This window comes from Pseudomonas sp. HN8-3 (assembly GCF_020790195.1).
GTDB classification, from domain to species: Bacteria; Pseudomonadota; Gammaproteobacteria; order Pseudomonadales; family Pseudomonadaceae; genus Aquipseudomonas; species Aquipseudomonas synxantha_A.
On sequence record NZ_CP086206.1, the window covers coordinates 112,140 to 227,482 of the forward strand.

General features: G+C 57.8%; 81 protein-coding genes, 3 tRNA genes, 4 rRNA genes and 1 pseudogene (2 of these 89 cut by a window edge). 58 read left to right on the top strand and 31 right to left on the bottom strand.

From position 1 onward, the window contains the following. From LJX92_RS00540 to LJX92_RS00555, 4 genes are all read right to left on the bottom strand, one after another. On the bottom strand, positions 1–957 hold the 5' portion of the coding sequence (locus tag LJX92_RS00540; protein WP_005783504.1) for an NAD(P)(+) transhydrogenase (Re/Si-specific) subunit beta. The gene continues 480 nt to the left of window position 1, outside the view; the window shows 957 of its 1,437 coding nt (coding positions 1–957); its start codon is at positions 955–957; its stop codon lies off the left edge, out of view. Then, entirely contained in the window at positions 957–1,280 is a 324-nt protein-coding gene (locus LJX92_RS00545) for an NAD(P) transhydrogenase subunit alpha (protein WP_005783507.1), read from the bottom strand. Before LJX92_RS00545 ends, LJX92_RS00540 begins: the two co-directional genes overlap by 1 nt. Before the next feature lie 15 nt (positions 1,281–1,295). Continuing rightward, positions 1,296–2,417, bottom strand: coding sequence for a Re/Si-specific NAD(P)(+) transhydrogenase subunit alpha (locus LJX92_RS00550; protein ID WP_005783509.1), 1,122 nt, complete (start codon positions 2,415–2,417; stop codon positions 1,296–1,298). A 452-nt stretch (positions 2,418–2,869) separates the two neighbouring features. After that, the gene (locus tag LJX92_RS00555; RefSeq protein WP_005783510.1) at positions 2,870–3,769 is read right to left on the bottom strand and encodes a LysR family transcriptional regulator; all 900 of its coding nucleotides are present in this window, start codon (positions 3,767–3,769) and stop codon (positions 2,870–2,872) included. A 156-nt stretch (positions 3,770–3,925) separates the two neighbouring features. Between LJX92_RS00555 and LJX92_RS00560 the strand changes: the two genes are divergently transcribed. The 9 genes from LJX92_RS00560 (at position 3,926) to LJX92_RS00600 (ending at position 14,525) form a co-directional block, all read left to right on the top strand. Then, positions 3,926–5,107 (top strand): acyl-CoA dehydrogenase, encoded by a 1,182-nt coding sequence (locus tag LJX92_RS00560; RefSeq protein WP_228309174.1) that lies wholly within the window; start codon positions 3,926–3,928, stop codon positions 5,105–5,107. 13 nt (positions 5,108–5,120) lie between these two features. Continuing rightward, complete coding sequence (locus LJX92_RS00565; protein WP_032878530.1) at positions 5,121–6,341, top strand: CaiB/BaiF CoA transferase family protein; 1,221 nt, start codon at positions 5,121–5,123, stop codon at positions 6,339–6,341. A 579-nt stretch (positions 6,342–6,920) separates the two neighbouring features. Further along, positions 6,921–8,457, top strand: a 16S ribosomal RNA gene (locus tag LJX92_RS00570). 82 nt (positions 8,458–8,539) lie between these two features. Continuing rightward, a tRNA-Ile gene (locus LJX92_RS00575) sits at positions 8,540–8,616 on the top strand. A 30-nt stretch (positions 8,617–8,646) separates the two neighbouring features. Beyond that, positions 8,647–8,722 (top strand) — tRNA-Ala (locus LJX92_RS00580). A 247-nt stretch (positions 8,723–8,969) separates the two neighbouring features. Further along, positions 8,970–11,861: ribosomal RNA gene (locus LJX92_RS00585) — 23S ribosomal RNA — on the top strand. Positions 11,862–12,030: 169 nt separating this feature from the next. Continuing rightward, positions 12,031–12,146, top strand: a 5S ribosomal RNA gene (rrf, locus tag LJX92_RS00590). Positions 12,147–12,255: 109 nt separating this feature from the next. Further along, positions 12,256–12,371 (top strand): 5S ribosomal RNA (gene rrf, locus LJX92_RS00595). Together the 16S, 23S and 5S rRNA genes with 2 tRNA genes alongside form the textbook arrangement of a ribosomal RNA operon. A 273-nt stretch (positions 12,372–12,644) precedes the next feature. Then, on the top strand, positions 12,645–14,525 hold the full coding sequence (locus LJX92_RS00600; protein WP_078819959.1) for a methyl-accepting chemotaxis protein: 1,881 nt from the start codon (positions 12,645–12,647) through the stop codon (positions 14,523–14,525). Positions 14,526–14,604: 79 nt separating this feature from the next. On the opposite strand, the gene LJX92_RS00605 is transcribed toward LJX92_RS00600, so the two are convergent. The 4 genes from LJX92_RS00605 to LJX92_RS00620 form a co-directional block, all read right to left on the bottom strand. Further along, entirely contained in the window at positions 14,605–17,982 is a 3,378-nt protein-coding gene (locus LJX92_RS00605; RefSeq protein WP_228309175.1) for an amino acid adenylation domain-containing protein, read from the bottom strand. Beyond that, on the bottom strand, positions 17,970–18,926 hold the full coding sequence (locus LJX92_RS00610) for a diiron oxygenase (protein ID WP_228309176.1): 957 nt from the start codon (positions 18,924–18,926) through the stop codon (positions 17,970–17,972). The genes LJX92_RS00605 and LJX92_RS00610 overlap by 13 nt, the downstream gene beginning before the upstream one ends. Next, complete coding sequence (locus LJX92_RS00615) at positions 18,923–19,681, bottom strand: DUF3050 domain-containing protein (RefSeq protein ID WP_228309177.1); 759 nt, start codon at positions 19,679–19,681, stop codon at positions 18,923–18,925. Before LJX92_RS00615 ends, LJX92_RS00610 begins: the two co-directional genes overlap by 4 nt. Positions 19,682–20,042: 361 nt before the next feature. After that, positions 20,043–20,753, bottom strand: a complete 711-nt coding sequence (locus LJX92_RS00620; protein ID WP_032878524.1) for a GntR family transcriptional regulator — start codon at positions 20,751–20,753, stop codon at positions 20,043–20,045. Positions 20,754–21,072: 319 nt separating this feature from the next. Here LJX92_RS00620 and lapG point away from each other — a divergent pair, with 319 nt between their 5' ends. Continuing rightward, entirely contained in the window at positions 21,073–21,696 is a 624-nt protein-coding gene (gene lapG, locus LJX92_RS00625; protein ID WP_371920302.1) for a cysteine protease LapG, read from the top strand. Positions 21,697–21,710: 14 nt separating this feature from the next. Next, positions 21,711–23,663 carry a cyclic di-GMP receptor LapD gene (lapD, locus tag LJX92_RS00630; protein WP_032878521.1) on the top strand — a complete coding sequence of 651 codons (1,953 nt, stop codon included), beginning with the start codon at positions 21,711–21,713 and terminating at the stop codon, positions 23,661–23,663. A gap of 69 nt (positions 23,664–23,732) precedes the next feature. Here lapD and LJX92_RS00635 read toward each other — a convergent pair whose 3' ends face one another. After that, positions 23,733–24,071, bottom strand: a complete 339-nt coding sequence (locus tag LJX92_RS00635; protein WP_005783528.1) for a hypothetical protein — start codon at positions 24,069–24,071, stop codon at positions 23,733–23,735. Between the two features lie 151 nt (positions 24,072–24,222). Next, complete coding sequence (locus tag LJX92_RS26975) at positions 24,223–34,359, bottom strand: retention module-containing protein (RefSeq protein WP_266105153.1); 10,137 nt, start codon at positions 34,357–34,359, stop codon at positions 24,223–24,225. A gap of 338 nt (positions 34,360–34,697) precedes the next feature. Here LJX92_RS26975 and LJX92_RS00650 point away from each other — a divergent pair, with 338 nt between their 5' ends. From LJX92_RS00650 to LJX92_RS00685, 8 genes are all read left to right on the top strand, one after another. Beyond that, positions 34,698–36,053 carry a TolC family outer membrane protein gene (locus tag LJX92_RS00650; RefSeq protein ID WP_228309178.1) on the top strand — a complete coding sequence of 452 codons (1,356 nt, stop codon included), beginning with the start codon at positions 34,698–34,700 and terminating at the stop codon, positions 36,051–36,053. A gap of 41 nt (positions 36,054–36,094) precedes the next feature. Continuing rightward, a complete protein-coding gene (locus LJX92_RS00655; RefSeq protein WP_005783538.1) occupies positions 36,095–38,251 on the top strand; it encodes a type I secretion system permease/ATPase in 2,157 nt (718 codons plus the stop codon). Beyond that, the gene (locus LJX92_RS00660) at positions 38,241–39,605 is read left to right on the top strand and encodes an HlyD family type I secretion periplasmic adaptor subunit (RefSeq protein WP_228309179.1); all 1,365 of its coding nucleotides are present in this window, start codon (positions 38,241–38,243) and stop codon (positions 39,603–39,605) included. The genes LJX92_RS00655 and LJX92_RS00660 overlap by 11 nt, the downstream gene beginning before the upstream one ends. Positions 39,606–39,820: 215 nt before the next feature. Further along, the gene (locus LJX92_RS00665; RefSeq protein WP_223018065.1) at positions 39,821–40,705 is read left to right on the top strand and encodes a TauD/TfdA dioxygenase family protein; all 885 of its coding nucleotides are present in this window, start codon (positions 39,821–39,823) and stop codon (positions 40,703–40,705) included. Positions 40,706–40,765: 60 nt separating this feature from the next. Then, a complete protein-coding gene (locus LJX92_RS00670; RefSeq protein WP_032878513.1) occupies positions 40,766–41,686 on the top strand; it encodes a LysR family transcriptional regulator in 921 nt (306 codons plus the stop codon). Positions 41,687–41,905: 219 nt separating this feature from the next. Beyond that, positions 41,906–43,441 carry an MFS transporter gene (locus LJX92_RS00675; protein WP_228309180.1) on the top strand — a complete coding sequence of 512 codons (1,536 nt, stop codon included), beginning with the start codon at positions 41,906–41,908 and terminating at the stop codon, positions 43,439–43,441. Positions 43,442–43,456: 15 nt separating this feature from the next. Continuing rightward, positions 43,457–44,515: an HlyD family secretion protein gene (locus LJX92_RS00680; RefSeq protein ID WP_032878511.1), complete on the top strand. Its 1,059-nt coding sequence runs from the start codon at positions 43,457–43,459 to the stop codon at positions 44,513–44,515. Beyond that, positions 44,512–45,954 carry an efflux transporter outer membrane subunit gene (locus tag LJX92_RS00685; RefSeq protein WP_228309181.1) on the top strand — a complete coding sequence of 481 codons (1,443 nt, stop codon included), beginning with the start codon at positions 44,512–44,514 and terminating at the stop codon, positions 45,952–45,954. Before LJX92_RS00680 ends, LJX92_RS00685 begins: the two co-directional genes overlap by 4 nt. Before the next feature lie 37 nt (positions 45,955–45,991). On the opposite strand, the gene LJX92_RS00690 is transcribed toward LJX92_RS00685, so the two are convergent. The 4 genes from LJX92_RS00690 to LJX92_RS00705 all read right to left on the bottom strand — a co-directional run bounded on the left by LJX92_RS00690 (position 45,992) and on the right by LJX92_RS00705 (position 50,521). Next, positions 45,992–47,248 carry a type II toxin-antitoxin system HipA family toxin gene (locus LJX92_RS00690; protein WP_228309182.1) on the bottom strand — a complete coding sequence of 419 codons (1,257 nt, stop codon included), beginning with the start codon at positions 47,246–47,248 and terminating at the stop codon, positions 45,992–45,994. Beyond that, the gene (locus LJX92_RS00695; protein WP_032878508.1) at positions 47,190–47,549 is read right to left on the bottom strand and encodes a helix-turn-helix domain-containing protein; all 360 of its coding nucleotides are present in this window, start codon (positions 47,547–47,549) and stop codon (positions 47,190–47,192) included. The genes LJX92_RS00690 and LJX92_RS00695 overlap by 59 nt, the downstream gene beginning before the upstream one ends. A gap of 108 nt (positions 47,550–47,657) precedes the next feature. Next, complete coding sequence (locus LJX92_RS00700) at positions 47,658–48,362, bottom strand: DUF3142 domain-containing protein (RefSeq protein ID WP_032878507.1); 705 nt, start codon at positions 48,360–48,362, stop codon at positions 47,658–47,660. Further along, positions 48,359–50,521 (bottom strand): outer membrane assembly lipoprotein YfiO, encoded by a 2,163-nt coding sequence (locus LJX92_RS00705; protein WP_228309183.1) that lies wholly within the window; start codon positions 50,519–50,521, stop codon positions 48,359–48,361. The genes LJX92_RS00700 and LJX92_RS00705 overlap by 4 nt, the downstream gene beginning before the upstream one ends. Before the next feature lie 179 nt (positions 50,522–50,700). On the opposite strand from LJX92_RS00705, the gene LJX92_RS00710 reads away from it, so the two are divergent. From LJX92_RS00710 to LJX92_RS00720, 3 genes are all read left to right on the top strand, one after another. Further along, positions 50,701–52,281: a glycosyltransferase family 39 protein gene (locus LJX92_RS00710; RefSeq protein ID WP_228309184.1), complete on the top strand. Its 1,581-nt coding sequence runs from the start codon at positions 50,701–50,703 to the stop codon at positions 52,279–52,281. Between the two features lie 33 nt (positions 52,282–52,314). Further along, a complete protein-coding gene (locus LJX92_RS00715) occupies positions 52,315–52,560 on the top strand; it encodes a DUF2789 domain-containing protein (protein WP_148854214.1) in 246 nt (81 codons plus the stop codon). Between the two features lie 96 nt (positions 52,561–52,656). Next, on the top strand, positions 52,657–54,153 hold the full coding sequence (locus LJX92_RS00720) for a Fic family protein (RefSeq protein WP_228309185.1): 1,497 nt from the start codon (positions 52,657–52,659) through the stop codon (positions 54,151–54,153). Positions 54,154–54,157: 4 nt separating this feature from the next. On the opposite strand, the gene LJX92_RS00725 is transcribed toward LJX92_RS00720, so the two are convergent. Together LJX92_RS00725 and LJX92_RS00730 are read right to left on the bottom strand one after the other, a co-directional pair. Then, complete coding sequence (locus tag LJX92_RS00725; RefSeq protein WP_081883316.1) at positions 54,158–54,451, bottom strand: type II toxin-antitoxin system RelE/ParE family toxin; 294 nt, start codon at positions 54,449–54,451, stop codon at positions 54,158–54,160. Next, positions 54,448–54,726 (bottom strand): antitoxin, encoded by a 279-nt coding sequence (locus LJX92_RS00730; RefSeq protein ID WP_032878500.1) that lies wholly within the window; start codon positions 54,724–54,726, stop codon positions 54,448–54,450. The genes LJX92_RS00725 and LJX92_RS00730 overlap by 4 nt, the downstream gene beginning before the upstream one ends. A 380-nt stretch (positions 54,727–55,106) precedes the next feature. Here LJX92_RS00730 and LJX92_RS00735 point away from each other — a divergent pair, with 380 nt between their 5' ends. The 15 genes from LJX92_RS00735 to LJX92_RS00805 all read left to right on the top strand — a co-directional run bounded on the left by LJX92_RS00735 (position 55,107) and on the right by LJX92_RS00805 (position 80,627). Then, complete coding sequence (locus LJX92_RS00735; RefSeq protein WP_103734050.1) at positions 55,107–55,367, top strand: short-chain dehydrogenase; 261 nt, start codon at positions 55,107–55,109, stop codon at positions 55,365–55,367. Between the two features lie 262 nt (positions 55,368–55,629). Then, a complete protein-coding gene (locus tag LJX92_RS00740) occupies positions 55,630–56,049 on the top strand; it encodes a MarR family winged helix-turn-helix transcriptional regulator (RefSeq protein WP_228309881.1) in 420 nt (139 codons plus the stop codon). Beyond that, positions 56,046–58,124 carry an FUSC family protein gene (locus LJX92_RS00745; protein ID WP_228309186.1) on the top strand — a complete coding sequence of 693 codons (2,079 nt, stop codon included), beginning with the start codon at positions 56,046–56,048 and terminating at the stop codon, positions 58,122–58,124. Before LJX92_RS00740 ends, LJX92_RS00745 begins: the two co-directional genes overlap by 4 nt. Beyond that, positions 58,121–58,330 (top strand): DUF1656 domain-containing protein, encoded by a 210-nt coding sequence (locus LJX92_RS00750; RefSeq protein ID WP_003187469.1) that lies wholly within the window; start codon positions 58,121–58,123, stop codon positions 58,328–58,330. The genes LJX92_RS00745 and LJX92_RS00750 overlap by 4 nt, the downstream gene beginning before the upstream one ends. Further along, a complete protein-coding gene (locus LJX92_RS00755; protein WP_032878498.1) occupies positions 58,327–59,217 on the top strand; it encodes an efflux RND transporter periplasmic adaptor subunit in 891 nt (296 codons plus the stop codon). The genes LJX92_RS00750 and LJX92_RS00755 overlap by 4 nt, the downstream gene beginning before the upstream one ends. Continuing rightward, on the top strand, positions 59,214–60,656 hold the full coding sequence (locus LJX92_RS00760; RefSeq protein ID WP_032878497.1) for an efflux transporter outer membrane subunit: 1,443 nt from the start codon (positions 59,214–59,216) through the stop codon (positions 60,654–60,656). The genes LJX92_RS00755 and LJX92_RS00760 overlap by 4 nt, the downstream gene beginning before the upstream one ends. 81 nt (positions 60,657–60,737) lie before the next feature. Continuing rightward, entirely contained in the window at positions 60,738–61,370 is a 633-nt protein-coding gene (locus tag LJX92_RS00765; protein WP_032878496.1) for a hypothetical protein, read from the top strand. 146 nt (positions 61,371–61,516) lie between these two features. Continuing rightward, positions 61,517–63,013, top strand: a complete 1,497-nt coding sequence (locus tag LJX92_RS00770; RefSeq protein WP_032878495.1) for a YdgA family protein — start codon at positions 61,517–61,519, stop codon at positions 63,011–63,013. A 338-nt stretch (positions 63,014–63,351) separates the two neighbouring features. Continuing rightward, positions 63,352–65,832, top strand: coding sequence for a poly-beta-1,6 N-acetyl-D-glucosamine export porin PgaA (pgaA, locus tag LJX92_RS00775; protein ID WP_228309187.1), 2,481 nt, complete (start codon positions 63,352–63,354; stop codon positions 65,830–65,832). A 12-nt stretch (positions 65,833–65,844) separates the two neighbouring features. Beyond that, positions 65,845–67,848 carry a poly-beta-1,6-N-acetyl-D-glucosamine N-deacetylase PgaB gene (pgaB, locus tag LJX92_RS00780; protein ID WP_032878493.1) on the top strand — a complete coding sequence of 668 codons (2,004 nt, stop codon included), beginning with the start codon at positions 65,845–65,847 and terminating at the stop codon, positions 67,846–67,848. A 2-nt stretch (positions 67,849–67,850) separates the two neighbouring features. After that, the gene (gene pgaC / locus LJX92_RS00785; RefSeq protein WP_005783595.1) at positions 67,851–69,191 is read left to right on the top strand and encodes a poly-beta-1,6-N-acetyl-D-glucosamine synthase; all 1,341 of its coding nucleotides are present in this window, start codon (positions 67,851–67,853) and stop codon (positions 69,189–69,191) included. Between the two features lie 2 nt (positions 69,192–69,193). Then, positions 69,194–69,676 (top strand): poly-beta-1,6-N-acetyl-D-glucosamine biosynthesis protein PgaD, encoded by a 483-nt coding sequence (gene pgaD, locus LJX92_RS00790; RefSeq protein WP_078819978.1) that lies wholly within the window; start codon positions 69,194–69,196, stop codon positions 69,674–69,676. A 478-nt stretch (positions 69,677–70,154) separates the two neighbouring features. Then, complete coding sequence (locus LJX92_RS00795; protein WP_228309188.1) at positions 70,155–71,876, top strand: ShlB/FhaC/HecB family hemolysin secretion/activation protein; 1,722 nt, start codon at positions 70,155–70,157, stop codon at positions 71,874–71,876. 30 nt (positions 71,877–71,906) lie between these two features. Further along, positions 71,907–80,225: a DUF637 domain-containing protein gene (locus tag LJX92_RS00800; RefSeq protein ID WP_228309189.1), complete on the top strand. Its 8,319-nt coding sequence runs from the start codon at positions 71,907–71,909 to the stop codon at positions 80,223–80,225. A 9-nt stretch (positions 80,226–80,234) separates the two neighbouring features. Beyond that, complete coding sequence (locus tag LJX92_RS00805) at positions 80,235–80,627, top strand: SMI1/KNR4 family protein (protein WP_177464438.1); 393 nt, start codon at positions 80,235–80,237, stop codon at positions 80,625–80,627. 90 nt (positions 80,628–80,717) lie between these two features. Here LJX92_RS00805 and LJX92_RS00810 read toward each other — a convergent pair. Continuing rightward, positions 80,718–82,089: pseudogene (locus LJX92_RS00810) on the bottom strand (IS4 family transposase). 871 nt (positions 82,090–82,960) lie between these two features. On the opposite strand from LJX92_RS00810, the gene LJX92_RS00815 reads away from it, so the two are divergent. Further along, positions 82,961–83,404 (top strand): hypothetical protein, encoded by a 444-nt coding sequence (locus tag LJX92_RS00815; protein WP_228309190.1) that lies wholly within the window; start codon positions 82,961–82,963, stop codon positions 83,402–83,404. Positions 83,405–83,510: 106 nt separating this feature from the next. Here LJX92_RS00815 and LJX92_RS00820 read toward each other — a convergent pair whose 3' ends face one another. Next, positions 83,511–83,768: a hypothetical protein gene (locus tag LJX92_RS00820; RefSeq protein ID WP_005783616.1), complete on the bottom strand. Its 258-nt coding sequence runs from the start codon at positions 83,766–83,768 to the stop codon at positions 83,511–83,513. A 254-nt stretch (positions 83,769–84,022) separates the two neighbouring features. Here LJX92_RS00820 and LJX92_RS00825 point away from each other — a divergent pair, with 254 nt between their 5' ends. The 4 genes from LJX92_RS00825 (at position 84,023) to LJX92_RS00840 (ending at position 86,938) form a co-directional block, all read left to right on the top strand. After that, entirely contained in the window at positions 84,023–84,715 is a 693-nt protein-coding gene (locus LJX92_RS00825; RefSeq protein WP_148854225.1) for a hypothetical protein, read from the top strand. Between the two features lie 503 nt (positions 84,716–85,218). After that, positions 85,219–85,899, top strand: a complete 681-nt coding sequence (locus LJX92_RS00830; protein WP_005783620.1) for a CsgG/HfaB family protein — start codon at positions 85,219–85,221, stop codon at positions 85,897–85,899. 29 nt (positions 85,900–85,928) lie between these two features. Continuing rightward, positions 85,929–86,291 carry a DUF4810 domain-containing protein gene (locus tag LJX92_RS00835; protein ID WP_103734040.1) on the top strand — a complete coding sequence of 121 codons (363 nt, stop codon included), beginning with the start codon at positions 85,929–85,931 and terminating at the stop codon, positions 86,289–86,291. Then, complete coding sequence (locus LJX92_RS00840; protein WP_043049149.1) at positions 86,288–86,938, top strand: DUF799 domain-containing protein; 651 nt, start codon at positions 86,288–86,290, stop codon at positions 86,936–86,938. The genes LJX92_RS00835 and LJX92_RS00840 overlap by 4 nt, the downstream gene beginning before the upstream one ends. 6 nt (positions 86,939–86,944) lie before the next feature. Here LJX92_RS00840 and LJX92_RS00845 read toward each other — a convergent pair whose 3' ends face one another. After that, a complete protein-coding gene (locus LJX92_RS00845) occupies positions 86,945–89,146 on the bottom strand; it encodes a M10 family metallopeptidase C-terminal domain-containing protein (RefSeq protein ID WP_228309191.1) in 2,202 nt (733 codons plus the stop codon). Positions 89,147–89,370: 224 nt separating this feature from the next. Between LJX92_RS00845 and LJX92_RS00850 the strand changes: the two genes are divergently transcribed. The 3 genes from LJX92_RS00850 (at position 89,371) to LJX92_RS00860 (ending at position 92,321) form a co-directional block, all read left to right on the top strand. Continuing rightward, entirely contained in the window at positions 89,371–90,996 is a 1,626-nt protein-coding gene (locus LJX92_RS00850) for a vWA domain-containing protein (protein WP_228309192.1), read from the top strand. Positions 90,997–91,149: 153 nt separating this feature from the next. After that, a complete protein-coding gene (locus LJX92_RS00855; RefSeq protein WP_032878478.1) occupies positions 91,150–91,722 on the top strand; it encodes an RNA polymerase sigma factor in 573 nt (190 codons plus the stop codon). Continuing rightward, positions 91,719–92,321 (top strand): hypothetical protein, encoded by a 603-nt coding sequence (locus tag LJX92_RS00860; protein WP_228309193.1) that lies wholly within the window; start codon positions 91,719–91,721, stop codon positions 92,319–92,321. Before LJX92_RS00855 ends, LJX92_RS00860 begins: the two co-directional genes overlap by 4 nt. Positions 92,322–92,565: 244 nt before the next feature. Here the strand turns inward: LJX92_RS00860 and LJX92_RS00865 are convergent, their stop codons facing one another. Both LJX92_RS00865 and LJX92_RS00870 read right to left on the bottom strand, forming a co-directional pair. Continuing rightward, entirely contained in the window at positions 92,566–92,787 is a 222-nt protein-coding gene (locus LJX92_RS00865) for a hypothetical protein (RefSeq protein ID WP_099491501.1), read from the bottom strand. Positions 92,788–93,259: 472 nt separating this feature from the next. Continuing rightward, the gene (locus LJX92_RS00870) at positions 93,260–93,637 is read right to left on the bottom strand and encodes a hypothetical protein (protein ID WP_003170936.1); all 378 of its coding nucleotides are present in this window, start codon (positions 93,635–93,637) and stop codon (positions 93,260–93,262) included. A gap of 105 nt (positions 93,638–93,742) precedes the next feature. Here LJX92_RS00870 and LJX92_RS00875 point away from each other — a divergent pair, with 105 nt between their 5' ends. From LJX92_RS00875 to LJX92_RS00890, 4 genes are all read left to right on the top strand, one after another. After that, entirely contained in the window at positions 93,743–94,087 is a 345-nt protein-coding gene (locus LJX92_RS00875; RefSeq protein ID WP_003170937.1) for a phage holin family protein, read from the top strand. Between the two features lie 983 nt (positions 94,088–95,070). After that, a complete protein-coding gene (locus LJX92_RS00880) occupies positions 95,071–96,222 on the top strand; it encodes a DNA cytosine methyltransferase (protein ID WP_228309194.1) in 1,152 nt (383 codons plus the stop codon). 17 nt (positions 96,223–96,239) lie between these two features. Beyond that, positions 96,240–99,209: an ATP-binding protein gene (locus tag LJX92_RS00885; protein WP_228309195.1), complete on the top strand. Its 2,970-nt coding sequence runs from the start codon at positions 96,240–96,242 to the stop codon at positions 99,207–99,209. Then, positions 99,202–101,130 carry a response regulator receiver domain gene (locus LJX92_RS00890; RefSeq protein ID WP_228309196.1) on the top strand — a complete coding sequence of 643 codons (1,929 nt, stop codon included), beginning with the start codon at positions 99,202–99,204 and terminating at the stop codon, positions 101,128–101,130. The genes LJX92_RS00885 and LJX92_RS00890 overlap by 8 nt, the downstream gene beginning before the upstream one ends. A 364-nt stretch (positions 101,131–101,494) precedes the next feature. Here the strand turns inward: LJX92_RS00890 and LJX92_RS00895 are convergent, their stop codons facing one another. The 10 genes from LJX92_RS00895 to LJX92_RS00940 form a co-directional block, all read right to left on the bottom strand. Further along, positions 101,495–102,337 carry a chromosome segregation protein SMC gene (locus LJX92_RS00895; RefSeq protein ID WP_228309882.1) on the bottom strand — a complete coding sequence of 281 codons (843 nt, stop codon included), beginning with the start codon at positions 102,335–102,337 and terminating at the stop codon, positions 101,495–101,497. 236 nt (positions 102,338–102,573) lie between these two features. Then, positions 102,574–105,462 carry a DUF927 domain-containing protein gene (locus tag LJX92_RS00900; RefSeq protein ID WP_228309197.1) on the bottom strand — a complete coding sequence of 963 codons (2,889 nt, stop codon included), beginning with the start codon at positions 105,460–105,462 and terminating at the stop codon, positions 102,574–102,576. Next, complete coding sequence (locus LJX92_RS00905) at positions 105,459–105,731, bottom strand: DUF3077 domain-containing protein (RefSeq protein WP_119738278.1); 273 nt, start codon at positions 105,729–105,731, stop codon at positions 105,459–105,461. The genes LJX92_RS00900 and LJX92_RS00905 overlap by 4 nt, the downstream gene beginning before the upstream one ends. Beyond that, positions 105,728–106,012: a hypothetical protein gene (locus LJX92_RS00910; protein WP_228309198.1), complete on the bottom strand. Its 285-nt coding sequence runs from the start codon at positions 106,010–106,012 to the stop codon at positions 105,728–105,730. Before LJX92_RS00910 ends, LJX92_RS00905 begins: the two co-directional genes overlap by 4 nt. Continuing rightward, positions 106,009–106,167: a hypothetical protein gene (locus LJX92_RS00915; protein WP_003175981.1), complete on the bottom strand. Its 159-nt coding sequence runs from the start codon at positions 106,165–106,167 to the stop codon at positions 106,009–106,011. The genes LJX92_RS00910 and LJX92_RS00915 overlap by 4 nt, the downstream gene beginning before the upstream one ends. 375 nt (positions 106,168–106,542) lie before the next feature. Continuing rightward, entirely contained in the window at positions 106,543–106,848 is a 306-nt protein-coding gene (locus LJX92_RS00920) for a hypothetical protein (RefSeq protein ID WP_228309199.1), read from the bottom strand. Next, the gene (locus tag LJX92_RS00925) at positions 106,845–107,126 is read right to left on the bottom strand and encodes a helix-turn-helix transcriptional regulator (protein ID WP_228309200.1); all 282 of its coding nucleotides are present in this window, start codon (positions 107,124–107,126) and stop codon (positions 106,845–106,847) included. The genes LJX92_RS00920 and LJX92_RS00925 overlap by 4 nt, the downstream gene beginning before the upstream one ends. A 100-nt stretch (positions 107,127–107,226) precedes the next feature. Then, on the bottom strand, positions 107,227–108,084 hold the full coding sequence (locus tag LJX92_RS00930) for a hypothetical protein (protein WP_228309201.1): 858 nt from the start codon (positions 108,082–108,084) through the stop codon (positions 107,227–107,229). Positions 108,085–108,366: 282 nt separating this feature from the next. Then, positions 108,367–109,602 (bottom strand): tyrosine-type recombinase/integrase, encoded by a 1,236-nt coding sequence (locus LJX92_RS00935; protein ID WP_228309202.1) that lies wholly within the window; start codon positions 109,600–109,602, stop codon positions 108,367–108,369. A gap of 167 nt (positions 109,603–109,769) precedes the next feature. Next, a tRNA-Arg gene (locus LJX92_RS00940) sits at positions 109,770–109,846 on the bottom strand. A gap of 195 nt (positions 109,847–110,041) precedes the next feature. Between LJX92_RS00940 and LJX92_RS00945 the strand changes: the two genes are divergently transcribed. The 9 genes from LJX92_RS00945 to gabD all read left to right on the top strand — a co-directional run. Continuing rightward, positions 110,042–110,758 carry a Crp/Fnr family transcriptional regulator gene (locus tag LJX92_RS00945; RefSeq protein WP_228309203.1) on the top strand — a complete coding sequence of 239 codons (717 nt, stop codon included), beginning with the start codon at positions 110,042–110,044 and terminating at the stop codon, positions 110,756–110,758. An 87-nt stretch (positions 110,759–110,845) separates the two neighbouring features. Beyond that, positions 110,846–111,388: an RNA polymerase sigma factor gene (locus LJX92_RS00950; protein ID WP_050989018.1), complete on the top strand. Its 543-nt coding sequence runs from the start codon at positions 110,846–110,848 to the stop codon at positions 111,386–111,388. Positions 111,389–111,491: 103 nt separating this feature from the next. After that, positions 111,492–111,719, top strand: a complete 228-nt coding sequence (locus LJX92_RS00955) for a RebB family R body protein (RefSeq protein WP_003187543.1) — start codon at positions 111,492–111,494, stop codon at positions 111,717–111,719. An 18-nt stretch (positions 111,720–111,737) separates the two neighbouring features. After that, complete coding sequence (locus tag LJX92_RS00960; protein ID WP_228309204.1) at positions 111,738–112,307, top strand: hypothetical protein; 570 nt, start codon at positions 111,738–111,740, stop codon at positions 112,305–112,307. Between the two features lie 82 nt (positions 112,308–112,389). Further along, positions 112,390–113,016: a hypothetical protein gene (locus LJX92_RS00965; RefSeq protein WP_003187547.1), complete on the top strand. Its 627-nt coding sequence runs from the start codon at positions 112,390–112,392 to the stop codon at positions 113,014–113,016. A gap of 40 nt (positions 113,017–113,056) precedes the next feature. Beyond that, entirely contained in the window at positions 113,057–113,377 is a 321-nt protein-coding gene (locus tag LJX92_RS00970) for a hypothetical protein (protein ID WP_228309205.1), read from the top strand. Positions 113,378–113,459: 82 nt separating this feature from the next. Beyond that, positions 113,460–113,774, top strand: coding sequence for a RebB family R body protein (locus LJX92_RS00975; RefSeq protein ID WP_005783676.1), 315 nt, complete (start codon positions 113,460–113,462; stop codon positions 113,772–113,774). Between the two features lie 50 nt (positions 113,775–113,824). Continuing rightward, complete coding sequence (locus LJX92_RS00980) at positions 113,825–114,139, top strand: RebB family R body protein (RefSeq protein ID WP_003187551.1); 315 nt, start codon at positions 113,825–113,827, stop codon at positions 114,137–114,139. A 296-nt stretch (positions 114,140–114,435) separates the two neighbouring features. Continuing rightward, positions 114,436–115,343: the 5' portion of an NADP-dependent succinate-semialdehyde dehydrogenase gene (gabD, locus tag LJX92_RS00985; RefSeq protein ID WP_032878469.1), read on the top strand. Its footprint extends 535 nt past the window's final position; 908 of the gene's 1,443 nt are visible here — the first part of the coding sequence; its start codon is at positions 114,436–114,438; its stop codon lies off the right edge, out of view.

Sequence of the window (115,343 nt, forward strand, 5' to 3'; positions counted from 1 at the left end):
GGTCAGCAGGAAGGTAGCGTCGTCGGCCGAGCCGGACTTCACCGGCCGAGCTTCTTTCGAGCCAGCTGCTGCACCGGCGTCTGGCGTATTGCCGAAACCGCCCAGCAGTACATTAAAGAAGGAGCGGTTCATCGCCTTGCACATGATGTAAGACAGGATCGCGCCGCTGGAGCCGACCAGGGAGCCGGCGATGATCAGCATCGAGTTGTTCAGCGAGAAACCAATGCCCGCCGCTGCCCAGCCGGAATAACTGTTGAGCATCGATACCACTACCGGCATGTCGGCGCCGCCGATCGGGATGATGATCAGCACGCCCAGCACGAAGGCCAGGGCCAGCATCAGCGCGAACGCAGTGAGGTTGCCGGTGAACATGAACGCCAGGCCCAGGCCCAGGGTTGCCAAGCCGAGCACAAGGTTCAGCTTGTGTTGCCCACCAAACTGTACCGGTGCGCCTTGGAACAGGCGGAACTTGTACTTACCCGACAGCTTACCGAATGCGATCACCGAGCCGGAGAAGGTAATAGCACCGATGGCGGCACCGAGGAACAGCTCCAGGCGGTTACCGGCCGGGATCGAATCGCCCAAGTGTTTGACGATACCCAAGGATTGCGGCTCGACGACCGCTGCAATCGCGATAAACACCGCTGCCAGGCCGATCATGCTATGCATGAACGCCACCAGCTCCGGCATCTTGGTCATCTCTACGCGTTTGGCCATGATCGAGCCGGCCGTGCCGCCGACCAGCAGGCCGACGATGACGTAGCCGATACCGGCGGTGGCCAGCTCCGCGCCGAGCTTATAGATCAGGCCTACGGTGGTCAGCACCGCCAGTGCCATGCCGAGCATGCCGAACAGGTTGCCGCGTCGGGAGGTGGTGGGGTGCGACAGGCCTTTGAGGGCCTGGATGAAGCAGATCGACGCGATCAGGTAGAGCGTCGTCACCAGATTCATGCTCATTACTTCTGCACCTCTTCTTTCACAGCTTTGGGCGCTTTCTTCTTGAACATCTCAAGCATCCTACGCGTAACCAGGAAACCGCCGAACACGTTAACCGCAGCCAAAGCTACCGCCAGGGTGCCCATCGTCTTGCCCAACGGCGTCACGGTGAGGGCGGCGGCCAGCATGGCGCCCACAATCACGATCGCGGAAATCGCGTTTGTCACTGCCATTAATGGCGTATGCAGCGCGGGGGTAACGTTCCAGACCACGTGGTAACCGACATAAATCGCCAGCACAAAGATGATCAGGTTGTAGATACCGGGGGAGATAAGCTCTTCCATCGTCTGAATCCCTGCTTAGGCGTTTTTGCGGATGACTTGGCCGTCGCGGCACATCAGGCACGCGGCGACGATGTCGTCTTCGAGGTTGATTTCAAACTGCCCTTCCTTGGTGAAGACCAGCTTCAGGAAGTCCAGCAGGTTGCGCGCGTACAAGGCCGAGGCATCTGCGGCGACAGCGCCTGCCAGGTTGGTCGGGCCGCAGATGATCACACCGTTTTCCACCACGACTTGGTCAGCGACGGTCAACGGGCAGTTGCCGCCCTGAGCTGCGGCGAGGTCGATGACCACCGAGCCGGGTTTCATCTGCGCGACGGTATCGGCGCTAAGCAGGGTAGGTGCCTTGCGGCCTGGAATCAGTGCGGTGGTGATGACGATGTCGGCCTGCTTCGCGCGTTCGTGCACGGCCAGGGCCTGGCGCTGCATCCAGCTGGTGGGCATCGGGCGCGCGTAGCCGCCGACACCGACGGCGCATTCACGCTCTTCATCGGTTTCGTAGGGCACGTCGACGAACTTGGCGCCCAGGGATTCGATTTGCTCTTTTACCGCCGGACGGACGTCGGACGCTTCGATGACCGCGCCCAGGCGTTTTGCCGTGGCGATAGCTTGCAGGCCCGCGACACCGGCGCCGAGGATCAACACGCGCGCAGCTTTCACAGTGCCGGCGGCGGTCATCAGCATCGGCATGAAGCGCGGGTAGTGATGAGCGGCCAGCAACACAGCCTTGTAACCGGCGATATTGGCTTGCGAAGACAGCACGTCGAGGCTTTGGGCCCGTGAAGTGCGTGGCGCGGCTTCGAGGGCGAAGGCGGTGATGCCGCATTCGGCAAGCTTGGCGATGGTTTCGTTGCTGAACGGATTGAGCATGCCCACCAATACGGTGCCGCTTTTGATCAGCGCCAGTTCGCTGTCGCTGGGGGCAACCACCTTGAGGATCAGCTCGGCGCCGAACGCATCGCTGGCACTGCCAATGGTTGCGCCTGCCGTTTCATAAGCACTGTCGACGATGCTGGCGTTGATGCCTGCACCGCTTTGTACAGTGACCTTATGGCCCTGGCCGATCAGCTTCTTGATGGTTTCCGGGGTGGCAGCCACCCGCGTTTCACCGGTCTGGGTTTCGAGAGGAACACCAATGTGCACGTCAAATCTCCTGCATGATCTTTTTGCTTTTGATCTTTTTGTAAAAAGGCCAGTGCACCGCGAGTGGCGCAACTGGGGCGACCGATCAGCACGATCCCGCTGAAATGACAGCGGGGCGCGGCATTTTGCAGGCGAACTTTACGGCCTTCAAGAGATTATGACGGGTGACGAAAAATTAACTACAAGTCACCCTGTGACTGATTGTCGCAACCGCCTTGAATAACCTCTTTAAATACAAGTCTTTAAAGGGTCAAGGGTATTTATTCGATGTTTTCCAATCGCCGATGTGAATGGTCGCTTATAGGCTGGTATTAGTCGCTACAAGCCATGTAGATCATGGCTTTGAGCCTTGTTTTTGCTCAACCGGTACAGACTGTCTAAATGCGACATATACGTATATCTGTAGGATTCAAATTAACCTGACTACAGGGTCAACAAGGCAGCTTTATCCTTTAAATGCCGGGGTTATAGCGCTTTGATTGTTCAATCAGCCAGTCCTTGAATGCGTGTAGGGAGGCCGATTCGACTTTTTTATCGGGAATCATGAGGTAGTACGCCTTTTCGCTGCTTAGCGTTTCGGTGCTCGCAATCACCAGTCGCTGCTCCTTCAGCTCGCGCTGGATGAGGAAGGGTGGTATCAGTGCGATGCCCATGTCATGCATAGCCGCTTGGGACAACATCGAGAATAGCTCGTATCGAGGGCCTGTCATGTCGCGAGGCAGACTCAGCTGTTGCGCGTTGAACCACTGACGCCAGGCATAGGGGCGTGTTGTCTGCTGTAGCAGCGGTAATTCGGCGATCTCTTGAGGAGTTAAGTGCGCGCGGCCTCCAAGTAAGTGTGGACTGCACACCGGGACAGGGTTTTCTCCCATCAGCCGGTGTGACTCTGTGCCGGACCAATCGGCATCGCCGAAGTAGATCGCGGCGTCGAACGCGGTGTCGGCGAACAGGAACGGGCGTGTCCGATTGGTCAGATTCACGGTCACCTCCGGGTGCCGGTCCTGAAAGTCCTTGAGGCGTGGAATCAGCCATTGCGTGCCGAAGGTCGGTACCACCGCCAACTCGATGGCGTTGGTGCCCTGCTGACCCATGACCGAGAGGGTGTCGCGCTCTACGGCGTCCAGCTGTGTAGCAACTCTGCGGCTGTAAGAGAGCCCTGCCTCTGTCAGCTTCACCCCGCGACGCGAGCGGCGAAACAGTTCGACACTTAAAAACTCCTCAAGGCTGGCGATCTGTCGACAGATGGCGCCTTGGGTGATGGAAAGCTCCTGTGCCGCCTTGGTGAAGCTTTCGTGACGGGCTGCCGCTTCGAAGCTGATAAGCGCGGTGGTGCTAGGTATTTTTCTGCGCATGTACGTTGCCCTCACAGATAAGGCGCATTTATGGGCTTTTCGAGTATTACGGAGTGAGAAATTAGCACAACCCTATGCAGAAACCTCGTTTGCCCTCTGCGCGTGGCCGGCCTAGTCTGAATCACGACTTCAGTTTTTATCCGCGAGGACTTATTCATGGCTGGCAAGGCAAGCTTCAACTGGATCGATCCACTGCTGCTGGATCAACAGCTCACCGAAGAGGAGCGCATGGTGCGTGACAGTGCCGAGCAGTTTGCTCAGGACAAGCTGGCCCCTCGCGTGCTCGAAGCCTTCCGTCATGAAAAGACTGATCCCGCTATTTTCCGTGAGATGGGAGAAACCGGTTTGCTGGGGGCGATGATTCCCGAGCAGTACGGTGGCAGCGGCTTGAACTACGTCAGCTACGGGCTGATTGCGCGTGAGGTGGAGCGTGTCGACTCCGGCTATCGTTCGATGATGAGTGTTCAGTCGTCACTGGTCATGGTGCCGATCAATGAGTTCGGCACCGAGGCGCAAAAACAAAAATACCTGCCGAAATTGGCGTCCGGCGAATGGATTGGCTGTTTCGGGCTCACCGAACCCAACCATGGTTCTGATCCGGGCGCGATGATTACCCGTGCGCGAAAGGTAGATGGCGGCTACAGCCTGACCGGCGCGAAGATGTGGATCACCAACAGCCCGATAGCCGACGTGTTTGTGGTGTGGGGCAAAGATGATGCAGGCGATATCCGTGGTTTCGTCCTGGAAAAAGGTTGGAAGGGCCTTAGCGCCCCGGCGATTCACGGCAAGGTCGGCTTGCGAGCGTCCATTACCGGCGAAATTGTCATGGATAACGTGTTTGTGCCGGACGAGAACATTTTTCCGGATGTGCGTGGCTTGAAGGGGCCTTTTACTTGCCTGAATTCGGCGCGCTACGGTATCTCCTGGGGGGCGTTGGGGGCTGCTGAGTTCTGCTGGCATACCGCGCGCCAGTACACCCTGGATCGTAAGCAGTTTGGTCGGCCATTGGCTGCAACGCAGTTGATCCAGAAGAAGCTGGCCGATATGCAGACCGAGATCACCTTGGCTCTGCAAGGTTGCCTGCGTCTGGGGCGGATGAAAGACGAGGGGACCGCAGCGGTCGAGATTACATCGATCATGAAGCGTAACTCGTGTGGCAAGTCCCTGGACATCGCCCGCATGGCCCGCGATATGTTGGGCGGCAACGGCATCTCCGACGAATTCGGGGTGGCGCGCCACCTGGTCAACCTCGAAGTGGTCAATACCTATGAGGGAACCCACGACGTGCATGCCTTGATTCTTGGGCGCGCACAGACCGGTCTTCAGGCGTTCTATTAATAGGAGCACGGACATGGGCGCGCTTTCCCACCTGCGGGTACTGGATTTATCGCGTGTACTGGCGGGCCCTTGGTCCGGGCAGATTCTTGCGGACCTTGGGGCCGAGGTGATCAAGGTCGAAAGGCCAGGCAGCGGTGATGACACGCGCGCCTGGGGGCCGCCCTTCCTCAAGGACGCATACGGCGAAAATACCAGTGAGGCGGCGTACTATCTGTCCGCCAACCGAAATAAAGAATCGGTGACCATCGACTTCACTAAGCCTGAAGGGCAGAAACTGGTGCGTGATCTGGCGGCCAAGTCAGACATCCTGATCGAGAACTTCAAAGTGGGTGGTCTGGCGGCTTATGGGCTGGATTACGAGTCGCTCAAGGAGATAAATCCTGAGTTGATCTACTGCTCGATCACGGGCTTTGGGCAGACGGGGCCTTATGCCGCGCGTGCCGGCTACGACTTCATGATTCAAGGGCTGGGTGGGTTGATGAGCCTGACCGGCCGGCCTGAAGGTGATGAGGGCGCAGGGCCGGTGAAAGTCGGTGTGGCATTGACCGATATTCTCACGGGACTCTATTCGACCGTCGCGATCCTGGCAGCGTTGGCTCACCGCGATCATGATGGCGGTGGGCAACATATCGATATGGCGCTGCTGGATGTGCAGGTGGCTTGCCTGGCTAATCAGGCGATGAATTACCTGACCACCGGAGTCTCGCCAAAACGCCTGGGCAATGCGCATCCGAACATCGTGCCGTATCAGGACTTTCCTACGGCTGATGGTGATTTCATCCTGACGGTGGGTAATGACGGCCAGTTCCGCAAGTTCGCTGAAGTTGCTGGGCAGCCGCAATGGGGGGATGACCCGCGTTTCGCCACTAACCAGGCGCGAGTGGCCAACCGTGCTGCGCTGATTCCGTTGATCCGCCAGGCGACTGTCTTCAAGACAACGGCTGAGTGGGTGTCGCAATTGGAGCGAGTGGGCGTGCCGTGTGGACCGATCAATGATCTGGCGCAAGTTTTCTCCGATCCTCAGGTCCAGGCGCGCGGCCTGGCGATGGAGCTTCCCCATGCGCTGGCGGGGATGGTGCCTCAGGTTGCCAGCCCGATACGCTTGTCCAAGACGCCAGTGGAATATCGAAATGCACCACCTCTCCTGGGGGAGCACACGCTTCAGGTGCTGCAGGGGATTTTGGGGTTAGGGGCAGCTAATGTGGCTGCGTTGAAGGAGGCGGGCATCGTCTGAATGATTCCTTCTATATAGAGGGCACTCATGGCGTTCCTATAAGTGGTGGTGGTTTTTTAATCAATTCTAACTAATTGATAGAAAAGCAGAATTAAGAGTTGACGGCAGATTCTGGAAGCCTATAATTCGCCCCACTTCCGGCGCAGTCGAAACGGAAAACTCCTTGGTAAACAATGAGTTACGTAGTTTTCGGCAGCAGGTTGCTTCAGTTCATCGAAGCCAAAAGGAAGTTGAAAAAGAGGTGTTGACAGCAGCGTGTAACGCTGTAGAATTCGCCTCCCGCTGACGAGAGATCGGAAGCGCAAGTGGTTGAAGTTGTTGAAGAAATCTTCGAAAGCTTCTGAAAATAATCACTTGACAGCAAATGAGGCTGCTGTAGAATGCGCGCCTCGGTTGAGACGAAAGATCTTAACCAACCGCTCTTTAACAACTGAATCAAGCAATTCGTGTGGGTGCTTGTGGAGTCAGACTGATAGTCAACAAGATTATCAGCATCACAAGTTACTCCGCGAGAAATCAAAGATGTAACCAACGATTGCTGAGCCAAGTTTAGGGTTTCTTAAAAACCCAAAGATGTTTGAACTGAAGAGTTTGATCATGGCTCAGATTGAACGCTGGCGGCAGGCCTAACACATGCAAGTCGAGCGGTAGAGAGAAGCTTGCTTCTCTTGAGAGCGGCGGACGGGTGAGTAATGCCTAGGAATCTGCCTGGTAGTGGGGGATAACGTTCGGAAACGGACGCTAATACCGCATACGTCCTACGGGAGAAAGCAGGGGACCTTCGGGCCTTGCGCTATCAGATGAGCCTAGGTCGGATTAGCTAGTTGGTGGGGTAATGGCTCACCAAGGCGACGATCCGTAACTGGTCTGAGAGGATGATCAGTCACACTGGAACTGAGACACGGTCCAGACTCCTACGGGAGGCAGCAGTGGGGAATATTGGACAATGGGCGAAAGCCTGATCCAGCCATGCCGCGTGTGTGAAGAAGGTCTTCGGATTGTAAAGCACTTTAAGTTGGGAGGAAGGGTTGTAGATTAATACTCTGCAATTTTGACGTTACCGACAGAATAAGCACCGGCTAACTCTGTGCCAGCAGCCGCGGTAATACAGAGGGTGCAAGCGTTAATCGGAATTACTGGGCGTAAAGCGCGCGTAGGTGGTTTGTTAAGTTGGATGTGAAATCCCCGGGCTCAACCTGGGAACTGCATTCAAAACTGACTGACTAGAGTATGGTAGAGGGTGGTGGAATTTCCTGTGTAGCGGTGAAATGCGTAGATATAGGAAGGAACACCAGTGGCGAAGGCGACCACCTGGACTAATACTGACACTGAGGTGCGAAAGCGTGGGGAGCAAACAGGATTAGATACCCTGGTAGTCCACGCCGTAAACGATGTCAACTAGCCGTTGGAAGCCTTGAGCTTTTAGTGGCGCAGCTAACGCATTAAGTTGACCGCCTGGGGAGTACGGCCGCAAGGTTAAAACTCAAATGAATTGACGGGGGCCCGCACAAGCGGTGGAGCATGTGGTTTAATTCGAAGCAACGCGAAGAACCTTACCAGGCCTTGACATCCAATGAACTTTCCAGAGATGGATTGGTGCCTTCGGGAGCATTGAGACAGGTGCTGCATGGCTGTCGTCAGCTCGTGTCGTGAGATGTTGGGTTAAGTCCCGTAACGAGCGCAACCCTTGTCCTTAGTTACCAGCACGTAATGGTGGGCACTCTAAGGAGACTGCCGGTGACAAACCGGAGGAAGGTGGGGATGACGTCAAGTCATCATGGCCCTTACGGCCTGGGCTACACACGTGCTACAATGGTCGGTACAGAGGGTTGCCAAGCCGCGAGGTGGAGCTAATCCCATAAAACCGATCGTAGTCCGGATCGCAGTCTGCAACTCGACTGCGTGAAGTCGGAATCGCTAGTAATCGCGAATCAGAATGTCGCGGTGAATACGTTCCCGGGCCTTGTACACACCGCCCGTCACACCATGGGAGTGGGTTGCACCAGAAGTAGCTAGTCTAACCTTCGGGAGGACGGTTACCACGGTGTGATTCATGACTGGGGTGAAGTCGTAACAAGGTAGCCGTAGGGGAACCTGCGGCTGGATCACCTCCTTAATCGACGACATCAGCTGCTCCATAAGTTCCCACACGAATTGCTTGATTCATTGAAGAAGACGAAAAGAAGCAGCCCGAAATTGGGTCTGTAGCTCAGTTGGTTAGAGCGCACCCCTGATAAGGGTGAGGTCGGCAGTTCGAATCTGCCCAGACCCACCAATTTTGTGTGGGAAACGCCTGTAGAAATACGGGGCCATAGCTCAGCTGGGAGAGCGCCTGCCTTGCACGCAGGAGGTCAACGGTTCGATCCCGTTTGGCTCCACCACTACTGCTTCTGTTTGTATAAAGCTTAGAAATGAGCATTCCATCGTTGTGATGGTGAATGTTGATTTCTAGTCTTTGACTAGTTCGTTCTTTAAAAATTTGGGTATGTGATAGAAAGATAGACTGAACGTTACTTTCACTGGTAACGGATCAGGCTAAGGTAAAATTTGTGAGTTCTCTTAATCGAGAAATTCGAATTTTCGGCGAATGTTGTCTTCATAGTATAACCAGATTGCTTGGGGTTATATGGTCAAGTGAAGAAGCGCATACGGTGGATGCCTTGGCAGTCAGAGGCGATGAAAGACGTGGTAGCCTGCGAAAAGCTTCGGGGAGTCGGCAAACAGACTTTGATCCGGAGATGTCTGAATGGGGGAACCCAGCCATCATAAGATGGTTATCTTGTACTGAATACATAGGTGCAAGAGGCGAACCAGGGGAACTGAAACATCTAAGTACCCTGAGGAAAAGAAATCAACCGAGATTCCCTTAGTAGTGGCGAGCGAACGGGGACTAGCCCTTAAGTGGCTTTGAGATTAGCGGAACGCTCTGGAAAGTGCGGCCATAGTGGGTGATAGCCCTGTACGCGAAAATCTCTTAGTCATGAAATCGAGTAGGACGGAGCACGAGAAACTTTGTCTGAATATGGGGGGACCATCCTCCAAGGCTAAATACTACTGACTGACCGATAGTGAACTAGTACCGTGAGGGAAAGGCGAAAAGAACCCCGGAGAGGGGAGTGAAATAGATCCTGAAACCGTATGCGTACAAGCAGTGGGAGCCCACTTTGTTGGGTGACTGCGTACCTTTTGTATAATGGGTCAGCGACTTATTTTCAGTGGCGAGCTTAACCGAATAGGGGAGGCGTAGCGAAAGCGAGTCTTAATAGGGCGTCTAGTCGCTGGGAATAGACCCGAAACCGGGCGATCTATCCATGGGCAGGTTGAAGGTTGGGTAACACTAACTGGAGGACCGAACCGACTACCGTTGAAAAGTTAGCGGATGACCTGTGGATCGGAGTGAAAGGCTAATCAAGCTCGGAGATAGCTGGTTCTCCTCGAAAGCTATTTAGGTAGCGCCTCATGTATCACTGTAGGGGGTAGAGCACTGTTTCGGCTAGGGGGTCATCCCGACTTACCAAACCGATGCAAACTCCGAATACCTACAAGTGCCGAGCATGGGAGACACACGGCGGGTGCTAACGTCCGTCGTGAAAAGGGAAACAACCCAGACCGTCAGCTAAGGTCCCAAAGTTATGGTTAAGTGGGAAACGATGTGGGAAGGCTTAGACAGCTAGGAGGTTGGCTTAGAAGCAGCCACCCTTTAAAGAAAGCGTAATAGCTCACTAGTCGAGTCGGCCTGCGCGGAAGATGTAACGGGGCTCAAACCATACACCGAAGCTACGGGTATCACGTAAGTGATGCGGTAGAGGAGCGTTCTGTAAGCCTGTGAAGGTGAGTTGAGAAGCTTGCTGGAGGTATCAGAAGTGCGAATGCTGACATGAGTAACGACAATGGGTGTGAAAAACACCCACGCCGAAAGACCAAGGTTTCCTGCGCAACGTTAATCGACGCAGGGTTAGTCGGTCCCTAAGGCGAGGCTGAAAAGCGTAGTCGATGGAAAACAGGTTAATATTCCTGTACTTCTGGTTATTGCGATGGAGGGACGGAGAAGGCTAGGCCAGCTTGGCGTTGGTTGTCCAAGTTTAAGGTGGTAGGCTGGAATCTTAGGTAAATCCGGGATTCTAAGGCCGAGAGCTGATGACGAGTTAACTTTTAGTTAACGAAGTGGTTGATGCCATGCTTCCAAGAAAAGCTTCTAAGCTTCAGGTAACCAGGAACCGTACCCCAAACCGACACAGGTGGTTGGGTAGAGAATACCAAGGCGCTTGAGAGAACTCGGGTGAAGGAACTAGGCAAAATGGCACCGTAACTTCGGGAGAAGGTGCGCCGGTGAGGGTGAAGGACTTGCTCCGTAAGCTCATGCCGGTCGAAGATACCAGGCCGCTGCGACTGTTTATTAAAAACACAGCACTCTGCAAACACGAAAGTGGACGTATAGGGTGTGACGCCTGCCCGGTGCCGGAAGGTTAATTGATGGGGTTAGCTAACGCGAAGCTCTTGATCGAAGCCCCGGTAAACGGCGGCCGTAACTATAACGGTCCTAAGGTAGCGAAATTCCTTGTCGGGTAAGTTCCGACCTGCACGAATGGCGTAACGATGGCGGCGCTGTCTCCACCCGAGACTCAGTGAAATTGAAATCGCTGTGAAGATGCAGTGTATCCGCGGCTAGACGGAAAGACCCCGTGAACCTTTACTATAGCTTTGCACTGGACTTTGAATTTGCTTGTGTAGGATAGGTGGGAGGCTTTGAAGCGTGGACGCCAGTCTGCGTGGAGCCAACCTTGAAATACCACCCTGGCAACTTTGAGGTTCTAACTCAGGTCCGTTATCCGGATCGAGGACAGTGTATGGTGGGTAGTTTGACTGGGGCGGTCTCCTCCTAAAGAGTAACGGAGGAGTACGAAGGTGCGCTCAGACCGGTCGGAAATCGGTCGTAGAGTATAAAGGCAAAAGCGCGCTTGACTGCGAGACAGACACGTCGAGCAGGTACGAAAGTAGGTCTTAGTGATCCGGTGGTTCTGTATGGAAGGGCCATCGCTCAACGGATAAAAGGTACTCCGGGGATAACAGGCTGATACCGCCCAAGAGTTCATATCGACGGCGGTGTTTGGCACCTCGATGTCGGCTCATCACATCCTGGGGCTGAAGCCGGTCCCAAGGGTATGGCTGTTCGCCATTTAAAGTGGTACGCGAGCTGGGTTTAGAACGTCGTGAGACAGTTCGGTCCCTATCTGCCGTGGACGTTTGAGATTTGAGAGGGGCTGCTCCTAGTACGAGAGGACCGGAGTGGACGAACCTCTGGTGTTCCGGTTGTCACGCCAGTGGCATTGCCGGGTAGCTATGTTCGGAATAGATAACCGCTGAAAGCATCTAAGCGGGAAACTAGCCTCAAGATGAGATCTCACTGGAACCTTGAGTTCCCTGAAGGGCCGTCGAAGACTACGACGTTGATAGGTTGGGTGTGTAAGCGCTGTGAGGCGTTGAGCTAACCAATACTAATTGCCCGTGAGGCTTGACCATATAACACCCAAGCAATTTGCATGCTCTGAGCTGAAAAGCGAAAGAGACCAGATTGCGGTGTGTGAAGACGCAATGAACCGAAAGTTCGACGCTCACAAAACACCGAAACCTATCACATACCCAATTTGCTGAAGCGAGACCAACTGGTCGCGACTCAGTACCCGAATTTCTTGACGACCATAGAGCATTGGAACCACCTGATCCCATCCCGAACTCAGCAGTGAAACGATGCATCGCCGATGGTAGTGTGGGGTTTCCCCATGTGAGAGTAGGTCATCGTCAAGATTAAATTCCGAAACCCCTGTTTGCTAACGCAAACAGGGGTTTTGTTTATGTAGAAGCTCATGAATTTCACCGGCACGTTGCCAACGCAACGGTCTGGTACACAGAATTTCTTGACGACCATAGAGCATTGGAACCACCTGATCCCATCCCGAACTCAGCAGTGAAACGATGCATCGCCGATGGTAGTGTGGGGTTTCCCCATGTGAGAGTAGGTCATCGTCAAGATTGAATTCCGAAACCCCTGTCTGCTAACGCAGACAGGGGTTTTGTCGTTTAAGGCTCTATGTCACACCCTCCCGCCTTCACCTACCGCCTGTCGGTTTCCTACGCAAAAAGAAGATGCTTCACACAAATTTCTAAGCTTTGCCGATGTTTGGCCGAAAGCCTGACGAGCCATGCGTGCACCGAAATAGAGCGACCGCAGAGTCCGCCTATCCCGTTACATGGAATGTTCCACTCGGCACGCTCACCCCCCTTTGGCAAAAAGAAGTCGATGAAATGAATCTCAAGTTCAGTCATAAAATTCTGTTGGCCGCGTCAGGCGTCGTGGTTTTAGCCTTCGCGTTATTCACCCTGTACAACGACTACCTGCAACGCAGCACGATCAGGCAAAACCTGGCCTCGTCTATCCAGCAATCCGGCGAGCTTACCGCCAGCAGTGTGCAGAACTGGCTCAGTGGTCGCATCCTGGTCCTCGAGAACCTGGCGCAGAACGTTGCCCATCAAGGCAGTGCCGTCGATCTTCCTGGGTTGGTGGATCAGCCAGCGTTTACCTCCAACTTCCAGTTCACCTACGTGGGCCAAACCAATGGGGTATTCACACAACGCCCTGACGCGAAGATGCCTGAGGACTACGACCCTCGTCAGCGCCCTTGGTACAAGCAGGCGGTGGTAGCGGACAAAACAATGCTTACCCCGCCTTATATGGCGGCTGTAGGCGGTCAGATCGTGACAATTGCCATGCCGGTGAAAAAGAACGGCGAACTGTTGGGTGTTGTTGGGGGTGACCTTAGCCTGCAAACTCTGGTGAAGATCATCAACTCGGTTGACTTCGGCGGCATTGGCCATGCGTTTCTGGTCAGTGGTGATGGTCAGGTCATCGTGAGTCCTGACCAGGACCAGGTGATGAAAAATCTCAAGGACATCTACCCTGGCACCAACGTACGTATCGAGAAGCTTAACCAGGACGTTGTTCTCAATGGCCAGGATCGTATTCTTTCGTTCACGCCTATCAGCGGTTTGCCCGGCGCCGACTGGTACATCGGTCTATCCATTGATAAAGAAAAAGCCTACGCCCCGCTGGGCAAGTTCCGTACCTCGGCTTTGATTGCAATGTTGATCGCCGTTGTGGCCATTGCGGTGCTCTTGAGCCTGTTGATTCAAGTGTTGCTGCGTCCGTTGACCACCATGGGCGTCGCCATGCAGGACATCGCCCAAGGCGAAGGCGATTTGACCCGACGACTCGCAGTGACCAGCAAAGACGAATTCGGCGAAGTCGGCAGTGCATTCAATCAATTCGTCGAACGCATCCACGCCTCGATTTCCGAGGTGTCTTCGGCAACGCGTCAGGTGCATGATTTGTCCCAGCGCGTAATGGCATCGTCCAATGCTTCGATCATCGGTTCCGACGAACAGAGTGCGCGTACCAACAGCGTAGCTGCGGCCATCAACGAACTGGGCGCTGCCACCCAGGAAATCGCCCGCAATGCAGCAGATGCTTCGCAGCACGCCAGCGGTGCCAGCGAACAGGCTGACGATGGCCGCAAAGTGGTTGAGCAAACCATCCTGGCGATGTCGGAGCTGTCGCAGAAGATCAGTCTGTCCTGCACTCAGATCGAAACCCTTAACGCCAGTACCGACAACATCGGGCATATTCTGGATGTGATCAAAGGCATTTCCCAGCAGACCAACTTGCTCGCCCTCAATGCGGCAATTGAAGCCGCCCGTGCTGGCGAAGCCGGGCGTGGGTTCGCCGTAGTGGCAGATGAAGTGCGCAACCTGGCACACCGTACCCAAGAGTCGGCAGAGGAGATCCACAAGATGATCACTTCGTTGCAGGTGGGCTCGCGTGAAGCAGTGACCACCATGAATGCCAGCCAGACTTCCAGCGAAGAAAGCGTTGAAGTGGCCAACCAGGCGGGTGAGCGCCTGATCAGCGTGACGCAGCGTATCGTTGAGATTGATGGAATGAACCAGTCGGTTGCAGCTGCCACCGAAGAGCAGACCGCTGTCGTTGAAACCCTCAACGTCGACATCAACCAGATCAACCTGTTGAACCAGCAGGGTGTGGCTAACCTCAACGAGACGCTCAAAGACTGCGATGCACTGTCCCAGCAGGCCAGTCGATTGAAGCAATTGGTTGATAGCTTCAAGATCTGATCCTGTTTGCATCGGAGCGAGGCCTCTCGCTCCGAATGCTGATTGGCGCAGTAGTGTCGTCGGCAATTTCTGAAGCTGTTCAGAGGAAGCTGATGGCCCTGAGGTAATCACAGCCTTTGCGTAACAGCGCCGGGCTCTTTGACGGATAGTCCATACCCATTCTTTCCAGACCCCATCGGGCATTGTCGTAACGGATCATCGACGTATCGCCGATGTCTTCGTCCAGTTCGTCCAGGTAGAAACCCAGCACACCGAACAACGCGTTATCACGGCCAACCGTTCGCAGCGCCTGCTGCCAGTCTTCAACGCTTACCCGGTCGAAGGCGTGCCCGACCTGGCTGAATGCGTCGAGGTACTTATCCCAGCTCAAGGGCTGTGGGTTGTGCAGGTTGAATACGTTTCGCCCAAAGGCAAATTGGGCGCTGTGGAAGGCTATGAAGCCGGCCAGGAAATCCACCGGCATCAGATCGAAGTTCACCTCCAACCGGGGGACCAGCCCCAATTGCATAGACCCCTTGAGCATCAGCATCAGGCGGTTCTTCTGCGGTTGGCAGACGCCGTTCTGGCTGTTGAAACTAATATTTCCCGGCCGATGAATATTGACCCAGGCCCCTTGTTCGACGGCCCTTCCCAACAATCGCTCAGCTACCCATTTCGAGAGGTTGTAGCCATTTTTCACATACAGTGGCTGCGCGCGCCCGGCGGGCGATTCAAGGACGTGCCCATCGGCGTCCACGCTGCTGCAGGCCGACAGCGTCGAGATGAAATTAAGTACCTTCTTACAGTGGGTTTCGCAGAGGCGCAGGCACTCAAACACCGGCTCGACGTTGTCCCTGGCGAGTGACGCATAGTCCAGTACATGATTGACCTGTGCGGCGTTATGCACCAGCACACCATAATGACGGGCAAGATAGTCATACACATTGCCGGCCAAGCCCAGGCGGGGTTCGCGCATGTCAGCGGCATACACCCGCACTCGGCTCAGGTCCAAATGTTCCAGGCGGTATTCCCGCAGTGCCTGGGTGAATCGCCCCGCCGCTGAATGCCCGGGCAGTTCCCGCACCAGACATGCTACTTCCAGCGCCCCGCCGGCCAGTAGCGCTTGGACGATATGTACCCCGACAAAACTGTTCGCCCCGGTGACGATCGCTTTGCGTGGGTCACCCATGTGGGTATCAGGCAGCACCTCGATCCCCAGCATTCTTGCTGCATCTTTTTCCATCCGGTGGGTAGGGGTATCAGGCAGCGCCCCGCCGTCCATCAGTGCGGCCAACGTGCGGATGGTCGGTGTCTCGAAAAAGGGGCTCAGGCAGAAGCTACGGCCAAACTGCTCACGCAGGCGCAACAATAGGCTCGACAACAGGATGGAGTGGCCGCCGAGGTTGAAGAAACTGTCATCGATCGAAAGTTCGCCTGCGGATAAGGCCAACAACTCTGCCCATAAGTCCACCAACTGTGCCTGCAGAGGTGTTTGTACAGGGCTGCAAGTCGCCCCGGCGAGCGTGGATATTGGCAGGGCCAATAATGCCTTCCGATCGACCTTGCCGTTACTCGTACCGGGCAGACAGGCCAACTCGCTCCAGGCGACCGGCTGCATATGTACAGGCAACCACTGCCGGGCATGTTCCTTCAGGCTCTGCAGCGTAGCGCCGGGTTCGGGCTGGGCGGCAAAACCTATGACTCTGTGCGTCGGATCGATCACCACTGCCACTTGGCGAAACAATCGACTGTTGCGCAGGCATTGCTCAATCTCCTGAGGCTCGACTCTAAAACCACGGATCTTGACTTGATCATCCCGACGCCCGCCGAGCTCGATGCCATCTTGCGTCCATTTCGCCAAATCGCCGCTGCGGTAAGCCTTGAGAACCTGTCCATTCGGCAGCCTCAGCGTAACGAATGGACTGTCGGGTTGCGGCGGTGCATTCCAATAGCCGAGGCTGACGCCTGGACCGGCAATGTACAAATCGCCCGTGACCTGTTCATCCACCGGTTGCAGGTTTTCATCGAGGATTAACACCTGACTGTTGGCGATGGGGTAGCCGATGTTGCGATGGCTATCACCTTGTTGGAATACCCGGTGTGTTGCCAACACCGTGGTCTCGGTGGGCCCATAAAGGTTATGCAACTGACATTGCCCCGCCAGTTGTTCGATCACATAGGGCTCGCAGAAATCGCCGCCGGTAAGCAAGTGAGTAAGGCCCAGTGGCTTATCCAGCGGCAGAATGCTGAGCAGCGCCGGTGGCAGAAATCCATGACTGATGCGTTGCTGGCGAATCAGCTCTACCAGTTGGTGAGGGTCGTGACGTTGATCTGCGCTGGGGACAATCAATTCAGCGCCGGCGATCAAGGCCGAGAAAATATCGATCAATGACGAGTCGAAGCCCAGTGGCGAAAACTGCAGGACGCGACTGTGTTGATCCAACCCCACACAGGTTGTGAGCCACGCGCTGAAATGCGCCAGATTGTAGTGGCTCAGGAGTACACACTTGGGCTGGCCGGTGGTCCCCGACGTGAACAAGGCCATGCAAGGCTCGTCGGCAAGGGGGTGATGGTGCATCAGCGGTTGTGTCGCGTCGACGTCGTGCACAGCGATTTTGCTGACATCAAGGGACGCGAAGCCATCTCGCAAAGGATGCTGACCGTTATCCAGCAGCACACAGGCCTGGAGGCTTTCCAACATGCTGTGCTGACGTTGCACCGGATGATCCGGAGCCAACGGCAAATACACACAGCCGCAACCCAATACCGCAAGAATACTTGCATACAGCTCGGTGGATTTTTCCAGGCACACACCGATCACCGGTGGTGCCTGCACACCTTCGAGCAAAGGAAGCAGGCGTTGCTGGATCGCTATGGCATGGCGATGAAGTTGCTGATAAGTCAGCATGTCCCCCGCGATATTCAACGCTGTTCGATTCGCGAAGGTCTCAAGACTGGCCTGCAGCGCTTCAATCATGGGCATCTGGGCTGCCCGCAGTAAAGCCGGGTCTGTCGTGCGGTTGAACCGGTGCATGAATGCCACTGCTTCCAGCCCTTGCAGGCCCTGTTCGGGCCAGTCGTTAGCGGTAGCGGCTATAGAGAAATAACCTGGATCCCTTGAAAAACCACAGACCAACCAAGCTGCCCACTCCACCAATGCGTTCGTTGCCTGCTGGTGTAATCGCTGGCCGTTGCCGCTGGGTTCCTCGGCGACGCCCTGCACAGCCAACAGGCGGCGCTCGCGGTCATAGCAGCGCAACTGCAGCGAGGGCAGCCCGTGCTCGGATAACGGGCCGATACCCACGCGCAGGCTTATCCATGGCACGTCGGTTGGCAATGGCGGCAGTGGCTGCCCCCCATCTTCAATTATCAGGTCGACGGACCCTGCTCCTGCGATATGCCCGTATTGCTCCAGCACTTGCTTGAGCTCGTCCAGGGCTTTGCTGGAGGCACTCCACGCGATCTTTAAACGCCGCATGCCAACCTCCCTGGTACCGGCAGGTAGGCGCTCAGTGCCTGGGCGACGCTGGGCGTTTGCAGTACACCGCTTTGGCGCAGCAACCCCATGATATTGGCCACCAGTGGATGTTGGTGGGTGATGGGAAAATCCAGCGCATGGATTTCATGACGTAGCGCAAGACGAGTATCGGCACTGATGTCCAGGTGTTCGATCAGTTGCAGGTCGAAGTCTTGTTGTAGATCGTTGGTCAGGTAGCGCGCCAGGAAAACAGGCAGCGCTTGAGCGATGCTGTCGCGATCTTGCGGGGTTGCCGACTGCCAGTAAATACTCACCAACTGAGCCCAGAACCGCGCATGACGGCCCTCATCGAACAGGTGATCGGCCATCAGGCCGCGCACAGACGATTTGACGCTGGCGTCTTTTGAGAAAGCTGCCACATCATGGGTAACGGTGTTTTCAGCAATAGCCACGGCGATTAGTTCAACGGCATCGTGCAAGTGCGCCGGCACCTTTGCCTGCGCTGTCGGTAGCGCGCAGCTCAATTCAATTTGCCCGGGTAGATTGAGCGGTTCGATCCCGGTCATTTCCACGGCTTGCTGAAGAAAATCCAGCGCGACCAACGCGTGGTAATCCTCGTCCACAACGACCGTCATCGCGTCGTAGCGGCAAGCGAGTGGGAAGGGCAGGGAGAAGCGGTTTTTCGCGATGCTGCGAGCGGTCTTGTCGACGATTTCGGTTTCGAAGATCACCACATCATTGACGAATTTATAGAAGCTCTGCGTCAGCACAAAGTCGCGCCACTGCGGGCAGTGTTCAAGGAAAGTTGCACTCAGTACCAGCGGTTGCCGGCACAGGGGAAAGATGAGTTTGCCGTCGTTTTCCAGTACGCGTCGGGGGCGTGTGCGGATGGTAGCGCGACGCTCCCAATCATCGGCAAAGGATTGGTAATTGACGGCGTTCATGGGCGAACCTCTTGCAGCGAGGCCAGTACACTGTCCCAGAACATAATACGGCGCTCCACGGCGCCAAGGGCGGTGCTATCGGCTTGTTTCTGGCGAAGCGGATCTGTGCCGATCAAGCGCTGGAGCAACTGTTCTGCCGCTGGCCCATGGTCGTGGCTGTCCACTTCGATATGGCGGTTGAGGTAGTGGAAGAAGGTAGGTGTTTCACGCTCAATGAACGCGTTGCTGTGCATCAAGCCTTCAAACATCGAGGGAATGACACTCTCGCGTCCATGCAGGAAGGCCGCCGCCACACAGTGGGTGGGCGCACTGAGCGCGATTTGCAATGTGCTGTCGACAAATGACACCACGCTACGGGGCGCATCGATCATCTGCAAAGCCGCGCTGACTTCCACGCCCTGATGCTGCAGATCAATGAGCCGTGTGATGGCGGCGGTGTTGGCGCCTACCTCTGTCATGGCGTCCAGGTAAAGCTCGAAATGACTGCAATGGCCGCCTGTTGGATGCTCATCCGATTCCTCGCCCAGCACAATTTCATTGATCAAGCGGGCAGCGTGGGGGTCTGCGGGAGGGAGCCAAGGGATCTGAGTGCACGTCAGGTCTTGTTGCAGGCGCTTGGTCAGAGTCATGAAGTCCCAAACGGCGAACACATGGTGCTCCATAAAGTGTCGTAACTTGGCGAGTGAGGTTATTTCTATAAATAACGGATGGCCGAAAAGTTTTTGTTTTCTTTGTTCGATAAAATGTTGATGCATGGTTGACGCCTATAAGTTGTTGCGAGTGCTCTAAAAGCAGTGTTGGAGTTTTTTTAGTTGTGTTGGAGATGTAACGTTTAGTCAAGGCCGCGCAGGTAGCGCAACCTTGATAGAGTTGTGCCCAGCGGATGAAGGGGTGCGGTTGGTCGGGCGAAGATAATAAGCTGATTAAACGTTAGGGGAGGATTATAAAAGTATTAGATGTTTTGTCCGCAAGCTGTTGCAGGAGTAACGGGTTGTTGAAGTGTGGGAGAGTTCTTCGGTGTTAGTAGTTTTGTAAATTTTACTGCCTGTCATTATGGTAACTTTCCTGATGGAAAGTTACCCCGCATAGTGTAATGGTCAGCGAATAACGAAGGCCCTATTGCGCGAATTTTTTGTCGGCGCTTTCGAGACCCTTGAGGTAGTTAGCGATCACTTCCATACCCCGCATCAAGTGATTACGCAGCGTCAGAATGCTCTCGTCGATCTTCTTCTGCGCCACCAGGCTCAACAGTTCACGGTGATCCTCCTGAGACGTTTCGCCCAATCCCATCGCTTCAAGATTGAAGCGCAGAAAGCGTTCCTCTTCATTCAGCCCGTGCTCCACCAGATCGAGCAGTCGCTGATTGGGTGCCTTGCCGTACAAGACCATGTGAAACAGGCGATTGAGGCGGCCAATCTCTCTGTAGTCTTTCTCACATTCCAGCGCATTGATACAGGCCTCAGCCTCGGCAAGATCGGCGTCACTGAGCAACGGGATCGACAAGCGCAGGGCTTCAGATTCGAGCAACATGCGCAGTGCATAGGTCTCAGCCGAATTGTCCTCGATCAACGGCGCCACCACGGCCCCCTTGTGGGTCACCACATGCAGCAGGGATTGCGCCTCCAGTTGGCGCAAGGCTTCGCGCACGGGCATACGGCTGACGCCGAACAGACTCGCCAGTTCCTGCTGGCGCATCGCGGTGCCACAGGGTAATCGCCCATCGAGGATGGCGTTGCGCAACGTTTCTTCAATGACGGCGCGAGCAAGATGGGCGGGAATAGGCCCGCTTATTTTGATGCTGCTTAAAGGGTTCGGCTTCTGCGTCACGGTTACGCTATCCTCCTTTCTTGAATAACAGTGTGGTCAATTGGATCCAATGCACACTAAAGACGGCCCAAGCGCTTGTCAAACAGCCAAAGTTTCCGTTTGTAAGGGCTTACACAGCATACTTTGTGTCTCCCACAAGGGGCGGTTATAAACTCGGTCCTCCTATGAATGATTGCACTGTGCCATTGTTTTTTGTAGGGCCAGGCTTCACCATTCCTCGAAATTCCGTCTCTTTCATGGACAGAGCGCCTTGGCGGTAAGTTTTATTCCCTATCGAGTTCTTTGCTGGCTGTTATCAGCAATTCTGTTGGCCGGCTTGATGCTTGGCGGGCTGCGTGCCGATTGGGATTTCTCTCAGATCAGCCGCAAGGCTACCGCCGTGTACGGGCCGCTCGGCGAAGGGCAGCAGCGTATCGACGCCTGGCAGCGGCTATTGGCGAGCCAAAAACAGGTCAGCGAGCCGGAGCAGCTCAAGGTCGTGAATTTGTTCTTCAACAAGCAAATGACCTACGTGGAAGACATCGACCTCTGGCACGCTGTCGATTATTGGGAGACGCCCGTCGAGGCCCTTTGGAAGGGGGCCGGTGACTGTGAAGACTACGCGATCGCAAAGTATTTCAGTTTGCGTCATCTGGGTGTGTCCAGCGACAAATTACGCATTACCTACGTCAAGGCTTTACGGCAGAATCGCGCGCACATGGTTCTGACCTATTATTCGACGCCTGACGCAATCCCGCTGGTGCTCGACAGCCTGATGGACGAAATCCTGCCGGCTACCCGCCGCACCGATTTGGTCCCGGTGTATTCATTCAACGCCGAGGGCTTGTACTTGCCCGGCGCCAAGGGCAACAAGAAAGTCGGTGATACCAAACGCTTGTCGCGCTGGCAGGATGTGTTGAGAAAAATGCGTGCGGAAGGCTTCCCAGCCGAGCCTGCCAACTAGGAGTAACTGATCGGATGTCTCTGTTCAAACAACTATTGATCGCAATCTGTCTGTTCCTGGTGGTCGCCTTCAGCGGCAGTTTCATGGTCAGCCTGGAAAGCTCGCGCACCCAATACGTCAACCAGCTGCGTTCCCATGCCCAGGATGCCGCGACGGCATTGGCGCTGTCGTTGACCCCCAATATCGACGACCCGGCCATGGTGGAGCTGCTGGTCAGCTCGATCTTCGACAGCGGCTACTACGCCAGCATCCGTGTGGTGGACTTGGCGACGGATAAAACCATCGTCGAGCGCAGCGGCATTCCTGATAACAACGGCGTGCCCAACTGGTTCGTAAAGTTGATCGGCCTGGAGCCGGCAGGTGGTGATGCGCTGGTTAGCCGTGGCTGGGAGCAGGCGGCGCGAGTCGAAGTGGTCAGCCATCCAATGTTCGCCCTGGCCAAGCTCTGGCAAAGCGCCTTGGGCAGCCTGGGCTGGCTACTGCTGTGCGGTGCGGTCAGTGTGGTGCTCGGTGGGCTGTTGCTGCGCCGGCAATTGAAGCCGTTGGACTACATGGTCAAACAGTCCCACGCGATTGCCCGCCGAGAATTCCTCAGTCTGCCCGACCTGCCTCGCACGCCGGAACTGCGGCGAGTGGTGCAAGCCATGAACCAGATGGTGGAAAAGCTCAAGGCGTTGTTCCAGGAACAGGCCGAACGCAGCGAAAAACTGCGCACCGAGTCCTATCAGGACAACCTCACCGGCCTCGCTAACCGGCGTTATTTCGAAATGCAGCTCAACGCCCGTGTCAGTAACCCGGAAGACACCAACTCCGGTTACTTGCTGCTGCTGCGGGTCAAGGACCTTGCCGGCCTCAACCAACGCCTGGGCGGCCAGCGCACCGACCAATTGCTGCAAGCGGTCGGCCAACAACTGCTGCGTCAGTGCGAGCCGTACCCGGAAACCCATAACCTCGTTACCCGTATCCGCGGCGGCGAGTTCGCTGTGCTGGCACCGGGATTGATGCGTGAAGAAGCGCTGCAATTGGCGCAGAACCTGGAGAGCACCTTGCTCAGCTTGCAGGCGACCGGCGCCAGCGATGTGATGCCGGTGGCCTATATCGGCCTGGCGCCGTTCAGCCATGGCGATGCACCCCAAGCACTGCTGACCCTCGCCGATCAGGCGCTGGCCCAGGCCGAAGCGCAGGGCGACACAAGTTGGGTGTGCCTGGACAGCAGCGCCGCCGCCAGCGTCGGTGACGATCACCATGCCTGGCACACGTTGTTGGACCGGGCCCTGACCCAGCAGCGCTTCCAGCTGTACTTCCAGCCGGTCGTCGCCAGCCAGGACCCACAATTGGTCTTGCATTACAAAGTACTGTCGCGCCTGCAGGACGAGGAAGGCCACACGATACCGGCCGGGCGCTTTCTGCCGTGGCTCGAGCGCTTCGGCTGGTCGGCCCGCCTGGACCGTTTGATGCTGGAACAAGTCCTCAAGCAGATGGCCAGCCACAACCATAACCTGGCGCTGAACCTCTCGGCCGCAACGTTCCAGGATACCCAGGCCCTGAATCGGATTTATGACCTGCTGCGCCAGCACAGCAACCTGGGCTCACGCCTCACCCTGGAGATTGGTGAAGAGCAACTCCCCGAGCAGCCGGTGCTGGAACAGATGACCCACCGCCTGCGCGAGCTGGGTTTTTCCCTCAGCCTGCAGCGTTTTGGTGGGCGGTTCAGCATGATCGGCAACCTGGCACGCCTGGGCCTGGCCTACCTGAAGATCGATGGCAGCTACATTCGCGACATCGACCAGGAAAGTGACAAGCGTCTGTTTATCGAAGCCATCCAGCGCGCAGCCCACAGCATCGATCTGCCGTTGATTGCCGAACGTGTGGAGACCGAGGGCGAGCTGAAGGTCATTCGCGAGATGGGGATTTTTGGTGTGCAGGGCCAGCTGTTTGGCGAGCCTGCGCCCTGGAAATCACACTGACATCAGGACATTCAAATGTGGGAGGAGCTTGCCCCCTCCCACATTTGAATAAAGGTTCGGCGTCAGGGCTCAGATCAGCCCTTTCTCGTCATCATCAATCAACTGGCTCAACCCACCCAAGGCTTCCCGCGCGTGGTTACGGTCCATCAACTTGGCCTGGGCTGCCGGCGGCAGGTCGGTCACGCTGATGACGCCTTTGCGGGTCAGCACCTGGATCAAGTCATCCAGCACCCGGATCATCTCCAGGTCGCTCTGCTTGAGTTGGGCCAGGCTGGTTTCCACCACTTCGTTGGCGTACCAGGCCTGGATCTCATGGTGATCGGCCGGCAGGGTTTCGGTGGACTCGGTAAAGGCGGCCGCCTCTACGCGAATCAGCGCGCCCAGTGCATCACGTTGCACGTAAAACATAAGAACCCCTCGAATATGAGCCACATGCGTTCAACAGCATAGGTCAACGCTGCGTGTATGGGCGTGAGTATGCGACGCACCGTCCGCCAGGGCCAGCGGCCCATAAGGCAAAAAAATCGGCCGCCTGGGAAGGCGGCCGATCCATTGCAGCTTAGCTATGGTCGATCTTGATGGTAGGGTCGGCGCCAGTGATCAGCGAGTTGATGCTGACATGGGACCAATCATTGCCTTCCAGCTTGATGGTCACATCGGCATTGGCCAGGCCACCGGCAGCGTTGAGCTTGCCTTCGCTGCTGACTTGCAGGGTCGATACGCCATCTACCGTGGTGATCTTCAGGTAGTTGTCGATGGTGCTGTCAGTCTCACCTTTCAACAAATCACGCAGATCAATGCGGTCGCCTTCCGAGGCCTTGAAGTCCTTGATCACATCGTTGCCGATGTCACCCGCCTTCCACACAAAGGTGTCGGCACCTGAACCACCAATCAAGATGTCGTTGCCCTGGCCGCCGATCAGCGTGTCGTTGCCGGTGCCGCCCAACAGGATGTCATTGCCTTTGCCGCCGTCCAGCAGGTCATTGCCGCCCTGGCCGAACAGGATGTCATCGCCAGCGCCGCCCAGCAGCGTGTCGTTGGCGTCCTTGGCGCCGGAGACGTCGAAGTCCACGTAATGCTCGGTAACGTACTGGTGAACGTTAGAGGCGGTTACCGAAGAGACGGTCACGCCGGTCTTCTGCGCCACAAATGCCTGCAGTGCGTTGTAGCCCTCACCGTTGATCCCGCTGAAGCTCACCAGGTCGCCGAAGAGGATGTCGTTGCCATCGCCCCCGATGACAGTGTCTGCGCCAGGCAACGTCGCCTCGGTGTGGCCGAGGATCGCGTTGGCCAGGTCCTTCGGATCGATGTTGGCTTGCGGCTTGCCATCGCTGTCGTACGGAGCCAGTTGGTTCAAGCTGACCCCGCTGTTGAGGCCGATGGCTTCTACGCCACCTGTGGACAGGCCTTTGAGCAGTGCGAACGCGCTGTTGGAGTTGAGGGTGGTGGAGTAGTCGGTATCGTACCCGAGGCCGCCTTGTACCGATATTTCATAGGTGCCATCCCCTTGGGCATGGATTGTTCCCGGGTTGGACTGCGTCCAGCCCCACCAGTTGTTGGTCCACAGGGTCACCTTACCGCCAGAGTCGATATCAATTAAGTGACTCGAGTCGATGTTGATCCGGGTGGCTGTACCTATGGTGTAGTTGTTCATGGTGACGACATCATCGAGCCTGACGTTACCGTACAAGTACGGGTTAGTCTGCTCGGCCGCCTGGTAAAACGTCGGCTGACCATCGGTGATGAAGTACGTTGTGTTGATTGCGTCTGTGTTGCCAGTCGCCTGGGCACTTTTGAAGAAGTTGGAAGCGGCCTTGAACACGTCTTCGTAGTTGGTCCCGCCGGTAGATACCATGGAATCCAGGACTTTCTGCAGCGAATCCAACGCACCTGGGTCTTTCAGGTTGACTGTCACCGTGCGATTGACCTGGTCACTGAAGTCCGCCAGGAAGATGTTCACGGTGCCAGAGGTACTGGAGCCGATACTGCTTTTCAGCGAGTTGAACGTGGTGGTCAGCGAGGCTTTCGCCGCTGCTATCGAGCTCGCGCCCATACTGCCCGACGTATCGATCATGAACGCGATGTTGTAGTTCTTGCCCTGCACCACGTTCAGGCCGGCGACGTCGGCCACGACGATGTCGTTGCCATCGCTGCCATTGATGGTGTCGCTGCCCGAAGTGCCGGTTACCGGGTTGTAGGTTGCCGGGTGCACCGTGACTGGCAATTGCGCGGTGGTAGTTGCCGAACCACCAATGCTTTCGGTGGAGGTCGAGGTGACCGTCAGGTTGAACTGGCCGCTGTAGTAGGTCGGCGGCTTGATGCTCAGCGTGTTCAGGTCCCAGCCGGTGACGTTGACTTCACCCACGGTCTTACTTGCGGTAAAGGTGTGGCCCGACGCGTCGGTGAGTACCGAACCTGCCGGAATGCCACTGACCTTCACGCTCAAGGTTTCCGAGCCGTCGGTATCGGTCAGTGCGGTGGTGACTTTGGACAGTTTGACCGTGCCGTTTTCCTGGCCTTCGTTGAGCTTGTAGCCCACGTAGTAGCCGTCACCGTTGCTGCCATGCAGGTCGGACACGGTGACGCCGGCGTTGGTCAGGTCGGTAAGGCCGGTGTACAACGGCACGGTGCTGGTGCTCAGGTTCTGCACCGCCCCGCCGTTGATCGACACGTTAACGTCAAAGCTGCCAGGCCCCGCTTGGTTGGCCTGGTAGATCTCAAGGCTGTAGTAACCGGTGGTGGTTGGCGTGAACGAGCCGCTGAACTTGCCGCTGTTGGTGCCCCACAAGCCGCTGGCCACGTCTTTACCGCCAACGTTGACCACCACGCTGTCATCGGCGATGCCGCTGAAGGTGTAGCTCTTGCCCGCTTCCATGTAGATCAGGCCGGAAATCTTGGAACCAGAGCCGGCGGTGACGTTGTCGACAGATTCGACGTTGGTCACCACCGAGGTGTTGTTCGGCGTGCCCGCGTTATCGATGGCTTTTTTCAGCACGTCCGGTGCAGCGCCGTTGCCGTTGTTGCCGAGGCCGGCAATGCTGTTCCAGCCCTGTTTGACCAGGCCGGTGGAGGCAACGTTGTTGTCTGCCACGCTCAGGGTCGGCGCGTCGGCTACCGGCGTGATATCGACTTTCACCGTGGCGCTGGTGCCCAGGTCCTTGCCATCGGTTGGCTGGAACTTGAATTGGGCGTAGTCCGCTTGCTTGTTGCCCACACCGGTGCCGCCGTAACCATCGGCGCCGGATTCGTTGGCGTTAGGCATAAAGCGCAACTGGCCACCGTCAATCTGGGCCTTGGTGAAGGTCTGGCCGTTGGCCACGTTGGTCCAGGTGCTGCCATCCGCTGCCAGGAACTGCAATTTGCCGGCGACTGGCAGCTCGGTGATTTTCACCCCCAGGCTGGCTTGCGGCGAGTCCACATCGGTCACGCCGAAGTTGGCCCAGGTCAGGGCCAGCGCGGTGTCTTCAGTGCCTGTTACGGCACCGCCAGTCGCCACCGGCGCATCATTGACCGCCACCACGTTGACGGTGGTGGTGGCAACGTTGGAGTAGTTGCCGCCATCGGTCACGCTCACGGTAATGGTGCGTGGCGTGGTGCTTGGGTCGTGGCTGTTGTTGGTGAACGTGATGTTCTTGATCTGCTGCATGTAGTCGGCCAGCGACGCCGTGCCGGTCAGGGTCAAGGTGATTTTACCGGTCACAGGGTCGGTGGTCGGGGTCACGTTGATGCCTGTCACGCCGCTGAAGTTCAGCGAGTCGCCTGGCTGGCTGTTGGTCAATACCACGGTGGCGCCGGTCAGTTGGGTGCTGTCCGGGTCGGTGATCTTGATGTCAGTGTCAGCAATTGACACACCGGTGCCGCCTTCGGTGAAGGTGGTCTTGAAGTCCGCACCGCTGGCGCCGCTGGAGTTGTTGGCATCCAGGTCGATGACCGGCGGCGCATCATTGTCGATGATGTTGGTGGTAACACTGCCATTGCCGACCACCAGGTTTTCGAAGTTGCCGCCAGTGGTCTTGTCGATGGTGATGACGATATTTTCCGTCGGCTCGGTGATCTTGTCGTCGAGCGTGCGGATATCAAACGGTACGCTGGTGGCACCGGCCGGGATCTTCACGGTGTACACGCCATTGAAGTCTGAACCGTCGGTAGCGGTGCCGCTGTACTTGAGCGTCACGGTCACGTCGGTTTGCGGCGGGTTGCTCAGGGACAGCGTGTAGTGCGCCGTACCGCCTTCAGTCACCGACGCATCGCCGGTAATGCTGATGGTGGTGTTGCTGACCACATCGGTCACTTTGGTGACCACGGTGCTGCCGTCGACGATCAAGTGTTCGTACTTGTCGCCACCGCTGACCACACCCGTGATTTTGGTGGTGACGTCATTGGCGCCAACATACGCATCGTTAGGTGCGGTGGCGGTGGTGAAGCTGGTGGACTTGCCATTACCGATGGTAATGGTCGAGCCGTTATTCAGCTTGACGACCAGGTCTGAGCCAACGTTGTTCACCGCCACGCCGTTCTTGTCGACCAGGGACGCGGTGTACACGATCTGCCCGCCTTCGCTGACAGAACCAGTGGCTTTGAGCACCACAGTCACGTCGTCGATGGTGTCGTTGATGGTAGTCGTGGCGCCGCCCGGTGTGATGCTCACACCCTCGAAATTGCCGCCGGTAGTGCCGGTGATGTTGACGGTCTGGGTGCTCTTGTCGATGAACACATCATCAGTCGGCGCAGGGACGGTCACCGTGCCCACGGTCGCGCCTTGCTTGATGGTGATGCTCGAACCGTTATCGAGCTGGACCACCATGTCGCTGCCGGCCTTGTTGTTCAAGGTAGCGGTGTAAGTGATCTGGCCGCCTTCGTTGACAGCCGTCGGGGCGGTCAGGGTGACGGTGGTCAGGTCGGTGGTGCCCGGCGTGTCGGTGACGGTGGTATTTACTGCGGTAGTGCCAGGGACCAGGTTTTCGAAATGCTCGCCGCCGGCCACGCCTTTGATCGCGGTTGTGACGGTCTGGTCGCCTTTGTAGACATCGTTAGGCGCGGTGGTGGTGATGGAGCCGCTCGACTGATTCACACCGATGGTGATGGTCTTGCCGTTATCGAGGGTAACGGTGAGCGGACTGGTGATGTTAGTCACCGGCGCGCCGTTCTTATCCACAAGGCTGGCGGTGTAGACGATGTTGCCGCCTTCGCCGACGGTGGTGGTGGCCGTCAGAACCACATCGACTTTGTCGATGGTGTCGTTGATCGTAGTGGTGGCGCCGTTGCCCGCAACTTCCAACTTCTCGAAGTTGCCACCCGTGGTCTCGGTGATTTGAACGGTCTGCGTGCTCTTGTCGATGAACACGTCATCGGTAGGAGCAGGCACAGTCACGGTGCCGACGGTTTCGCCGGCCTTGATGATGATCGACGAGCCGTTATCCAGCTTCAGTGTGACGTCGGTACCGGCCTTATTACTCAAGGTCGCGGTGTAGGTGATCTGGCCACCTTCGTTAACGGCACTTGGGGCAGTCAGCGTGACAGTCGTGGTGTTATCGGTACCTGGAGTATCGGTGACAGTGGTATTTACCGCCGTAGTGCCCGGGACCAGGTTCTCGAAATGCTCGCCACCTGTCACACCCTTGATAGCGGTGGTGACGGTCTGATCGCCTTTGTACACATCATCAGGAGCAATAACCGAAACGCTACCGCTCGATTGGTTTACACCGATGGTGATGGTCTTGCCGTTATCGAGGGTAACGGTGAGCGGACTGGTGATGTTAGTCACCGGCGCGCCGTTCTTATCCACAAGGCTGGCGGTGTAGACGATGTTGCCGCCTTCGCCGACGGTGGTGGTGGCCGTCAGAACCACATCGACTTTGTCGATGGTGTCGTTGATCGTAGTGGTGGCGCCGTTGCCCGCAACTTCCAACTTCTCGAAGTTGCCACCCGTGGTCTCGGTGATTTGAACGGTCTGCGTGCTCTTGTCGATGAACACGTCATCGGTAGGAGCAGGCACAGTCACGGTGCCGACGGTTTCGCCGGCCTTGATGATGATCGACGAGCCGTTATCCAGCTTCAGTGTGACGTCGGTACCGGCCTTATTACTCAAGGTCGCGGTGTAGGTGATCTGGCCACCTTCGTTAACGGCACTTGGGGCAGTCAGCGTGACAGTCGTGGTGTTATCGGTACCCGGAGTATCGGTGACAGTGGTATTTACCGCCGTAGTGCCCGGGACCAGGTTCTCGAAATGCTCGCCACCTGTCACACCCTTGATAGCGGTGGTGACGGTCTGATCGCCTTTGTACACATCATCAGGAGCAATAACCGAAACGCTACCGCTCGATTGGTTTACACCGATGGTGATGGTTTTGCCGTTATCCAGGGTGACAGTCAGCGGATTGGTGATGTTAGTCACCGGCGCGCCGTTCTTATCCACAAGGCTGGCGGTGTAGACGATGTTGCCGCCTTCGCCCACGGTGGTGGTGGCCGTCAGAACCACATCGACTTTGTCGATGGTGTCGTTGATCGTAGTGGTGGCGCCGTTGCCCGCAACTTCCAGTTTTTCGAAGTTGCCACCCGTGGTCTCGGTGATTTGAACGGTCTGCGTGCTCTTGTCGATGAACACGTCATCGGTAGGCGCAGGCACAGTCACGGTGCCGACGGTGTCGCCCGCTTTGATGGTGATCGACGAGCCGTTGTCGAGTTTCAACGTGACGTCGGTACCGGCCTTGTTGCTCAAGGTTGCGGTATAGGTGATTTGGCCACCTTCGTTAACGGCACTAGGCGCTGTCAGGGTGACAGTAGTCGTGTTGTCGGTACCCGGTGTGTCCGTCACGGTGGTGTTCACCGCCGTAGTACCCGGCACCAGATTTTCAAAGTGCTCGCCGCCAGTCACGCCTTTGATGGCGGTGGTGACGGTTTGATCGCCCTTGTACACGTCATCAGGAGCAATAACCGAAACACTACCGCCCGACTGATTCACACCGATGGTGATGGTTTCGCCATTGTCCAAAGTGACGGTCAGCGGGTTGGTGATGTTGGTCACCGGGGCGCCGTTTTTATCCACCAGGCTGGCGGTGTAGACGATATTGCCGCCTTCGCCCACGGTAGTCGTGGCGGTCAGTACAACATCGACCTTATCGATGGTGTCGTTGATGGTGGTGGTTGCGCCGTTGCCTGCGACTTCCAACTTCTCGAAGTTGCCGCCAGAAGCGTCGGTGATCTTGACCGTCTGGGTGCTCTTATCGATAAACACGTCATCGGTCGGCGCAGGGACGGTCACAGTGCCGACGGTATCGCCGGCCTTGATAGTGATCGACGAGCCGTTATCCAACTTCAGCGTGACGTCGGTACCGGCCTTATTGCTCAAGGTCGCGGTGTAGGTGATCTGGCCACCTTCATTAACGACACTTGGTGCAGTCAGCGTGACAGTGGTGGTGTTATCGGTGCCCGGAGTGTCAGTGACAGTCGTGGTGACTTTATCGGTACCTGGAATCAGATTTTCAAAGTGCTCGCCGCCGGTCACGCCGCTGATAGCAGTAGTGACGGTTTGATCGCCTTTGTACACATCATCCGGCGCTACGGTGGTAACGGTGCCGCTCGACTGATTCACACCAATGGTGATGGTCTGACCGTTATCCAGGGTGACAGTCAACGGATTGGTGATGTTAGTCACCGGCGCGCCGTTTTTATCCACAAGGCTGGCGGTGTAAACGATATTGCCGCCTTCACCGACGGTGGTGGTAGCGGTCAGGACCACATCAACTTTGTCGATGGTGTCGTTGATCGTGGTGGTCGCACCATTGCCTGCAACTTCCAACTTCTCGAAGTTGCCGCCCGTGGTTTCGGTGATCTGGACCGTCTGGGTACTCTTATCGATGAACACGTCATCGGTAGGCGCCGGCACAGTCACAGTGCCGACAGTGTCCCCAGCCTTGATGGTGATCGACGAACCGTTATCCAGCTTCAACGTGACGTCAGTACCGGCCTTGTTGCTCAAGGTAGCGGTGTAGGTGATCTGGCCACCTTCGTTAACGGCACTCGGCGCAGTCAATGTAACAGTCGTGGGGTTATCGGTACCTGGGGTATCGGTAACGGTGGTGTTCACCGCCGTAGTGCCCGGCACCAGGTTTTCAAAGTGCTCGCCGCCCGTAACGCCGCTGATGGCGGTGGTAACGGTCTGATCGCCTTTGTAGACATCATCCGGCGCTACGGTAGTAACAGTACCGCTGGATTGATTCACACCAATGGTGATGGTCTGACCGTTATCCAGAGTGACAGTCAACGGATTAGTGATGTTAGTCACCGGCGCGCCGTTTTTATCCACAAGGCTGGCGGTGTAAACGATGTTGCCGCCTTCGCCGACGGTGGTGGTGGCGGTCAGAACTACGTCCACCTTGTCGATGGTGTCGTTGATTGTGGTAGTGGCGCCGTTACCCGCAACTTCCAATTTCTCGAAGTTGCCACCCGTGGTCTCGGTGATTTGAACGGTCTGCGTGCTCTTGTCGATGAACACGTCATCAGTCGGCGCCGGGACGGTCACAGTGCCGACAGTGTCCCCAGCCTTGATGGTGATCGACGAGCCGTTATCCAACTTCAACGTAACGTCAGTGCCCGCCTTGTTGGAAAGCGTAGCGGTGTACGTAATCTGCCCGCCCTCATTCGCTTCGGTCGGCGCAGTCAGCGTAACGGTAGTTGTGTCGATCGAATCGGTGATCGTGGTGACTGCCGCAGTTGTGCTCGGTACCAGGCTTTCAAAGTTGCCGCCAGTCGCGCCGGTAATGGTGGTGCTGACCGTGCTGCCGTTGACGTAGACATCATTGGGCGCGGTGTCCACGACCACGCTGCCGACAGACTCGCCAGCCTTGATGGTGATTACCGAGCCATTGCTCAAGGTAACGTTTACCGGGGTTTGCGCCGGGTTGGTCAAGGTGGCGGTGTAGGTGATCTGGCCACCTTCGGTCACGGTCGAGCTTGCGGTCAGGGTGACGGTGGTGGCATCGATCGAATCAGTAATGGTGGTGACCGCAGGCGTAGTGCTCGGTACCAGGTTTTCGAAGTTGCCGCCGGTTGCACCGGTAATGGTGGTGCTGACGGTCGAACCGTTGTTATAGACGTCGTTGGCCGCAGTATCGACCACGACAGTGCCGGTCGACTCACCCGCCTTGATGGTGATCACCGAGCCATTGCTCAAGGTGACATTCACCGGGGTCTGTGCCGGGTTGGTCAGGGTGGCGGTGTAGGTGATCTGGCCGCCTTCGGTCACGTTGCTGTTGGCTGTGAGGGTAACGGTGGTGGTGTCGACCGAATCGGTAATGGTGGTGACCGCAGGCGTAGTGCTCGGTACCAGGTTTTCGAAGTTGCCGCCGGTTGCACCGGTAATGGTGGTGCTGACGGTCGAACCGTTGTTATAGACGTCGTTAGCCGGAGTATCGACCACAACGGTGCCGGTTGACTCGCCAGCCTTGATGGTGATCACCGAGCCATTGCTCAAGGTGACATTCACCGGGGTCTGCGCCGGGTTGGTCAAGGTGGCGGTGTAGGTGATCTGGCCGCCTTCGGTCACGTTGTTGTTGGCTGTGAGGGTAACGGTGGTGGTGTCGACCGAATCAGTAATGGTGGTGACCGCAGGCGTAGTGCTCGGTACCAGGTTTTCGAAGTTGCCGCCGGTTGCACCGGTAATGGTGGTGCTGACGGTCGAACCGTTGTTATAGACGTCGTTAGCCGGAGTATCGACCACAACGGTGCCTGTCGACTCGCCGGCCTTGATGGTGATCACCGAGCCATTGCTCAAGGTAACGTTCACCGGGGTCTGCGCCGGGTTGGTCAGGGTGGCGGTGTAGGTGATCTGGCCGCCTTCGGTCACGGTATTGCTCGCCGTCAGCGTGACGGTGGTGGTGTCGATTGTGTCGGTGATCTGCGTTACGGCCGGGTTAGGGTCGATGGTCAATACCAGGTTGCCGCCGCCGGTGGTACCGGTAACGCCGACGCTGATCTGGCTCGGGTCGATGTACGGGCTGTCGTTAGGGGCCAGAGGCACATTGACGGTGCCGGTCAACTGGCCCGACGGGATGGTAATCACCGCGCCATTGGTCAAAGTGACGGTCAGGTCGCTGGTGGAGGGCCGCGTCACGGTGGCGGTGTAGGTCAGCACGCCGCCCGCTTCGGTGATGGTCGGCGTCGCGCTCAGGGTCAGGGTCGAAGGCTGCAGCACCTGGTTGCCCGAGTCCGCCGAGCCTGGCGCTCCGCTCAGGGCGTTGAGTGCCGAAGTGCCTTGGCCGATAGGTGCAGTCGGGAAGCCGATGGTCGGGTCGACACGGCCGGCGGTCGCGTCCAGCACCACGAAGCTGTGGCCACCCCCGGCGGCACCATTACCGGCAGCGTTGGCGCCTGCGGCGGTGGCTTCCAGTTCGGTGGTCGGGTCGGCGCCGGCGGCGATGGCTTGTTGCAGCTCGGCAACCGATGGCGCGGCTTGTTCGCTGGCCGCGGCCAGATCGGCAGTGGAGTCCGGCATATCGGCGCTCCACTGGGTGTCCCGGCCCAGGTCCAGGATGCGGCCGTCGGCCAGTTCCAGGCTGACTGCGCCCGACATGCCTGTGTCGATCTGGTCGCCTGCAAACAGGCGGTCACCTTCTACAAGGACGCGACGTGTTCCTTCCGGAGAAATAACGAAAACTTGACCAACAATGCTTTTGACGATGGCAACAACACTGCTCATTAAAATTTTCTCCGGCGATCCGTTTCGACAAATTCCATTTCGCAGCGCGCTATTAGCGCTGCCAATTGGGAGGGCGTAGTCTATATATGTATTGACGTCAAATATTTGGCTAGATTTTTTAGCGATCTAGTTTGTGCCAAAGTATTGACCTTATGGTCGCCATCCTAAACAATCGCCTCTGTAATGTCACATTGATATTTATGCGGCGAACCGTCCTACATGTGTGAAGCAGTTCCGCTTTTTGAACTTTCCGACGTACGGTCATTACGGTAGCCATTATCCGACGCAGCGGTACTCATCGCTGTGATTTGAGACAAGAAGTCCTGGGGAATTTTTTAATGCGTCTGCACCTGTTCAAGGCAATACCGTTCGTTCTCGCCGCCAGTTTCGTACAAGCCCAGACACTGCCCCAAGCCATGCAGCAGGCATTGGATGTACACCCGGAAATCCAGGCGGGTGTAAACAGCCGTATCGCCGCCGATTACCAATTGCGCGCCGCCCAAGGTGGTTACCTGCCGCGTGTCGACCTGAACGCCGGTTACGGTCGTCAAGGGACTGACAACGCCACCACCCGCGCCAACAACCCCAGCGGCAACCACTGGGACACGCTCAACCGCGGTGAATCCAGCCTGCGTCTGCAGCAAATGATTTTTGACGGTTTCGCTACCTCCAGCGAAGTCGGGCGTCAACAAGCCAACGTTAATTCCCGTGCCTACTCCTTGCTGGGTACTTCCGAGCGCACAGCGCTGACCGTTGCTCAGGTTTACCTGGAAGTGCTGACCCGTCGTGAGTTTGTGCGCCTGGCCGAAGACAACCTGCGCAACCACGAGCGCATCTACGATCAGATCAAGTTGCGCACCCAGCGTGGCGTCGGCAACGGTGCCGACCAGGACCAGGCCGAAGCGCGTCTGGCCCAGGCCCGCAACAACTTGATCACCGAGCAAACCAACCTGGCCGACGCGCAGGTCAACTACCTCAGCGCCGTAGGCCAGATGCCGGACCAACTCGAGCGCCCGGCCCCGTTCATGGCCATGCTGCCGGCAGACCTGAATGAAGCCCGTCGCCAGATGCTCGACAACAGCCCGGTCCTGCGCTCGGCCGAGTCGGATATCTCCGCCGCCGAGAAGCAGTACGAAGCCGCCAAGTCCACCTTCTACCCGCGCTTTGACGCCGAGCTTGGCACCAACGCCGACAACAACGTCTCCGGTGATCCCAACCACAGCAACGGCTGGGAAGCCATGGTGCGCATGCGCTTCAACCTGTTTGCCGGTGGCAGCAACAAGGCTGACCTGCAATCGAAGTCCTACCAGGCCAACCAGGCTCTGGATATTCGCAACAACGCCTTGCGCCAACTCAACGAAGAGCTAGGCTTGGCCTGGAACGCCTTGAGTAACGCCAACGCGCAATTGCCGGTCGCCCAGCAGTATGTGGATCACAGCACCCGCGTACGCACGTCCTACCAGCAGCAGTTCAGCCTTGGCCAACGTACCCTGTTGGATTTGCTCGACAGCGAGAATGAATTGTTCACCGCTTCCCGCCGCCTGGAAGAAATCAAGAACATTCAGTTATTTACTCAGTACCGAATCAAGGCGACCATGGGCGAATTGCTCAAGAGCCAGGGAGTGGTCGCACCGATGGCCTCCGTCGTGCAGAACGACGTGAAACCTAAAGTCCAACTGCCTGGGATGAATTGAGCCACCCCAATAGCCCCATCTGTTAGTCGAGAGTGCACCGCGTGGAATCTGAAATCGGTCGAGTTCATCTCAGTCATGATCCACGCGCTTTGCACGACGACCCGTTGCTCGACGGGTTGCTGGCGCTCTGCGCACTGCACCAGAAGCCTGCCAGCGCGGCCATGCTCACCACTGGCCTGCCGCTGCCCTCGCAACGCTTGAGTGCTGAACTGCTGCCGCGTGCTGCTGCGCGGGCCGGGCTGCAGGGCCGACTGTTGCAACGCAAGCTGGAACAGATCCCGACGATTGCATTGCCGGCCCTGCTGTTGCTCAAGGACGGGCGCAGTACCGTGCTGGTGGGTTGGCAGGGCGATGATGAGGCGCGGGTGCTGCTCAGCGAAAGCGACGGCGGTGAAGTGCTGATCAAGCGCGAGGCATTGGCCGACGACTACATCGGCAAGGTCTTCTTCGCCCAGCCGCAACACAAATTCGACGTCAACCACGGCAGCCTGATTCCACGGGCGCGTTCGTGGTTCCGTGACACCCTCATGCGTTCGCGCTGGCTCTACACCGACGCCATCGCCGCCAGCTTCCTGATCAACATCATCGCCATGGCCGCGCCGCTGTTCGTGATGAACGTGTACGACCGCGTCGTACCGAACCAGGCCACCGCCACCCTGTGGGTGTTGGCCGTGGGCATCTGTGGTGCATACCTGTTCGACCTGATCCTCAAAAGCCTGCGCAGCCTGTGCCTGGACCTGGCCGGTAAAAAAACCGACCTGATCATCTCGGCCACGCTGTTCGAACGCATCGTCGGCATGTCCATGAAGTACCGCCCGGCGCGGGTCGGCAGCTTCGCCCAGAACATCCATGAGTTTCAAAGCCTGCGCGATTTTCTCGCGTCGCTGACCCTCACCAGCCTGATCGACCTGCCGTTCACGCTGCTGATCTTTATGGTGATCGCCATCCTCGGCGGGCACCTGGTGTGGATCCCGGTGCTGGCGTTTCCGCTTGCCCTGGGCATCGGCTACGCCCTGCAAAAGCCCTTGGTGGCCACCATGGAACGCACCATGGCCCTGGCCGCTGAACGCCAGTCGAGCCTGATCGAAACCCTCGCCGGGCTCGATGCGGTCAAGGTCAACAATGCCGAGAGCGAGCGCCAGTATGGCTGGGAACAGACCATCGGCACCCTGAGCCGGCTTGAGCTGCGGGTAAAGTTGCTGTCGGGCCTGTCGATGAACATGACCCTGCTGATCCAGCAATTGGCCGGTGTGATCATGATCGTGTTCGGCGTGTACCAGATCATCGACGGCAACCTGAGCATGGGCGGCCTGATTGCCTGCTACATGCTCAGTGGCCGCGCCTTGAGCCCGCTGGCTTCGCTGTCGGGCCTGCTCACGCGCTACCAGCAGGCCAAGGTCACCATGACCTCGGTGGACCAGATGATGGAGCTGCCTCAAGAGCGCAATTTCGAAGAGCGCCCCATGAGCCGCCGCACCCTGCAAGGCGCCATCGAATGCCGGGGCCTGAACTTCACCTACCCCAACCAGCAGAACCTGGCGCTGAAGAACATCAACCTGGTGATAAAACCAGGGGAAAAAATCGGCATCATCGGTCGTAGCGGCTCGGGCAAAAGCTCCCTGGCCAAACTGATTGTCGGCCTGTATCAACCTGACTCCGGCGCACTGCTGGTGGACGGCGTGGACGTGCGCCAGATCGACGTCAGCGAGTTGCGCCATAACATCGGCTACGTCGCCCAGGACATTCAGTTGCTTGCTGGTACCCTGCGCGACAACCTGGTCAGCGGTGCGCGCTACGTCGAAGACGAAATGGTGCTGCAAGCCGCCGAGCTGGCCGGTGTACACGAATTCGCCCGTCTGCACCCTCAGGGCTACGAGCTGCAAGTGGGCGAGCGTGGTCAGAACCTCTCCGGCGGCCAGCGTCAGAACGTCGCCCTGGCCCGCGCGTTGTTGCTCAACCCGCCCATCCTGCTGCTGGACGAACCCACCAGCGCCATGGACAACACCGGTGAAGAACGCTTGAAACAACGCCTGCAAGCCGTGGTGCAAAACAAGACCGTGGTGCTGGTCACGCACCGAGCCTCACTGCTCTCGCTGGTGGACCGCCTGCTGGTGGTCGACCGTGGGCAGATTCTCGCGGACGGCCCGAAAGCCGTGGTCATGGAAGCGTTGAAGAAGGGGCAGATCAGTGTTGCTTAAGTCCATCAAGAGTGCGGTCGGCCGCTATTTCAAAGGCGCCGACTCGCTGCAGGGCCAGCCCCTGCCCGAGGTCAACAAAGCGCTGATCGAAGATGCCCCGCGCGTTATTCGCCTGACCATCTGGGCGATCATCGGTTTTTTCGTGTTCCTGGTGGTTTGGGCGGGTTTCTCCCAGATCGACGAAGTGACCCGTGGCGACGGCAAGGCGATTCCGTCGTCCAAATTGCAGAAAATCCAGAACTTGGAAGGCGGTATCGTTGCCGAGCTGTACGTCAAGGAAGGCCAGATCGTAGAGGCCGGTGCCCCGTTGATTCGCCTCGACGACACCCGGTTCGTTTCCAACGCCGGAGAAACCGAAGCCTTGCGCCTGGCCATGCAACTGCGCGTCGAGCGCCTGAGTGCGCAGGTGGATGATCGCCCACTGAACATCCCCGACGACGTACTCAAGGCCGCGCCGAGCCAGGCTGCCAACGAGCGCTCATTGTATGAGAGCCGACGCCAGCAACTGAAAGACGAAGTCGGCGGCCTGCAAGAGCAACTGGTACAGCGCCAGCAGGAACTGCGCGAGTTCACCTCCAAACAGGGCCAGTACCGCAGCCAGTTGTCCCTGCAGCGCCAGGAAATCAACATGTCCGAGCCACTGGTGGCGCAAGGCGCGGTATCGCCGGTGGAAGTGCTGCGCCTCAAGCGCGCCGAAATGGAAACCCGCGGCCAACTGGATGCCACCACCCTGGCAATCCCCCGCGCCGAATCGGCGATCAAGGAAGTGCAGCGCAAGATCGACGAAACCCGTGGCAAGTTCCGCAGTGAAGCCCTGACCCAGCTCAACGAGGCTCGCACTGAACTGAACAAGGCCGAGTCCACGGGCCGCGCGTTGGACGACCGGGTCAGCCGTACCCTGGTCACCTCGCCGGTGCGCGGGATCGTCAAGCAATTGTTGGTCAACACGGTCGGCGGCGTGATCCAGCCGGGCAGCGACATGGTCGAAATCGTGCCGCTGGACGACACCCTGCTGGTGGAAGCCAAGATCCGCCCGCAAGACATCGCTTTCCTGCACCCAGGGCAAGAAGCCGTGGTCAAATTCACCGCCTACGACTACACCGTCTACGGTGGGCTGAAGGCCAAGCTCGAACGCATCGGTGCCGACACCATCACCGATGAAGACAAGAAAACCACTTACTACATGATCACCCTGCGTACCGACCGCAGCCACTTGGGCACCGATGAGAAGCCGTTGCTGATCATCCCGGGCATGGTTGCCTCGGTGGACATCATCACCGGCAAGAAAAGCATCCTCAGCTACCTGCTCAAACCGATCATCAAGGCGCGGGCCGAGGCGTTGCACGAGCGTTGATCTTCAGCGCCTGTACCGACCTCATCGCAGGCAAGCCAGCTCCCACATTTGAATGTGTTCACAAATCAAAATGTGGGAGGGGGCTTGCCCCCGATGAGGCCCTCAGCATCCCCCAGCACCTCAAACCAAACGCCATATCGATATGCCCTAACAGTATTTAAACTTCCATTCTTATACCTATAAATTCACTCCCCTGTCCGCCGGGAGTGAAACCAATGTCCGCCACCGCTGCTGCCCCCACCACTGCCCAAACCTTCGATGTCCGGCCCTTCCCCGGCAGTGTAGGCGCCGAGATCATCGGCCTGGACTTATCCCGCCCGGTCAATGACCAGGACTTTGCCCGTATCCACCGCGCACATCTGGACCACCACGTCGTGGTGTTCCGCGACCAACGCATCACCCCCGAACAACAGATCGCTTTCAGCCGCCGTTTCGGTGTGCTGCAGATCCACGTGCTCAAACAATTCCTGCTGGCCAATCACCCGGAAATCCTGATCGTCTCCAACATCATCGAGAACGGCCAATCCATCGGCCTGGGGGACGCGGGCAAGTTCTGGCACTCGGACCTGTCGTACAAGGAACTGCCCAGCCTCGGCTCGATGCTGCACGCTCAGGAACTGCCTGCCGAAGGCGGTGACACCCTGTTCGCCGATATGCACAAAGCCTGGGAGCAACTGCCCGAGCACCTGCGCAAAGCCGTTGCAGGCCGCAGTGCTGCGCACTCCTACACGGCGCGCTACAGCGAGACCAAATTCGAAGGCAACTGGCGCCCGACCCTCACCCCTGAACAACTCGCCCAGGTCGCCGAAGTGGTGCACCCCGTCGTGCGCACCCACCCTGAAAACGGCCGCCAGGCGTTGTTCGTCAGCGAAGGCTTCACCACCCGTATCGTCGGCCTGCCCGATGACGAAAGCCGTGACTTGCTGGCCCAGCTCTATGCCCACAGCGTGCTGCCGGAAAACATCTACCGCCACCAGTGGCAGCCCCACGACCTGGTGTTCTGGGACAACCGCTCGCTGATCCACCTGGCCGCCGGTTGCCCAAGCCACCTGCGCCGCAAGTTGTACCGCACCACCATCCAGGGCGATGCGCCTTTCTGAACCGGTAAAGCCTGCTACGATTGCGCCCAGTTCACTCCCCACAGATCACGAGTGCTTGGCATGCAATTACCAGACATGAACCTGCTGGTCGCCCTCGACGCGTTGCTCGATGAGGGCAGTGTGGTCGGCGCCGCACGGCGGATGAGCCTCAGCCCGGCGGCCATGAGCCGTACCCTCACGCGTATCCGTGAAGCTGTCGGTGACCCGATCCTGGTACGTGCCGGTCGCGGCCTGGTGCCGACGCCCAAGGCGCTTGAGCTGCAAGGCCAGGTACGCAACGTGGTGGAGCAGGCGGCGTTGCTGTTTCGCTCGGCGGATCAAGTCGATTTGAGTACCTTGCGCCGCCGTTTCAGCGTACGCGCCAATGACTTTTTTATTGGCGTATATGGCGGTCGCTTGTTCGACACCATGGAGCGTGTGGCCCCGCTGTGCGAGCTGCGCTTTGTGCCTGAAGGCGACACCGACGACGAAGCTCTGCGCGAAGGGCGCCTGGATCTGCGTGTGAGCAACACCATGCCGGTCAGCCCCGAAGTGAAGGTGCAGAACCTGTTCTCCACCACCTTCGTCGGCCTGGCGCGACAAGATCACCCACTGTTCGACGAAGAGATCACCGCCGCACGCTTTGCCAGCTATTCCCATATCAGCATCTCGCGCCGCGGCATCGCCCGCGGGCCGATCGACACCGCGCTGAACGAGCAGGGCCTGGAGCGCCGCGTGGCGATGATCGCGCCGGGCTTCCACGGTGCCATGTTCATGTTGCCGGAATCCGACCTGATCATGCCGGTGCCCAAGGAAGCGCTCCTGAGCGCCAAACGCCTGAACTTGCCATTGCGTGCATTCCCGCTGCCGATCTCCTTGCCGACCCTGGTATTGGCCCAATCCTGGCACCCGCGCTTCGACAAAGACCCCGCGCACAAATGGCTGCGTGAAACCATGCGCGAGAGTTGCCACGCCACCTGGCTGGAAGCCCAACCCAACTAAAAACCTCAAGCCATGCACAATCAAATGTGGGAGGGGGCTTGCTCCCGATAGAGGTGTATCAGCTTCACATCAGGTGGCTGTCATACCGCCATCGGGAGCAAGCCCCCTCCCACCTATGGATTGCGCCTGGCGCACTTATAAACTTCCGATAAGTAACTTTTTGTCATGCTATAGCCTGATTAAACTGCTCAGGTATTTCTCATTCCGAGTTACCTGTTCATGACATCCCTCGCTGCCCCCGCTTTTCAGGCCGCAGCCAAACCTGTTGCCCCGGCCCCGCCCGTGTTCGGCCCGCGCATCATCATCGGCCTGGTCGGCGTGTTGTTGGCGGTGCTGGTGTCCGGTCTCAACGAGATGGTCACCAAGGTGGCGCTTGCCGATATCCGCGGTGCGCTGTACATCGGCTTTGATGAAGGCACCTGGCTGGTCGCCGCCTACACGGCCACTTCCGTGGCGGCCATGGCCTTTGCGCCGTGGTGTTCGGTGACGTTTTCCCTGCGCCGTTTCACGCTGTGCGCCATCGGCTTGTTCACCGTGTTGGGCATTCTCTGCCCGTTCGCACCCAACTACGAAAGCCTGCTGCTGCTGCGTACCGTGCAAGGCCTGGCCGGTGGCGCGCTGCCCCCGATGCTGATGACCGTGGCACTGCGTTTTCTGCCGGCCAACGTCAAGCTGTATGGCCTGGCCGGCTACGCCCTGACCGCCACCTTCGGCCCGAGCCTGGGTACTCCGCTGGCGGCGTTGTGGACCGAATACGTCGGCTGGCAGTGGGCGTTCTGGCAAATCGTCGGGCCGTGCCTGCTGGCGATGGTCGCCGTGGCCTATGGCATACCGCAGGACCCGCTGCGCCTGGAGCGTTTCAAACAGTTCAACTGGCGCGGCCTGCTGCTGGGCTTTCCGGCGATCTGCATGTTGGTGATCGGGCTGTTGCAGGGCAATCGCCTGGATTGGTTCGAGTCGGGCCTGATCACCTTTCTGCTGAGTGGTGGCACCGTGTTGCTGGTGTTGTTCATGCTCAACGAATGGTCGCAGCCAATACCCTTCTTCAAATTGCAGATGCTCGGCCTGCGCAACCTGGCCTTCGCCCTGATCGTGCTGGCAGGCGTGCTGATGGTGCTGACCTCGGTGATCATCATCCCCTCCAGTTTCCTTGCCCAGGTCCAGGGGTACCGGCCGTTGCAAACTGCGCCGGTGATGCTGCTGATGGCGTTGCCGCAATTGATCGCGTTGCCGTTGGTGGCGGCGCTGTGCAACCTGCGCTGGGTCGATTGCCGCTGGGTGCTGGGGATTGGCCTTGGCATGTTGGTGCTGTGCTGCATCGGCAGTTCGCACCTGACTTCGGCGTGGATCCGCGACGATTTTTATGGCTGGTACCTGTTGCAGATTTTCGGCCAGCCGATGGCCGTGTTGCCACTGCTGATGTTGTCCACCGGCAGTATTCAACCCATCGAAGGGCCGTTCGCTTCGGCCTGGTTCAATACCGTCAAGGGCCTGGCCGCTGTGATCGCCACTGCGGTGCTGGATACATTGACCACCCAGCGCGGGCATTTCCATTCAACCATGTTGGTGGACCGCCTGGGCAATTCGCCCCTGGCCGACACTGAGGCTCCGGGCCTCGCCCACCGCTTGCACGAGCAGACCGTGGTGCTGACCTCTTCGGATCTTTACGTCGTCATGGCCGGTGTCGCGGTGGCGTTGATCCTGCTGATTTTCTGGATGCCCACGCGGATCTATCCGCCTCGCGCTCCGGCCTGACCACAAGGACTTTCCATGAAACGCAAAGACAAAATTGCCGTCTCCGTTATTGCTGTATTTGCCGTTGGCGTACTGGTTTATCTGGTTGCGCCGGGCGTACTGGGCAGCAAGCACCAGACCACCAACGACGCCTTCGTCGCCGCCGACTTCACCCTGGTGGCGCCGCGGGTGGCGGGCTTCATCAAGGAAGTGCTGGTAGAAGACAACCAGCGCGTCAAGGCCGGCCAACTGTTGGCTTTGATCGACGACCGCGACTTTCGCGCCGCCGCCCAGGCCGCCGATGCCGACACCTTGGTCGCCCAGGCCCAGTTGAAAAACGCCAGCGCGACCCTGGAGCGCCAGAGCTCGGTGATCGCCCAGGCCCAGGCCACTGTCGCGGCGGATCGCGCCGAAGTCGCCTTCGCCGAACACGAACTGAACCGCTACAACCACCTCGCTGGCGTCGGCGCAGGTACCGTGCAGAACGCCCAACAAGCCAAGACCCGTATCGACCAGGCCACCGCACGCCTGGCCAAATCCACCGCAGTGCTGGCCGCCGAACGCAAGCAGGTGGAAATCCTCACCGCCCAGCGTGACGCCGCCGAAGGTGGGCTCAAGCGCGCCCAGGCGGCGTTGGAAATGGCCAGTTATCAGTTGTCCTACACGCGCATTGTCGCGCCGGTCGATGGCATGGTCGGCGAGCGAGCGGTGCGGGTCGGCGCCTATGTGACCCCGGGCAGCAAGATCCTCGCGGTCGTGCCGCTGGCCGAGGCCTATGTGGTAGCCAACTTCCAGGAGACGCAACTGTCGCATATGCACGCGGGGCAAGCGGTGCAGGTCAGCGTCGACAGCCTTGACGGCGAACTGCTCAAAGGCCATCTGGAAAGCCTGGCGCCGGCCACGGGGGTGACCTTTGCCTCGGTCAAACCGGACAACGCCACCGGCAACTTCACCAAGGTGGTGCAGCGTATTCCGGTGAAGATCGTGCTTGAGCCGAACCAGCCATTGACCGAGCGCCTGCGCGTCGGCATGTCGGTGGAAGCCAGCGTCGATACGCGGCCGGTCGCGCAACAGCGTGAGGTGGCCCAGCAATGAAACACGTCGCCTGGCTCACCTTAAGCCTGATCAGCCTGAGTGCCTGCACGGTCGGTCCCGACTTCCAGCGGCCCGAGAGCCCGCAGATCAATCAGTGGAGCGAACCCCAGGGCCGACAAGCTGCCAGCCGTGCCGTTAGCGATCCCTTGCAGGAGCGCTGGTGGGACGTGTTCCACGACGCGCAGCTTTCCGCCCTGACACGCCGGGCCCTCAGCGATAACCTCGACTTGAAACTGGCCAGCAGCCGCCTGCAACAGAGCCGCGCCGTACGCCAGGTGACCACCGCCGAGCGTTACCCCAATGTCGATGCGGGTGGCGGCTACCAGCGCAAACGTAACAGTGGCAAAGGCTTGAACGACCCTTCCGGCGAGAACGGCCGTTCGGCCTTCAACCAATGGGACATGGGCTTCTCGGCCTCTTGGGAGCTGGATTTCTGGGGCCGGGTCAAGCGTGAAACCGAAGCAGCCGACGCCACGCTGGAAGTCGCCGAAAACGACCGTCGTGCCGTGCTGTTGTCGGTGTTGGCCGAGACCGCCCAGGACTATATCCAACTGCGCGGCGTACAAAATACCCGCGCCGTCACCGAGCAAAACCTCGACGTCGCCCGCCAAAGCCTCAAGTTCTCGCAACTGCGTCTGGCTGATGGCGTAGCGACCGACCTCGACGTGGCCGAAGCCGCCGCCCAGGTCGCGGCCATCGAAGCGCGTCTGCCGGATTTGCAGCAACGCCAGGACCAACTGATCAACGCCCTGAGCCTGCTGATGGGCGAACCGCCCCAGGCCTTGCACGCGCAGCTGTCCAAGGACGCCGCCGTGCCGCAAACCCAGCGTCAGGTCGCCATTGGCCTGCCCTCGGAGCTGGCCGAACGCCGTCCCGACATCCGCCAGGCAGAAGCGCGCTTGCACGCCGCCACTGCCAGCATCGGCGTGGCCAAGGGCGACTTTTACCCGCGCATCACCCTGTCCGGCAGCCTCGGCTCCCAAGCCATGCAACTGTCGGACTTCGGCTCCTGGGGCTCCCGCGCATTTGCCCTCGGCCCGCGATTAAGCCTGCCACTGTTCAACGGTGGGCGCCTGCAAGGCATGGTGGATTTGCGCGAAGCCCAGCAACAGGAAGCGGCCCTTGCCTACCAGCAAACCGTGCTGCGCGCCTGGCATGAAATCGACGACCAACTGACCCGCTACAACGCCAGCCAATTGCGTCGCGACAGCCTGGCCGAAGCGGTGCGCCAGAACCAGATCGCGCTGACCACCGCGCAACACCAGTACGTCGAAGGTGTGGCGGATTTCGTCAATGTACTCACCGTGCAAAGCGCATTGCTCGCAACTCAAGAGCAGTGGGTGGAAAGCTCCACCGGCGTGTCATTGGCCATGGTCGGGTTGTACAAGGCGCTGGGAGGAGGGTGGGAGTCGGTGTATCCGTTGCCAGTCGCTCAGTAATGAGGGTGCGCTTTGTTGCAGCCCGAGATCCTTGATCCTAAGCGAGGTCTGCTGCAAACCGGGTACACACATTGGAAAGCATGCGCACATCGGCACCGCTACAGCCTGCCGCTTCGAAAAAGCCGGAGGCTTCTCGCACGACGGCATACATATCCGTGACGATGGACCTTGCTTCATCCGCCCCCAACCCAAAGCGTTCAGGCGTACTCAGCAAATTGCTGACAGACGATACCCTGCCCTCATTCCCGATGATCAACGCCTGCAAGCCTAGTTGCGTGGGGTGGGGCAACACGTCAAATACTGGCGCAAGGGAATAGCCCGAGGCGCTGGTCAGCAGAAGCCCGGTTTGTTTCAGGTGGTCGTCGCTATTGCCGATCAGCACATTGAAGGCCATACGCTTGTAAAGCTCACGCATGTCAAAGGTGGCATCGTCGCAGACCTTCTTCAACACGTCGGCGATCCTGGAATAGGAAACGGCACTCTCAACCGCGTCAACGCGCATTCGCGGCTTCTCAGTGCTGATCAACGAATTGCAGCTGACATAGTGCTCGCGCCCAGCCCCCTCATGCCGGTCAAAACGTTCGACCATCAAAACCGGTTTGCCGGCGACCTCTACCAACTTGTGCCCGGCTGCGGGTAGACCTGCCGCATCCGCCATTTGAAGGCTGGCGAATTCAGCACGTGATTGATCGAAAACATCGTCGCTACGGCCGAATTTAGCAATCCATTCCTTACCTTCGTGAGTCACGGTGACCTTCGGCCTGGCGCCGCCCATGGAACTGCCGAATTCGAATAGTCGTGCGATTTCCGCAGGCAGGTCGACATTACCTTTTTCGACCTGATCAAGGCCCACCATGATTTTCTCAAGGTCTTCAAATCGCGGAGGTTGGTGCAGAGTCGGCAGCAGATTTCTTGACGCACTGAACAGCAGGCAGCCCACTCCCGCACCCCGCGAAGCAAGGAGCCATTCAACTTCGTTTTGTGGATGCTGTTTGTGGGTCGCCAGTAGAACACGCCGACCCCAATTGTCGGGCGTTGCGTCGTCGAGCACACCAAACATGCGTGTCGAGGAATACTGGTTAGGGGTCAGTGGCAGGCTAAGCGGGTCAATCGCAAATGCGTTGGGGCGCGCAAGCCAGCTGTTGGCGTAGCGAAAAACGAATCCGCTTGCGTGCATGGCCACCTCACCAACAGGGACCGGATCACCGACTGAGTGAGCTGAAAAAACGAATGCGTTACCAATCGGCTTCCAAGACATCAGGTTCCCCTTCTGTGCGAATTCGGTCGGGCTCACGGGCGAGGCTCATGGTAATCCCAACCTGGTCAAGTTCTGGTGACGCAATGCTCGCCATACCTTCTTCCAGGTCCATCGCGCTAAGCACATTCATCAGCACGCCGAGGGATACGCCTGCTTCTCCCTGTCTCAGCCGCTGATACGTCTGTCGTGTAATGCCCGCCCGGCTGCATATGGTCGAGATTTTCAAACGGCGACGAATACGGGCTATTTCGATACCGTTCCCGATACCTCTCATCAGTTCAGCGCTTCTCTCTGAGATATACCCTTTGTGGGGGTATGGCTTGCCTGTTTCATGCATGATATATCACCCCTTAAGGCAGTAAGGGCAACTTATATCATTCAAGTTGCTAAGGCCACACGCAAAAAAACCGGTTTGATAGACGGTTTTTTTCCATGTTTGGAAGATTCAAGGGTTCTGCAAAAACACCACATACCCCCGAAACCACTCATTCCCTTGCAAATACCCTGGCGCCTCCCACTCGCCGCCTTGAATCAAACCGATCTTGAACGGAACTCCCATTCGGTTCATCCGTGGCAGGTACGCCGCGTAATCCGGGATGCTGTGCCGCCCTTGATACGTCTGCACCACCACTTCGTCCACCACGCCTTTGAGCTGGGCGATGGCGGCCGGGTTGGCGTTGCTGCTCCAGTCCATCAGGCCGGTGATGCTTAACCGCAGGTCGGCAGGCAGACGCCGGCGCAGGTCGCGCAGAAAATCAGCGTATTCGTGCAGGTACTGGGTGCGGGCGTCGAAGTCGATCTGGATGCCGATCACAGGGTTACCCGCGTCGCGCCAGCGTTGCACCTGGCCGAGCAGTTGGGTGTAGACCTGTTCCGGCCAGTGCAAGGTGTGGGCGCGATAGACCACCCAGATTTCGCCTTGGCTAATGCGTGGCACGCTGATGCCTTGGGCGATCAATTGCACGCCGCGCTGGGGGGCGCGGCGGGTGGAGTTGATCTGGCCTTGCAGGATGTACAGGGTTTTTGCCTGCTTGATCACAGGCTGCGGCGTGACACCACTCCACAGCCAGAAAGCGTCATAGTCGCGGGCGTCGACGGCGCCAAAAGCCGGGCTTGCCAGCAACAACAAGCCCAGCCACAGCGACTTCACCAGTAGTACTGCAGCGACTTGCCCCACTGGGTATCGGCAAAACCGGTCTTGAGTTGGCGGAACCAGGCTTTGCGCACCGCTGGCGCAACGTCTTCACCCCCGCAGCTGTTGTAACCGGCCGGCGCGTAGCAGTTGATGGCGCGGAACAACGCGTACGCCTTGTCGGTTTTCGGTGCTTTGGCGTTGGCGATCACCTGTTTGTAGCCGTCCAGCCGCGAGAAGGTTTCACCTTTGAACTGCGAGGCGGTGCTGCCCAGGCTGCCGGCGGCGCGGGGTTGTTCCAGTGGCATGCCGTCCAGGCCGTTGCGCAGGATGAACTCACCGAAGCAGTTCAAGGCGTGGGGGTTTTTGGCCTCATCCTGCAAGGTCGCGGCGGTTTGCGCGATGCTTGGGCAAGCGTAGCCCGATTCGGCTTTGTCACCGTTCCACTGGAACAGCTTCAAGGTCTGGCCGCTGGTGTAGGTGTAGCCCAGGCTGGTGCCGAGCTTGTCATCAGAGAGCGAGGCCTGCTTGAGGTCATCGGCAAAGGTCGCGAACTGGCGGTGCAGCAGGTCTTTGTAGAGCAGCACGAATTGCGCGCTCTGGCGTTCGGTCGGGTCGCTGGCGTTGGCGATCTGCTGGCGCAGCAGGTCGGGCCCGGCGACGTTGCGCAGCAGGATGTAGCGCACTTGCTTGGCGCTGATCGGCGAATCGGTTGCGAACACCTTGGCCAGTTGGCCGCTGCGTTCATAGTTCATCGCCAGGGCCAGCTCCAGTTGATCGCGTTGCAGCGGTTGCTTGGCCAGCGGTAGCATTTGCAGCCACAGGCTCTCGGCGCCCTTCCAATCTTGCTTGGCCTCCAGTGCCAAGGCGCGCAAGGTCTGCTGGCTGAAGGCAAAGTAGTCGAGGTTCGACGGCATATCCGCAGGCAGATGCTTGAGGGCAGCATCAGGTTGATGCTCAACGTACAGGGCATACGCCGCTTGCAGGTAGTCGAACAACGCCGGTTCGTTGGCGAATGTGCTCTTTTGCTTGTCGAGGTTTTCGCGGCTCAACAGCGGCGGCGTATGGGCGCGCATCGCCATCAGGTCGATGACCACTTGCAGCATCGGGCTGTTTGCCGAGTTGTTGCCGACCATGAGCAACTTGAGGTCGGCTTCTTCGACCAACTCGTCGACGCTCACGTTACGCTGGGCGTCAGTGGCCTCGGTGAATTGCCAGGTGAAGTCTTCGGCGAGCTTGGCGTCGTCGTTCGCCAGCCAATGCACGCGGCGCAACAGGCCACGGGCGGACGCAACGTAATCGCCTTGTGGATAATGTTTCAGGTAACCGAGAAAGCCTTCTTCAGCGTCGCTCAAGGCAGACTTATCCACATGCTCGCGTTGCGGCATACCGTACTCATCGAAGGCCTCGGCCTGGGCCCGGTTCAACGAGGTACGTGCGGTCATGTACAGCGCGGTCTCTTTCAGCCAAGGCAGATCGCTGGTCGCGGCGGCGGCGAAACCGCGCTCGGCGTAAACGAAGCGACCGCCGTAGAAATCGGCGGCGGCCTGCAGGTAGGTGCGAAACAGCTGGGCATTGGCCGAGGGCGTCAACTGCGCGTCCACCACCTGGCCTGTGAAGTCACAGGTGGTCAGCAACTGCAACCGCGCTTTCACCAGCATGTCGCGCTCGGCTGGCGGCATATCGGCTTTGATCACCTGACTGATAAACGCCGTGGCGCTGTCATCGCTGTTGCTGCGGCAGCGGCTGCCTTCGCCATTCAGGAACGCTTCACCGGCAGTCTTGTATTCCTCGCGCTTGATGCCCAGCGGTTGGAGCAGGGTGTCGAGTTCGGCCGTGCGTGAATCGTCCGCTTTGTTATCGGGCTCATCATTCGCGGCCGGCACCGGCACCAGGCGATACACCGGAAACGGCACCGGGCCGAAACCCTGGGCCAAATCGTCTTCGCCCAAGGCATTGGGCGTCAGCGGCGCGGCTTTTTTGTCGGCCAGCAACAGGCGCAGGTTGACCCGGCTGTCGTTGCCCGGGCTGAGAAAGGGCTGGTTGCTGCAAGGTTCGAGGCTGTCACGCGAGACACGCCAGTCGGGGTAGCATGAATCGTCGGAGCTGGCCTGAGCCTGTAGGGAAATACCGGCCAGCAGAGCCAGTGCCAGAGGTGACAAAAAACCGATGCGCATGACGTGTCCTTGATCCTGAGTCCTTGGAGGGCTCCAATAATAGCCTGTTCTGAGCTGTGCTTCGGTGAGGTCCTACGCAAAATACCGATTTGTCCGATTCCAGCGGCGAAGCCTGGGCTTTTGTCCTAGAGTGGCGGTGTTTGCGCTCAGGCAAGCGAGCTAATGCCAGGGGTATTGAAGTGCGTCGGTCTGTGGTTGAGCAAAACGAAAAAGCCGGAGCGCTGCCAGCCTTGCAGCGCCTGACCTGGCAAGGTGCTGGTCGACTCAGCCGTCTCTGGTGGGTACCGATCCTGGCGCTGGCCATGGCCCTGCGGTTTTACCACCTCACCTCGGCGGCAATCTGGGGCGATGAAGGGTCGAGCCTGTTGCTCAGTGAATACGCCGTGGCCGACCTGTGGTTTCACGCGGCTCATGATGTGCATCCGCCGCTGTATTTCTTCCTGCTGCGCGGCTGGATCGAAGTGTTCGGCGACAGCATCGGGTCCATTCGCAGCATGAGCGCGCTGCCGGGCGTAGCCGTGGTTGGCTTGGGCATCTGGCTGACGCGGCAACTGTCTACTCGGCGCGCGGCGGTGCTGGCGGGCATCCTGCTGGCGCTGTTGCCGACGGCGGTGCGCTACAGCCAGGAAGTGCGCATGTATTCGCTGCTGGGCGTGTGGCTGCTGGGCGCCACGCTGGCGCTGGTGTACTGGATGCGTCAGCCCGAACGCACGCGCTATTTGGCCGCGTATGTGCTGTTGATGAGTGCCGGTTTCTACACGCATTACTTCACCGCGCTGTGCGTGCTGGTGCATTGGGCTTATCTGGGGATGCAGGCGCCAGACCAACGTTTGATAACGCGGCCTGCATGGTGGGCGGCCAACGTGGTGATCGTGTTGTTGTACCTGCCTTGGCTGCCGAACCTGTTGGACCTGGTGCAGCATGTCGACCAGCTCAAGGTGGGCGGCGACATCGGCTGGGAAGAGCCGGTCAACCTGCTGTCTGTGCCCTCGATGATCTGGCAGTTCGTGTTGCAGGATGCCGGCGATGATTTGTGGACGCCGCTGTTCTGGATATTTCCGCTGCTGCTGATTGCGGTGGTGTGGATGACGGCCTGGCGCCACCCGGGAGCTCGTTTGCCGGCGTTGTTTTTCTTGTTGCCGTTGCTGTTGGTGTATGGCGTGTCGTTTATCTCGCCGGTCTTTATCGAGCGCTACCTTACGGTGTATGCCCTGGGTTTGCCGATCGTCCTGGCGCTTGCCATCGACCGCTTGCCGTCACGCTTGTCATGGCTGGGCGCAGCGCTGTGGGTGCTGTTTGTGGGCATGGAACTGCTGGGCCTGAAGAACAACTTCGAGGTGGATGAGCACGACCAATTCAACGTGCCGGTGGAGTTCGTCAATCGCAATTACCAGGAAGACGACCGCATCGTCCTCAGCGACATGCTGTGGTATCTGAGCTACGGGTACTACGACGAAACTGACGCCCAGTTGCAGCTCTACACCCCGCCCAAACCCGACGGCACGTCGACCCGGCCAAATGCCTACGGCTTCGGCACCCTGGTAGATCAGGATGGCGGGCGCATCTATCTGGATTCTTTATCGGCATTACCGGCCAATACCCGGCGCGTATGGCTGATCAGCAGCAATGAAGCACCGGACGACTTCGCCCCGCTCCCCGAAGGTTGGCGCGAGCTCAGTCGCCAGGACGGCGGTGGCGCACGGGCGCGTCTGTTCGTGCTGTGCAAGGTGCCGGCGCCGCAACCTGAGGGTTGCCGCTAGACTCGATTAACCCTTCTCTATCAGGAGCTCATCATGGAATCGCCAGTGCATAGCTTGCCGTCGTTGTTCAAACAGCTTGGGCTGGACGATGACCCGGTCAGTATTGAAAAATTTGTAGCCACTCATTCGCCGCTCAAGCCCGAATTGGAACTGGCGGATGCGTTTTTCTGGACGGCCAGCCAAAAAGCGTTTTTGCGTGAGGAGATTCTCGAAGATGCGGATTGGGCGGAGGTGGTGGATGAACTGAACTTGATGTTGCGCGGTGGGCGAGGGGTGTAAAAAACTTAGCCGTTACGCTGAAACTTGAAAAAATCTGGTGAGGCTTGAAAAAATCTGGGCTTTAATCGCTTCAGTGAGCTTTTTCTGAGGTTACGCATGTCTTTGGTCGGTTATGCCCATCTCCATCAGACCCTCGGGCTGAAAGCCATTGCGCCTGCCCGTACCGCAATGATCAAGCCTGTCACGCGGATCTCGATGATTGGCGATTGCCTGGCCGTTCCCCATGGAGTGGCGCCTGCTGCTGATTCAGTGCTCGACCATATTCTCTTTGCCCTCAAACACGAAGGCATCAACCTCGGCATCCTTGCCCAGGCACTTGAAGCGGTCAGCGCGGACCAACTGCTGCAAGAGCTGGATAAAGCACCCAACGGCGTATTCATCCGCAAAGCCTGTTATTTATGGGAGGGCCTGACCCTCCAACGGTTGGACTACAGCAAGCCAATCAACAGCCGCGTTTCCCCTCTGTTTGATCCGCAACGCTACGTAACCGGGCCTTCTACGCGAAATTCCCGCTGGCGGATCGACTTCAACGGTTTGGGTTCTTTGGCCTACTGTGCGACTGTTGAGCGTACGCAGGAAATTGATGCCTTGATGAGCCTCGATGTCCTGGGCCGTGCCAAATCCTTCATGGCCAGCCTCCCACCCGAAATGATGGACCGCGCCATCCAGTGGGCGTACCTGCACGAAACCCGCGATTCATTTGCCATCGAAAAAGAACAACCCAGCGAAGAAAAATCCCGCCGTTTCGTCCAACTACTGCGCCAGTCCCATGAAGGCCGTTTGCTCACCGAAGACTACTTGGTCGAACTGCAAAACAGCACCGTCTCCAATCCCTTCGACAAAGCCGTTGCGTTTCGCCACGAACAAAATCATCTGCACAACGGCCTGCGCGGCGGCGCCGGTGTGAGCTACGTGCCGCCAGCACCAGAGCTTTGCCAGGAACTGATGGAAGAGCTGATGGCCTTCGCCAACCAGCCCGTGCGCGACGTCGATCCCTTGGTCGCGGCGGCCGTCACCGCCTTCGGCTTCGTGTTCCTGCACCCGTTCATGGACGGTAATGGCCGCCTGTCTCGCTTCCTGATCCACCAGACGCTTTGTCATTACGGCGCACTGGGAAATGGCTTGTTGCTACCAGTCTCCGTCGCCATGAAGCACGAGGAACAAGCCTATCTGGAGGCGCTCAAGACCTTCTCCCAGCCGACGCGGGAATTCTGGAACGTTACTTGGCTGGACGGCGACCACATGGCGTTCGACTTCATCGGCCACCCCTCGATCTACCGCTACTGGGACGCCACCCGCTGCGTCGAATTCACCCTGCAAATGGCCCGCCGCGCACTGGAAGTCGAACTGCGCGAAGAAACCGAATTCCTCGACCGCTACGACCGCGTGATCAAGGCCGTGAATCAACGCTACGACGTGCGTGGCAGTGATTTGTCGAAGCTGGTGATGATGTGCCTGGATAACGAGGGCAAGCTTTCCAAGCATCGGCGCAAACAGTTTCAGTACAGCGTGGCGGAGGAGGTGTTTGGGTTTATTGAGGAGGAGGTGGGGCGGGTGATTGAGGAATGTGGCAATCAGCCCTCGCCGATCTGAGGCATCAATGTGGGATGTAACTTTCTGGTGGCCAGTGGCGAGCTGTATGCACCAGAGCCACAATCCTCACTACTTCGGGCTCAACTTGATAAACAAGGCGGTAGCTCGGGTGCGGAATGATTTCGCGTGTTCCCGCAATCCGGCCTATTGGGCCAATTTCGGGGTTATGTGCTAATCCAAGTGCTGCCATGCTGAAGCGCCGGTCCATGTCGGCTGCGGCTTGTGGATTTTTCTCAAACAGAAAATCCCAGATATCTCTACGATCCTGCCCTGTCTCGGGCGTCCACGCGACCCTCATCCCTGACTATCTACTTGAGCGCGCCTGGCTGCGAATTCAGCTTCCAAATCTTCATTGGAAACCTCTCGGCCTGCGCGAATGGATGCACGAGAAGCATCAACTTTGCGTTGCAAAAACTCATCGTACTCTCGCGAGTGCTGCTGGGCCTGAACGAATTCACGCATCATTTCGCGTACGATTTGCGATGCAGGACGATGGGAGGCTTCGCATTCAGCCATGAACTGGTCGCGAAGCTCTGGTTCAAGCTTCATTGTAAAAACGGCTAATTTGGACATCAGCGATTCCTCCGCAATGGTATGCACAAAGTATATACATCGTCATTACCGAATGGCGTTTGGAAAAAGCTGAGATGACTGACGGTAGAGATCAATATGTTGGTTGCACAGCCTCAACCATCCCCCCTATAGCTCGCCCCGTCGCCGCACATCGGCGATCGGATTTGGCGATCCGAAATTCTGTGACGCGTTACAGCGTTCCTACCCCGTGCGTTTTTCCTTGGATGAAGGCATTGGGTTCTATGGCGGCTGTGCGCGGGAGATCTTCGGATCTGCCGGGTTTCACAGATAACCGGTTCGCCAACCTGCGTACAGCTGCCACCCTTATTCGTTTGGCGACGGGAGAAGGTGGTTCAAATCCTTATCTGTGAGGTTTATCGATGGACCAATACAAGCCGCTTCAAACCAACCCCACCGGCGTTCCCGTCCTGGCTTTCAACACCTTTGCCCCATCGCACCTGCTCCACGAAACGGCGCGAAGCCGCATACGTATCGGCACTGAGCTTTTGGAGACCCTCGTCTCAACAAGCGACAACCCAAACCTCCATCACTTGGTCACTGCCGCATTGGTTTCACTGCGCGATGGCCTGGACATGCTGGGCGAGATCCAGCGTCGCCTCGATGGTCAGGCTGAAAAATAGCCCGGGCATTCGACGCTGATCCAAATGTGGGAGGGGGCTTGCTCCCGATGAGGGCGTGTCAGTAAATGCATCAGTGGCTGACCCCTCGCCATCGGGAGCAAGCCCCCTCCCACATTCGCCCGGCGGTGTGGCCGCTGAATCGCTCCATCCATCGAGAAATTGTTTCAAAACTTGACGGCTCTTCCTCCCTCCACCATATTAATAGTTAGCAAACTAACTGTATGCGAACTATCCAGTGTCCCAATCCCTCGAACAACTTCAGATGAACCTGAGCAGCAGCATGGTGGTGGGCGCCCGTAACTGGCGCAAAATCTGCCAGACCACGCTGGTCAGCTATGGCATCTCCGAAGCCTGCGCCGTGCCGTTGTTGATGATCGGTCGCTTGGGTGACGGTGTGCACCAGGTCAAAGTAGCCCAGGCCTCCGGTATGGAAAGCCCGTCATTGGTGCGCCTGCTCGATCGGCTGTGCGGCGACGGCTACGTATGCCGCACCGAAGACATCCACGACCGCCGCGCCAAGGCCCTGAGCCTCACCGAGCGCGGCCGTGAACTGGTGCACGCGGTAGAAGCCCAACTGGTTCGCCTGCGCAAGGAAGTCCTTGTGGATATCGCGCCCACCGACCTGGAAGCCGCACTGCGCGTGCTGCGCGCCTTCGAAGCGGCCGAGGCTGTGGCGCCTTGAACGGATTTTTTACCGGCTTCCCGCCCGCCCGCGACTGGTTCTACGGGGTCCGCACGTTCGCCGCGTCGATGATTGCGCTGTACATCGCCATGCTGATGCAAATGCCGCGTCCGTACTGGGCGATGGCTACCGTGTATATCGTCTCCAGCCCGTTTGTCGGGCCCACCAGTTCCAAGGCTTTGTACCGCGCCATTGGCACCTTTATGGGGGCAGCGGCGGCGGTGCTGTTTGTGCCGATGTTCGTGCAGTCGCCTTACCTGTTGGTGGTGGTGATCGCGTTATGGACGGGCACCTTGCTGTTCCTCTCCATGCACCTGCGCACGGCCAATAATTACGCCCTGATGCTGGCCGGCTATACCTTGCCGCTGATCGCCCTGCCAGTGGTGGATAACCCCCTGGCGGTGTGGGACGTGGCTGAAGCGCGTACCGAAGAAATCTTCCTTGGCATCGCGGTCGCAGCGGTGGTGGGCGCAATGTTCTGGCCACGGCGCCTGATGCCGGTGTTCGATGGCTCGGTGGCCAAGTGGTTCAGCGATGCTCAGGTCTATAGCCAACGCTTCCTCACCCGCCAGATTGACCCTGAAGCGGTCAGCAACCTGCGCGGCGGCATGGTTGCCACCTTCAACACCCTTGAGTTGATGATCGGCCAGTTGCCCCACGAAGGCGCGCGGCCGCAAACGGTGCGCAACACCAAAGAACTGCGCGGGCGCATGATTCATCTGCTGCCGGTAATCGACGCGCTGGATGACGCGGTGTACGCCATCGAGCATCGCGCACCGGAGTTTCTCGACCGGCTCAAACCGTTGCTGGAGGAAGCCAACGCCTGGCTGCAAAGCACCACTGAACAAGCGCCCCTGGAACGCTGGCGTGTGCTGCGTGACCAGATCGACGCCGCCCAACCCCAGGGCGAAGCGCTGGATGACCGCCACACGTTGCTGTTCTCCAACGCCCTGTACCGCCTCGGCGAATGGGTCGACCTGTGGCAAGACTGTCGCAGCCTGCAAGCCGCCATTCAGTGCGAAAGCCAGGACACCTGGCGCGCCGTCTACCGCCACTGGCGCCTGGGCCGGCTCACGCCATTTCTCGACCGTGGGCTGATGTTCTACTCGGCGTTTTCCACCGTGACCGCGATCATCGTCGCCTCGGTGCTGTGGATCCTGCTGGGCTGGACCGATGGCGGCAGCGCCGTGATCCTGGCCGCCGTCGCCTGCAGCTTCTTCGCTTCGATGGACGACCCGGCGCCGCAGATCTACCGGTTCTTTTTCTGGACCGCCATGTCGGTGCTGTTCGCCAGCCTGTATCTGTTTCTGGTGCTGCCCAATCTGCACGATTTCCCCATGCTGGTGCTGGCTTTTGCCGTGCCGTTTATCTGTATCGGCACCCTCACGGTACAGCCACGATTCTACCTGGGCATGTTGCTGACGCTGGTCAACACCTCGTCGTTCATCAGCATCCAGGGCGCCTATGACGCGGATTTTCTCAACTTCGCCAACGTCAACCTGGCTGGGCCCGTGGGCCTGCTGTTCGCATTTGTGTGGACCTTGATCGCCCGGCCCTTCGGCGCCGAACTGGCGGCCAAGCGCCTGACCCGTTTCAGCTGGCGTGACATCGTTGGCCTGACCGAGCCCGCAACCCTGAACGAACACCGGCACATGGCCGCACAAATGCTCGACCGCCTGATGCAACACCTGCCGCGCCTGGCCCTTACCGGCCAAGACACCGGCAGCGCCCTGCGCGACCTGCGCGTAGCGCTGAACCTGCTCGACCTGCTGGCCTACTCGCCGCGCATCCTCGGTGTGCCACGGGTGTTGCTCAACCAGGTGGTGGAAGGGGTGGGCGGTTACTTCAAAGCGTGCCTCAAGGCCGGTGAACGCTTGCCCGCACCCAGCGGTCTGCTGATGACCCTGGACCGTACGCGCCGCGCCCTCAACGGCCAGGGCCTGCAAGACGAAGGCGACACCCGCCTGCACCTGCTGCACGCCTTGGCCGGCCTGCGCCTGGCGTTGTTGCCCGGTGTGGAATTCATTGGCGGCACGGAAATGGAAGCGCCGCTACCCGATGGAGCGCCTTTATGATCGGTGATCTGGATATCAGCGGGGTGTTCCTGCCCACGCTGCTGGTGCTGATGGGCATTACCTATGTGTTGTTTCTGGTGGTGCACGGGTTGTTGACGCGCATGCACTTCTATCGCCTGGTCTGGCACCGGGCATTGTTCAATGTGGGGCTGTACGCGCTGTTGCTGGGCGCGGTGGACTCACTCAGTCGATATTTGATGACATGAAAAAACCTTTTTTGACTATCGGCCGTGTCGTCCTGACGTTGTTGATCGTGAGTTTCGCGGTCGTCGTTGTGTGGCGCATGGTCATGTACTACATGTTTGCCCCCTGGACTCGTGACGGCCACATCCGCGCCGACATCGTGCAGATCGCCCCGGACGTGTCCGGGCTGATCCAACGCGTCGACGTGCGTGACAACCAATTGGTGACCAAGGGCCAGGTGCTCTTTGCCGTCGACCAGGACCGCTTCAAGCTGGCCCTGCGCCAAGCCCAGGCCGCCGTGGCCGACCGCCAGGAAACCCTGGCCCAGGCCCAGCGCGAGTACAAGCGTAACCGTGGCCTCGGCAACCTGGTGCCCAGCGAGCAGTTGGAAGAAAGCCAGTCCCGCGTGGCCCGCGCCCAATCGGCCCTGGCCGAAGCCCAGGTGACGGTGGACTCTGCCCAACTCAACCTCGACCGCTCGGTGATCCGCAGCCCCGTGGACGGCTACGTCAACGACCGCGCACCGCGCACCCAGGAGTTCGTCACTGCCGGGCGCCCGGTGCTGTCGGTGGTGGACAGCAATTCCTTCCATATCGACGGCTACTTCGAAGAAACCAAGCTCGACGGCATCCACGTCGGTATGGGCGTGGACATCCGCGTGATCGGCGACAACGCTCGACTGCACGGGCATGTGCAGAGCATCGTCGCCGGTATCGAAGACCGCGACCGCAGCAGCGGCTCCAACCTGCTGCCCAACGTCAACCCGGCGTTCAGCTGGGTGCGCCTGGCCCAGCGGATCCCCGTGCGCATTGCCTTTGACGATGTGCCGGCGGACTTTCGCATGATCGCCGGGCGCACGGCGACGGTGTCGATCATCGACGACAAGGTTAAAGACGGGGACAAACCATGAAGCGGCTTCTGGCAACCGCTTCCCTGGGGTTGTTGCTGTCGGCCTGCCAAGTAGTGGGCCCGGATTACAAACTGCCGGAGCAGGCCGCAGTCAACCGTGGCGACCTGCAAGGACCGATCATGGGCGAGGGCAGCAACGTGGTCTCGGCGCCGGTTCCGGCCGATTGGTGGAAGCTGTATAACGACCCGCGCCTGGACCAGCTGGTGCAGCAGGCCATGGCCTCCAACACCGACCTGCGCGTGGCCGCCGCCAACTTGCAGCGTTCGCGTTACCAGGTGCAGCAGGCTGAATCCGCCGGCGGCTGGAGTGCCGGCGCCAAGGCCGAGGCCCAGCGCTTGCAGGAATCTGGCGAAGCATTTTTGCTGCCGGACAAAGTCCCGGTCGGCAACATCGGCAGCGTCGGCATCACCACGTCCTATCAGTTCGACCTGTTCGGCACCTTGCAGCGCGGCATCGAAAGCGCCAAGGCCAGCGCCGATGCAACCCAGGCGGCGGCGGATATCGCTCGCATCACCCTGGTGGCCGATGTGGTGCGTTCCTACACCCAGGTGTGCGCGGCCAACGAGGAGCTGGCGATTGCCAACGAATCCCTCGACCTGCAAGCGCAGAGCACCAAGCTGACTCAGCGCCTGCGGGATGCCGGGCGCGGCGACGAAACCCAGGTGACCCGCTCGCAAACCCAATACAAATCCCTGCGCGCCGACATTCCGCGCTATGAAGCCTCGCGCCAGGCCGCACTGTTCCGCCTGTCGATGCTGCTGGCCAAGCCCGTAGACCAACTGCCGGCCGGCACTGGCACCTGCGCCGAGCTGCCACACATCGCCCAGTTGCTGCCGGTGGGCGACGGTGCCACGCTGCTCAAACGTCGCCCTGATGTGCGCCAGGCTGAGCGCCAGTTGGCTGCCGCGACCGCACGTATCGGCGTGGCCACCGGCGCGCTGTATCCGGATATCAGCATCGGAGCCACGGTAGGCACCGTGGGCCTGCTGGAAAACCTCGGCACACCGGCCACCAACCGCTGGGGCTTTGGCCCGATGATCAGTTGGACCGTGCCGACCAACGGCGCCCGTGCGCGTATCCATGAAGCCGAAGCCGCGACCCAGGGCGCTTTGGCGCACTTCGACGGCGTGGTGCTCAATGCCATCCGCGAAACCCAGACCGGCCTGGCGCAATACACTGCGGTGTTGCAGCGCCGCGACGCCCTGGCCGAAGCCGAACAGTCGGCGCGAGAAGCCGCAGGCCAGACCCATCGCTTCTTCCAGGCCGGCCGCGAATCGTTCCTGGCCGACCTGCAAGCCACGCGCACCTACACCGATATGCGCGCGCAATTGGCGACGGCCAACACCCAGGTTGCCATGAGCCAGATCGATCTGTTCCTGGCCCTGGGCGGCGGCTGGGAAAGCGGACGAACGCAAGGGGTAAAACCCGGCAAACCGTGAGGTGATTGCTATGCTTTGTCAGGTGAGGCGCCGTGACGTCTCACCCGACAAAGCTCGCGTTTGCTCATGGGGATTCCAATAATGAAAAACCCTTATGCTCCCGCTTTCTGGTGCGTGCTCTTCGCACTGGTATTGTTATCGGCCGCGTATTTCTACGGTGTCATGCTCGCCCATCAACTCGACAAGGCCATGGTGTTCCTGGACAGCGCCTGCCTGGTGATCGGCACCTTGTCCATCGGCGTGGTGGCCTGGGCGTCTTATCAAAACCAGCGAGTGAAGAAAAAGCTCCTCGAGCAAGGCAAGACCCGCGTCGCGATCTGGGACACCAAGGTTGCCCTGCGCCGCGTCGAAACCGTATTCGACCGCTATTTCTGGGGCAGCTACTGGCAGCCCGGGCGCACCTTCCAGGAGGTCATGGGCGACCTCACCGGCACGCCGCTGGAAAAAAGCCTCGAAGTCCTGAAAAAGCAGTGCGTGTTGCTGGATCGGCAGGTTGCTGACGGTAGGCACTGGCTGGATAACGCGCGGGAATTGTCCGACGTGGCCACGCAAATGGCCCGCGAGCGCTACCAGTTGGATTTTTGCGACCCCAAGGCCGACACCCCCGGCAATGCCGTGATCCACCGCGAGTTTGAGGTGTTGGTGTACACCTGGACCGCCCGCTTGAAGAGTTTTGATCACCAGTTGGACGAAATCGAGCTGGAGTACTCCTGAACTCCTACGGAACTGATCCCTCTGAAAGGCTGGGCCGTTTGCGCTCGCCAGTGCTAATCTTCCCCCGTTTTCGGCGGGCTTGAGCCAACCCCTTCGGGGTTCAAGGAAGACAGCCCACTTCTCACAGGATTTGATCAGGTCACTTCATGAATAAGCCAGCAGTTGTTTTCTTGGGTTTTGTTGTCGCCATCGGCGCCGTCAGTGCGGGCGGCGCCTGGTACACCGGTAAACAACTGGAGCCGGTCCTGCAAACCGCCATCCAGAACGCCAACAAAGAGTTGCAGACCTCCATGGCCGGCGTCGACGGCAGCGTGGCTCTGGAGCTGGTGTCTCTGGACCGTGGCGTGTTCAGCAGCACGGCGCACTATCGCCTCAAGGGCCAGGGCAGCGTGTTCGGTGAAGACAACCCGAACCCTGAGTTGCTGTTCGTCGACCATATCGAGCACGGCCCGCTGCCGTTCTCGCGCCTGGTGACCCTCAAGTGGTTGCCGGTCATGGCCACCAGTCACTACGAACTGGAAAAGAACCCCACCACTGAAAAATGGTTCGCCGCCAGCAAAGACGTGTCGCCGCTCAAAGGCGTGGCGAACATCGGCTACAGCCGTTCGGTCAGCGGCAACATCGAATTGCTGCCGCTTGAGTTCAAGGACGACACCTCCTCGGTGAGCTTCTCCGGCGCCAACCTGGAATTCGACAGCAGCGCTGAAGGCCAGAAGGTCAAGGCTGATGGCTTCATGAACAGCCTCAAGGTCGCGGCGATCGATGCCAATGGCGCACCGTTCGAAGCGGAACTGGCTGGCCTGACTGTTGCCAGCAACCTGGAGAAATCCACCTTTGGCTTCTACACCGGCCAGAACACCGTGGAACTGACCGATACCAAGGTCACCTTCGGCCCGCAGAAAGCCGTGCTGACCCTCAAGGGCTTCGAGCAGAAAGACTCCACCCAAGCCAAGGACAACAACCTGGCCGGCCGCGTCGATTACAAGATCGACGAGATCGGTTATCAGGGCAAACCGGTCGGCTCGGCCGCCATGGCCGTGAGCATGAAGAATGTCGATATCCCGGCGATGCTGGTGCTGACCAAGCTCTACCAGGACAAGATGCAGCCGGTGCAAGCCGCGGCCGCCGCTGGCCAACCCGTGCCGGAACTGCAATTGACCGAAGCCGAGCAGGCCCTGGCCGAAGCCAACGTCAACCAGGTACTGGCTGCCAAGCCGCAACTGGCGGTGGAAAACCTGTCGCTTAAAACCACCCACGGCGAAAGCAAGTTCAACCTGGTTGTGGACCTGGCCAAGCCAACGTCCATGGAGCTGCCGCCGGTTGAACTGGGCAAGCAGATGATTGCGCTGCTGGATGCCAACCTGACCCTGTCCAAGCCAATGATCAGCGACGTAGCCGCCCTGCAAGCCCAGGTCGGTGGAGTGACTGACCCCAAAGCCATCGAGCAGCAATCGCAGATGGCGGCCGAGATGGTCAGCGGCATGGCAGTCGGCACGCAACTGGCAACCCTGGTGGGTACCGATGTGGTCTCCAAGCTGCACTACGCCAACAACGAAGTGACTTTCAACGGCCAGAAGATGACCGTTGAGCAGTTCATTGGCTTTGTGATGTCGAAAGTCGGTGCGGTGAGCGGCGCCCAGTAAGCGCTGAAAATGCAGTAAAAAAATGTGGGGGCAGGCTTGTGTGGGAGCTGGTTTGCCTGCGATAGCATCGCCCCGGTCTGGCTGAAAGACCGCGGTGCCTGCATCGCGGGCAAGCCCGGCTCCCACACAAACCCGGCTCCCACATTCGTTTTGTGTGAGGGCAAAAATTCGCGATTGCACAATTCTGAACAATTGTTCTGAATTGTACTTCCCCCTACTTCGCTAAGAGATAGTTCTTACAGGAAAGCTAGGTCGGGTCCCGAGACGCCGACACCCTGATGCGTTTTGCTCAGGACCATCTATCGTTAGGGCTTTCCGTGTGTAAGGAAGCTCACGATATGCTGCGAAACCTCCCCTACAGTGCTTCAGGCCGGTTGCGTCTGCTTATCGGGGCCGCCCTGTGCAGCCAATTGCTGGTTCCTGGCCTCGCGTTTGCCGATCCCGCCTACGATGCCCTGATCATCCAGGCCCGCAACGGTCACTTCACGCCGGCGTTGACGCAACTGCGCCAACTGTCTGCCGAACGCCAAACCCCAGGCCAGGTCAGTGACCACCTGGTGATTGCCGGTTGGGCCGGGCAAGACGACGAAGTGCTCAAGGTGTACGAAGCACAAGGCAAGCACCGCAACCTCACCACCCAGGCACTTGCCACGGTGGCGCGCACCTATCGCAATCAAAAACAATGGGCTCAGGCCGAAGCGGTCTATCGCCAGGCTCTGCTGCGTGAACCGAATAACGTCGACTTGCAACTGGGCCAGGCCCTGACCCAGGCCGATGGCGGCAAGGCCAACGAAGCGGTGCAACGCCTGCGCACGATGGTGGCGGCGCAACCCAATGACCCGAACCGCCGCATGGCCCTGGGTTATGCGCTGACACGCGCCAGCTTGAATTACGACGCCTTGTTCGAGTTCGACCAAGCCTTTATCCGTGCCGGCGACAAACCGGAAGTGGCCCGTGAATACATCGTCGCCCTGCAAAAGGCTCGCTTGCCCGAAGCCGCCCTGCGCCTGTCGGCCAAGCGCCCGGGCCTGGTGGACGCGGTCACCCAGCGCCGCCTGGAAGGCGACCTTGCCGCCGAGCGTGTGCGCATGGCCGAGTTCGCTACGCGTACCGAAAAAGAACGCTACGTCATCGCCGATCGCGCCCTGCAGGATTACGACAAGCTGATCAGCCGCTGGGCTCCGGACGCCACTGCCCACGACGACGTCGTGCGCTGGCGTATCGACCGGCTTGGGGCACTCAAGGCCCGTGCACGCACCGCTGAGGTGATTCGCGAATACGAAGTGCTCACCGCCCAAGGCGTGCAGTTGCCGACCTACGCCGTGCGCTGGGTCGCCGCATCCTACCTCGACCAGCGCCTGCCGGAAAAAGCCGCGCCGCTGTATCGCCAGGCGCTGACTGCAGCGGATGCCGACGTCGGTGATCATGTCAAAGACAGCACCGCCCTGTTCTACGCCTTGTTGGAAAACGATCAGGTGGATGAGGCGCGTGCGGTCGCCACGCAGCTGGCCAGCACCGAGAAACCTCGGGTTGAACTCAAGGGTTTGCCTATCGGCAACCCTAACGACGAATGGATGGACGCCCAGCAATTGGCGGCCCAGGCCGGTACCTATGGCGCCGACCTGAATGCCAGCGAACAAGCGCTGGAAGACCTGGGGAGCAAAGCTCCCGGCAGCATCGGTGTACGTTTGGCACAGGCAGAAATGTACCGTGCCCGTGAATGGCCCAGACGCGCTGAAGACTCCCTCAAGGAGACCGAAAACCAGAGCCCTCGTGACATCGGGGTGGAAATGTCCCAAGGCTTCACCGCGTTGGACCTGCAGGAATGGCGGCAACTGGACCTGCTTACCGATGACGTCGTTGCCCGCGCCCCGGACAACCGCCAGGTACAGCGCCTCAAACGCTTGCGCGACGTGCACGACATGGCCGAAGTGCGGGTGGAAGCCTACACCGGCAAAAGCTTCGGTGGCGGCAACAACCAAGAGGCCGGCGCGGTGTCGGGTAGCCGTGACTGGGGCATAGAAAGCGTGATCTACACCCCGCCCATCGACGAGGACTGGCGCCTGTTCGCCGGTGTCGGTTATGGCACTGCCGATTTCGCCGAAGGTACCGGCCATCACCGTTGGCAGCGTGTGGGCGTGGAGCGGCGCACCCGCGATATGACCATCGAAGCCGAAGTGTCCAACCATTCCTATGGCGATGGCGCCAAACAAGGCGCGAGCGTGTCGATCGCCCGCGACATCAACGACCACTGGCAGTACGGCGGCAGCCTTGGCTACCTACTTAACACCACACCGTTACGGGCGTTGAATGAAGGTGTCACGGCCAACGGCGGCAGCGGTTTTATCCGCTGGCGCGCCAACGAAAGCCGCGAGTGGAAACTGGCCGTCAGCCCGTCGCATTTCAGCGATGGCAACGACCGCGTCGAAGCCTTACTCACCGGTCGCGAAGGCATCTACAGCTCGCCCAAAGTGCAAGTAGAGCTGGGCCTGGAAGTCGGTGCCAGCCGCAACAGCAAGGAAGACACGATCTACTTCAACCCCAAGTCTGACTTCAGCGTGTTGCCCACCGTCAACGTCAACCATGTGCTCTATCACCGCTACGAAACCCAGTGGAGTCAGCAGTTCCAGCTCGGTGCGGGTACCTATAGCCAAAAGGATTACTCCACCGGCGGCGTCGGCTTGATCGGGTACGGCCAACGCTTTCGCTGGAATGACGTGCTGGAAGCCGGCGCCAACCTGAGCCTGGTCAGCCGACCTTACGACGGCGAGCGCGAACGCGATTTGCGCCTGCTCCTGGACCTCACTTACCGTTTCTAGAAGAGCCTGACCATGACCCTCCTCAGTCGTTTTTTTCTGGTCCTGGGTGTAATGCTGGCCGCCGCATGCGCCCAGCAACCCGCGCCATTCGTTCCACCTGCCGAGCGCCCGACACTGGCCAGCGAAGCGCCGTGGCCGAAGAACCATTTCCTGGGCATTGCCTACCACGACGTCTCGGACAACGACCCTGACCAGGCCGTGGTGGCGGTGCGTACCGAGCGCTTGATCGAGCAATTGGCCTGGCTGCGCGAGAACGGTTACCAGGCGGTCAGCGTGGATCAAGTCCTTGCTGCGCGCCGGGGCGGGCCGACACTGCCGCCCAAGGCCGTGATGCTCAGCTTCGATGACGGCTATTCCAGCTTCTACACCCGCGTGATGCCGATCTTGCGGGCCTACAATTGGCCGGCCGTGCTGGCGCCGGTGGGCAGTTGGATCGACACGCCGCTGAACCAGCCGGTGGACTTCGCCGGTACACCGCGCCCACGGGGCGACTTCCTGACCTGGCAGCAGATTCGCGAAGTGTCCCGATCGGGCCTGGTGGAAATCGCCGCCCATACCGACGCCAATCACAAAGGCATACTCGCCAATCCCCAGGGCAACCTTGAACCCGCGGCCACCACGCGCCGCTATGACCCGGCGACCGGTCGCTATGAAACCGAAGCGCAGTTCCAGGCGCGGATGCGTACTGACGTAGCAGCCATTTCCAATAAAATTCGTACCGTCACTGGCAAGGCTCCACGGGTATGGGTATGGCCGTATGGCGCGGCCGATGGCACCACCCTGGCGGTGGTCGGTGAACACGGCTATGAGATGGCGCTTACGCTGGACGACGGGTTGGATGATTCCAACAAGCTGATGAACAGCCCGCGCTTTTTGGTGGCCTCCGACCCGGATGGGGAACACTTCGCCAGCAGCATGGTTTCGGTTCAGGCCAAGGCTCCGTTGCGCGTCGTGCATGTGGACCTGGATCACGTCTATGACCCCGACCCGGTTCAACAGGCGCACAACCTCGATGTGCTGGTGCAGCGCGTGGTGGACATGGGCGCCGTCACGGTGTTTCTGCAAGCCTACGCCGACCCCAAGGGTGATGGCCTGGTGCATTCGGTGTACTTCCCCAACCGCCACCTGCCGATGCGCGCCGACCTGTTCAACCGCGTTTCCTGGCAGTTGCATACCCGTGCCCACGCCAGCGTGTTTGCGTGGATGCCGGTGCTCAGTTTTGCCCTCGACGCCAAGCTGCCACGCGTGACCCGCTGGGACCCGCAGACCGGCAAGGTTGCTACCGATCCGGATCAATACAAGCGCCTGTCGCCCTTTGATCCGAAAGTGCGGCAGCTCATCGGTGAGATCTACGAAGACCTGGCGCGTACCAGCAACAGTGCCATCGACGGCGTGCTGTATCACGACGATGCGCTGCTAAGCGACTTTGAAGACGCCAGCCCCGCCGCACTCAAGGCCTATGCTGCCCAGGGCTTGCCGGACAATATCGCTGCGCTGCGTGCCGACCCTGCGGTGATGCAGCGTTGGACTCGCTTCAAGAGCCGCTACCTGACTGATTTCACCAACGAGCTGACCGTGAAGGTGCGCGCCATTCGCGGCCCGCAGATCCTCACCGCTCGCAATATCTTCGCCGAGCCGATGCTCAACCCCGGCAGCGAAGCCTGGTTTGCGCAGAACCTCGATGACTTCCTCAAGACCTACGACTGGACGGCGCCCATGGCCATGCCGCTGATGGAAGGCCAGTCGCTGAAAGACTCCAATGCCTGGCTGGAAAAGCTGGTGGCCACGGTCAAGGCACGCCCCGGCGCACTGGAAAAGACCGTCTTCGAACTGCAAGCCAAAGACTGGCGCACCCAAGCCGCGCCGGATATCAGCGCTGAGCAATTGGCAGAGTGGATGGGTGTACTCAAACGCCAGGGCGTCACCAGTTTCGGCTACTACCCGGACAACTTCCTGGAAAACTCCCCGGACTTGAAGACGATACGTCCGGCCCTCTCCAACCAATGGAATCCTTGATCATGTTCGACAGAATCCTGGCTCTATTCGTGTTGGCGCTGGTATTGGGCTTGCCTCTGGGCCTGATCTTCCTGATCACCGGGCAGTTCCTGATGGACTTCGTGTTCTTCTACCCGCTGTTCATGTCGGCGCTGTGGATCGCCGGCGGCCTGTACTTCTGGCTGCACTGGGAGCGCCATTGGCCGTGGGAGGAAGACACCCCGGCGCCGACCCTGGCCGGTAACCCGCTGATTTCGATCATCATCCCTTGCTACAACGAAGGCGATAACGTCGCTGACACCATGGCGGCCGCGTTGGCCCAGGTGTACCCAAACATCGAAGTGATCGCGGTCAACGACGGCTCCAGCGACAACACCGCTGCGGTACTCGATGCCCTGGCACTGCAACACCCACGCCTGCGCGTGCTGCACCTGGCGCAGAACCAGGGCAAGGCCGTGGCCCTGCGCATGGGCGCCGTGGCCGCCCGCAGCGAATACCTGGTGTGCATCGACGGCGATGCGTTGCTCGACAAGAACGCGGCGGCCTACATGGTGGCACCGATGCTCGACAACCCGCGCCTGGGCGCCGTCACCGGCAACCCGCGCATTCGTACGCGTTCGACCCTGATCGGCCGCGTGCAGGTCGGCGAGTTCTCCTCGATCATCGGCTTGATCAAGCGCACCCAGCGGGTGTTCGGACGGATCTTCACGGTCTCGGGTGTGGTGGTGGCGTTTCGCAAGAAGGCGCTGGACCGCATCGACTACTGGAGCACCGACATGATCACCGAAGACATCGATGTCAGTTGGAAGCTGCAACTGGATCATTGGTCGATCTTCTACGAGCCGCGTGCCCTGTGCTGGATTCTCATGCCCGAGACCGTCGGCGGCCTGTGGAAACAGCGCCTGCGCTGGGCCCAGGGCGGCGCCGAAGTGCTGTTCAAGAATATTCGCGGCATTTGGCAATGGCGCCATCGCTACCTGTGGCCGCTGCTGTTCGAATACTGCCTGTCCACCGGTTGGGCTTTCACCTTCCTGCTGTCGGTGATCTTCTGGGCCGTGGGTAAATTCGTCACGCTGCCGGCGGCGATTACCGTGGACTCGTTGGTGCCACCCGCGTTTACCGGCCTGGTGCTGGCGATGGTGTGCCTGCTGCAGTTTGCGGTCAGCATCCTGATCGACCGGCGCTACGAAAAAGACCTGTGGAAAACCCTGTTCTGGACCGTGTGGTACCCGATGGTGTTCTGGCTGGTGAGCCTGTTTACCACCCTGGTCAGCTTTCCCAAGGTGTTGTTCAACCAGCATCAAAAACGCGCACGCTGGGTCAGCCCGGACCGTGGTATCAAACCTGCCCAAGAGGAGGCGTGACTATGAAACTGGTCAGAACTCGCCAAAGCCCTGTGATGTGGATCATCGATGTGTTGCTGACCCTGCTGGCCTGGGGCGGGCTAGTCTGGCTGCTGGCGCGTGGCATCGGCGCCATGCTCGAAACCCATGGCGGCCCACGCATCGAGGCGCCGATCTTTGCCGCGCTCAACACCTTGCAGATCTACCTGTGGATCGCCTTGTTCAACGCGTTGATCCTGATCGGCTGGGCGCGCTATCAACAGCGCCGCGGCCGCCAGTTTGCCCAGCGCCGCGCAGAGGCCAATGCCCTGAGCGACAAGCACCTGAGTGAAAGCTTCAACCTGGGCGATGGCCACCTGGAGCAGTTTCGCAAACCCGGCGTGCTGGTGATCCACAACGACGAGGAGGGCGGAGTGGAAGACGTGAAGTCCCATGTCTCCCGCGACGTCGAGCGCCCCGGTCTGACCCTGGTGCCCGGGGCCGACAAAGACAAGGGCATTGGCTGACATCCTCAATGCTGCGAGTACACAATGTGGGAGGGGGCTTGCTCCCGATAGCAGAGTGTCAGTCACCAGATATATGACTGACACACCGCTATCGGGAGCAAGCCCCCTCCCACATTGGTTATTTCCCACCCTTTAGATTGCAGTGGTTCAACCCTCTCCTTGGAATTCCGATAAATGGGATCCAATTCACAAAACCCCCGCGAACTTTTCTCCTTTCCTCGGTACTAACCTAACTCGACGAAACTTGATGGCTAAATAATGGCAATCAAAAAAACCTTCGTCGAATTGCCATCAAAATCGCTGCCACTTGTCGGAATAATCACTTCCGGTGAAAAGGCTTGGCCCTTTTGATGAAAATTTATCTTTATTAATCAATAGCTTGAAGACTATTTCAGCGAACGGCCCAACTTCGCCCGTTTCTAGGCTAGCTGGAAGTTCGATGTTAGTTTCGCGGCCCTTGATTTTCGATGGATCGAACATGTCTTCGTTATTGCCACGGACTCGGTTTCTTCTCTGCACGTTCCTGCTCACCTGCCTGAGCCTGAACAGTGCATTCGCCGCCCCCACGCCTGGCGATCAGGACTTGATCCGCGACCGGCAGAATCGCCTGCTCGAAGAGCAACAGCGGCGTCTGCAGGAACTCCAGGACCTGCCCGGCAAAGCGGAAAAGCCCCAAGCCCCGGCAAGCCCTGCCGACACTCGGTGCTTCCCGATCAAAACCATCGAACTCAAAGGTGCTGACAGCCTGCCGGCGCCCGAGCGCGAGCGCCTGCTCAAGCCCTACATCGGCCAATGCCTGGGCGTGTCGCAGCTTAACGATTTGCTCAAAACCATCACCGACTACTACCTCGGCAAAGGCCGCGTTACCAGCCGTGCCTACCTGCCGCAACAGGACCTTTCCACCGGCCACCTGCAAGTGCTGGTGGTGGAAGGCAAACTCGAAGCCTTGCGCAGCGCCGAAGGCAGCACAGTGACCGACCGCGAACTGGCCATGGCCTTTCCCGGCAAGGTCGGTGAAGCGCTGAACCTGCGTGAAATCGAGCAATTGGTGGACCAGCTCAATCGCCTGCCGTCCAAACAAGCACAGATGGAGCTCACCCCCGGCAAGCAGATCGGCGGTAGCGACGTGGTGGTCAAGAACACCGCGCAAAAGCCCTGGCGCGCCAGCCTGTCGCGCAACAACGACGGGCAGAAAAGCACCGGCGAACAGCAATGGGGCGCCGGCCTGGAGTGGGACAGCCCACTCGGCCTGGGCGACCAACTGATGCTGCGCGGCGGCCACGACGCCATCAGCGACCACCAGAAAACCTCGAAAAACACCATGCTCTACTACAACGTGCCCTGGGGCTGGTGGAACTTCAGCTACACCTACAGCGAGAGCGACTACCGCACCTACGGCATCGCCGACGGCTTCAAATACAAGCAGGACGGCGACAACCAGAACCACCAACTGCGCGCCGAGCGTGTGATCCACCGCGATGACGTCAGCAAGACCTCGGTCAACGTCGGCCTGGCGCACCTGCGCACCAACAACTACATCCTCGACGTGCGCACCGCGCCCAGCAGCAACCGCCTCAGCGAACTGCAACTGGGCGTCAACCACGGGCGGCGCATTGGCAGTGCCTTCGTCAACCTGGACCTGGGCATGCAAAGCGGCATCGGCCTGCTCGACGCCCAGGCCCAAGACGAGCGTGACCCTGCGGGCCGTCGCCAACCGAACTCGCGCTACCGCAAATACACCGCCACGGTCAGCTACCTGCAACCGTTCAGCCTGTGGGGCGAGTCGTTCAGCTTCAGCAGCCTGGCCACCGGGCAGCGCAGTGAAGACCCGCTGTTTTCGCCGCAGCGTATGAGCCTCGGCGGCTCGGCCTCGGTGCGCGGTTTCAAGGACCAATTGCTGACCGGCGACAGCGGCGGCTACTGGCGCAACGAAGTGCGCTGGGCACGCCCGGTGACCCTCGACTGGATGCGCCCGGCCTTCTTCGAATACGGCGCCAGCATCGGTTACGACCAGGGCGTGATCCGCAACGACCGCTATAACGACAACGTTCATGGCCGGGTGTCCAGCAACTCCCTGGAGCTGTTCGCCCGTGGCAAACACGTGAGCACCAGCGTGACCTTTGCTCATTCGTTAGAAAGACCCGGTGTAGTCACCGAGCGCGAAGCGCCGATCTACTTCCGCATGGATTTTTTCCTGTAATTCAACGCCCCGCTGCATGAGAGCCTGACAATGGATGTTCGCCAATTCGCCTTCCTGGCCCGCCAACCTTCTGCCGCCCTGAAGCGCCGGGACGCGTTCTTCGGCCTGCCCAAGCGCGGGCTGGCGTTGATCCTTGCCAACGCATTGTTCTGGCAGCCGCTGCTGGCCCAGGCCGAGGGCATTGTGGTCAGTGCGCCGGGCACCACCGTAGGCGCGGCGGGCAATGGCGTGCCGGTGGTGAACATCGCCACCCCCAATGGCGCGGGCTTGTCCCATAACCAGTTCAAGGACTACAACGTCGGCCCCAACGGCGTGATTCTCAACAATGGCAACGGCGCGATGGTCAACACCCAACTGGGCGGGATCATTGTCGGCAACCCCAACCTCAAGGGCGGCGCGGCGAACGTCATCCTCAACGAAGTCAACGGCGGCAGCCCCAGCCAGTTGCGCGGCTACACCGAAGTGGCGGGGCAGTCGGCCAAGGTCATCGTGGCCAACCCGTACGGCGTGACGTGCAGCGGTTGCGGCTTTATCAACACCCCCAACGTCACCCTCACCACCGGCAAACCGGTGCTCGACGCAAGCGGCCAGTTGCAGCGCTATGAAGTGGACGGCGGCGCCGTGACCATCGACGGCCAGGGCTTGAACGCCAGCAACGTCGAACGCTTCGACATCATTACCCGCTCGGCCAAGATCAACGCACAAATCAACGCCCGCGAACTCAACGTGATTGCCGGGCGCAACGACGTCGATGCGCAAAGCCTGAAAACCACCGCCCGTGCCGACGACGGCAGCGCCAAGCCCGAGCTGGCGATCGACTCCTCGGCCCTGGGCGGCATGTATGCCGGCGCGATCAAACTGGTGGGCACCGAGGCCGGTGTGGGCGTGAAGCTCGACGGAACCCTGGCCGCCAGTGGTGGCGATATTCAGCTCGACGCCAACGGGCGCCTGAGCATGGCGCAGGCGGCGGCCACCGGTAACGTCAAAGTCACCGCGCAAAACGTCGACCTCACCGACAAGGTCTACGCCAACGGCAATGTGCAGGTCACCAGCGCCCAAGCCTTGGTCAACCGCAAGAGCATCGCCGCCGGCCAGCGCATCGATATCAACGCGGCCAGCGTGAACAACCCCGGCATCATCGAAGCCGGCGTTGCCGCCGATAACAGCCGCAACACCACGGGCGACCTGGTGGTGAACGCGCAAACCGTCACCACCAGCGGTAACCTGCTGGCCAGCCGCGCCCTGGCGATTACCGCCGCGCAAGCGCTGACCAACCAGGGCGCGATCATCCAGGCCAAGACCGTCGAGGTCAGCAGCGCCAAACTCACCAACCAGGGCGCCAGCGCTCGCCTGTTCGGCGAGCAGAGCCTGGCGATCAACTCGCCGGCCATCGTCAACCTCGGCGGGCTGATCCGCTTCGGCGAAGGCCAGGCCGCCACGCTCAACAGCACCTCCCTAGACAACCGCCAGGGCCGTATCGAAATGGCTGGCGGCAGCCTGGTGCTCACCAGTGCCGAATTGAACAACAGCGGCGGGCAAGTTATCGCCAACGACCTGACCGTCAACACCGGTAACCTGAACAACCAGAACGGTGTGCTGGTGGGCAAAACCGCGACCGTCAATGCCAGCGATCTCGACAACAGCCTCAAGGGCTTGATCCAGGCCGACGGCGGCGCGCTCAACCTCGCCGTTTCCAACACTTTCAACAACAACCAGGGTTTCGCCCAGGCCAGCACCGATCTTAACGTTACTGCCGGCACCCTCAGCAGCAACGCAGGCGGCGTACTGAGCGCCGACACCGGCAAGCTCACCCTCACCGCCGCGCAACAGCTCAACAACGCCCAGGGCCGCTTGCAGGCCGGGCAGGGCGATATCGAGTTGCACGCCGCGAACCTGGATAACCAGAGCGGCACGATCGTCGGCAAGCAACTGCTGCTCGACGTGGCTGGCGGCGATATCGACAACCGCGCCGGGCGCGTGTTGGGCGACCACCTCGACGTGCGCGCTTCCGGCCTCGACAACCGCAACGCCGGCCTGCTGGCCGGTGGCGCCCAGGGCGTAAGCCTGCTGCTCAAGGGCCCGGGTCAGTTGCTCAACGCCCAGGGCCGCATCCAGAGCGAGGGCCTGCTGCAATTGCAAGGCGAGCGCTTCGACAACAGCGCCGGCATCCTGCTGGGGCAGACCGTCGACGTCACCGCGCAGACCTTCACCAACAGCAACAAAGGCGCGCTGGTCAGCGATGGCGGCGACGTGGTGCTCAAGGTCAGCGACCTGCTGACCAACGTCGGTGGCCAGATCGACGCGGGCGAACGCAGCGTGCTGGTCAAGCAACTCACCACCCTTAACAACGACGGCGGCACCCTGCGCGGCAAGCGCCTGGACATCGCCGCCCAGCACCTGAACAATGACAACGGCCAACTGCTGGCCGGCGCCGAAGGCCTGAGCTACAGCGGCCAGGATGTGAGCAACCGCAAGGGCCTGATCCTCAGCGGCGGCGCCCTCACCGAACTGAACACCACCCGCCTGGATAACCAGGGCGGCACCGTGCAGGGCGACAGCCTGACCGTCACCGCGAACAACGTCGACAACGCCAGCGGCGGCCTGATGGCAAGCCTGGTCGGCAACCTGCAACTCACCGTCGAAGCCCTGGCCAACCGTGGCGGCAAACTGTTCGGCAAAGAACAAGTGACCGTCAGCGGCGCCACCCTCGACAACAGCGCGGGCCAGATCAGCGGCAATCAGATCAACCTGACCTCACGCGACACCCTCACCAACCAGGGCGGTTTGGTCGAAGCCAACCAGGGCCTGGCCCTCACTGGCGGCAACCTCGATAACAGCGCCAACGGCCAACTGCGTGCCCTGGGCGGCGCCAGCAGCCGCGTCAACCTCAGCGGTGCGTTGAACAACCAGAACGGCACCCTCGAATTCGGCAGCCAGGCGTTCAGCCTTGACGCCGCCAGCGTCAACAACCAGAACGGCATGCTGCAACACGCCGGCACCGGCCTGTTCCACCTCAACACCGCCAGCCTCTCCGGCAGCCAGGGCAATATCCAGGGCATGGGCAGCGCCGACTGGGCCTTCGGCAACGTCGACGGCCTGGGCCGCGTGCAACTCAACGACGTGCTCACCTACAAGAGCGACCAGGGGCTGGCCCTCAAGGCCGGCGACCGCATGGCCAGCGCCAAGGGCTTGATCCTCAACGTGGCCAGCCTGGACAACGGCGGTGAACTGCTCAGCGACGGTGACATCAGCATCACCACCGGCGATATCACCAACAGCGGCCGCGTCTCGGCCCTGCAAACACTCACCGTCGCCGCCAACAACCTCAGCCAGAACGGCGGCCGCCTGGCCGCAACCAATGCCCGCCTGACCCTGGGCGGCACCCTGGACAACCTCGGCTTCCTCACCGCCCGCCAGCAACTGGACATCGCCGCCGCGCAAATCAACAACCGTGGCACCCTCGGTGCCCAGGGCGCGGTGAACCTCACGGCGGTCAACGGCATTACCAATGCTGCCGATACGCTGCTGTTCAGCGGCGGCGACATGACCTTGCGCAGCAATGGCTTCAGCAACAGCTATGGCGATGTCTACAGCAAAGGCAACCTGAGCTTCGCCGCCCGCGATGGCGGGCGTGCCGTGCTGTTCAGCAACCGTTCCGGCACCGTGGAAAGCGAAGGCTCGATCGGCATCAATGCAGGCTTTATCGAAAACGCCAAAGACGCATTCGAACTCGGGCAAACGCTGACCACCGGCAGCTTGAGTTGGATCTGTGGCCAGCACTGCGGCGAGAGCGACAACTGGGAACGCGGCGAGATCACCATCTACGAAACGTACCTTGAGGCGGCGACCAAGGACTCGGTAGCGGCACGCCTGGTGGCGGGCAAAAACATGCTGCTGCAAGGCGATAATGTGCAGAACCGCTACAGCCTGATGGCCGCCAATGGCGACCTGAGCATCACTGCCGGTGACCTGCTCAACCAGGGCGCCGCCACGCGCACGGGCCAGCGCAAGCTTGTCATCGGCACGCCAGGTCACGTCTCCGACGATTTGTTTGAACGCATGCAATATGTCGACGTGCCCGCGTTCAATGCGGCCACGGCGGCCGGGAATTTCGATAAGGCGCGCTTCGAAGAACTCAAAAGCCGCTCACCCAATAGCCTGCCGTTCGCCTACGCAAGTGACGTCACCACCTGGACCAACAACAGCGGCCCCGGCTACGACGCCACCCTGCAAGCCGGCGGCACGGTCAACCTCAACGTCGCCCGCACCCTGCAAAACGGCACGCTGCACAACAACACCCTGGCGCAGTTGACCGGCACCCTCGGCGACGACCAGACCGGCATCCCCGTCGGCGGTATCAACATCAACCTGAGCAAACACGCCAACGACCCGAGCGCCCAGGCGCCCGGCAGCGTATTGCCCGTAGTCGGTGTGGCCCCTGGCGGCGGCTTCGTGCCCGTGGACTACACCGGCACCGCCTTCGCGCCGGTCGACCCCACCAGCTCGCCGACCTTCCAACTGCCCAAGGGCGAGTACGGCCTGTTCGTCAAAAACGCCGACCCCACCAGCCACTACCTGATCGAAACCAACCCCGAGTTCACCTCGGTGTCGGGCTTCTTCAGCTCCGACTACATGCTCGGCAAACTCGGTTTCACTGCCGACAATGCCTGGCGCCGCCTCGGTGACGGCCAGTACGAAACCCGCCTGATCCGCGACGCCGTCCTCGCGCAAACCGGCCAACGCTTCCTCGCCGGCGGCCTGTACAGCGACGCCGACCAGTTCCGCTACCTGATGGACAACGGCCTTGCCAGCAAAGACGCGCTGCGCCTGAGCCTGGGCGTGGCCCTCACCGACCAGCAAGTCGGCGCCCTGACCCACGACATCGTGTGGATGGAAAACCGCGTCATCGACGGCCAGACCGTGCTCGTACCGGTGCTGTACCTGGCCCAGGCCGACTCGCGCAACGTGCGCGGCAACAGCCTTATCCAGGGCCGCGACCTCAACCTGGTCACCGGCGGCGACCTGATCAACGTCGGCACCCTGCGCGCCAGCAACAACCTCTCCGCCATCAGTAGCGGCAGCATTTATACCGGCGGCCTGGTCGAAGCCGGCAACAATCTCAGCCTGCTGGCCCAGGACAGCATCCGCAACGCCATGGCCGGCGAAATCCGCGGCAAACAAGTCAGCCTCACGGCGCTCAAAGGCGATATCACCAACGAAACCACCGCCATCCAGGTGCGTGACGGCGCCGGTATGCGCACCCTCACCGACACCAGCGCTGGCACCATCGTCGCCCGCGAAAACCTCGCCATCGACGCCGGACGCGACCTCACCAACCGCGGCGCACTCACCGCTGGCAACGACGCTAATTTAACCGCCGGCCGCGACCTCAACTTCATCGCCGCCAGCGACACCAGCGTCAAACACGAGAGCCGCGACGGCGGCGAGAAATCCAGCATCACCACCGACGTCAAAAACCTCGCCGCCAGCGTCACGGCGGGCGGCAACCTCAACATGCAGGCCGGGCAAGACGTCAACATCATCGGCAGCAATGCCACCGCCGGCAAAGACCTCAACATCGCCGCCGGCCGCGACCTCAACGTCGCCTCGGTCAGCGACATGCACAACGTCGAGGGCAAGGAAAAGGACGGCAAAAAACGCATCAAGACCTCGGACGACCAGACTACTCAAGTGGCGAGCGTACTGACGGCGGGTGGGGATTTTGTCAGCCAGGCGGGGCGTGATACCACGATTGTGGCGAGCAGGATCAGCGCGGGGAATGAGGCTTATCTGTATAGCGGGGATAAGTTGAGTTTGTTGGCGGCGCAGAACAGCACCTACAGCCTTTACGACATGAAGGAGAAGGGGGGCTGGGGCGCGAAGAAGACCAAACGTGATGAGGTGACCCACGTCACGAATGTGGGGACTGAGATCAAGACTGGTGGTGATCTGTCGCTGGTTAGTGGCGGTGATCAGTTGTATCAGCGGGCCAAGCTTGAGAGTGGTAACGACCTGGCCATCACCAGTGGCGGCGCAGTCACCTTCGAGGCGGTCAAAGACCTGCACCAGGAGAGCCACGAGAAGAGCAAGGGTGACCTGGCGTGGACCAGCGCCAAGGGTAAGGGGAATACCGACGAGACATTGCGTCAGAGTGAGTTGGTGGCGCAGGGCGAGCTGGCGATCAAGGCCGTGGACGGCTTGAAGATTGATGTAAGGCAGGTTAACCAGAACACGGTAAGCCAGACCATCGACGCGATGGTCCAGGCGGACCCAAGCCTCGCCTGGATCAAGCAAATGGAGCAGCGTGGCGATGTTGACTGGCGCGAGGTCAAAGAGCTGCACGACAGCTTCAAATACAGTAATTCCGGCCTGGGCGCCGGCGCGCAAATTGTCATAGCGATCATTGTTACCTACTTCACGATGGGGGCAGCAAGCGGCGCAATTGCCGCCGCTGGGACGGGTACCTCGATGGCTGGGGCGACGGCTGCTGCCACAGCCACATCTGCCGCAGGCTGGGCCAATGCTGCGGGCAGCGTTGTGCTTGCCGGCATGGCCAGCAATGGTGCTATCAGCACAATCAATAACCGTGGCAATTTAGGCGCAGTGGTCAAGGACGTAACCTCCAGCGATGCGATGCGAGGCTATGTTGTCTCGGGTGTTACCGCGGGGCTGACCGCAGGGTTCTATGACGACTGGACCAGCACGCAGACAGGCACTACTACTGCGCTGCCTAACTCGGGAGCAGTGACATCTGCGAGCCCATTGAGTACCTGGCAAGGTGTTGGTCAATTTACTGCGAATCAGGTTCTGCAAAACGGCACATCGGCCATCCTGACTAAAGCGCTGGGAGGAGAAGCCAGCTTCGGGGATGCATTGCAAAGCAGCCTTGCCAATGCATTTGCTGCCTATGGCTTCAACATGATTGGTGATGTCTCCAAGAATCGGTTCGCCGACGGCGGTATCACCAAGATTGGGCTGCATGCGTTGATGGGCGGGCTGGCAGCTGAAGCTGCTGGCGGCGATTTCCGTACTGGTGCGTTGGCAGCAGGTGTGAACGAAGCCCTGGTAGACAGCCTCGCCAAACAGTACGCCAGCATGCCGGAGGATAAGAGAAAGAGCTTGCTGGTGATGAGCTCGCAGTTGATTGGTGTGCTTGCGGCGTCGGTGGACAGTGATGCTGACGGTGAGAGTTTGCAAACTGGAGCATGGGTGGCGGGCAACGCTACTCAGTACAACTGGCTATTGCATGGGGAGATAGAAGCGGCGGACAAAGCGCGTGAAGGATGTAATGCACGTGGAGGAGACGTCGCCGGTTGTAAGCGAAGTATCACGCAAGCGATGGACAGTCTTGATAAAGCTCGAGATATGGAGCGAGCTGATCAAATTCGTCAGGTGGAATTAGCCAACTATCAAGAAGGAATGACGCCTGGAGAGTACAAGGATGCCTTGGATTCTTATTGGAATGGAATCGATAGAAGCGAGCTAGTCTGGACTGGCTATGAACCCGCTCACGAGTTGGGATATATCGCTGGCGAGATGGGGTCTGGGTTTGTTGATAGGGCTGTAGATTGGCCAAGTAAGGTCTATGACACGATCACTCATCTGACAGACATCCCGGCAAATCTACTTCAGGCTGGTAAGGATGGCGTCAATTGGATCAATAGCCCCATACCAGCACAGAGCCTCGAGCGGGCCGGCGACGAGCTGATTTTTGCAACCCCGGATAAGCTTGGCGGAATTGTGTTTGATGCAGCCACGGGGGCAATTACCGCGGGCGTGGGCGGCAAGGCAGTTGAGTGGATTGGTGGGCGTTGGGTAAGTAGGACCGCGGGCAATATTGAACCGCCAAATCTAAAGCCAACCCAGCTTAACGGTGATAATCCTTTACGTCCTGATAATACAGCGGCACAAGGATTTACGGATCTTTCGAGTCAGGCTCGGCGTTATTTGAAAGATCTCGAGGCGCAAACGGGTTTCAAAGTTACAGATGAGCAGAGAGCAAATTTAGCAAACACGCTGCGTCAGCAGGAATTCTCCAAGCTTTCTCCAGAGTTATCTGACATCAATAGGAAGGAATTTAACAAGGTAAAAAATGATCTGATAAATCAATGGGAGGTAAATACTGGGCAAGTGTGGCCGCGCTACACGGAGGATGTTGTCGCAAAAAACGGGGTGACAATTTCGCGAAAAGCCGGACAGCCGTTTGACGCACATCATATTATTGAAAATAGCTTTGGCGGACCTAACGAATGGTGGAATATGCATCCTGCCAGATTTCCGGATCAGCATCAGGGTGGAATACACCGTGCCGGAGGTGTGGCCAGAGAGATTTTTTCCGACAAAAAGTAGGGGGTGAAGATGGATATTAAAGCTTTTTTAAAGAGTAAGAAAGAAGAGCATTTGCTCGATGGCTTGGCTGCTGTAGATGATGCGAGTCTTAATGCAATAAGGGCAGGGCAGAAAAATGCTCCTGATGATTACTTAGAGTTTTTGCAGGAGTTCGGAAGTGGGGAAATTGAAACAGTCGGATTCATGCTCTACAACGGCCTTATAGAGGCAAGTGATATTTTTGATGAGGAGACTGCGGCGCAATTTGAAGGTGTCATGATTTTTGGCGATGATATGCAGGGACGATGTGTCGGTTTTGATAAAAATGATAAATGGGCTGTAGTGGAAATAGACTCTGCAGATATGAGTGTTAAAAAGTTATGTGATACATTTTATTTGTTTGTTTATAATTTGTTGGAATGAATTTGGAACAGAAAAGGGGGCTGAAAATGGTACGAATTTATTTTAGGTGGCAGTAAAAAACCTATTAAATAAATCTGTCCCGAATGGCACTTACTTAACCTTCTTCGGGTGTCCATTTCTCCTGACCTCGGCCCTAGCCGTCGAGCGCGTCTGCATCAGCATCGGGTAAGGCTTGGGCCTTCGTTTTATGGCGCGAGGCTCAATCCGTCCCGGCCGGTTTCCGACACGTTTCCTGGCGATCAACCTGAGCAAATTCGGTACCCCATCGTCTTGTTCGTCGGCACCGTACTGCTGCATCGCAAGGCATAATTGGAGGCTATGTTTAAAGCTAAGCTCGCGTGGCAAACAATCCGCTAACAGCGCTGATTGGGCCATGATCATCCGAATCAAATTATGCGCTAGCAGATACACCCATAATTCTTTTACAGCCATGCCAGGCGTCTTGCAGCTCAGCGTTTCAAGACCCAGCGTTGTCTTGATATTGCGCAGATCCAATTCAACATGCCAACGGTCTTTGTACAATGATTTTAGCCCGGCTTTAGGCACTTGTTGCGGGCAGTTCAAAGTGGTTACCAGGATTTTTCCATCGGTTTTCAGTTCACGTACTGTCAGTGTTTCAGGCGCTTCTTCGTAAGAAGCCTGGCTCATCCAAGAAGGTCGCTTCTTGGGCTTTTTCAGCTCAACCAAATGATCCTCCGACCCAAGCGATTGCCCGAGCCGAAAGTCCGTACTGCGCCGTCTGGCGCCGTATTGTTCAAACACGCCGTCAATCCCGCGACGTCGCAGTTCGCACAGCAAAAAGTATGTCGCGTAGTAGGCATCGCCCAGCACAATATCGCCTCGATTCAGTGTATCGAGCATCGTTCTGAGTAACGTCTGCTCATCGCCACCTTTGCCTCGAAAGCGCCCCAGTGAGGCGTCTAAAACGGCACCACTGGACAGGCAAATGATTCCTACCAAACGACAAATGGGAAAGCCCAACCCTGCTTTCTGGCCACGAGATTTGATTGGCCGCAGTGTCTGGCATGGTCACTGTGGTGCCATCCACGAGACGTACCGGGCGGCCCATCCAGCGCCATGACGGTGGCACGTTGTTACTCATCGAGGATCCCGTGGAGCGCAACAATGTTGAAACCATCTCTACCGGTAACCGCGCCCGTGCTTTGCAATAAGCGCCGGTGTAGACACTGCTGGGGCTTAGCCCATCGCAGCAACGTTTGATCGAAAAATCATTCACGGCCTTCTGACAAGAACGGTCGGCATTCATGGCCTGAGCCAGAAACATCGACAGTGTTTCAGTCGGCGGGAATAAGCGTTGACGATGCTTGGGAATCACTGACTCGGCACGCTGTAGCAGCGCCGGATCGGCTAGCAGCTTAAAGAATGCATGGGCGTTGCTGTTTTTGGCGTGCTGCTGAATGCGCTGCTGTTGATACCTGACGATTTGACGTCTACGATTCACGCGGGCTGTCCTTGTTCGAGTGGTGTGTGTTCGCAACTATCACCGTAGACCAAGGACGGCCTTTTTTCATTTTTCTGTAGTCATATCAGCTGGTTAGCTGTTAAGGAAGTGCCATTCGGAGCAGATTTATTTGAATTAGGGTTGAAAAATCTATTAAACAAATCTGTCCCCTTTTGTTCGTGCCGCCTGCTCTGCTTGCAAATTATGGAGCACTGTACGATAAGTACCGCCCAGCAATTGAGTTGGAGAAAAAGCGTGAAAATTAATAAATGGCTTTTGGTAGTATTATTGTCGGCCTTGGCTGGCTGCGCACCTTCCCATTCCAATTGGGAAAATGGAATGAATCTATGGGTAGGTACTCATTTCGATTCCCACCTTTACAAAGACTGCACTCGAGGATGTGGCGACTCATATTGGTCGCCTGTAAATAAAAATAAGACCTTTGATAAGGTTGTTGATGAAAACGGAGGCAGGCGGTATTACATAACTTGGATTAGAGATTGCCGATATTCGGTTTTTGTCGCTGCGGATCGGCTAATAAAGTCATGGAGATACGAAACTTCTAACGTAAAAGGATGTTATGTCTTTTAACTGCTGTTTTAAGGGAAAAAAGAGAGAAAAGGGGACGAGAGAGAAAAAGGAAGAGAAAAGGGGGCGGATTTGAATGGCACTTACTTAACCTTCTTCGGGTGTCCATTTCTCCTGATCTCGGCCCTTGCCGCGAGAAAAGGGGACTGCTCGTCCCGTGGCGAAATCATATCAAAGGAAAAAGTTGAGCTGGTGCAAAGAGAAGAAAAGGGCATAGATTTATTTTGATTCGAGATCGCAGAAAAACCAATTAATGGTTGAAGGGAGCCATACATAATGACTGATGAAACAAAAAAAAGGATTTTGGCGCTGGGGTTTTGTGCTGTTGCTTGTTGGTATAGCAGCGGTCTTGATAAAACAAGCAACAGAAGAAACGCCTGAGCCTAGCAAACCAACCTTCCTTAGTGACTTGATAATCGTCACCGCGCGAACGCACGCGCGTAATCGGAAGGTTGACGAAAATACAGAGCTTGTTCGTATGGATGCGACTAATAGTCATACTATAACGGTTTATTATTCTTTATTGAATTATGATTCTGATGTTTCTAGTTTTAACTTGGAAGCTACCAAGTCAGCAGTTGTAAATATTTTTTGTGATCCCCAAAATTTTGAAAAACAATCCATTTTTTCGCTGGGCGGGACTTACGTTTATGTTTTTGGTAGCAAAAATGTAAAAGAAATTGGCCGATTTGAATTTAACAAAAAGAATTGTGAAGGTTCTTTGTAAACGCTTGGTCATCGAGGCGGAGCAGTGCGAAAGGGCAGGTTTATTTAGCCTTTACCCTCCCCGCACGAGGCCAAAGCGGGCGACACGAAGGCCGCCCGATTTTCACTCAAGACGGATCGGCATTAAGCCTGCGACTGATGACATCCAGCAAATCACACCCATCGCGCAGCGGAATGGCCAGCAAATGGGCGAAGTCTGAAAGTACTACGGCATCGCTGCTGAGTTGTTCGCGAAAGGCCAGGTTTTCCAGCAGTTGGGTGACGGCCCGAATGCGGTGCACGGCGGCGTCGTGAAGGACGTCGAGAGGTGCCTGGGTGTCGATGATCAGGGCTGGGACGGTGCAGTCGTGGCCGGTTAGGGGAATGTATCGATTCATCATTAAGCTCTCTGGATTATTGAGGGCTCGTTCTTCGGGTCGCCAAACCCGGTCACCTTTTGAGTGACGGCCGGACTATAAGCCGCACCACCAAGCCCGCGCAAGGCATCAAAATGCCGCCGCTTCGGAGCGTGTACGCAGCTACTAACGTCTTGCCACCCATTGCCGACATACTGCTCACGAACAAACGCACTACGACTATGCAAATCTGAAAGCTTCACCCCAAACATTAAAGGACCAATGTGAAAAACCTCCTCCTCATTCTCTTCGCCACCCTCATCCTCGGCGGTTGCGTCAGCCACCCCCTCACCCCCGAAAACCGCGCTCAGATCAAGACCGTCAAAGTCCTGCCCGTGAAGTGGGAAAAAAACATGGTGTACTTCGGCCGCGAACAGGCCTGGGGCGCGGCCCTGGGTGCCGGGGTTGGCGCCGGTGTTGGCATGGCCAGCGGGGCGTCCAAGCTGGGTACGGCGGCGTTGAGTGGCGCCGGGTTTGCCGCGGGCATGAAGCTTGGGCAGTTGGCCGAGATGCCGACGCCGGTGGCCATCCTGACGGTGATGGAGGCGGAAAAACTCGATGTAGGCGTGTTGCTCAAGCAGGGCTTTGTCGATGAGTTGGGTAAGACTTCGACGCTCAAGGTGGTCGGCGACGATGAGCCCGCCGATGCGCAGATTCAGCTGACCGTGTCCGAGTGGGGCTTTCGCCTGACCCAGGGTTTCAGCAGTGTGATTTATCCGACCCTTAACGTGATGGCGCAGATGGATCGCGGCGATGAGATGATCTGGCGCACCTTTGAGGCGGTCACGCCGTTTAATGGCCAGAACGTCTATGGCTACACGCCGCTCACTTACCGCACTGACCCTGAAGCCTTGCGCCGGGCGTTGACCGGGATTACGCAGATTTCTGCGCAGTATCTGGTGAAGGAGCTCAAGTAGGTCTGTGCGAAGGCTGGCGGCTGTTGGTGGGCGGGCTTGGACTAATGCCAGTCAGGGTTAAGCGCAGTTCCCCTGTGGGAGCGGGCTTGCCCGCGAAGGCGGTGTGTCAGTCGCTGCATCTGTTGCTGCACTACCGCTTTCGCAGGCAAGCCAGCTCCCACATTTGATCTTCGTTGCTTTGGGCATTGCGTTCGTTTAATTGATCGGCATTGGGCTTGCCCGCGAAGGCGGTGGGTTAGTCGCTGCATCTGTTGCTGCACTACCGCTTTCGCAGGCAAGCCAGCTCCCACATTTGATCTTCGTTGCTTTGAGTATTGCGGTCGGCAGTAGGGTAAGCCCCCCACCTATGGCCGAAACAACTTGAGAACCGCTCTCAACCCCGTAAAATGCCGCAGCCGTTGCATCACCGTCTTTCAGGGAAGAATCCAGGCCAGCGCGCTTTCAGGCTGCCTATCTCCTTGGAAAACCCGGCAACGCTGTTTTCCTCACCCAAGGAGCACCCTGTGAAGACACTGTCCAAAATCCTGCTGTCGGGCCTCACCGCCGCGGCGTTGTTGACCGTGGCCGGTTGCGCCACCGAGAGCAACCGCGCGATGCCGGTGGAGCAAGTCGCCAGCGCCCACGTAGCCTATTCCGGCGTGCGTGTGCCGATTGCCGTGGGCAAGTTCGACAACCGCTCCAGCTACATGCGCGGCATCTTCTCCGATGGTGTCGACCGTCTCGGCGGCCAGGCCAAGACCATCCTCATCACCCATTTGCAGCAGACCAACCGCTTCAGCGTGCTGGACCGCGACAACATGGGCGAGATCTCCCAGGAAGCCAAAATCAAAGGCACCGTGCAGAAGCTCAAGGGCGCTGACTACGTGGTGACCGGCGATGTGACCGAGTTCGGCCGCAAAGAAACCGGCGACCGCCAGCTGTTCGGCATCCTCGGCCGTGGCAAGACCCAAGTGGCCTACGCCAAAGTTGCGTTGAATATCGTCAACATCAATACCTCCGAAGTGGTGTATTCCACCCAGGGCGCCGGTGAGTACGCGCTGTCCAACCGTGAAGTGATCGGCTTCGGCGGCACCGCCAGCTATGACTCCACCCTCAATGGCAAGGTGCTGGACCTGGCCATGCGCGAAGCGATCAACCGCCTGGTCGACGGCATCAACGCCGGCGCCTGGAACCCGCGTAACTGATCAGCCACACCACAAGGAGCAGTACACGGATGAGCAAGGCAGTGAGGTTAGCGCTGACGCTGGCGGCAATCGCAACGGTAACCGGGTGCCAGACGGCGCCCCAGCCCCTGTATCAATGGGAAAGCTACCAGCCTCAGGTTTACGAGTACTTCAAGGGCGAACCCAAGGAAGCGCAGGTGGAAGCACTGGAGCGCGATCTGCAGAAGATCAACGCCAGTGGCCGCAAGGCCCCGCCGGGTTACCACGCGCACCTGGGCATGCTGTACATGAACATGGGCAAGGATGACCAGATGGTGCAGGAGTTTCGCACCGAGAAGGCGCTGTTCCCTGAGTCCGCTGCGTACATGGACTTTCTGTTGAAAAACGCCAAAGCCGGAGTCGCCACCAAATGAGCCTGTTAAAACTCACCGGCGCCTTGCTGGCCCTGGCGTTGCTCGGCGGTTGCGCCGCGCCCAAGACAGTTGATTATTCGGCGTACAAACAGGCGCGGCCCAAGTCGATCCTGGTACTGCCGCCAATCAATGAATCGCCGGAAGTGCAGGCGTCTTACAGCCTGGTGTCGCAAGTCACCTACCCACTGGCCGAAGCCGGCTACTACGTGTTGCCGATTGCCCTGGTGGACGAGACCTTCCGCCAGAACGGCCTGACCACCGCCAACGATATCCAGGCCGTACAACCGGCCAAGCTGCATGACATCTTTGGTGCGGACGCGGCGCTGTACATCACCATCAGCGAGTACGGCACCCAGTACATGCTGATCTCCAGCGACACCTCGGTGACGGCCTCGGCCAAACTGGTGGACCTGCGCACCGGCACCACCTTGTGGACCGGTTCGGCGCGGGCGTCGAGCGAGGAGGGCAATAACAACGGTGGCGGCCTGGTGGGCATGTTGATCACGGCCGCGGTCAAGCAGGTGATCAACAGCTCCACCGATGCGGCGCATCCGATTGCCGGTATCACCAGTGCGCGCCTGCTGTCGGCGGGGCAACGCACCGGGCTTCTGTACGGTCCGCGTAATCCCAAGTACGGCACGGACTGAACCGCGTCACCTCTGACGACGGTGCTGTTGGATCAAGTCGATGGGGGTGGCCGTGCCCATGGAGTCGCGCTGCCCGTTTACGCTGGCGCCGATGGAACCGTTGTGCAAGGCAACGATCTCGGCCGTATCAACGCTGATCAGCGGTGAGCCGGAGGTGCCGGGCTTCTTGAAGGCATCATGGTAGACCGTGCCCTGATTACGGCTGTGCTGGTCGTATCCCTTGAGTGTGGTGGGTTGGCCCTTGGTATTTAGAAATGAAATGCCGAGGGCCTCTTGCCCATGGTTGGGCATAAAGACTTTCTGCCCAGGCGATGCTTGGGGGCCGGAGGCCAACTTGAGCGGCCGGAACTGCTCGGCCAAGGCTTTTTTCTCGCCGACGGGCAAGTCGACACGCAGCTCGGCATAGTCCAACCGGGCGTCGCCACTGAGCGGGTTGGGGTCCAGCGGCACTTTGCGCTCTACCTTCATTCGGCCGGTGCTGTCTTGTTCATACCCCAGCCACAGTTCGAGCTTGCTGCCTTTGGCCAGCGCGTCGCGCACATGTTGGTTGGTCAGTACGCTGTTGCCATCGTTGATCAGCGAGCCGGTACCCAACGAACGGGTATGCACGCGTTCGTAGCCCCATGAGTCCCGCGTGACGCTCACTTCGCGAATAGTGCCCACGGCCCTGGCCGCGGTATGCATCGGCGTGCCCTTAAGGGATGCGTTGGCGTAGTTCTGCAAGGAGAACGGCGCTTGTTGTGGGGCGAGCATTGGCTCGGGGCGGGGCTTGTACGGTGCTGTCTGCGCTGGCGTCGGCGGTTGCGGCGTAACTCGGGCGGGTGGGGTTGGCACACGGTTCGGCTGGGAAGCTCGGCTGATCACGTCGTCTGGCTTGATTGGCCCTTGGCTCTTGATATACAGGTCGGCTTGGCCCGAGCCGTCCAGGTCAATCGCCAGGCTGTGCTGGCGCGTGTTCGGCTCATAACCAAGCAACGCCTCGCCCGGCCGGCCACTGAAGCGGCGCACAAACTGCAGGTCCTTGATACCCGCGGCCTGCAGCGCGGCAGCCACATCGATCTTGTCCTGCCCGCTGGTGAAATCGGTGATCAGGTCGGGGCGTTGCGCGGTCGACTCGCTGGCGTTGTTATACACAAAGGTATCCTTGCCCGGCCCGCCGGTAAGGGTGTCCTGGCCCAGGCCACCGGTCAGGCGGTTATCGGCATGGTTGCCGATGAGTCGATCAGCACCCGTGCCGCCGATGGCATTTTCCAGCGTCACCCCTTTGGCAATGGAGACGTTGCCTTTCATGCCGCCCACATCGGAGAAGTGTTCAGCCTTCAGGTTGATGGTCTGGTCCTGATGAAACCGCGAGAAATCCAGGGTGTCGTTGCCGCCCCCATCCCACACGCTGAACACGGGTGCGTCGTCCGCTGAGTTGAGGTTGAGAAAGTCGCGCCCGGTATTGGAGTTGAAGCCGTAGACCGTGTCGGTGTCGCGGGTTTTGTAATTGGCACCGTAGAGCTTTTGGATGGCGGTGATGTCGTCCATCAGCGGCGCGCCGGCATAGTGGGTTTGGCGGTTTTTGTTGTGATCATGGCCCAGATGACCTGCCCACCAGTAACTCATCAGGCTGTAGGCGCGGTTGTCCTCGGCGTAGCGGGCGTTTTCAGCGTAACTGCCGCCATTGTTGTATTTGCCGGGATGCATGAGGCCCAGGGTGTGGCCGATCTCATGGGCCAGCAGGTACCGGCTGAAACTACCGTGAGTGAAGGGTCGATTCATGCCGTCTGACGCGAACCAGGCTTGGTTGCCATCGCTGTAGATGCCCGGATAAGACGCATGGCCCGACAGGCCGGTCTGGTTCGGGTCATTACCCAGTAACAGCTGCCCATTGGCCTCGGGTGCATTCTCAGTGAAGGAGATATTGGCGACATCCGCCCAAGACTGCATGGCGCGCCTGGCCTGCTCTTTTTGCGACGGGGAGAACTCGTTAGCGCCGGTGGGTGTGCTGTAGGTGGCTTGTGAAGGTGTGAAAAAACGATAGTCGATAGGTGTGGTGCCGTCTGGGTTCTGCACTTTCCAACGATAGCCCGTTCGAGTGATTTGCTCTGCCGCTTGCTCGGTGGTGTAGGACGGCTTGTCTGAAGCGGCCCCCGCATAGCTCGGGCGTTCTGCGAATGAGGGCGGCTCATAGCGGTGTGTTAGGTTATTTTTTACGGAGTTCATCGCGATTTCTCTGATGTAAAAAGGCTCCAAAGACGTCAAGAAACAGGCTGTTCTGACAGGGAGGCGAACTCTCGATATGTGGCTGGTGGTAATGGCAGGTTCACCCGGTTGTGTCTCGAAGTGTGACGCAGCAATTGGGCGAAGAAATATCCGTGGTTAACCCGTACCGGTGCAGCCTCACGTCTGATCTGTTGAACGGCTCATTCACTCACGAGGTTCAGCCCATGTCCCGCTCTGTGCTCTTGCTGCGTCCTGCTGCCCAAGGCTTTGCCGTCACCCTGCTGGTGGCGCTGGCTGGGTGTGGGCTGTCATCGTCCCCCGACGTCGCCAAGCCGATTGAACCCGCGCCTCTCGCCGAACTTCACAGCGCGCCGATCCAGAATGCAGTGATCAAGCGTATGGCGATGCCGGCACCTATGGCGGTGCGAGAAATGGCGACGATGGATTACCGCAGCGAACCCCGCGAGCAATACGCCAACCTGCCGGATAACCCGGTGCATCGCGTCGCCGAAACCCCGGTCTCCACCTTCAGCATCGACGTCGATACCGGCAGCTACGCCAACGTAAGACGCTTCCTCAACCAAGGTCGCCTGCCACCCGAAGGTGCGGTACGACTGGAGGAAATGGTCAACTACTTCCCGTACAACTATGCATTGCCCACTGATGGCTCCCCATTTGGCGTGACTACCGAGCTGGCCGCCACGCCCTGGAACCCGCGTACAAAACTGCTGCGCATCGGTATCAAGGCCTCCGATAAAGCCGTGGCAGAATTGGCGCCCGCCAACCTGGTCTTCCTGGTGGACGTGTCCGGCTCCATGGACCGCCGCGAAGGCTTACCGTTGGTCAAAAGCACGCTGAAATTACTGGTGGACCAACTGCGCGATCAGGACCGCGTGTCACTGGTGGTGTACGCCGGTGAATCCCGCGTGGTGCTCAAGCCCACCTCGGGCGCTGAAAAAGCCAAGATCCGCAACGCCATCGACCAACTCACCGCCGGTGGCTCCACCGCAGGCGCGTCCGGCATCGAACTGGCCTACCAGATGGCCCGCGAAGGTTTTATCGACAAGGGTATCAACCGCATCCTGCTGGCCACCGATGGCGACTTCAACGTGGGCATCAGCGACTTTGACAGCCTCAAGCAAATGGCGGTGACCCAGCGCAAAAGCGTATCCCTGACCACCCTCGGCTTCGGTGTGGATAACTACAACGAACACCTGATGGAACAACTGGCCGACGCGGGCGACGGTAATTACGCCTACATCGACAACCTGCGTGAAGCGCGCAAGGTGCTGGTGGAGCAACTCAGCTCGACCCTGGCCGTGATCGCACGGGATGTGAAATTGCAGATGGAATTCAACCCCGCCCAAGTCAGCGAATACCGCCTGCTGGGCTATGAAAACCGCGCCTTGAAGCGTGAGGATTTCAATAACGACAAAGTCGATGCCGGCGAAATCGGCGCAGGCCATACAGTGACCGCGCTGTACGAAATCGTGCCCAAGGGCGAGAAGGGTTGGTTGGAGCCGTTGCGATATGCCAATGCACCGACGGCCGAAAGCAAATCCGCCGAGCTGGCGATGCTACGGGTGCGCTACAAGCCCGCTGCGGGCGGCAACAGCCAATTGATCGAGCGCCCTATCGCCAACCAGGCCACCCCGGCCAGCGACGACCTGCGCTTCTCCTCAGCCGTTGCCGCGTTCGCCCAACAGCTCAAGGGTGATGGCCGCTACACTGGCAACATGAGTTTGCAAGACACCGCCAAACTTGCCCGCTCGGCCCGCGGCGATGACCCGTTCGGCCTGCGCAACGAATTCGTGCAACTGGTGGAACTGGCCCAAAGCCTCAAACCCTGATCTCGTTCACAACCGAGATCAAATGTGGGAGGGGGCTTGCTCCCGATGGCGGTGTGTCAGTATCCGATGTGCTGTATGACCCACTGCTATCGGGAGCAAGCCCCCTCCCACAGTAATCCTGCTTCGGCTGACAAAAAGGAGTTCGCCCATTACATGGCCGTCCCAGACGATCCACCCAGCGACGAATCGCTGCTGGCCCGCTACCGAACCGGCGACGCTGGCGCATTTGAAGCCCTCTACACGCGCCACCGTCAGGGCCTGTACCGCTTCCTCGTGTCCCTGTGCAACAAAGCCGAACTGGCCGAAGAAATCTACCAGGACACCTGGCTCAGTCTGATCCGCAGCACCACCCAGCCACAAGGCCGGGCGAGTTTTCGTACCTGGCTGTTCCAGATCGCCCGCAACCGCCTGATCGACCACTGGCGCAAGCACGGCATCCACAACCCCCTGCACGACAGCTACGACGAACAGCTGCACGCCCAACCCGACGACAGCGCCGGCCCCGAGCAACAACTGAGCCTGAGCCGCGACCAGGCGCGCCTCGACGCCGCCCTGCAAGAACTGCCCGAAGACCAGCGCGAGGTGTTTTTGTTACGCCTGCATGGCGACCTCGAAGTGCCGCAAATCGCCACCCTCACCGGCGCCCCGCTGGAAACCGTAAAAAGCCGCTTGCGCTACGCCCTACAAAAATTGCGGCGCCTGCTGGCCGAGGAGGTACCTGTATGACTGACCCCCGACACACCCCGGACGACGCGCTGCTCCAGCACTACCGTCAACACAGCACCGGCGAACCGCCCGCGTCCCTCGACGCCTTCATCCTCAACGCCGCCCTCCGCGAAGCCCCGCAGCCGCAACCCAGCCTGTGGCAACGCTGGCTGCAAGCCTGCCAACGCCCGCGCTGGCAAATGGCATTCGCCACCGTCGCCGGGTTGGCGCTGATGATCGGCGTGGTCATGCGCTCCCCCGTGCCGCAACCCGAAATCTCTACGGCGACGTTCTCCGCGCTGCGCCACGAAGAAGCCGCCCACCCAGCGCCGCAAGCGTTTTCCGCCCCCGCGCCAATGGCCCGCATGGCGATGGCGCCACGGGTTGAAAGTGCTCCAGCCCAGGCTGAAATCGCTGACGTAATGGCGGCCCCGCCAGCGGAAAGACTCAGCAAGGCGGCGCCGAATGCATTGCCATCGTTGGAGCAGGAGTTGCAGGCCATCGTGAGGCTGCGTGAGGCAGGGGAGAGCAAGGCGGCTGATGAAAAGCTGTTGGCGCTGCATAAGCGCTTTCCGAAGGAGGATCTGCCGGCGCGGTTGGAGGTGTTGCGGAAGCGTTGAATCAGCACACACAAAAAAGCCCCAGATCTCCCGGCCTGAGGCTTTTTCATTCATATCTGGTGCCCCGGCGTCGTTTGAACTGAGCAGTAATAGGCTAGTATTCATTGGGTATATTTGGTGGTGTTTCAGTTAGGCATACACGTGGGCATACACGGCGCTTCCTTCTGGCTACTTTTTTCGAGGTATCCCGGTAGGGTAAAGCGACACCGAATGGTTGCTGATGTGTTGTCATCCAGCTGAGTAGTTACTTCTTCGTTCGACCTTCAGCCGCCAGTGAGGCGAGCGCAAGGGTGATGAATCCTGCATTTCCATCCAGAGTATCCAGTGCCCCTCGAATGTTCTGTGCCACTTCTGTAGATCCTCTTTGCTCAACCCAGTTTGACAGCTCCTCGATAGCTGCCCCCAGGGCCAGTTGGTTTTCATTCATGCGCTTCAGTAGTGACGAAAGCAAAGGGGTGTCTTCCATGATGTTCTCCCGCTGTGTTGTCAGGTAGTCAATCTACCTCGAGCCAGTGACATTGCATATCAGCTGTCCTCACCACCTGTTGATCAAAAATCACGCCGATCATCTTGATTCACTAGAGGCCAACAATGTGGTGCAGGACCAATTTGGATAGGCAGCATGAGAGCACGCACCCAGCCCCCCTCAAAAACTGGTGTAACCGGTGTTACGAGTGTAACGCCCTTAACCAAACGCCCGGTTTCATTGACTTTCACGCCTGTTACACAGTTGAGCGGCATCGCGTACATCGGATGTAACGCCGTCCGTGCGTGTAACGCTAAAGTCAGCATCCAGGTGTTGTGGCAGGCGCTTTGCACTCGAGCCTACCAAGCGAATTTCGCTTGCTCCGCCTCTTGATGAGAGGAAATCATGCAAGCAGCGGGACACACAACCACACTGAACCCGGCCATTGCGCCGGGTTTTTGCTTTTATGGGGCTAAGGCGTTACCAGCTTCTGGGCTTGTTTCTTGTCCTCAAGCTGAAACATGACGATTACGGCTAGCGAGGCTACGGTAAAGACTCCCAGGCTCATAAAATTCATCAGGAGCAGAAAAACATCGAGTCGAGTCATCGGCTCGCTGCTGATGACGAACGCCACCATTTTCCAGATGCCAGTCGCGACAAGCACAAAGCAGGAAAAATATACCCACCCTCTGTAGACCTTGCGCCGTATCCAAGTCCAGACGCTTCGGAATTTTTCTTTTGCTTCATCAGATGCCTGTACCCATGCCAATACGAAAGCTGGCACGCCAATGACGGTAATCAACAAACTTATAGCGCCGATGACAACGCTGAGTAGGTCAAGTGGGTTCATGTGAACTCTCCAAAAAATCAGCAATTACATGTGATGAACGTTCGATTAATGCGAGGGCGCGAAAACAGATTCGCCCAATATCACCGATATCAAACGGGAAATGGTATGACAAACGACCAGCAAGCGCTTACTGAGATGCCGGTCTGGATGGTGATCCTACTGTCCCAGGTCGGCGGGATTTCCGGCGCAGCATGGCGGGCCGACATAGCGGGGGTAAGTGGCTGGTCCTTGATTCGCCGCTTGCTCCTTCGATCCGGGGCCTGCGTGGTCTGTGGGCTTTCCACCATGATGTTGCTGCACGCTTCGGGAATGTCGGTCCTGGCGGCGGGAAGCATTGGATGCCTGACGGCGATGGCCGGTGCCGATGTTGCCATCGGGCTTTATCAACGCTGGGCTGCCAAGCGGTTGGGCGTGTGCGATGTGCCGCCCTCGGGCAGCGGTCAGGCATGATGCTCTGGAGGCTACGGAATACGTGGCCTGTAGATGGTCACACCAAAATGAAGCGCCGAAAAGTCGCCGGGGACCCTGGGGGCATTCGAGGGACACGGGGCATGAAACCCGCGGGATCGAGTTAGCGAGAGGCGTGGGAAGTTACTGAAATTTCAATCGTTGAAATTGAAAGGATTTTGAAGAAAAGAGGGCATCGTTACCGTACTGGTAACGATGCCCTCAGATCGCCCAAACCGTAGGGCAAATGCACAGGTGAACTGGAGTTCACCAGGTTCACCTGTTCACTAAGCTGGGAGGCTTCCCGTTAACACGATTCCGCGGGTTTCCTACCCCGTACCAATCAAAATTAGTCAGGGACCCTCTTTGCGGGCCTACGCTGCAAAGCCCATTCAGTTGCGCTGGAGGCTTCAATGCCGCGGGGCCAGGGGATATAGCTCAAATCGAGTGTCACGAATGTAAGCCATAACCATTAACGGTTTGATTTTAATGGAAATTATTGACTTCTAACCTAGTCCCATTCCTTACGCCTTGGCAGTGTTACAACAAAACTCAGCGTTACAAACGGCTGGCTGATCTTAAGAGTTATGTCTTTATAGTGCCAGCGAGGAATTTTCTGGAATTTCGCCAACCGCAAGGATCAATAAGCTATAAGAATCGAATTTTTTATAGCCTTTTTTCGTGAGCAATTCGCGTGGAATTGCTGCTTTGCAGGGCGCTTGATGTTAGATTCCTCGGCTACGGATCCAGGGGGGTTGAATGCCGCTGAGACGAACGCTGGGCACGTGTTTTAAGCCTTTAGCGGCCTTGCATCTATCAGGGCTTCATCGCTCGTACACCGCCCAAACGGACAGGAGTGTCACGCTTGAATTTTTTTGCTAAAGCCATCGGTCCTTTTATTTTCCCCATTTTTTTCATGAGAGGTTTGTTTTCTTTAGTGCAAGAGAACTTGCCTCAGAGTGTTTTTTTTGCAAAAGCATGTGGCGATGAATAGTAAGTCAATATTAAATGTAAGCGAGACGCTAGAGGTGCACGATAAAAACGTGTCCTTTTCTAAGTTAAAATGCGTTGATCTCTTTGCGGGTGCTGGAGGTTTTTCTTTAGCCGCACAGCATGCAAATATACAAGTAGTAGCTGCTGTTGAGTTGAATAAGTATGCTTGTGACACATATCGGGCAAATTTGATTGAACGCTGCGAAGTCGAAGCTGAGCGTCCGGTTCTATACTCAAAGAATATTTTGGACTTGCCACCTGAGTTGTTAAATGACACTCATTTTTCCGAAGGCAATACTTGCGACATCGTTCTAGGGGGGCCCCCCTGTCAAGGGTTCTCTGTGCATAGAATCAATGGCGCAGGTGTTGATGATCCTCGGAATGAGCTTATTCTGCGTTACTTTGAATATGTGCGAGTGCTTCAGCCTAAAGTTTTTTTAATGGAAAATGTTCCTGGGATTTTGTGGCCCCGACATAAAAAGTTTTTAGACGCTTTTATGGCGGAAAGCGACGATTCTGGATACAGAATTATCGGTCCTCTGCGAATTGATGCAAGGAATTATGGAGTCCCTCAACGCCGGGTACGGGTTTTTATTCTTGGTGTTCGAAAAGACGTATCTTTCGATGACGCTGTTTGGCCGCCGCGTCAGACACATGGAGATGCAAAAGCCGCGATTGCTGACCCGTCTTTAGTTCTGTGGACGAATGCCTCCAGCGTGTTCGCAAAGGCTCATATACCAGGTGATGAAAACGACTGTCATATGAATCATTCTGAAAAAATGATCGAGGTTTTTCGTGCAACACCAATCAATGGAAGCCGGAAAGATTCCAATAGGGTTCTGCCTTGCCATAAAAATCATTCTGGTCACAATGATGTGTATGGACGCATTAATCTTAATGAGCCTGGCCCAACCATGACTACCGCATGTATAAATCCATCCAAAGGACGCTTTGTACACCCAACGGATCACCATGGAATAACGGTGAGGCAAGCAGCACGATTTCAAACCTTCCCAGATAGTTTTATATTTAAAGGTGGGTTAACTGCCGCTGGCACTCAAATAGGAAATGCCGTGCCAGTTGATCTTGGAGAGGTATTACTCAGGGCAGTCTCAAAGGGGCTGAAAAATGGACTTAATGAATAGAAATCGAGGCTAGCACGATGGTTGACGCCGTATCTTTCAAGACCAGGGCGCGCACGATTGACCATTTAGGGCGCGAGCAGATTGCGGACTGTCCTACTGCGGTATCTGAGCTATGGAAGAATGCTTATGATGCCTATGCCACTACCATCGGCCTGCATATTTATGATGGTGAGTTACCTATCGTCTCGCTTGTAGATGACGGGCATGGTATGAGTCGTCAGGAATTCATAGATAAGTGGTTGGTGATTGGAACAGAATCTAAAGCCACAGGAAATATTGTAGATGAGGCAGACAGGAACGGTCTGCCGATTCGTCCTAAACAAGGCCAGAAAGGTATCGGTCGACTTTCATCCGCATTCTTGGGTCCGCTTCTCCTTGTGGTATCTAAGCGGCGAAATGACCTATTTACAGCGGCGCTCATTGATTGGCGCCTATTTGAGAACCCATTTCTATACTTACAAGATATTGAGATTCCAGTTGTGGAGTTTCATCAAAAGGAAGAAATATTTGGCTTCCTGCCATCTATGTTTGATTCGTTACGTGGAAATTTAAAAGGCGATGGCAAAGACAGCGCACGCGCTGTTCGAATAACTGATGCGTGGGATGAATTCGATAAGCTAGAAGCTTCAGAAGGCAAACCATCCACGAGAGGTGCAATGGAACATGTGGTGTCGACAGCGACATTCGATGTTAACCATTTTGAGCAATGGCCTTTATGGCAAGGGGAGAGTGATCATGGGACGATATTGCTTATCGCTGATATTGTTTTTGACCTTGAAGCTCAACTTGATTCAAGAGTGAAAGCTGAAGATCTCGATGCTGCTGCGCAGGCCAAAGAGCGCCTTTTCCAGACGCTATCTAATTTTACAGATCCTTACTCTGATGAAGATAACTTCTCCAACGGATATGGCGCCCAGGCGTTCAACTACTCTGTAACAGCCTGGGATGGAGCTTTACGACGAGCAGTGATTTCCAATCAGCGTGAGTTTGATGTAAGAAATCTCGAAGAGCTAGAACATGTTGTTGAGGGAACGGTAAGCGATTTAGGAGTTTTCACAGGGCGCGTGAAAGCTTTCGGTCGCTGGTTGGAAGGGGATGTAGTCATCTCCCCCAAGAGTGATGTTTCCAATCGGAGTAATTCTAAAGTAGGGGAGTTTCACCTTCGCCTCGGAACGTTCCAGCAAATAGCAGGTTCATCATCCCATCCTCCTGAGGTGCATCGTAAGCTTTTGGAGCAGTCTCTAAAGTACGGTGGTGTGATGGTCTACCGAAATGGCCTGAGGGTGATGCCATATGGTCGTGAAGATAGCGATTTTTTTGAAATAGAGAAGCGAAGGTCACTGCATGCAGGTCGCCATTTTTGGTCTAACCGCAGAACATTTGGTCGAGTAGCTTTAACTCGGGAAGGAAATCCAAATCTAAAAGATAAGGCAGGCCGAGAGGGGCTGATTGATAATAAATCAGTTAAGGTTTTCAGGGATTTGGTTGAAAATATTCTCATGAAAACTGCCTATAATTATTTTGGCACTGATTCTGAGTTGCAACGGAAGTATCTTCCTGCAATTAAGGAGTCGCGTGCAAAAGAAAAAGCTGAAGAGGAACGGAATAAAGCTAGAGCGTCTCGAAGAAAACGTTTTCGAGGTAATCTTAAAAAGTACGCACCAGCTTTGCAAGCTTATTGCAGCGAGTTGAATGCGCTCATTATAAGAGTTCGTGATGCTTCACTTGACTCGGAAGATGAAGTGGTCTCTTTGCGAGATAGATTGCTCCTGTTGAAGGATCAATCTAAAGATTTTTCATTGGGCGAGGCTCCGAGAAACTTGGGGACGCTTGAGAAAGAGTATGAGGATTACCGCTATAACCAGCGTCAAGCTGGTGAGATGCTTTTTACACTAGATCAATCTCTAACATCTGCGCTTGCAGTATTAAAACCAAAATCTCCGCGTGATGTAATATTCTCGGATATCAACAGCAATGCCGCCTTTCTTCAGGCACGTTTGCGAAAGTGGAATAAAGAGGCTCGCGATATACTAGATTCAGAGCAAGTTCGTATAGCAACATTGTATGAGGAAAGTAGTAAACGTTATCATGCGTTGACTTTGCCACTTCTGGATGATGTGGAATATGAACGAATTTCATTGGCTGATGCATTGGACCGTCTGGCAATTGAAAGGGATAAAGTCGACTCTGATAATTCTGAGATTTTTGAGCCTTATATTTCTGCAATGCGTAGTCTTCAAGAAAATATCGACCTTGAAACGCTGGCAGCTTACGGAATGGATACCGTGGATGAGATGAGAGAGGAATTGGATCGACTCCATTCGCTTGCTCAGTTGGGCATAACGGTGGAGATAATAGGGCACGAAATCGAGGGTCTTGAGTTAGCAATTAGTGAGGGATTGGATGAACTTCCAGAGCTTGCAAAAAGCACGAAGCCCTTTTCTGATGTGAAAGTTGCTCACGAAATGCTAGCTGATCGTTTGAGATTTTTGTCACCATTAAAGTTGTCTGGTCCAACATTTAAGGTTTCCATTTCCGGCCAAGAAATAATGCAGTATGTGAATAAGTTCTTTGGCATGGGGTTACTTAGTAAGGATACAACAATAGCGTCATCAGAAAAATTTAATCGTTTTTCGGTTTTTGAGCAGCCGGCTCGAATATTCCCAGTTTTTATAAATTTGATTAATAATGCCGCGTACTGGGTTGGTCAAAGAAGTAGTGGGGGGCAGCGCATTTTATTGGATGTCGTTGAGGGGAGAGTTGTTGTCGGGGATAGTGGAGCTGGTGTAGACCTAGCTGACCAAAATCACCTTTTTTCGCTATTTTTTACGCGTAAGGTACGCGGCGGGAGGGGCGTTGGTTTATATCTCTGCCGGGCAAATCTGGCGGCTGGTGGACACACTATCGAATATGCAAAGGAAGATAAGTTTAAAGTTCTTCCTGGTGCCAATTTTGTAATGGATTTCAAAGGTGCCGTATATGATTGAGGCAGAAATTAGAGCAGGTGATCCTTATGGCTTACTCATCGAAGAGGTTTTCATAAAACCGATACGTACAGTAATGGTGGTTGACGATGAATTTCCTACTGTAGATGCTCTCTTACAAAAAGAACTCGATGGATCTGGTAAATGGGTTGACGTAAATGTCAGCAGGGCTCGTAAGATTATTCAATCCTGCAGAGCTGATTCTCGTCGATGGGTAGTAGATATTCATGATGGGCAAAATTTAAGTTCTATTGAAGATCAAGGGCTGGAGGCCTCTCACTTTCATCACTCCGATCTTATGATTCTTGACTATCATCTGAATAAGGAAAAACCTGATGATGGCGGTAATGCCGTATCTATACTTCGGCGACTAGCCAGTAATGATCATTTCAATCTTGTGATTGTTTATACAAAAGGCTATTCGGATACTGGTGGCCAGATTCCGCGTGTTGTTCGAGAGGTTGCACTGGGTCTTTGCTCCTTTGATGAGCGACTTGTCCAAGGTCAAAGAGCCGGAGAAATAGTTAAAGAGCTAATTGAGGAGTGGGAGGACACCGACGAAGATATTGAGAAAACAATTTTCGATGCAGTTGATGATAGCCTTTTCCTTATGATTAAGGCGCAAAAATCTGAAAAAATTGATTGGCCTGCTATTTGTGCTTGGCCACAGTTTGAAGCGCTGAAGTCACGGGTTGAAGGTGCTCCAGGAAAAAAAATCCCTAAAAGTTTTCGGCTATTCTTACAATATTCCGTGCATCATCGTCAGGAATCATTGAGGCCTAAGTTGGCTGAGCAAGATTTCGGACGGATTAACTGGGACCTCGGAGGGCAGTCAGAGACTAATTGGATAAGAACTGATCGGCTATTCGTGACTGTTGTTAGTAAAACTGAGGAACCATCAACCTTACCGGATAAATTGCTTTCGGCGTTGACACGTTGGAATCCTGAACCTCACAGGCTGTTAATGTCCAAAATGAGGGCGGAGTTAGATGAGCGTGGTGTGTTAGCAGAAGGTACCGTTCTTGATAATCACCATCTTCAGGTTGGATGGTTACAAGAGTATTTGACAGAAGATATGTACGAGCGTCAATGGAAAGTGCATAGTACGATTAATCGTCATTGGGAGGGGCTCGGAGACTCTATACGGTTTGGAGTTACAGAGTTTGCAGAGCGCCTTGCAAGTTATTTACTTCAGACAGGAGGCCCGCAGATAGTTGATCAGTGGTATCCGAATTCGGTTACTTCTGAGGTTAAAGGTTATTTGAATAGCTATGTGAGTAGTAAAGTTGGAGTTGAAGGTGCTTATTTAACAACAGGGCACGTTATTCAGCTTGAGGGTGGCGCCAAGGACAGTTGTTTTTGGCTTTGCCTTTCTCCCGCGTGTGATTTAGTTCCCGGCCAAAAGAGCTCTGGTTGGTCAAAGAGGCTTGGAGATCATACGCCGTTTATGGCTGTTGAGTTGTTTTCCGTAAAGAATGAAGAAGCTTTGAAAAATGCTTTTGCTGGAAATCATCTTTTTCTGAAGATTGATAAAGATTTAAGGTGCTTTAGTTTTACTCCGCCTTTTAGTTCGAAAGATGATCCTGATGGAGAAAAAACTTCAAATCCCAAATGGGAGCAAATGTTCGTAGGGGATCAAGGTCGGTTTGAAAGTGGGACTACAAATATCACTGTGGCAAGAGCTTCTGGGCATAAAGGTGTCCTCGCATTCAATAGCAGCGCCGCTAGAGTTGTCGCTCATCTTCGTTACGAATATGCCTTAAATTTGCTCGGTCGCTTGGGGGCGAATTTATCACGAGTCGGATTGGATTTTGTAGGTTTTAGCGGGACTTCTATTAGTGTAGCTCAATCTGACTATGTGGCTAACGTAATAGACCGAGATCCTGCTAATGAGACGGATTTTGATGGCGAGGACGATTGGTAGGTCAGAGGCTGAGAAAGGAATAATTGTTTTTATTTTCACCGTCCAGGAAGCAATTAGAAATTTCTTGTCGAATGTAAAATTAAAAAAACGGAAGGCTTTAGTGCTTCCGTTTTAATATCATCTTTAATCTTAATGTTGATGTTCAATAAAAGCTATCTCCGCTTTTATTGCGCTGATGAAGAAGTTCTGTAGAGCTGTAAGCTTTCCTTATATAGATTCACAGCGTTGAGCATACTTTCTAAGTGCTCTCTTCTGGTATTCAGCGTGTCGGGGGAAGTTAGCCTATCTGTTCTGAACTTTCCTTTTTATACTTTAGTTATTATAAACAGCCTGCGAAGACAGACTGTTTTGGTTTGCGCAGTCGTTAGATAGCCACTACGTCTTGCACATTGTGTCGGCGCGCGCGCTCTGACAGCTCCTGCCATTTCCAGCTGTAAAAGTTCTCCCCTTGCTCTGGAATGACGAGCTTCATGAGACCAATCGGATCATGATCAAGCAGGTTGTAAGTAGCCCAAAGTTTGCCTCCAACATCGAGCAGAGCCTCGGTCGCTTCGTTCCACTGCTCTTCCAGAACCATATGTGCTAAACGGATGGATTCCCATTCGATCTTTTTATGTTCCTGTTGAGCTTCTGCGATGTGTTTGTCCACTACAACTATCTCCTGCTCTAGCGCGGTAATAATCAATAGTTGTCGGCGGTGGTGCTCGGTTGCCAATATAAGACTCTTCGCGGCCTTCTGCGCATTGGCATTGGCGCTAATTTCGCCTTCTGTGTCGCCCCAGGCGACCGCCTGTGCGTAGGCCGTCGCCGCGTTTGTCTCTGCCTCTCGCGCTTTTGCCAAGTCCTCTTGAGCCTGCTGACGGACCTGATTTAGCCGGGTGCTCAGAGTTAGACGCTTTTCATTGAGTTCCTGTTCGTCGGCTTTCCAGTTCGCCATGGAGTCCATATAGCTCTTCATTAGGGGTTTTTGGTTGGTAAGGCTCTCTCGACGGTGAATCTTCCGGTTCAGCGTCTGGATCTCCAGGTTCAATGAATCAAACTTACTCTTTCGCTCGTTGTACTGATACCGCACTTCGCGTTCCCGGTCCTGTTCAATGACTTCCGGGCTTTCCAGTACGGTTTCAAGGGGAAGCATTTCAGTTTGGACGCTTTCCATCTCGACGTTCAGTCGTTCGCGGAGCTCTTTCAGTTCATGGATTTCGTTCATTAGCTTTGTCTCAGTGCAATTCAATTGTTCGCTTGTCTCACGGTTTCCCCGTTCTGCTTCATAAGGGAGTAGTGCTGATTGAAGATTTTCAGTCCCAATGATCAAAGTTTCTTGGCGTTCTTTCAGATCTTGAATTACGTTCATTTGTATTGTCTCTATGCAACTCGATTTAGGGTCAGTTGAGCGGCTGGCGAGGCCGGGAATGAGCCAGCTCTACCTCGATCAATAAGAGGCCATCAGGCAGATCCAGCCTCGCTCTCATCCGTCCCCGGAATCGTCTTTACGATGTAACAGCGTTGCGGACCTAGGCCGGGCAAGCGAACTAAGCTCGACGCTTTGCCATCTGTTCCCGGGTCCAGCACGCCACGACGAAGCAACTCTTTGTTCACCGCATTGATGTTCATGCCTTTAAAAACTTCGGAGCGCCATGCCTCAGGCAGCACGTAGTAGGTGTTAGTCGTGTGCAACGCATCGCCTAAGCCGTGCTCCAGCGTCTTGCGAAATCCGAGGCGGTCAATCGTACGTGGACCGTGCTCATCAATCTTCGCCGCGGCTGACTCCCAGCGGGTAAAACGGCTTTCACCGAAGCGCTCAATGACCTGCCGCAACCTCGCCATGATTGCGTCCCCTTCGAAGTTGCCGGCGCCGCCGCGCTCATTCATCCAGGCACAGAGGCACACCCGAGCGGCGGTGGTGGCTGTACCATCCGGCCAGCCGGTAATCCCCATCGCTGTGGCCAGTTCGCCGGCTGCTGCAGCCAGGCCAAATCGGGCTGCGGCACGATGCGCCTGGCCGCTCGCCGAAGCCGGGAGTGCTTTAGCGATAAAGCCCTCCAAGGTATGGCGCAGGATCGCCGACCATCCATGCCGGTTATCGGGCTCACAGAGGGCCGTCAGGAAGGCTGTGAGTGGGGTGCCGTAGTACTTGGCCACCCGTACCTTGAGTGCATCGGAGAGGGCCGCCGCATCATCAAAGCCGTTCAGCACATCGAACATGCCGAGGCCCTTGCCGGCATCTGCCGGCACCGCGAGCATTCGCACTTCCATGCCAGCTTTCAGTTCCTTGTTGGCTTCGGCCATGTGCTGCGCCAACGTCTTTTCGCCGGTTGAAAGAAACAGCAAACGCCACTCTTGTACCTGGCGGCCCGCTTGTCCGCGATCATTGGCGCGTGCCTTACCAGTGCCGTTGCCGAGCATGTACACCGTTTCACCGATGATGCGAGGGTCGCACATACCGATTTCATCCAGCACTAGGAGCCCGTCCGAATGCGCTGCGGCGATGGACTCCAAGGCGTTATCGGTCGAGCGCCAGGAGCGCACCAGGCGTGGTCCGCCGTAGATCGAGGCGGCCACTTGCAGGTGGGTAGTCTTGCCGCCGGAGCTGTCACCGTAAAGGTGAAAACCGCCCGACTCATGGCCAAGTATGTGCAGTAGTGGACCGGCAAATGCCACGCTGGCCACAAATGCCAAGCGGTGATTACCAATGCACAAGGCGCCGATCTGCTCTTGCCACTGGTCCAGAGTGCCGGCTACGCTGATCGGCGGCAATTGGGCCCCGGCTTCATAGAAATGAAGGTGTTCGGAGTGCGAACCGATCTGTTGTTCGGGCAGCAGAAACGCATTTTCGTGCCAGCCCAAGCGAGTTACCAAACGTGCGCGCTCGGCGCTATCGAATCCGCCAAGATAACTTTGCAGGTCATTGCGAGCGTTACGTCCAGATCGACTTCCCGCAAGGCGCAGCCCCATGTCTACCAGCGGGCCGAGTACGTCTTTGCCAAAGTCGCCGGTCATCGTCCTCGCTGGAATGTTCCAGCGTTTTTTGGCTCCGTCCGGGTCGTTGAACTCGACCAGTAAGCCCCAGTTGTGGCCCTTGTCGTCGCGAGTGCGAGCGATGATTTCGAGAGGCGAACATACGGGGCGTGCCTCGCCATCATCGCCTGAATAAAACACCCCTTCAGGCGTCAGGCGAAAGCCGCCGGGCAACAGGTCATTTTTCAATTTCGCAGGGCGTTTGGCGGGCGCCTTGGCCTTCGATTGTTGAGGTTCAGTGGTCTCAGCAACACTGCCGAAAAGATCGCCGTTGCGCACCAGCTCGGCGACGTGGCCATCAGTCCAACCTTTGGCTAACGCATCCGCAGCATCATCGCCATCCGCCCATTTACCACCCTTGATCAATGTCGGCTTGCCACCTTTGCTGCTGGGCTTGAGCTTAAACACGTCGAGCGCAATTAGTTGTACTGACGCGGCTCCCAGCTCAATCAACTTGAGTTCGATGGCGTCCATGCAGGCCTTGCCGCTGGCATCGTTATCCGGCCACAGCACCACCGTGCGCCCTTTGAGTGGCGTCAGATCGGCCTTGTGCCAAGAGTTGGAGCCGTTCGGCCAGCAGGTGGCTACATACTCCGGCATCAGTTCAGCAGCGGCGTCAGCAGCCTTTTCGCCTTCACACAGCACCACAGGCACGTCGGTACGCTGTGCCAGCTCATCTAGGCGCAGCAATGGCCGAGGTTCCGGCAACCCTTGCCAGCGCCATTGTGTGGTTTGCCCATCGGAGCGCTTGCACCAGGTCAGCGGTGCAAAGACCTTCCTCGGTTTGCCGTCTTCATCTGGGCCCAGGTCGAAGCGATACAGCGCCATGACTGGCTGGCCCTGAGCATCGCGATAGATCCACACCTTGGACGGAACACCGTGTTGACGGTGCTTGGCAGGACACTTGTTCATGGCGTCGACCGGGATCGGCTGGATCGCGATCCATTCCGGCGTTGCGTTCTTGGTCGGTGCGCTTTTGGTTGTCGCTGAACCTGCGGAAACGCTGAGTAGATCCGCCAGTTTTTTGCAGGCCTCAACGTCAGTGCCGCCATCGATATAACGCACCAGGTCGATCAGGTCGCCGCCCTTATCGCCGGTGGCAAAATCCGCCCAGGTGCCTTTGCTCAAATTGACCTTGAGCGAGCCTGCACGTTTGTCCGTGCGCGTCGGGTTTGGTGCTGTGTATTCCTTGCCGCCGTCGACGCGTTTGCCATTCGGCAGCCAATGAGTAAGTACGCGGTCGATGTTCTTCAGGGCAGCGCTTTTTACGTCGGCAAAACTGGGGCGTTTTGGGGTGTTGCCAGTGCGTTGAGTCATGGTGCGGTCCTCGACTCAAGCAACGCCTCGTTCACATCGTCGATCAGCGCCTTGGCCATCTCGCCGAGGTAGAACGCAGGCCAACTAAAACGCTCGCCCGCATCGCTGATGGCCGCGTCTAGGATCAGTTGGTTGGCGTGGTGCAGAATCTGGGAGACGGCTTCAAGTGCGTCTTCCAACGGGATACCGGCGTTCACTCGAAATAGGTTTTGGCCGTTACCGTTGGCAGGGGAAAACTCGGAGCGTCCAAGCGTGCTGGAGTGGGTCACAGCGCACCGCCTTTCTGGCCCATCGGCGCAGAGGAGGCATCACCGTACATGGTGAGTGTTTTGATCAAGCCCAAGGTACCGCGCACGTCCCAAATGACGGATGACAGCACACGGTTGGAAAGCAGGGGTTTATCGCCGTCTAAATGATCTTCCAGCAGCATGAGAACTGAATCGGCACGGTCTAGAGCGCAAGTGATGGCATCGATAGGCAGGCCAGCTTCGGCGTCCTGGCTGACACATAGTAGATCTTCGGGGAGTGCAAAGCCTGGGAGCATGCTCATTGGGCACCCCCTGCGGCTTCCAGGGCGCGAGCCTTGGACATATGGGCGTTGTAACGGGAGAGGCGTGTAGCGAGGCTGGAGTTGGCATGTAAAGCGGCGAGAGCCATTGCTCGGTGAGCGGCGGCGCGAATTTTGGACGGATTGAGGGCGTGCATGTGGCGTTACTCCTGTATGTGAGGAGCTGCCACGGTTCGCCGCTAAACGAATTAAGGTGGCAGCTGTGCGCGGGTTAGCGGACCGGGCATACAGGACCCCGGCAGACCCGAAGGTCTCCCACGCACAGCCACCATAAACGAGAGTCGCAGGCACAAAAAAAGCGCATGCAATCGAGTCGGAAGCGCTTGTGCGCCTGTATGTGCTCGGGCCGCTAAACCCGGTCGCTGAATTTGCAGCGACCGTGAGAGAGTAACGTCCGTCTTTTGAAAGCGCAACCGTGCGGATCACTTGCGGATTTTTTCGATGCGGCATAAATTGATTAGGCATATAGATTTACCTCTACGCCTCCGGTTGCCGCCGGGGGCGTTTTCATTTCAGGCATGGACTTCCCAGCTCAGGGAAACAAAGGGCAAGAAGTCGCCTTCGAGGCAGGCGCGTGCATCCTCGTAGGCGTCGATTTGTTGGCCTTCGTCGACGATAATTGCTCGGGGTGCTTGGCAGGGAACTGACAATGCGCACCAGGTGCCATCTGCCCATCGCATAACCATCACGTCCCGGTTAAGGCTTTTTTGCTCTGTGCGGTGACGCTCAAAACGCTGCATACCTCGTGATGAGAAACCTACTTTTCTGAGTACAGAAAAGGGCTGCAAAAAGGCCTTGTTGGCGACTCGATTTTTCATGCCGCCACCTGGTCGCGAGCCTCTATGCGGCTTCGTGCCCATGTTTGGATTTCAGATAAAACCCAAGCTACGGGCGCACCGCGGGCGTTGCTGTTGCTCAATTTGACGGGCAGGGGAAAGCCGCTATCTGTGCGCTGCATGAGTTTGTAGATGGTGGAACGCTTCATGCCCACGATCCGCTCGACCTCGGGCATACGGATCAATGTCGACGATGCGTCAAAGATGGGATTTGGAGTGGTTGGGTTAAAGCGGGGAAGTTTGGTGATAGGCGCTTTCATAGGTCTTGCTCTCGACTGGTTAGGACTGAGAGCAATGATCTAGGTGCAGGTCGGAGGTGAGCAGTTCACTTCCAATTGAAATTTGATTGAAATTTCTGGCTTACAGCACGAAATAGCGTTTGAGAATGGCTTCAACTCTTTTGCGGGTGAGGGCTTTTTCGGTCTCAAGCGCAATCCACTCAGGTCGTTGTTTTGGAGGTTTTGCTATCTCGGCTTGTAGCCAGGCATGCACCTTCGTTGCAACGTTGCGTTTGGACATCCCCGCTGCACGGTAGTGGAGCCCCTTTTTAACTATCGCGGCGTCTCGAAAGCTAATTTCCTCGTTCCGCTCCATGCCGCTGATGAGACCGCCTTTTTTGCGGATGGCATTTTTGATCGCTCGTTCGGCGATGGGTCTTAGTTCATCGTCGACCAGGCAGGGTAGGGATGTGATCGGTTTTAGATAGAGGGCGTAATCATCAAGTGTCTGAATGCGCTCATCCGGATCGACCTGCATCTCTACGAGCTCGCAGTAGAGGTCCCGCGGCAAATCGATAGGAGGTTCAGGCACATGCGACCAAGCGTCTTGATCGGCTGCTTGCATCCAGTTGACTAATGTCTCCAGCGCTTTTACGGCACAAGCGATGATGTAGCCCGCATGAGCATCACGCTCCGACACCGAGTAGTAACCGCTGTACATTCGTACCCAATGCGCCAGGCGTGCACTGGTGTCGGTGGAGGCATATTGAAAAATGCTCTCCTCATGAATCATCGTTTGAATGCACATGCTGCCGAGATCTTTCATGTCGGCGAGATCTTTATTGATGTCTTCGCGATGAATGCGCAGCCAGCACTGGTCGATCAGGTGGCAGGCGTCAGCGACCTGTTCACGGCAGAGGTCATAGAGAGGTTGCGCTGAGAGAGATTTGAGCAGGCCGCTGCTTAACGCCGAATGCAATATGGTTTGGCGATCAGTCATCGCCAAGTGTCTCAGGCCCCGTGTAACCCAGAGTCCCACGCCCTGCGCTTGAAAGGCGGAGCCAGCGAAGGTCGCTTGGTAGGCTCGGGCGAAAAGCGTCTGCCCGCAGCGCCTGAGCGCTGACTTTTGCGTTACACGCCTGAGCAGCGTTACATCGGGTATACGCTATGTCTCTCAACTGTGTAACAGGCGTGGAGGCCAATGAAACCGTGCGTTTGGCGATGGGCGTTACACGAGTAACACCCGTTACACCGATTTTCGAGGGGGGCTGGGTATGTGCTCTCATACTGCCTTTCCAAATTGGCCCTGCACCACATTTCCACTCATTAGGGCATCAAGGTGATCGGCGTACCACTGCATCATCACTCTACGCTGAGGCAGGTACACCGCTTTGTTATAGACCCCGGCAATCCCCTCCTTTGCATGAGAGAGCTGGGCCTCAATGTGATTCTCATCGAAACCCTGCTCATTGAGTATGGTGCTCGCGATGTGACGAAAGCCGTGGCCAGTTTGCCGACCGGCATATCCCAGTCTGCGGAGCGCCATTAGAAAGACGGTGTTGCTACGGGGGATTGTCCTGTCCTTCCTGCCTGGAAATAGGAGAGGGTACCCACCTGTCAGTGTTCGTAACTCAGTGAGCGCCTCGACTGCCTGTCGAGAGAGAGGCACTACATGTTCGCGACGACGTTTCATTCGCTCGGCTGGGATCGTCCATAGCTTTTTGGAAAGATCGATTTCTGACCAGCGTGCTTCTCGGATCTCGCTAGGGCGCGATGCTAATAAGGAAAGCAAGCGAAGCCCTATACGAACGTCCTTTGCGTGAGGGTAGGAGTTGATCGCTCGAAGTAGCGCAGGCAGTTCTTCAATCGAAACGTGTGCATAGTTTTCAGCGCTACGTGATTGCAGGAATTTGCTGAGACCTTCAAGGGGGTTGTGGACGGCTCGTCCTGTTACGCGGGCCAGGTCATAGATCTCTTTGCAAAAGGCACGAACTCGGCCCATTTGTTCAATGATCCCCTTCTGCTCCATGCCGCGTAGAAACTCCATCCATTCCAGAGGCAATATTTCTGTGTACGCGCGTTTGCCGAAGACGGGGAACACGTGAAGCTCAAGTGCGCCAAGTACTCGTCGAGACGTACCTGATTCCCAGCTTGTGCGTCTGGCCTCAAACCATTCGCGGCCTAACGCTTCAAAGGTGTTGTTGGCAGCAACCTGGTCTGCAACCTTGCGAGCTTGTTTGCTCACCAAAGGATTTTTGCCAGTCGAAGCATCATCCCGCAGCTGAGCTGCTTTCTGCCTCGCCAATGAGCCACTGATTTCCGGATAGCCGCCGAGGCCCAGCCAAGACCATTTGCCGTCCGGCTTTTTGTAGCGCAGCTCCCACGATTTTTGCCCGTTAGGTTTTACCCGGAAGTAGAGACCATTCCCGTCCTGCTCCCGATATGTAGCGTGCTCAGCCTCTAGGCCTGCGAGCGTGGTGTCTGCTAAGGGGCGACGTTTGATTTCAGAGCGCTTCACTTCCTGTATGCCTCCAGTTATAGGAATCTCAAAGCATACACGTGGGCATACACGGCGGGAAGTTATAGGGGTGGACAGGGACGGATAGCCAGAAACAAGAAAGCCCGCACAGGGCGGGCTTCTTGGGGTGTTTCGTAGACTGTCTGAGACAGCCCGAGACTGCTATATGGTGCACCCGGCGGGATTCGAACCCACGACCCCTGCCTTCGGAGGGCAGTACTCTATCCAGCTGAGCTACGGATGCTTGTGCGGGCGACATCATACCCATGTCGACCTGATGCGTCCATTCCGGCATTTCCCCCGCCCCCTGTCGTCCATTTCCGACAAAAAATGGCTAATCGCCACCCTCATTCACAACTCCCCGCGCCGCACGTCCCTTTGTTTGCTTTGCTCTTGTGGCTTTAACCCGCTTCCACGCCGCAATTCCCCAGGTGAACGCATGCATTCCAAAGGAACCGTGATGCTCGATCTCCCGCTCAGACAAACCCTGCTGGCTCGCTCCGATTTGTTTCGAGGTATGCCGGAGCATCTCTTGCGCTACGTTGCCACCCATATGGTGGAGCGCACGCTGGATGATCGTGAGCTGTTGTATTTCAAGGACGACACCCTCGAATTCATTGCGCTGGTGGTGGAGGGCCGGATTTATTCGGTGGTGCATGGGCCCGATGGTCGGGAGCAGATCATTGGCAGTACCGGGGCCGGGCAGGTGGTGGGGGAGACGGCGTTGATCAAGGATCATGGGCGCGAGTCTTCCACCTTTGCCAGTGGCCCCACGCGCTTGTTGCAGTTGGGCAGTCGGCATTTTGCTGTGTTGTTTGAGGAGCCGGTGTTTCTGCGGCGTTTGTTGATGTTGATGATGCTGCGTTTGCTGCACACCATCGAGTTGCTGGAGTTGGTGTGCCTGCATCGGCTGGAGTCGCGGTTGGCGCGGTTTCTGTTGGCCAACCTGGGCGAGATCGACCTGGCGCTGGCTTTGCCCAGTGTGTCGCTGCCCGCCAGCCAGGGGGTGTTGGCGTCGATGCTGAATACCAGCCGCCCCAAGCTTAATGTGCAGCTGCAAGTGTGGCGCCGCAATGGCGTGATCAGCGGCAATCTGGAGCGCATGGTGATCAACGATCTTGAGCATTTGCGGCGCAAGGCGTTTGCCTTGAATTAGTTGCCGCAGTGTTCCCCAGGTAACAGCGTACCCCTGTCGAGCCCTCGCAGACTGGCCCTTCATCAAGGATGCACAGGAGTGCTGGCGATGGGGATGACTGTTGAGTTCAAGGATCAATGGGCCGCCGATGACCGTTTGTTCGAAGCGAGTTGGCGTGCCGTGCAGGGCGAGCTGAAGCGCCGGGCGTTGCGGCGGGCCAAGGGCAATCTGGATCAGGGCCAGGAGTGGTTGTCGGCCACGGCGATCAAGGCCCTGTTGTTTTTTCGGCGTTCGCCGGAGCGCATTCGTGACCCTGAGGGGTTTCTGTTTCTGGTGCTCGATCATGTGTTTCTCGACAGCTTGCGGCGCAGCAAGCGCGAGGGGCGGCTGTTCGATGATTCGGTGGATCTTGAACACGATCACTTGGCCGCGCTCGCCGCGCCCTGCGCTTCGGTGCTGGAGCGGGTGGAATGTTATGAGCGCCTGGAGCAGATCGAGGCGCACGTCGCACGGTTACCGCTGTTGCAGCAGCGCTTGTTCGAGATGCGTTTTGTCGACGACCTGCCTTACCCGCAAATCGCCGCCGAGTTGCACGTGAAGCTGCCGCTGGTGCGCAAGCGTGTGCAACTGCTGCGCAGTGCTTTGCGCTGAAGGTGATTCACAGACGTTGGCGTGGGGCGTTCTAGTGATATGAGCGCAGCACGCCGCCGCTATCCACACCCAAACCTGGGTGAATGCCATCAAGGAGAGATGTATGACAGAGGTCAACAGCCAGATCACCGACGCGGTCACTCAAACCAACGTCAAGGTGGTGGCCGAGGCGCCGGCCCAGGCCATCGCGTCGCTGTACCAGGTGGCCAGCAGCGCGGCGGGCCTGTCGTTGCAGAACGCGGTCAACAGCCAGCAGGCGATGAATCAGATTTCCAACGCGGTGATCTCCAAGGCCGTGGCGCTGATCATGCAGATTGGCGAGAAGGGCTGAGGCCTCGGGAGATTGATTATGTCGTGGTTCAGCAGAAAGAAACCCGCCGCCTCCCAAGCAACGCCCGCCGCCGATTCACCTGCGCCAGCGCCCGCTGCACCGGCCTCGCGCTCGATCATGGCGCGCATGAACGAGCACCTGCTCAACCAGGTAAGCACGCCGTCGCCCGATAGCACGGCGGCGCTCAATAGCCAGATCGTGCAGGCGGTGCAGTTCACCAACGCGCAGAACTTTGCCTATGCCCCGGCGCAGATCGCGGTGCCGGCCGACATGATGATCAGCCAGGCGGCCGGGCTGGTAGCGCAGGCGGCGGGGTACTTCGACGGGGTCAGCAAGATCGCCCTGGCGGCCCAGGCCGTGCTGCTCCAGCAAATGACCGAGAACATCGTCAACGACAACCTGCCAGGCGCTGCCGAAGACGCCTTGGGCGCCTTGGCCACCGACCTGCTGGTGGGCGCCGCTGCCGCCGTGGCCGCCGCCGCCGGAGCCATGGAAGCCGAAGCCGCCAGCGTGGCCATCGACAAGATCGACCAGAGCATCGCCAAGTACGCGAGCACCCTGGCCAACCGGGCCGCGCCAGCGGCCTGAACCCAGCACAGCGCTCCAGCGTTCGGCTGGAGCGGTGCAACAGCAACTTGAAAGCAACTTTTCTTGAGTGAGGAGCGACATCATGCAGCCTGGAGATATTATTTTTTCTGTCAAACAAGATGACGACAGCGCTACGCGGGCGTTTATCAAAGCCGGTCAACTGGTCAAGGCCAAGGTGTTCTCGCAGGACACGACCTACCTGAATGTGGTTCACCCGGCGATTGCGGTAAGCGACACGATGGTGATCGAAAGTGTGGGCAGTGGCCTGGCCCTGACCGACCTGAGCCTGGAAAAACCGCCGCGCTCGGCGATGGTGTTTTCCTGCGTGGATACCGAACTGGGCGAGGCGGCGACGGTAGCTGCCAAGCAGTTCTACTTCGACAAGATCGGCGGTGATATTCGGGGCCGCTACAGCGTGTGGAACGCGATGATTTCAGCGTTCCGGCGCTGGACTTCCGATACCAGCCTGGTGACGCGGATCAACGAGTCCATCGACATCGGCAGCGGGTCCTTTTGTTCGCAATTCGCGGCCAACTGCTATGAAGTCGGCAACCTCTACAACGAGGCCAATCTGCTGCCGCCTCCGCCTGCCATTTTCCCCAACCAGCCTAGCGCCATAACGCCTGCGGAGTTGGCGACCTTCTGTGATTCCTCGCCGCACTTTTACTTTGCAGGGTTCTGGCAGGACAACGTTGAGGTGCGGCTTTAGCGGCGCTGTTGCCGCCCAGCCAGTGCCGCAGGAGGTTCACATGCAGCCACCGGTTCTATCCAGCGCTGATCGCCAGCGGCTTGAGGCGATGCTGCGCAGCCCGCAGATGTTCGACGGTGCGCCGCGAGCCATCGTTGACGAAAGCCTCAAGCGCGCGGTGCAGGTGCTTGAACAATCGAAGACCAACGAGCAGGCCATTCGCCAGGCCGCCCAGCAGAGCGAGGCGGCGGTACGCCAAGCGCTGAATGGCGCGCCCGATCAAAGCGTCGAGCAGTTGGATCTCAAGCGTGAGGTGAACAAGGAGATCCAGCAGTTGATCGCACGGATCGAGGCCGCCCTGGCCGGACCTGCGAAATCCTGAAGCCACAGGTTTCACAGCCCTTGTTTGGCAACGTTCATTGATGAACACGGAATGCACCGTGTACTAAATAAGGAAATTGATCATGGCATTTGTTAACGAGCAAATTACCGACGCGGTCACCCAGACCAACGTCAAAGTGGTGGCCGAATCGCCAGCGATGGCGATGAGCACCATCTATCAATCCATGGCGCAGGCCACGGCGATTCTGTTCCAGAACGCCGTGTCGGCCCAACAGCAGCAAAACACCCTGGCCCAGGCGGCCACCAACCAGGGCGTGATGCAGATCTACAGCGTCGATACCACCGCAGGTGCGGCGGCCACCGAGAAAGTCGCCCAAGGCGGCGTGTCGGATAACCTCACCAGCCTGTTGACCGTGCTCAAGTCTTTCCAGCCTTAAGCACTGAGCGATAACGGATGTTGTTCTTTCTCAACCCAGGAGTTTCAACCATGAGTACAGTCAGCCCGCAAATCACCGATGCCGTCACCCAGACCAACGTCAAGGTGGTTGCCGAATCACCCGCGATGGCCATGAGCACCATCTACCAATCCATGGGCCAGGCCACGGCGATCCTGTTCCAGAACTCGGTCTCGGCCCAACAGCAACAAAACACCCTGGCCCAGGCGGCCACCAACCAGGGCGTGATGCAGATCTACAGTGTCGACACCACCGCTGGCGCCGCGGCCACCGAAAAAGTCGCCCAGGGCGGCGTGGCCGACAACTTGACCAGCCTGCTGGCCGTGCTCAAGTCGTTCCAACCTTAAGCTGCGAGGTCCCCAACGGCCCCGGCGCCCACAAGGCTCCGGGGCTGTTGTCGTGTGTGCGCTTGATCTGAAAGATGAGCCGGATGCGCCATATTCGTTCTTTTTTTCGAACATCCTATTGCCCTGTACCCCCATTGATCCTAGGATTCGTTTGAGATTTCAAACGCTCTGTCTCCCGTGCGCACTTTTATTTCTTCCGCGCGCTGGGGCTGATTTCCCTGACGGCAGCCCACAAGGCGCCTTTCAACAACTCTAATTCGCTCCGCGTGCGCGCGGTGCTGTTAAGGAAAGCCGACATGCAGCTCAAAGATACCCAATTGTTCCGCCAGCAAGCCTTTATCGATGGCGCTTGGGTCGATGCGGACAACGGTCAGACCATCAAGGTCAACAACCCGGCCACGGGCGAGATTCTCGGCACCGTGCCTAAGATGGGCGCCGCGGAAACCCGCCGCGCCATCGAAGCCGCCGACAAGGCGCTGCCGGCCTGGCGTGCACTCACCGCCAAGGAGCGCGCCAACAAGCTGCGCCGCTGGTTCGAACTGTTGATCGAAAACCAGGACGACCTCGGCCGCCTGATGACCCTCGAACAAGGCAAGCCACTGGCCGAAGCCAAGGGCGAAATCGTCTACGCCGCGTCCTTTATCGAGTGGTTCGCCGAAGAAGCCAAGCGCATCTACGGTGACGTGATCCCCGGCCACCAGCCCGACAAGCGCCTGATCGTGATCAAGCAGCCAATCGGCGTGACCGCAGCCATCACTCCGTGGAACTTCCCTGCGGCGATGATCACCCGCAAAGCCGGCCCGGCCCTGGCCGCCGGTTGCACCATGGTGATCAAGCCGGCCTCGCAAACGCCTTTCTCGGCCCTGGCCCTGGTTGAGCTGGCGCACCGCGCCGGTATCCCCAAAGGCGTGCTCAGCGTGGTCACCGGCAGCGCCGGCGACATCGGCGGCGAACTGACCAGCAACCCGATCGTACGTAAATTGTCCTTCACCGGCTCGACCGAAATTGGTCGCCAGTTGATGGCCGAATGCGCCAAGGACATCAAGAAAGTCTCCCTGGAGCTGGGCGGTAACGCGCCGTTCATCGTGTTCGACGACGCCGACCTGGATAAGGCCGTCGAAGGCGCGATCATCTCCAAGTACCGCAACAACGGCCAGACCTGCGTGTGCGCCAACCGCCTGTACATTCAGGATTCGGTGTACGA

What these genes read in the sequence shown, in the direction of transcription:
- LJX92_RS00635 (WP_005783528.1), bottom strand. Translation starts at nt 24,071, where the DNA reads ATGTTTTACGTGCAACGTGATGCACTGGGCGCGCTGATTCGCGTAGAG.
- LJX92_RS00760 (WP_032878497.1), top strand. Translation starts at nt 59,214, where the DNA reads ATGAAGCGGCTTCTGGCAACCGCTTCCCTGGGGTTGTTGCTGTCGGCC.
- LJX92_RS00720 (WP_228309185.1), top strand. Translation starts at nt 52,657, where the DNA reads ATGTCTTTGGTCGGTTATGCCCATCTCCATCAGACCCTCGGGCTGAAA.
- LJX92_RS00715 (WP_148854214.1), top strand. Translation starts at nt 52,315, where the DNA reads ATGGAATCGCCAGTGCATAGCTTGCCGTCGTTGTTCAAACAGCTTGGG.
- LJX92_RS00800 (WP_228309189.1), top strand. Translation starts at nt 71,907, where the DNA reads ATGGATGTTCGCCAATTCGCCTTCCTGGCCCGCCAACCTTCTGCCGCC.
- LJX92_RS00750 (WP_003187469.1), top strand. Translation starts at nt 58,121, where the DNA reads ATGATCGGTGATCTGGATATCAGCGGGGTGTTCCTGCCCACGCTGCTG.
- pgaB (WP_032878493.1), top strand. Translation starts at nt 65,845, where the DNA reads ATGACCCTCCTCAGTCGTTTTTTTCTGGTCCTGGGTGTAATGCTGGCC.
- LJX92_RS00955 (WP_003187543.1), top strand. Translation starts at nt 111,492, where the DNA reads ATGACAGAGGTCAACAGCCAGATCACCGACGCGGTCACTCAAACCAAC.
- LJX92_RS00960 (WP_228309204.1), top strand. Translation starts at nt 111,738, where the DNA reads ATGTCGTGGTTCAGCAGAAAGAAACCCGCCGCCTCCCAAGCAACGCCC.
- LJX92_RS00610 (WP_228309176.1), bottom strand. Translation starts at nt 18,926, where the DNA reads ATGAACGCCGTCAATTACCAATCCTTTGCCGATGATTGGGAGCGTCGC.
- LJX92_RS00665 (WP_223018065.1), top strand. Translation starts at nt 39,821, where the DNA reads ATGTCCGCCACCGCTGCTGCCCCCACCACTGCCCAAACCTTCGATGTC.
- LJX92_RS00850 (WP_228309192.1), top strand. Translation starts at nt 89,371, where the DNA reads ATGTCCCGCTCTGTGCTCTTGCTGCGTCCTGCTGCCCAAGGCTTTGCC.
- LJX92_RS00555 (WP_005783510.1), bottom strand. Translation starts at nt 3,769, where the DNA reads ATGCGCAGAAAAATACCTAGCACCACCGCGCTTATCAGCTTCGAAGCG.
- lapG (WP_371920302.1), top strand. Translation starts at nt 21,073, where the DNA reads ATGCTTGGCGGGCTGCGTGCCGATTGGGATTTCTCTCAGATCAGCCGC.
- LJX92_RS00815 (WP_228309190.1), top strand. Translation starts at nt 82,961, where the DNA reads ATGAAACAAAAAAAAGGATTTTGGCGCTGGGGTTTTGTGCTGTTGCTT.
- LJX92_RS00730 (WP_032878500.1), bottom strand. Translation starts at nt 54,726, where the DNA reads ATGTCCAAATTAGCCGTTTTTACAATGAAGCTTGAACCAGAGCTTCGC.
- LJX92_RS00980 (WP_003187551.1), top strand. Translation starts at nt 113,825, where the DNA reads ATGAGTACAGTCAGCCCGCAAATCACCGATGCCGTCACCCAGACCAAC.
- pgaA (WP_228309187.1), top strand. Translation starts at nt 63,352, where the DNA reads ATGCTGCGAAACCTCCCCTACAGTGCTTCAGGCCGGTTGCGTCTGCTT.
- LJX92_RS00560 (WP_228309174.1), top strand. Translation starts at nt 3,926, where the DNA reads ATGGCTGGCAAGGCAAGCTTCAACTGGATCGATCCACTGCTGCTGGAT.
- LJX92_RS00975 (WP_005783676.1), top strand. Translation starts at nt 113,460, where the DNA reads ATGGCATTTGTTAACGAGCAAATTACCGACGCGGTCACCCAGACCAAC.
- LJX92_RS00870 (WP_003170936.1), bottom strand. Translation starts at nt 93,637, where the DNA reads ATGAACCCACTTGACCTACTCAGCGTTGTCATCGGCGCTATAAGTTTG.
- LJX92_RS00965 (WP_003187547.1), top strand. Translation starts at nt 112,390, where the DNA reads ATGCAGCCTGGAGATATTATTTTTTCTGTCAAACAAGATGACGACAGC.
- LJX92_RS00765 (WP_032878496.1), top strand. Translation starts at nt 60,738, where the DNA reads ATGAAAAACCCTTATGCTCCCGCTTTCTGGTGCGTGCTCTTCGCACTG.
- LJX92_RS00845 (WP_228309191.1), bottom strand. Translation starts at nt 89,146, where the DNA reads ATGAACTCCGTAAAAAATAACCTAACACACCGCTATGAGCCGCCCTCA.
- LJX92_RS00805 (WP_177464438.1), top strand. Translation starts at nt 80,235, where the DNA reads ATGGATATTAAAGCTTTTTTAAAGAGTAAGAAAGAAGAGCATTTGCTC.
- LJX92_RS00895 (WP_228309882.1), bottom strand. Translation starts at nt 102,337, where the DNA reads ATGAACGAAATCCATGAACTGAAAGAGCTCCGCGAACGACTGAACGTC.
- LJX92_RS00605 (WP_228309175.1), bottom strand. Translation starts at nt 17,982, where the DNA reads ATGCGGCGTTTAAAGATCGCGTGGAGTGCCTCCAGCAAAGCCCTGGAC.
- LJX92_RS00675 (WP_228309180.1), top strand. Translation starts at nt 41,906, where the DNA reads ATGACATCCCTCGCTGCCCCCGCTTTTCAGGCCGCAGCCAAACCTGTT.
- LJX92_RS00900 (WP_228309197.1), bottom strand. Translation starts at nt 105,462, where the DNA reads ATGACTCAACGCACTGGCAACACCCCAAAACGCCCCAGTTTTGCCGAC.
- LJX92_RS00860 (WP_228309193.1), top strand. Translation starts at nt 91,719, where the DNA reads ATGACTGACCCCCGACACACCCCGGACGACGCGCTGCTCCAGCACTAC.
- LJX92_RS00725 (WP_081883316.1), bottom strand. Translation starts at nt 54,451, where the DNA reads ATGAGGGTCGCGTGGACGCCCGAGACAGGGCAGGATCGTAGAGATATC.
- LJX92_RS00650 (WP_228309178.1), top strand. Translation starts at nt 34,698, where the DNA reads ATGCGTCTGCACCTGTTCAAGGCAATACCGTTCGTTCTCGCCGCCAGT.
- pgaC (WP_005783595.1), top strand. Translation starts at nt 67,851, where the DNA reads ATGTTCGACAGAATCCTGGCTCTATTCGTGTTGGCGCTGGTATTGGGC.
- LJX92_RS00855 (WP_032878478.1), top strand. Translation starts at nt 91,150, where the DNA reads ATGGCCGTCCCAGACGATCCACCCAGCGACGAATCGCTGCTGGCCCGC.
- LJX92_RS00890 (WP_228309196.1), top strand. Translation starts at nt 99,202, where the DNA reads ATGATTGAGGCAGAAATTAGAGCAGGTGATCCTTATGGCTTACTCATC.
- pgaD (WP_078819978.1), top strand. Translation starts at nt 69,194, where the DNA reads ATGAAACTGGTCAGAACTCGCCAAAGCCCTGTGATGTGGATCATCGAT.
- LJX92_RS00950 (WP_050989018.1), top strand. Translation starts at nt 110,846, where the DNA reads ATGGGGATGACTGTTGAGTTCAAGGATCAATGGGCCGCCGATGACCGT.
- LJX92_RS00835 (WP_103734040.1), top strand. Translation starts at nt 85,929, where the DNA reads ATGAGCAAGGCAGTGAGGTTAGCGCTGACGCTGGCGGCAATCGCAACG.
- LJX92_RS00545 (WP_005783507.1), bottom strand. Translation starts at nt 1,280, where the DNA reads ATGGAAGAGCTTATCTCCCCCGGTATCTACAACCTGATCATCTTTGTG.
- LJX92_RS00705 (WP_228309183.1), bottom strand. Translation starts at nt 50,521, where the DNA reads ATGCGCATCGGTTTTTTGTCACCTCTGGCACTGGCTCTGCTGGCCGGT.
- LJX92_RS00865 (WP_099491501.1), bottom strand. Translation starts at nt 92,787, where the DNA reads ATGGAAGACACCCCTTTGCTTTCGTCACTACTGAAGCGCATGAATGAA.
- LJX92_RS00945 (WP_228309203.1), top strand. Translation starts at nt 110,042, where the DNA reads ATGCATTCCAAAGGAACCGTGATGCTCGATCTCCCGCTCAGACAAACC.
- LJX92_RS00915 (WP_003175981.1), bottom strand. Translation starts at nt 106,167, where the DNA reads ATGCACGCCCTCAATCCGTCCAAAATTCGCGCCGCCGCTCACCGAGCA.
- LJX92_RS00735 (WP_103734050.1), top strand. Translation starts at nt 55,107, where the DNA reads ATGGACCAATACAAGCCGCTTCAAACCAACCCCACCGGCGTTCCCGTC.
- LJX92_RS00910 (WP_228309198.1), bottom strand. Translation starts at nt 106,012, where the DNA reads ATGAGCATGCTCCCAGGCTTTGCACTCCCCGAAGATCTACTATGTGTC.
- LJX92_RS00930 (WP_228309201.1), bottom strand. Translation starts at nt 108,084, where the DNA reads ATGACTGATCGCCAAACCATATTGCATTCGGCGTTAAGCAGCGGCCTG.
- LJX92_RS00755 (WP_032878498.1), top strand. Translation starts at nt 58,327, where the DNA reads ATGAAAAAACCTTTTTTGACTATCGGCCGTGTCGTCCTGACGTTGTTG.
- LJX92_RS00880 (WP_228309194.1), top strand. Translation starts at nt 95,071, where the DNA reads ATGAATAGTAAGTCAATATTAAATGTAAGCGAGACGCTAGAGGTGCAC.
- LJX92_RS00740 (WP_228309881.1), top strand. Translation starts at nt 55,630, where the DNA reads ATGAACCTGAGCAGCAGCATGGTGGTGGGCGCCCGTAACTGGCGCAAA.
- LJX92_RS00875 (WP_003170937.1), top strand. Translation starts at nt 93,743, where the DNA reads ATGACAAACGACCAGCAAGCGCTTACTGAGATGCCGGTCTGGATGGTG.
- LJX92_RS00795 (WP_228309188.1), top strand. Translation starts at nt 70,155, where the DNA reads ATGTCTTCGTTATTGCCACGGACTCGGTTTCTTCTCTGCACGTTCCTG.
- LJX92_RS00885 (WP_228309195.1), top strand. Translation starts at nt 96,240, where the DNA reads ATGGTTGACGCCGTATCTTTCAAGACCAGGGCGCGCACGATTGACCAT.
- LJX92_RS00670 (WP_032878513.1), top strand. Translation starts at nt 40,766, where the DNA reads ATGCAATTACCAGACATGAACCTGCTGGTCGCCCTCGACGCGTTGCTC.
- LJX92_RS00925 (WP_228309200.1), bottom strand. Translation starts at nt 107,126, where the DNA reads ATGAAAGCGCCTATCACCAAACTTCCCCGCTTTAACCCAACCACTCCA.
- LJX92_RS00685 (WP_228309181.1), top strand. Translation starts at nt 44,512, where the DNA reads ATGAAACACGTCGCCTGGCTCACCTTAAGCCTGATCAGCCTGAGTGCC.
- LJX92_RS00600 (WP_078819959.1), top strand. Translation starts at nt 12,645, where the DNA reads ATGAATCTCAAGTTCAGTCATAAAATTCTGTTGGCCGCGTCAGGCGTC.
- LJX92_RS00615 (WP_228309177.1), bottom strand. Translation starts at nt 19,681, where the DNA reads ATGCATCAACATTTTATCGAACAAAGAAAACAAAAACTTTTCGGCCAT.
- LJX92_RS26975 (WP_266105153.1), bottom strand. Translation starts at nt 34,359, where the DNA reads ATGAGCAGTGTTGTTGCCATCGTCAAAAGCATTGTTGGTCAAGTTTTC.
- LJX92_RS00970 (WP_228309205.1), top strand. Translation starts at nt 113,057, where the DNA reads ATGCAGCCACCGGTTCTATCCAGCGCTGATCGCCAGCGGCTTGAGGCG.
- lapD (WP_032878521.1), top strand. Translation starts at nt 21,711, where the DNA reads ATGTCTCTGTTCAAACAACTATTGATCGCAATCTGTCTGTTCCTGGTG.
- LJX92_RS00920 (WP_228309199.1), bottom strand. Translation starts at nt 106,848, where the DNA reads ATGAAAAATCGAGTCGCCAACAAGGCCTTTTTGCAGCCCTTTTCTGTA.
- LJX92_RS00695 (WP_032878508.1), bottom strand. Translation starts at nt 47,549, where the DNA reads ATGCATGAAACAGGCAAGCCATACCCCCACAAAGGGTATATCTCAGAG.
- LJX92_RS00770 (WP_032878495.1), top strand. Translation starts at nt 61,517, where the DNA reads ATGAATAAGCCAGCAGTTGTTTTCTTGGGTTTTGTTGTCGCCATCGGC.
- LJX92_RS00565 (WP_032878530.1), top strand. Translation starts at nt 5,121, where the DNA reads ATGGGCGCGCTTTCCCACCTGCGGGTACTGGATTTATCGCGTGTACTG.
- LJX92_RS00840 (WP_043049149.1), top strand. Translation starts at nt 86,288, where the DNA reads ATGAGCCTGTTAAAACTCACCGGCGCCTTGCTGGCCCTGGCGTTGCTC.
- LJX92_RS00680 (WP_032878511.1), top strand. Translation starts at nt 43,457, where the DNA reads ATGAAACGCAAAGACAAAATTGCCGTCTCCGTTATTGCTGTATTTGCC.